The organism is Pontiella desulfatans (genome assembly GCF_900890425.1).
In the GTDB taxonomy this organism is placed as follows: Bacteria; Verrucomicrobiota; Kiritimatiellia; order Kiritimatiellales; family Pontiellaceae; genus Pontiella; species Pontiella desulfatans.
The window spans coordinates 1038090-1153432 of sequence record NZ_CAAHFG010000002.1 but is presented as its reverse complement, the minus strand read 5'-3'; the positions used below and the strand labels follow the sequence as shown (position 1 = coordinate 1153432).

90 protein-coding genes and 2 tRNA genes (2 of these 92 cut by a window edge) are annotated in these 115343 nt (G+C 58.1%); 31 read left to right on the top strand and 61 right to left on the bottom strand.

The features are described 5' to 3' along the window. A protein-coding gene (locus E9954_RS20285; RefSeq protein ID WP_168442445.1) for an alpha-amylase family glycosyl hydrolase crosses the window boundary here: on the top strand, positions 1-2572 show its end. 5804 nt of this gene lie to the left of the window's left edge; only the last 2572 of its 8376 coding nucleotides appear in the window; the start codon falls outside the window, past its left edge; the stop codon is at positions 2570-2572. Between the two features lie 162 nt (positions 2573-2734). Then, positions 2735-3331 carry a PEP-CTERM sorting domain-containing protein gene (locus E9954_RS20280; RefSeq protein WP_136081094.1) on the top strand — a complete coding sequence of 199 codons (597 nt, stop codon included), beginning with the start codon at positions 2735-2737 and terminating at the stop codon, positions 3329-3331. Between the two features lie 142 nt (positions 3332-3473). Here the strand turns inward: E9954_RS20280 and E9954_RS20275 are convergent, their stop codons facing one another. Next, positions 3474-4868 (bottom strand): sulfatase family protein, encoded by a 1395-nt coding sequence (locus E9954_RS20275; RefSeq protein ID WP_136081093.1) that lies wholly within the window; start codon positions 4866-4868, stop codon positions 3474-3476. A gap of 238 nt (positions 4869-5106) precedes the next feature. Between E9954_RS20275 and E9954_RS20270 the strand changes: the two genes are divergently transcribed. The 4 genes from E9954_RS20270 (at position 5107) to E9954_RS20255 (ending at position 7806) form a co-directional block, all read left to right on the top strand. Further along, positions 5107-5964: a helix-turn-helix transcriptional regulator gene (locus tag E9954_RS20270; protein WP_168442444.1), complete on the top strand. Its 858-nt coding sequence runs from the start codon at positions 5107-5109 to the stop codon at positions 5962-5964. Between the two features lie 269 nt (positions 5965-6233). Beyond that, positions 6234-7061 (top strand): purine-nucleoside phosphorylase, encoded by an 828-nt coding sequence (locus E9954_RS20265; RefSeq protein WP_168442443.1) that lies wholly within the window; start codon positions 6234-6236, stop codon positions 7059-7061. After that, positions 7048-7434 carry a cytidine deaminase gene (locus tag E9954_RS20260; RefSeq protein WP_136081090.1) on the top strand — a complete coding sequence of 129 codons (387 nt, stop codon included), beginning with the start codon at positions 7048-7050 and terminating at the stop codon, positions 7432-7434. The genes E9954_RS20265 and E9954_RS20260 overlap by 14 nt, the downstream gene beginning before the upstream one ends. A 96-nt stretch (positions 7435-7530) precedes the next feature. Beyond that, complete coding sequence (locus E9954_RS20255; protein WP_136081089.1) at positions 7531-7806, top strand: hypothetical protein; 276 nt, start codon at positions 7531-7533, stop codon at positions 7804-7806. Between the two features lie 256 nt (positions 7807-8062). Here the strand turns inward: E9954_RS20255 and E9954_RS20250 are convergent. Further along, positions 8063-8154, bottom strand: a tRNA-Ser gene (locus E9954_RS20250). A 129-nt stretch (positions 8155-8283) separates the two neighbouring features. On the opposite strand from E9954_RS20250, the gene E9954_RS33105 reads away from it, so the two are divergent. Continuing rightward, complete coding sequence (locus E9954_RS33105; RefSeq protein WP_222847016.1) at positions 8284-8673, top strand: IS630 transposase-related protein; 390 nt, start codon at positions 8284-8286, stop codon at positions 8671-8673. Next, positions 8654-9220, top strand: a complete 567-nt coding sequence (locus E9954_RS33100; RefSeq protein WP_222847015.1) for an IS630 family transposase — start codon at positions 8654-8656, stop codon at positions 9218-9220. The genes E9954_RS33105 and E9954_RS33100 overlap by 20 nt, the downstream gene beginning before the upstream one ends. Positions 9221-9330: 110 nt before the next feature. Here E9954_RS33100 and E9954_RS20240 read toward each other — a convergent pair whose 3' ends face one another. From E9954_RS20240 to aroC, 7 genes are all read right to left on the bottom strand, one after another. Next, a complete protein-coding gene (locus E9954_RS20240) occupies positions 9331-10125 on the bottom strand; it encodes a CAAX prenyl protease-related protein (protein ID WP_136081088.1) in 795 nt (264 codons plus the stop codon). 75 nt (positions 10126-10200) lie between these two features. After that, positions 10201-10416 carry a twin-arginine translocase TatA/TatE family subunit gene (gene tatA, locus E9954_RS20235; RefSeq protein WP_136081087.1) on the bottom strand — a complete coding sequence of 72 codons (216 nt, stop codon included), beginning with the start codon at positions 10414-10416 and terminating at the stop codon, positions 10201-10203. After that, complete coding sequence (gene tatC / locus E9954_RS20230) at positions 10413-11462, bottom strand: twin-arginine translocase subunit TatC (RefSeq protein WP_168442442.1); 1050 nt, start codon at positions 11460-11462, stop codon at positions 10413-10415. The genes tatA and tatC overlap by 4 nt, the downstream gene beginning before the upstream one ends. Next, on the bottom strand, positions 11440-11910 hold the full coding sequence (locus E9954_RS20225; protein ID WP_136081085.1) for a hypothetical protein: 471 nt from the start codon (positions 11908-11910) through the stop codon (positions 11440-11442). Before E9954_RS20225 ends, tatC begins: the two co-directional genes overlap by 23 nt. Positions 11911-12011: 101 nt before the next feature. Further along, positions 12012-12929 (bottom strand): peptidylprolyl isomerase, encoded by a 918-nt coding sequence (locus E9954_RS20220; protein WP_136081084.1) that lies wholly within the window; start codon positions 12927-12929, stop codon positions 12012-12014. Between the two features lie 4 nt (positions 12930-12933). Next, positions 12934-14280: an anaerobic sulfatase maturase gene (locus E9954_RS20215; RefSeq protein WP_136081083.1), complete on the bottom strand. Its 1347-nt coding sequence runs from the start codon at positions 14278-14280 to the stop codon at positions 12934-12936. A 53-nt stretch (positions 14281-14333) separates the two neighbouring features. Continuing rightward, positions 14334-15419 (bottom strand): chorismate synthase, encoded by a 1086-nt coding sequence (gene aroC / locus E9954_RS20210; protein WP_136081082.1) that lies wholly within the window; start codon positions 15417-15419, stop codon positions 14334-14336. 171 nt (positions 15420-15590) lie between these two features. Between aroC and E9954_RS20205 the strand changes: the two genes are divergently transcribed. Further along, positions 15591-16724, top strand: a complete 1134-nt coding sequence (locus E9954_RS20205; RefSeq protein WP_136081081.1) for a tetratricopeptide repeat protein — start codon at positions 15591-15593, stop codon at positions 16722-16724. Here the strand turns inward: E9954_RS20205 and E9954_RS20200 are convergent. The 3 genes from E9954_RS20200 to E9954_RS20190 all read right to left on the bottom strand — a co-directional run bounded on the left by E9954_RS20200 (position 16714) and on the right by E9954_RS20190 (position 18545). Next, on the bottom strand, positions 16714-17166 hold the full coding sequence (locus E9954_RS20200) for a phosphatidylglycerophosphatase A family protein (RefSeq protein ID WP_136081080.1): 453 nt from the start codon (positions 17164-17166) through the stop codon (positions 16714-16716). The two genes, E9954_RS20205 and E9954_RS20200, sit on opposite strands and share 11 nt — an antisense overlap. A gap of 33 nt (positions 17167-17199) precedes the next feature. Further along, positions 17200-17730 carry a helix-turn-helix domain-containing protein gene (locus tag E9954_RS20195; protein WP_136081079.1) on the bottom strand — a complete coding sequence of 177 codons (531 nt, stop codon included), beginning with the start codon at positions 17728-17730 and terminating at the stop codon, positions 17200-17202. Between the two features lie 83 nt (positions 17731-17813). Continuing rightward, positions 17814-18545 (bottom strand): 16S rRNA (uracil(1498)-N(3))-methyltransferase, encoded by a 732-nt coding sequence (locus E9954_RS20190; RefSeq protein WP_136081078.1) that lies wholly within the window; start codon positions 18543-18545, stop codon positions 17814-17816. Positions 18546-18641: 96 nt separating this feature from the next. Here E9954_RS20190 and surE point away from each other — a divergent pair, with 96 nt between their 5' ends. Then, positions 18642-19403, top strand: a complete 762-nt coding sequence (gene surE / locus E9954_RS20185; protein WP_136081077.1) for a 5'/3'-nucleotidase SurE — start codon at positions 18642-18644, stop codon at positions 19401-19403. Positions 19404-19411: 8 nt separating this feature from the next. Here surE and E9954_RS20180 read toward each other — a convergent pair. Further along, positions 19412-19488, bottom strand: a tRNA-Arg gene (locus E9954_RS20180). A gap of 70 nt (positions 19489-19558) precedes the next feature. Then, entirely contained in the window at positions 19559-20170 is a 612-nt protein-coding gene (locus E9954_RS20175; RefSeq protein ID WP_136081076.1) for a hypothetical protein, read from the bottom strand. A 238-nt stretch (positions 20171-20408) separates the two neighbouring features. Here E9954_RS20175 and thrS point away from each other — a divergent pair, with 238 nt between their 5' ends. Genes thrS through E9954_RS20160 form a run of 3 tightly spaced genes read left to right on the top strand, consistent with a single transcriptional unit; the run spans position 20409 to position 25541 of the window. Further along, positions 20409-22160, top strand: coding sequence for a threonine--tRNA ligase (gene thrS / locus E9954_RS20170; RefSeq protein ID WP_136081075.1), 1752 nt, complete (start codon positions 20409-20411; stop codon positions 22158-22160). Continuing rightward, a complete protein-coding gene (infC, locus tag E9954_RS20165; RefSeq protein ID WP_136081074.1) occupies positions 22156-22707 on the top strand; it encodes a translation initiation factor IF-3 in 552 nt (183 codons plus the stop codon). The genes thrS and infC overlap by 5 nt, the downstream gene beginning before the upstream one ends. A gap of 35 nt (positions 22708-22742) precedes the next feature. Beyond that, entirely contained in the window at positions 22743-25541 is a 2799-nt protein-coding gene (locus E9954_RS20160) for an autotransporter outer membrane beta-barrel domain-containing protein (RefSeq protein ID WP_136081073.1), read from the top strand. 281 nt (positions 25542-25822) lie between these two features. On the opposite strand, the gene E9954_RS20155 is transcribed toward E9954_RS20160, so the two are convergent. Then, positions 25823-27433 carry a CTP synthase gene (locus E9954_RS20155; RefSeq protein WP_136081072.1) on the bottom strand — a complete coding sequence of 537 codons (1611 nt, stop codon included), beginning with the start codon at positions 27431-27433 and terminating at the stop codon, positions 25823-25825. A gap of 238 nt (positions 27434-27671) precedes the next feature. Here E9954_RS20155 and E9954_RS20150 point away from each other — a divergent pair, with 238 nt between their 5' ends. Beyond that, on the top strand, positions 27672-31673 hold the full coding sequence (locus E9954_RS20150) for an autotransporter outer membrane beta-barrel domain-containing protein (protein ID WP_136081071.1): 4002 nt from the start codon (positions 27672-27674) through the stop codon (positions 31671-31673). 84 nt (positions 31674-31757) lie between these two features. Here E9954_RS20150 and E9954_RS20145 read toward each other — a convergent pair whose 3' ends face one another. Then, positions 31758-32606, bottom strand: coding sequence for a fumarylacetoacetate hydrolase family protein (locus tag E9954_RS20145; RefSeq protein ID WP_136081070.1), 849 nt, complete (start codon positions 32604-32606; stop codon positions 31758-31760). Positions 32607-32683: 77 nt separating this feature from the next. On the opposite strand from E9954_RS20145, the gene E9954_RS20140 reads away from it, so the two are divergent. From E9954_RS20140 to aroQ, 5 genes are all read left to right on the top strand, one after another. After that, entirely contained in the window at positions 32684-33310 is a 627-nt protein-coding gene (locus E9954_RS20140; RefSeq protein WP_136081069.1) for an SOS response-associated peptidase, read from the top strand. A 61-nt stretch (positions 33311-33371) separates the two neighbouring features. After that, positions 33372-33701 carry an IS66 family insertion sequence element accessory protein TnpA gene (gene tnpA, locus E9954_RS20135; protein WP_136077477.1) on the top strand — a complete coding sequence of 110 codons (330 nt, stop codon included), beginning with the start codon at positions 33372-33374 and terminating at the stop codon, positions 33699-33701. Beyond that, complete coding sequence (gene tnpB, locus E9954_RS20130; RefSeq protein WP_136081068.1) at positions 33689-34036, top strand: IS66 family insertion sequence element accessory protein TnpB; 348 nt, start codon at positions 33689-33691, stop codon at positions 34034-34036. The genes tnpA and tnpB overlap by 13 nt, the downstream gene beginning before the upstream one ends. 66 nt (positions 34037-34102) lie before the next feature. After that, on the top strand, positions 34103-35608 hold the full coding sequence (gene tnpC / locus E9954_RS20125; protein WP_136081067.1) for an IS66 family transposase: 1506 nt from the start codon (positions 34103-34105) through the stop codon (positions 35606-35608). Positions 35609-35967: 359 nt separating this feature from the next. Further along, positions 35968-36402 (top strand): type II 3-dehydroquinate dehydratase, encoded by a 435-nt coding sequence (gene aroQ, locus E9954_RS20120; protein ID WP_136081066.1) that lies wholly within the window; start codon positions 35968-35970, stop codon positions 36400-36402. Here the strand turns inward: aroQ and E9954_RS20115 are convergent. From E9954_RS20115 to E9954_RS20065, 11 genes are all read right to left on the bottom strand, one after another. Next, a complete protein-coding gene (locus E9954_RS20115) occupies positions 36399-37385 on the bottom strand; it encodes a DNA polymerase III subunit (protein ID WP_136081065.1) in 987 nt (328 codons plus the stop codon). The two genes, aroQ and E9954_RS20115, sit on opposite strands and share 4 nt — an antisense overlap. After that, positions 37385-38023, bottom strand: a complete 639-nt coding sequence (gene tmk / locus E9954_RS20110; RefSeq protein WP_136081064.1) for a dTMP kinase — start codon at positions 38021-38023, stop codon at positions 37385-37387. Before tmk ends, E9954_RS20115 begins: the two co-directional genes overlap by 1 nt. 2 nt (positions 38024-38025) lie before the next feature. Then, complete coding sequence (gene cysS, locus E9954_RS20105) at positions 38026-39426, bottom strand: cysteine--tRNA ligase (protein ID WP_136081063.1); 1401 nt, start codon at positions 39424-39426, stop codon at positions 38026-38028. Then, a complete protein-coding gene (gene rsfS, locus E9954_RS20100; RefSeq protein ID WP_136081062.1) occupies positions 39426-39779 on the bottom strand; it encodes a ribosome silencing factor in 354 nt (117 codons plus the stop codon). The genes cysS and rsfS overlap by 1 nt, the downstream gene beginning before the upstream one ends. A gap of 8 nt (positions 39780-39787) precedes the next feature. After that, on the bottom strand, positions 39788-40417 hold the full coding sequence (gene nadD, locus E9954_RS20095; RefSeq protein WP_168442439.1) for a nicotinate-nucleotide adenylyltransferase: 630 nt from the start codon (positions 40415-40417) through the stop codon (positions 39788-39790). Between the two features lie 37 nt (positions 40418-40454). After that, positions 40455-41081 (bottom strand): polysaccharide biosynthesis/export family protein, encoded by a 627-nt coding sequence (locus tag E9954_RS20090; RefSeq protein WP_168442438.1) that lies wholly within the window; start codon positions 41079-41081, stop codon positions 40455-40457. A gap of 26 nt (positions 41082-41107) precedes the next feature. Continuing rightward, on the bottom strand, positions 41108-43204 hold the full coding sequence (locus tag E9954_RS20085; protein ID WP_136081059.1) for a GumC family protein: 2097 nt from the start codon (positions 43202-43204) through the stop codon (positions 41108-41110). A 91-nt stretch (positions 43205-43295) separates the two neighbouring features. Further along, positions 43296-44483 carry an outer membrane beta-barrel protein gene (locus E9954_RS20080; protein WP_136081058.1) on the bottom strand — a complete coding sequence of 396 codons (1188 nt, stop codon included), beginning with the start codon at positions 44481-44483 and terminating at the stop codon, positions 43296-43298. A gap of 56 nt (positions 44484-44539) precedes the next feature. Beyond that, the gene (locus E9954_RS20075; protein ID WP_136081057.1) at positions 44540-45097 is read right to left on the bottom strand and encodes a hypothetical protein; all 558 of its coding nucleotides are present in this window, start codon (positions 45095-45097) and stop codon (positions 44540-44542) included. Positions 45098-45108: 11 nt separating this feature from the next. Next, positions 45109-45660 (bottom strand): hypothetical protein, encoded by a 552-nt coding sequence (locus tag E9954_RS20070; protein ID WP_136081056.1) that lies wholly within the window; start codon positions 45658-45660, stop codon positions 45109-45111. Between the two features lie 73 nt (positions 45661-45733). Further along, a complete protein-coding gene (locus E9954_RS20065) occupies positions 45734-46180 on the bottom strand; it encodes a hypothetical protein (RefSeq protein WP_136081055.1) in 447 nt (148 codons plus the stop codon). 98 nt (positions 46181-46278) lie between these two features. Here E9954_RS20065 and rnhC point away from each other — a divergent pair, with 98 nt between their 5' ends. Next, positions 46279-47226 (top strand): ribonuclease HIII, encoded by a 948-nt coding sequence (gene rnhC / locus E9954_RS20060; protein ID WP_136081054.1) that lies wholly within the window; start codon positions 46279-46281, stop codon positions 47224-47226. Positions 47227-47230: 4 nt separating this feature from the next. On the opposite strand, the gene E9954_RS20055 is transcribed toward rnhC, so the two are convergent. Genes E9954_RS20055 through E9954_RS20035 form a run of 5 tightly spaced genes read right to left on the bottom strand, consistent with a single transcriptional unit; the run spans position 47231 to position 52502 of the window. Continuing rightward, positions 47231-47671: an ExbD/TolR family protein gene (locus E9954_RS20055; RefSeq protein ID WP_136081053.1), complete on the bottom strand. Its 441-nt coding sequence runs from the start codon at positions 47669-47671 to the stop codon at positions 47231-47233. Positions 47672-47673: 2 nt separating this feature from the next. Further along, the gene (locus E9954_RS20050; protein ID WP_136081052.1) at positions 47674-48105 is read right to left on the bottom strand and encodes an ExbD/TolR family protein; all 432 of its coding nucleotides are present in this window, start codon (positions 48103-48105) and stop codon (positions 47674-47676) included. A 17-nt stretch (positions 48106-48122) separates the two neighbouring features. After that, positions 48123-48887, bottom strand: coding sequence for a MotA/TolQ/ExbB proton channel family protein (locus E9954_RS20045; protein ID WP_136081051.1), 765 nt, complete (start codon positions 48885-48887; stop codon positions 48123-48125). A gap of 4 nt (positions 48888-48891) precedes the next feature. Beyond that, positions 48892-49707 carry a tetratricopeptide repeat protein gene (locus E9954_RS20040; RefSeq protein ID WP_136081050.1) on the bottom strand — a complete coding sequence of 272 codons (816 nt, stop codon included), beginning with the start codon at positions 49705-49707 and terminating at the stop codon, positions 48892-48894. Then, positions 49704-52502 carry a tetratricopeptide repeat protein gene (locus tag E9954_RS20035; RefSeq protein WP_168442437.1) on the bottom strand — a complete coding sequence of 933 codons (2799 nt, stop codon included), beginning with the start codon at positions 52500-52502 and terminating at the stop codon, positions 49704-49706. The genes E9954_RS20040 and E9954_RS20035 overlap by 4 nt, the downstream gene beginning before the upstream one ends. A 184-nt stretch (positions 52503-52686) precedes the next feature. Here E9954_RS20035 and rpmE point away from each other — a divergent pair, with 184 nt between their 5' ends. The 3 genes from rpmE (at position 52687) to E9954_RS20020 (ending at position 55756) form a co-directional block, all read left to right on the top strand. Beyond that, on the top strand, positions 52687-52893 hold the full coding sequence (gene rpmE / locus E9954_RS20030) for a 50S ribosomal protein L31 (protein ID WP_136081048.1): 207 nt from the start codon (positions 52687-52689) through the stop codon (positions 52891-52893). Positions 52894-53070: 177 nt separating this feature from the next. Further along, positions 53071-54153 (top strand): peptide chain release factor 1, encoded by a 1083-nt coding sequence (prfA, locus tag E9954_RS20025; RefSeq protein ID WP_136081047.1) that lies wholly within the window; start codon positions 53071-53073, stop codon positions 54151-54153. Positions 54154-54382: 229 nt separating this feature from the next. Continuing rightward, complete coding sequence (locus E9954_RS20020) at positions 54383-55756, top strand: Gfo/Idh/MocA family protein (RefSeq protein ID WP_222847254.1); 1374 nt, start codon at positions 54383-54385, stop codon at positions 55754-55756. A gap of 85 nt (positions 55757-55841) precedes the next feature. Here E9954_RS20020 and E9954_RS20015 read toward each other — a convergent pair whose 3' ends face one another. From E9954_RS20015 to E9954_RS19995, 5 genes are all read right to left on the bottom strand, one after another. Further along, positions 55842-59366 carry a PEP/pyruvate-binding domain-containing protein gene (locus E9954_RS20015; protein WP_168442436.1) on the bottom strand — a complete coding sequence of 1175 codons (3525 nt, stop codon included), beginning with the start codon at positions 59364-59366 and terminating at the stop codon, positions 55842-55844. Further along, positions 59353-60948: an outer membrane protein assembly factor BamB family protein gene (locus tag E9954_RS20010; RefSeq protein ID WP_136081045.1), complete on the bottom strand. Its 1596-nt coding sequence runs from the start codon at positions 60946-60948 to the stop codon at positions 59353-59355. Before E9954_RS20010 ends, E9954_RS20015 begins: the two co-directional genes overlap by 14 nt. Further along, on the bottom strand, positions 60935-62905 hold the full coding sequence (locus E9954_RS20005; protein ID WP_136081044.1) for an FG-GAP repeat domain-containing protein: 1971 nt from the start codon (positions 62903-62905) through the stop codon (positions 60935-60937). The genes E9954_RS20010 and E9954_RS20005 overlap by 14 nt, the downstream gene beginning before the upstream one ends. A 61-nt stretch (positions 62906-62966) precedes the next feature. Further along, entirely contained in the window at positions 62967-64541 is a 1575-nt protein-coding gene (locus E9954_RS20000) for a chitobiase/beta-hexosaminidase C-terminal domain-containing protein (protein ID WP_168442435.1), read from the bottom strand. Positions 64542-64646: 105 nt separating this feature from the next. Next, positions 64647-65249, bottom strand: a complete 603-nt coding sequence (locus tag E9954_RS19995; RefSeq protein ID WP_168442434.1) for a DNA-3-methyladenine glycosylase family protein — start codon at positions 65247-65249, stop codon at positions 64647-64649. Between the two features lie 465 nt (positions 65250-65714). On the opposite strand from E9954_RS19995, the gene E9954_RS19990 reads away from it, so the two are divergent. From E9954_RS19990 to E9954_RS19970, 5 genes are all read left to right on the top strand, one after another. Further along, complete coding sequence (locus E9954_RS19990) at positions 65715-66074, top strand: winged helix-turn-helix domain-containing protein (protein ID WP_168442433.1); 360 nt, start codon at positions 65715-65717, stop codon at positions 66072-66074. A gap of 21 nt (positions 66075-66095) precedes the next feature. Continuing rightward, a complete protein-coding gene (locus E9954_RS19985; protein WP_136081041.1) occupies positions 66096-67271 on the top strand; it encodes a molybdopterin molybdotransferase MoeA in 1176 nt (391 codons plus the stop codon). Next, positions 67255-68055, top strand: a complete 801-nt coding sequence (locus tag E9954_RS19980) for a GTP 3',8-cyclase MoaA (protein WP_136081040.1) — start codon at positions 67255-67257, stop codon at positions 68053-68055. The genes E9954_RS19985 and E9954_RS19980 overlap by 17 nt, the downstream gene beginning before the upstream one ends. A 216-nt stretch (positions 68056-68271) precedes the next feature. After that, complete coding sequence (gene moaC, locus E9954_RS19975; protein ID WP_136081039.1) at positions 68272-68730, top strand: cyclic pyranopterin monophosphate synthase MoaC; 459 nt, start codon at positions 68272-68274, stop codon at positions 68728-68730. Between the two features lie 106 nt (positions 68731-68836). After that, a complete protein-coding gene (locus E9954_RS19970; RefSeq protein WP_136081038.1) occupies positions 68837-69769 on the top strand; it encodes an MOSC domain-containing protein in 933 nt (310 codons plus the stop codon). 29 nt (positions 69770-69798) lie between these two features. On the opposite strand, the gene E9954_RS19965 is transcribed toward E9954_RS19970, so the two are convergent. From E9954_RS19965 to aldA, 5 genes are all read right to left on the bottom strand, one after another. Further along, the gene (locus E9954_RS19965) at positions 69799-70932 is read right to left on the bottom strand and encodes an AraC family transcriptional regulator (protein ID WP_136081037.1); all 1134 of its coding nucleotides are present in this window, start codon (positions 70930-70932) and stop codon (positions 69799-69801) included. Positions 70933-70981: 49 nt separating this feature from the next. After that, positions 70982-71782 (bottom strand): gluconate 5-dehydrogenase, encoded by an 801-nt coding sequence (locus E9954_RS19960; protein ID WP_136081036.1) that lies wholly within the window; start codon positions 71780-71782, stop codon positions 70982-70984. A 121-nt stretch (positions 71783-71903) separates the two neighbouring features. Then, positions 71904-72923 (bottom strand): zinc-dependent alcohol dehydrogenase, encoded by a 1020-nt coding sequence (locus tag E9954_RS19955; RefSeq protein WP_136081035.1) that lies wholly within the window; start codon positions 72921-72923, stop codon positions 71904-71906. 87 nt (positions 72924-73010) lie between these two features. Next, positions 73011-74099, bottom strand: a complete 1089-nt coding sequence (locus E9954_RS19950; protein WP_136081034.1) for a mandelate racemase/muconate lactonizing enzyme family protein — start codon at positions 74097-74099, stop codon at positions 73011-73013. A gap of 89 nt (positions 74100-74188) precedes the next feature. Then, complete coding sequence (aldA, locus tag E9954_RS19945) at positions 74189-75631, bottom strand: aldehyde dehydrogenase (RefSeq protein WP_136081033.1); 1443 nt, start codon at positions 75629-75631, stop codon at positions 74189-74191. A gap of 259 nt (positions 75632-75890) precedes the next feature. Here aldA and E9954_RS19940 point away from each other — a divergent pair, with 259 nt between their 5' ends. Next, positions 75891-77933 carry an alpha-amylase family protein gene (locus tag E9954_RS19940; RefSeq protein ID WP_136081032.1) on the top strand — a complete coding sequence of 681 codons (2043 nt, stop codon included), beginning with the start codon at positions 75891-75893 and terminating at the stop codon, positions 77931-77933. A 101-nt stretch (positions 77934-78034) separates the two neighbouring features. Here E9954_RS19940 and gnpA read toward each other — a convergent pair whose 3' ends face one another. From gnpA to E9954_RS19870, 14 genes are all read right to left on the bottom strand, one after another. Beyond that, positions 78035-80218, bottom strand: a complete 2184-nt coding sequence (gene gnpA / locus E9954_RS19935; protein WP_168442432.1) for a 1,3-beta-galactosyl-N-acetylhexosamine phosphorylase — start codon at positions 80216-80218, stop codon at positions 78035-78037. 10 nt (positions 80219-80228) lie between these two features. Beyond that, positions 80229-81323 (bottom strand): glycoside hydrolase family 43 protein, encoded by a 1095-nt coding sequence (locus tag E9954_RS19930; RefSeq protein ID WP_136081030.1) that lies wholly within the window; start codon positions 81321-81323, stop codon positions 80229-80231. Positions 81324-81340: 17 nt separating this feature from the next. Further along, complete coding sequence (locus E9954_RS19925; protein ID WP_168442431.1) at positions 81341-83521, bottom strand: MFS transporter; 2181 nt, start codon at positions 83519-83521, stop codon at positions 81341-81343. A gap of 120 nt (positions 83522-83641) precedes the next feature. Continuing rightward, a complete protein-coding gene (locus E9954_RS19920) occupies positions 83642-85660 on the bottom strand; it encodes a beta-galactosidase (RefSeq protein WP_136081028.1) in 2019 nt (672 codons plus the stop codon). A gap of 39 nt (positions 85661-85699) precedes the next feature. After that, entirely contained in the window at positions 85700-87361 is a 1662-nt protein-coding gene (locus tag E9954_RS19915) for a sulfatase family protein (protein ID WP_168442430.1), read from the bottom strand. 126 nt (positions 87362-87487) lie between these two features. Then, complete coding sequence (locus E9954_RS19910) at positions 87488-90916, bottom strand: glycosyl hydrolase (RefSeq protein WP_168442429.1); 3429 nt, start codon at positions 90914-90916, stop codon at positions 87488-87490. Positions 90917-90938: 22 nt separating this feature from the next. Beyond that, positions 90939-93803: a sulfatase-like hydrolase/transferase gene (locus E9954_RS19905; RefSeq protein ID WP_136081025.1), complete on the bottom strand. Its 2865-nt coding sequence runs from the start codon at positions 93801-93803 to the stop codon at positions 90939-90941. A 54-nt stretch (positions 93804-93857) separates the two neighbouring features. Next, positions 93858-94649 (bottom strand): PEP-CTERM sorting domain-containing protein, encoded by a 792-nt coding sequence (locus E9954_RS19900; RefSeq protein ID WP_136081024.1) that lies wholly within the window; start codon positions 94647-94649, stop codon positions 93858-93860. Between the two features lie 66 nt (positions 94650-94715). After that, a complete protein-coding gene (locus E9954_RS19895) occupies positions 94716-96557 on the bottom strand; it encodes an Ig-like domain-containing protein (RefSeq protein ID WP_136081023.1) in 1842 nt (613 codons plus the stop codon). A gap of 46 nt (positions 96558-96603) precedes the next feature. Further along, positions 96604-98310, bottom strand: a complete 1707-nt coding sequence (locus E9954_RS19890) for a LamG domain-containing protein (protein ID WP_136081022.1) — start codon at positions 98308-98310, stop codon at positions 96604-96606. After that, a complete protein-coding gene (locus E9954_RS19885; protein ID WP_136081021.1) occupies positions 98311-98820 on the bottom strand; it encodes a sigma-70 family RNA polymerase sigma factor in 510 nt (169 codons plus the stop codon). It abuts the gene before it with no gap. A 118-nt stretch (positions 98821-98938) separates the two neighbouring features. Beyond that, on the bottom strand, positions 98939-99754 hold the full coding sequence (locus E9954_RS19880) for a glycoside hydrolase family protein (protein ID WP_136081020.1): 816 nt from the start codon (positions 99752-99754) through the stop codon (positions 98939-98941). Positions 99755-99879: 125 nt separating this feature from the next. Continuing rightward, positions 99880-101268 carry a sulfatase gene (locus E9954_RS19875; protein WP_136081019.1) on the bottom strand — a complete coding sequence of 463 codons (1389 nt, stop codon included), beginning with the start codon at positions 101266-101268 and terminating at the stop codon, positions 99880-99882. 19 nt (positions 101269-101287) lie between these two features. After that, positions 101288-104482, bottom strand: coding sequence for a glycoside hydrolase family 2 TIM barrel-domain containing protein (locus E9954_RS19870; RefSeq protein ID WP_168442428.1), 3195 nt, complete (start codon positions 104480-104482; stop codon positions 101288-101290). Between the two features lie 519 nt (positions 104483-105001). On the opposite strand from E9954_RS19870, the gene E9954_RS19865 reads away from it, so the two are divergent. Both E9954_RS19865 and E9954_RS19860 read left to right on the top strand, forming a co-directional pair. Next, positions 105002-105853, top strand: coding sequence for a glycoside hydrolase family 16 protein (locus tag E9954_RS19865; protein ID WP_136081271.1), 852 nt, complete (start codon positions 105002-105004; stop codon positions 105851-105853). 326 nt (positions 105854-106179) lie between these two features. After that, entirely contained in the window at positions 106180-107541 is a 1362-nt protein-coding gene (locus E9954_RS19860) for a sulfatase (RefSeq protein ID WP_136081017.1), read from the top strand. Positions 107542-107913: 372 nt separating this feature from the next. Here the strand turns inward: E9954_RS19860 and E9954_RS19855 are convergent, their stop codons facing one another. The 5 genes from E9954_RS19855 to E9954_RS19835 all read right to left on the bottom strand — a co-directional run. Continuing rightward, positions 107914-110064: a right-handed parallel beta-helix repeat-containing protein gene (locus E9954_RS19855; RefSeq protein ID WP_136081270.1), complete on the bottom strand. Its 2151-nt coding sequence runs from the start codon at positions 110062-110064 to the stop codon at positions 107914-107916. Between the two features lie 42 nt (positions 110065-110106). Continuing rightward, positions 110107-111015, bottom strand: coding sequence for a hypothetical protein (locus E9954_RS19850; protein WP_136081016.1), 909 nt, complete (start codon positions 111013-111015; stop codon positions 110107-110109). Positions 111016-111095: 80 nt separating this feature from the next. Beyond that, a complete protein-coding gene (locus tag E9954_RS19845) occupies positions 111096-112022 on the bottom strand; it encodes an alpha/beta hydrolase (protein ID WP_136081015.1) in 927 nt (308 codons plus the stop codon). An 11-nt stretch (positions 112023-112033) separates the two neighbouring features. Further along, a complete protein-coding gene (locus E9954_RS19840) occupies positions 112034-113536 on the bottom strand; it encodes a sulfatase family protein (protein ID WP_136081014.1) in 1503 nt (500 codons plus the stop codon). A gap of 87 nt (positions 113537-113623) precedes the next feature. Next, positions 113624-115343, bottom strand: partial view of an arylsulfatase gene (locus E9954_RS19835; RefSeq protein WP_222847252.1) — the 3' portion only. Its footprint extends 125 nt past the window's final position; the window shows 1720 of its 1845 coding nt (coding positions 126-1845); its start codon lies off the right edge, out of view; its stop codon occupies positions 113624-113626.

Genomic DNA, 115343 nt, shown 5'->3' with positions numbered 1-115343 from the left:
CAACGCGCGGGTCGCGCTCGAATCGCTCACGGAATGGGTTGGCATCAATGCCGACAACAACCGCGGCCAGCAGATCAAGGTGATCCCGCTGATCCACGGCAACCGGCATATCCAGCCAGGCAGCGTGATCCAGGAGATGATCAACGATGGCGAAGGCGGGGGGTTCTACCGCCCGCTCGACACGCACGAGGCGTTCGCCGCGCCGCTCTCGCTGCATGTCACCCCGACGCTGGCCTCGGCCATCGAATGGGCGCGGGCCGGCGACACCGCGCCGCCGTGGCGCGACGGCCCGGCGCTGAACGCCCGGATCAAGGAGTTGGTTGCCGCCGACGTGGTCGATCTCATGGCGAGCACCTTCTCCGACCACCTGCTGCCCTATTTCACGCCGGACTTCAATGCCGACAACGTCGATCTGGCCACGGAGTTCCTCGAAACCCTCTATGGAACCGTCTCCGAACGCGTCTTCTGGACGCCGGAGCGCGTGCTCGACGACGACGTCCTCGCGAAGATCCAGGCGCTGGGCTTCGACCACACCTTCATCGACCAATCGCAGCACCTCTACCGCTGGTTCGGCATCGATGAAGTCACCGGCGACCATGCGCACCGGATCAACATGGTGAATGGCATCCACTGCATCCCCATCTCGAACCGGCAACACGACTTCCGCTTCCAAACGCACGACAGCGGCCCCGCGCTGGAACTGCGCGAAGTGCTCAACCGCCGCGCCCGCTCCGGCACCTGGAACGGCCAGCACCCCCAGGTGATGACGCTCCAAATGGACTGGAGCGAGTTCGGCGATGCCTCCAAGGCGGACGGCTACGACACCGTCATGGCCTGGATGGCCAACAAGGGCTGGATCAACATCGTCAGCGCCGACCAGATTGCCTCGGGCGAGATCGATGTTTCCACGCCGCCGGACGGCACCGGCGATGTGTGGAACACGGTTGATCGCGGCACGGGACTGCCACTCGAAAAGACCGGCCACGACTGGATCCAGCATGCGGCGCAGGGCAACTATGACAACTGGTATGTCGGCTCCGCCTTCAACCAGGGCCTGGAGCACCACCTGTTCGAAACCCTGCCGGGCGTCCCGGTGCCCGATGAGTACGGCATGCTGTACTCCGGCGGCATCGTCAGCAGCAGCTGGGCGCAGGTTTCCGCGCTCGCCACCCCGGACGGCGCGCTCGGCCAGCTCGCCCGGGCCACGCTGCACGCCTCGGTGTTCGAAACGGCGTTCCACGCGCAAACCCACGCCCCGGTCGACCTGACCAAGTTTTCCACCGGCGAATTTGTCTATCCCGACACGACCTACGACGAAATGGAAGGCTTTGCCCGCTTCGCCCAATCGCAAACCCGGATGGCCGCCATCTATGGCCGCGTCGCGCAGTGGGCGGCCGCGCCGCCCCCGAACGCGGTGGCTGCGGCCGAGGATATCGACCTCGACGGCCTTGCCGAATACCTGCTCTACAACGCCGGCGTGTTCGCCGTGCTCGAAAGCACGGGCGGCCGAATGACGGCGGCGTGGGCGCGCAACCCGGACAGCGGCGATATTTTCCAGATGGTCGGCAACCTGGCCAGCTATTCCGGTTCGGAGACGGAGCACGAGGGCAACGTCAACCTGGATGGCGCCGGCGGAATTGTTGCCTACCGCACCTCCTGCCTCAAGGATTGGTTTGCCGACGACGGGGCGGGCGGCACCAGCGGGTATGTCAACGAAACCTACGGCGCCACCAACGCGCCCTCGGGCACCGGCTGGCGGTTCGCCACCGCGGACGGGAAGATCGTCAAGACCATCACGCTCGGTGGCTCCGACGTGGCGTTCGACGTCGCCTATGCCATCGGCGGCGGCTTGAACACGCTGTATGTGCGCAACGGACTCTCCCCCAACCTGCTCGACCTGCTCAAACGAGGGCAGCGCAACCTGGGCGGCCTGCAGGTCAACGGCGACGCGCTCAGCCTCGCCAACGCGGGCTCAGGCCATCCGGTCGCCGCCGCGCTGACGCTGGGAGCGAATGCCGCCTACAATCCGGGCGCGACCGACGACGGAAACGGCAACTTCCACACCGTGAACATGCGCAACCAGGCGCAGACGCACCAGGTCGAGCTCTATGGCTCCGGCAACTTTGCCTTCTCGCTCGGCCTCGGCCTCGGCGGCGTCGATTCCGACGGCGACGGGGTGCCGGACGACTTTGAGCTGCAATACGGCTTCCTCGATCCCGACAGCGGTTCCGACGCGGCCAACGACGAAGACCACGACGGCATCGACAACGGCGGCGAATACATTGCCGGAACGGCTCCCGACAACGGTGCGGAATTCCCCGCCATCGGATCAATCCAGCCCGATCCATCCGGCCTGGAACTCCAATTCCCGACCAAGCCCGGGCGCAAATACACCGTGTGGTACAAGAACAACGCGCTGGCCACCGCACCGTGGAACGTTGCCACACCCACCCCGCTGGACGGCGACGGAGACGTCCGGACCTGGATCGACGACGGCTCCCAGACGGCTCCGCCGCCCGGCGATCCCTCCCTGTCGAACCGCTTCTACCAAATCAAAATTGAATACCCGTAAAAAACGCAACCATGAGGCATCCACATCCACAACAGACCGGTCGATCCGCTCAAAAAACGGGGAATGTTGGCATATACATAATTGACTTTCCCCCAACGGATATGGATACTTTCCGAGTTCTCGTTTTCAATGGGGCGCGTGCAAGTAATAAGGAGATGAAACATGAATAAAAAACTGATATTCGCAGCCAGCTTAAGCATTCTATTCGCCGTGTCGGCATCCGCCAGTACGATTTTCAACGGATACGCCTATCTCTCCGACACATCGCCTAATGTTGACGCAACATGGTACAACTTGAACGGCACCGCACAGTCGCAAAGCTTGAACGGGGCTGACCTCGGCGAGTTCGAGTCGAACCTATGGCTGGGAGGACAGACCGGATTCTGGGCAGAAGGCACTGGCGTGGATTATATTAAAATGTTTTACAGCATTACCGGTGCTGATACCGCCTCCGGCGAAATTTCATATGCGTTTCAGTCCTATTCCGCACCCAACGATCAGCAGGGAACAGACGTTAATGGCGCAAACGTAACCGACCTTTCGGTTGACTTGATCACCGCCCACAGCCTTGGAGTAGGCAGTTACAACCTTGCCGTTTGGGTGGAAGGAAAAGCGAATAATGGAAATTCTGCGTGGGATAGCAATGGTGGCTCCAATTACAACGCCACCTTCGAAGTCATCCCGGAGCCGGCAACGATCGGACTCACCGTGCTGGTGGGCGCGGGCGCCCTGTTCATCCGCCGCGTCTTCATGGTCTAAGCAACCGCACAGAACAGCTTCACGAAGGCCACGACGAGCCGATGGAGGAAACCTCCATCGGCTCTTTCTTTTTTGCAGAACGTTTAATACACGATACGCCGTGCGCCCCTCCGGCCAAGTGGCTACGATGTTTTCACCATGCCTAGCCACCAGGTCGAGCGAAGCGGTCGCCGTGCCGGGCGGCCCAATCCCTTAGATAGTCGCGGTGCTGGCGGAGGATGGATTTGAATTCGGGATTGGCGGCCTGGTTGATGGTTTCGCCGGGGTCCTTTTCCATGTCGTAGAGCTCTTCGCGCTGTTCGCCCAGGTTGAAGGCGCAATATTTATAGCGCGCGCTGCGAACCATGCGGCCTTCGGGTTCGGGTTTTTGACCGTTGAGCTCCTCGCCCTGCACCATGTGGTTTTGCACGACGACAACTTCACGGGAACCGGTTTCCGTTCTGAGGCTTTCCCCCGGCAGGTTTGCCGGGGGTTGGATTCCGGCGAAGTCGCATAGGGTTGGCATGAGATCCACCCCCATGTTCACCAGCCGCCTGGATACCCCGGGCTTGATCTGGCCGGGGAGGGCCAGGAAAAACGGAATGCGGGAAGCTTCATCGAAAAAGACGGTTTTCTGGTTCCAGCGGTGCGCCCCCATCATGTCGCCATGGTCGCTGGTGAAAACGACCAGCGTATCCTTCCATTGGCCGGAATCCTCCAAGGCCCGGAGCACCTGGCCAACCTGGCTATCCACCTTTTCGATCATGCGGTAGTAGGCCCAGCGGTATTCGCGCCACTCCTTTTCGCCGAAGCTCCCGACGGGGGTGCACATGCGGGTGGCGTGATAGGAATCGCGCATCTGCGCCATGATGTCGCTCTCGTTTTGGGGCGGCGCATGGTTGGCGGCGAGCGGCGGGCACTCGTTGGGTGGAGGGGGCTTCCCGATTTCGCCATCGGGCAAGGCATGCCCCCTGGCCCACTCGCAAATGTTGTGCGGATTATTGAAGGAGACCACCAGCAGCCAGGGTTTGCCGTGGCTCCGGCGGATGAACCCGGCGGCAGCGGCCGGCGTGGCGGGATCGAGCCCATTGCCGTTGTCCGCCATGTTTTCCGACCACTGGAAGCCATGGTGCCCGGCATCCTTCACCGGGTAGGCTGCATGCCATTTCCCGACATATGCGGTCTGGTAGCCCGCGCGGCCGAACACGGTTCCCAGCGTTGGAAATTCCGATGGATCGATGGTGGCCTTTTGGTTCGTGAGAATGCCCGTCTCATGCGGATAGCGCCCCGACCACATGGAGGTGCGCGCAGGCATGCAGATGGGATTGGGCGAATAAGCGCGTTCGTAGATCCGGCTGCGGTTCGCCAGCGCATCCATGGCCGGGGTATCCAGATATCGACCGCCCAGCTTGGAACTATACCCATCCGCGATCTGCTGGTCGGTCATGATCAGCAAAATGTTGGGGCGCTCCCCGTTTTCCCGGTTCCCGGCCCAAAGCCTTGTGGATAGTGCCAACGACGAAAGCGCCGCTCCCTTTAAAAATGTCCGGTGCCTCATGCCCACTCCTTCCAATCAATCGCTCAAACCACACCATGGCAAACCCTGCAACCTAGAGGCAATCATGCATATGCGCATACCATAAAGATTAATATTTTAGCAATACGCACTATTATTTAACCATATTGACTTTCGAGCCGTTGCATGCATCATGCCCCCATGGGAAAAGCGCCCCTCGCTTGCACCCGTGTGCCCGTGGGGGACAAAGGCAATACCACAAACGAAAGCCAGGGACAGCATGAAGGAAAACACGCGATTGCAACTTGAAGAGCCGCAGGATTATTTTTCCGGCCTCGGCGCCACAACGCTTCCAACCCCGCGAAACGTGCTTATGTTCGTGCGCAGAACCAAGAATACGCTACAGCAGGAGGCGTTGCAGAACCGGTCGCATCACCGTTTTGTGCTGGCCTACAACCTCGGCACCGCCGGCCACATCCATGTCGACAACCTCGCCTTGCCCTTCGATCCCGGCCAGGCACTGCTCATCCTCCCCTACCAGTTCCACCACTTCAGCCTGCTGGCCGCCACCCAACTCGAATGGGTTTTCTGCACCTTCGAGCTGGAGCCGCGTACATTTCTCGAACCGCTGCGCAACCGCGTGATCACTATTGGGGAAGCAACCCAACGGGCCTACGAAGCCCTGCTGCAAAAGTGGCACCAATCGCATGCCGAAACCGTGCAGGCGGCCCTTCTCCAGTTGCTGCTCGAACTCAAGCTGGACCGCCTGCAGACCGGTAACGACCTGCCGCCGGAACCGGAGGACAACCTGCTACGCTCCATCAACGGGCTGATGGCCGAATGGCGCGGCCGGACCGTGGTCGTGGCCGATCTCGCCCAAGCCATGGAGTTTTCGGAATCGCGGTTGCGGGTGCTGTTCAAGGAAGCGGCCGGCATTCCGCTGGGCAGCTATATCCAGAACTACCGGATCAACCGCGCCATGGCCCTGTTGCGCACCTCCGCCCTTTCCATCGCCGACGTCGCCGAAGAAGCCGGCTTCGGCTCGCCCCAGGCGTTCAGCCGCATCTTCAAGAAAGAAACCGGCCATACCCCCCGGGCATACAGAAGCCTGCCCAACCTCTCCGGGCAACGCAACTGAGTTACCCCAAAGACCCGCAACCGGAGCTATTTTCAGCTCCACAAAAGAGAAATTATCGTGGGAACACGGCTTGTCAAACCCCAGACAGGGATCTACATTACAAGCACGGCAAGCGGCTTCCCCTAAATAGGCAACAGCCTATTCCACCCCACGGCTGCCTGCCCAGAACCCCGGGCGAACCCCCTTTCGTCCGGGGTTTGCATGTCCGGGCCCAACCCATGGCCAGTTTATACCTGCAATCGGGATAATTAGTTCCTATTATGAACAACATGAATACACAAATAGACCAATCCACCCTCGATGCCGCCGCAGAAGCCCTCAAAGCCAAATGGCCGGATGCCAAGCCGAAGTGCGGCCTGATCCTCGGCTCCGGATGGGGCAAGGCGGTTGAGGATTATTCCGGGCAGGAAATCCCCTACCAAACGCTTCCCGGATTCGGGGAGACCGGCGTGATGGGCCATGCCGGGAAACTACGCACCACCACCATTGGCAACATGGAGGTATTCATTTTCCAGGGCCGGCGGCATTGGTACGAGGGCGAAGGCTGGACTCCGGTCATCCTCCCGGTCTACCTGCTGCATGCCATGGGGGCCGACACGGTGCTGCTCACCAACGCCTCCGGAGGCATCCGCCCCGACCTGCCACCGGGATCGCTGATGGTGATCGAAGACCACATCAACATGCTCGGCTCCAACCCCCTCATTGGCCCGCATAATCCCAAGCTCGGCACCCGCTTCCCCGACCAGACCGAAGTCTACGACAAACCACTCAGGAGCAAACTGATCCAAGCGGGGGCCGACTCGTGCGGCACCTACATCGCCACCATGGGCCCCACCTTCGAAACCCCGGCCGAAATCAAGCAATACAAGGCCATGGGCGCCGATGCGGTCGGAATGTCGACCGTCCCCGAAGCCATGGTTGCCAATGCGCTTGGCATGCAGGTGGCGGGCCTCTTGTGCGTCTGCAACTGGGCGGCGGGCATCAGCCCAACCAAACTGACGCACGAAGACGTCAACCAAACCGCGGCCGAGGCCATGCCCCGCATGAAAAAAACCATCGCCAATTTCCTGGAGTTCCTTGCCCATGAAACCGAATGAGCTGATCGAGGCCGCCATACAGGCCGCTGGTAATGCACATGCCCCCTACTCCGGTTACCACGTCGGCGCGGCGTTGCTTTGCGTCGATGGCACCGTGTTCACCGGATGCAATGTGGAAAACGCATCCTACGGCCTGACCAACTGCGCCGAACGAACCGCCATTTTTTCCGCCGTTGCGGCGGGGCACAAGGAGTTCAAGGCCATGGCCATTGCGGCCACCAAGGAACCAACCCCGTTCCCTTGCGGTGCCTGCCGACAGGTGATGGCCGAATTCTGCGGGCCCGACCTCCCCGTCTACGTTGCCCAGGCCGAAGGCTTCGAGGCCACTACGCTTGGGGAGCTTCTTCCCAAATGCTTCGACCTGAAGGCATGAAAAACTGAAGTGATTCGTGACGACAGAAACGTGACGTTACAAGAAGCGGGTTCGCACTCGCGCCAAGTTCTGCTCCGCCGGTTTTTTCGGCAACGAATGAAGAAAACAACGGATCCATGCATCGAAATATTCGTTGCAAATGCCTATAACCGGCAACCGATTCCGGCCACACTATTACTCAGCATCGCCAGCTTCCGTTCCCTCAACGATTCCGCCCTTGGCAGGGCAATCGGGCCACTTTTTCCGAATGCCTTTGCGCAAGGCCTTGGAACCGTCCGTAACGGAACGAATCAAGGCGTTGATCAAAACCCCGCGCTACATACAGGCGCTGACGGAGTTCGAATGGATTCATTTAGCCCAAAACGCGACTAGTTAAGTTAATTTCGTATTATGACCACAACGAGGTTTTGACCGCCCGTCACCGCCAAGAGCAGTCTCGATAGAGCAGAGTAACACCAACTTTAAAACAGGCAAAATTCACCCCAGAAAATTTGTACGCCGTTTGTATGCCTTTCTCCCTCGGATTGGGGAGTAGAAAGTTGTGGAAAGAAGAGAGGAAGGACGACAGGAACTGAAGATGTCCAGACACAACAAAGGCCCCGTAAAAACGGGGCCTTTATTGTAAAACTGGCGGAAAGAGAGGGATTCGAACCCTCGGTACCCCGTAAGGAGTACACCGGATTAGCAGTCCAGCACCTTCAGCCACTCAGTCATCTTTCCGCGCTGAAAACGAGGGAGGAAGATAGGTGAACCCCCTACCCTTTGCAAGCGGTTTTTGGGCAAAAGAACACTAGAGCATTTTAAATAATTCTATAGCCATTAGATGAGTCATTGTGTAGAGTTCTTTGCATGAGCACTCTATCACTGGATCTACGCCAGAGAATTCTGGCCACCTACGATGCCGGAGAAGGAACCCGGCAGGACATTGCTGACCGATACAAGGTATCGCTTGGTATGGTAAAGAAGCTCCTCTCGCAACGGAAGCGAACCGGCGATATCGCCCCGCTTCACAGCCATTCAGGAAGAAAACCCTACTTCACCCAAGAGCACCGGAAGCAGATGAAAACGCTGATTGATCGGCAACCTGATATCACGTTGTGGGAGATCCGAGAGCAACTGGAGCTCGATTGCACGCTGCCTGCCATTCACTATGTACTCAAGGACATGGGGATGAGCTTTAAAAAAAACGCTTCACGCCAGCGAGCAAGGGCGCGAAGACGTGAAACTCGCACGGGCTGAGTGGATGGCCATGCAAGGGCAACTTGACATTGCTCGGTTGGTCTTTATTGATGAGGCTGGAGCCAAGACCAATATGACTCGGCTGTACGGACGCTCGCCGAAAAATGAGCGGGCTTACGATCACGCCCCGCATGGCCATTGGTGTACCACCACCATGATCTCCTCCATTCGTTTCAACGGAGAAACAGCCTGCATGGCGATTGATGCCGCCACAAGCGGCGATGTATTCCGTGCCTATGTCGAACAGGTTCTAGCTCCGACTCTTCGAGTGGGCGATATCGTTGTGCTTGATAACCTCTCGGCTCATAAGGACAAGGCTTCGTTACAGTTGATCGAAGAAGCTGGGGCAGAGGTTTGGTTCCTTCCGCCCTACAGTCCTGATCTCAATCCCATCGAAAAGATGTGGAGCAAAGTAAAGCAATTGCTTCGCGGGGAAAAAGCGCGCTCCCTGGAATCTCTGTTTGATGCGATCGGCGCTGCCTTAGGGTGCGTTAGTGCGGCGGATGCTCAAGGTTGGTTTGCCTCATGCGGCTACAGTTTAAATTAAATTGCTCTAGATACAGAGGAGAGTATTCACAGGACTATTGATAACAGGACTATTGCCAATCAACCTGAAAATCGTCCTGTTATCAATTGTCCTGTAAAAACCCGTGTCGGCTACCAAAACTGGTAGGCGTTGAATTTGACAACGTATAGGCCGAGCAGGAAGTTGGTGGTGCCGTGGGCAATGATGGCGGCCCAGATATCGCGGGTCTTGATGTAGAGCAGGCCGTAGGCAATGCCGCAGATGATGGCGGCGCCGACTTCGAAATGCGATACGCTGAAGAAGAGCGAAATGAGCAGCAGCATGGGCCAGTGCAGGTTGCCGGCATCGATCTTGAAGAAGGGGCTTCCCTGCATCCAGCGGTAGAGGAAGCCGCGGTAGAAAAATTCTTCGATGATGGCGATGAAGACCGAGGTGCCGAACATGTGGATGGCGAAGATGAGCCAGCCGGAGGCCTTGGGGTCGTAGACATGCAGGCCGGCATGCTCCCCCTCCTCGATCACTTCATAGGGTGCCATGACCCCGTTGCCGATATCGAACAGCTCGCGCGTCTGGAAGGGCTTCATGAACGGATCAACCAGCAGCCGGTCGTACCATTCGGTAAGCGCCGGCGCGTTCCCGGCCACCCACGGGGCCTCGAAGCCCACCCAGACGACCAGGATGAAGATCCCCACCCCGATGGCCGGCAGAATGTTTTTCGGATTGAGTTTGGGATACCACCGCCACGGGCGGAAGATGGCCAGCAGGATGAGACCGCCGATGGAGCGCATCATGTAGCTCCAGGTCGGGTCGTCGAACCAGACCATCATGGTGAGCCACATGGCAAAGGGAATTACATGGGCCAGCACCGCCTGGGTGTTGACCTTTTGCTCTTCGGGAGAGAGTTCATCGCGTAGTCGTTCGCTCATGGGAAATCCTTGATCCGTGATTCGTGAACCGTGAAAAATGAATATCGATCACGCCTCACGGCTCACTCGTTACCCTTAGTCTTTCGACTCTTCGATTTCCTTTTTCTCGACGTCGTCTTCCTTGTCGGGCTCGGTGCCCTCGCGCTGGCCCTTCTTGAATTCACCGAGGCTTTTGCCCAGCGAGCGCGACAGTTCCGGCAACTTCTTTGCGCCAAACAGCAGCACAATGATGAAGACGATCAAAATTATTTCGGTATGCCCCGGCATACCCATCAGTCCCAATGTGTTCATTTTTCTTCCTCGGTTGAATCTTTCTCTTCGTGGGTCTCTTCCGCCGATGGCTCCCCGGTCACATCCCCGGAATCTTCGGTCGGTTTATCGTCGGGTTCCGGCTCTTCGTCCTCGGCGGGTGGCGCCTCGCGGTTGCCGCTGAAGTGAAGGAACCATATACAGAACTCGTATAGCAAAATCAAGGGGGCCGCCATGAGCAGCTGGGTCATTACATCGGGCGGGGTGAGCACCATGGCCAAAATGAGCAGGGCCACGATGACATGGCGGCGCTTCTCGCGCAGCTGGGTTGAATTGACCAGCCCCATTTTGCCCATGATCAGGATGACGACCGGCAACTGGAAGGCGATGCCGAAACCCAGGAGCAACTGAAGGGCAAAGCCGATGTATTTGTTGTAGAACCAGATCGATTCGCCGCCCAGCTGGCCGCCGATCTTGAGCATCAGCCCCAGCGCCAGCGGCAGGGTGACCAGATAGCCCATGGCGATCCCCAGCAGGAACAGGCCGCCGGAAAAGAAGGAGATGCGCGTCATGAGCTTGCGCTCGACATCGCGAACCCCCGGCATCACGAACAGGCCAATGAAAAAGACGAGGAACGGCAGGCTCACCAGAATGCCGCCGAAGAACGTGACGGTCAGCCACATCTTGATGGCCGCGGCCGGCTCGGAAAACTGGAGGCGGATGCCGCCCTTCTTGGGCTTGGCGTCCTCCGGCAGCGCAACTTCGGCCTTCACGTCGTAGTAGCGCGTTCCATCGGCGTCCACCACCAGGGAGTTCGTGGAGAGCGAATCGGCCGCGATGCGCAGGTGGAGCGAGGTATCGTTCAGCATCTCGTCGGCGTTCTTGATGATGTAGGGTTCGGCCGGGGCGCGCAGGACGGCAATGATATGGTCGGCGAACGGCAGGCAAATGAGCATGCCCACGCCCAACGCGATGAAACAGCGGATGACGGTCTTGCGGAACTCCTCGAGGTGTTCCAGGAAGGGCATCTCGCTATCGTCGTAGCGGAACTTGCCTTTGAAGGACTTAAGCTTTTCGAGCATCGCCATCCTCTTCCTCGGCATCTTCGGGAGCAGGCTCCGGTTCGGCAACGGGCTTCACTGCGGTGGATTCGGCCACGGGCTCCTCCAAATCCTTTTCCAGGTTCTTGAAGGTTTCGTCGGAATAGTCCACATCGTCGGGGTTGTCGATGCCGTCGTCGGAATAGTCGTCTTCGTAATCGTAGTCGTCCCCATAGTCATAATCGTCGTCATGGTCGTACGACTCTTCATCCATGTTCGCGGGATCGGACGAGGTGTGGTTGCCCATGTCGCTATACATGATCTCCCGCTTGAAGCTATCGGCGGTGTTACGCACCGAATTGATCATTTCATTGATCTTGCGGAAGATGCGGGGGGCATCCTTCGCGCCGAACATCAGCAGCAGCACCAGCATCACCACGAGAAACTCGGGGCCGCCCGGGCCAATAAAGGCAAGTTGGAATAAAGAATCCATCATGTTCTATCCTACAGAAAGATTAGCCACGAAAGAGCGCAGAGAAAGCAAAGACTGCCCGGAGGGATTGCTATTGCGTCCTTTGCGCTCTTTTGTGGCCATCATCACCCTTCAACAATTTCGAGGTTTTCAATCGTGGCGGAAGCGCGAAGCTCGTCGGCCATGGTGCCGATGGCGTCGTTCTTTCGTTCGTCGAAGAGCATGCTTTCGATGTCGTAGCGCACATCAGCAAACTCGCGCACGGCCTCCTCCTTATGGTCGAGCACCGTAAGGATGTGGTAGCCGAATTCGGTCTGGAACACATCGCTGTATTCGCCAACCTTTGTGGCGAAGGCGACCTCCTCGAAAACCGGAACCATCTGGCCGCGGGCGAAATAGCCCAGGTCGTGGCCGCCGTCGGAACAGTGCGAATATTCATCGGCCAAATCATCGAACTTTTCACCGGCCTTCAACCGTTCGCGGACGTTGAGCAATTCGGCATACACCCGTTCCAACGGCATGTCGGGCGACGGATGCTGCACGATGTGCGCGGCGTGCACCAGCTCCGGGGTCTTGAACTCTTCCAGATGTTCGTCGTAGTAGGCGCGGGAATCGGCCTCCGCCGGGCGGGCAACGCTTTCGCAGAGCTGATCGAAATATTTTTCCAAACGAACGCCGTCCTCGATATCGGCCTTGATCTTGGCAACGTCTTCATCGGTGAGTTCAAAGCGCTTGCCGAACTCCTCCTCGCCACCATGCTGCTCCTTGAGCGCCATGAAGCGCGCTTCGACCTCCTCGGGGCGGACACGTTCGATCTCGAGGCGCGCCTGCTGCATCAGCAACACGCGCTCGACCGCGTTTTCGCGGGCGTCGGATTCGATTTTCGCCTGCTTTTCGTCCATTTCCTGATAGGACATTTCCCGGGCATAGCGCTCGCGAAGCATTTGCAGCTCCTGATCGACCAGCCCCTGGGCGACCACCTCGCCATTGACCAGGATTGGAACCGCCTGCTCCTGCACGTTGGTTGTTGCTTCTTCGCTCATAAATCTACTTTCCACAGCATTTCTTGAATTTTTTACCGCTTCCGCACGGGCAGCGGTCGTTGCGCCCAACCTCGGCGGAGGCCTTCGGAGGCACCGCCGGAGCAGCATCCGTCTTCATTATGTCCGCCGCTGGCCGCCCTTTTTGGACAAGTGCCGCCATCTCCCGCAATTTCGGATCGATGTGTTTGAAGAACGTTTTATACCCCGCGCACAGATAGTTCAACCCCGGTTCGCCATCAGGTGTCTTCATAAAACGGTGCTTCGGGCACTCGCCGTTGCAGGCAAACAGGAATTCGCATTCCCGGCAATAGTTCGGAAGCGCATCCCACTTGTCGTTGCCGAACTTGGCCTGCTCCTTGGAATAGACCATCTCCTCCAACGACTGTTCCATGATGTTTCCGAGGTAATAGGACGGGTAGACATAGTGGTCGCAGGAATAGATGCCCCCATCGTGCTCCATCGCGACGGCCTGTCCGCACCGGCGCGAAAACGTGCAGAGATTCGGCTCCATGCCACACCAGGCACTCAGCGCCACATCGAAAAGATTCACGAAAACCCGGCCGACATCGGCCTTGATCCACTCGTCGAAAATTTTGCACAGGAATTGGCCGAAGCCCTCCGGCGACACCGCCCAAGGCATCATCCCATCCGGATTGTCGTCCGCCCGCAGATCCGGCGGCGCGGCCAACTCCAGGCCAACGGCGTGCGCCGCCCGGTCGCCGGCACGCTCGACGATCGGGATAAACTGCATGAACTTCACGCCGTGCTTCTTGAGGAAACCGTAGATTTCCACCGCCTCGTCCGGGCTCTGGCGGGTCACGCAGGTGAGCGTATTGAACTCCACGCGCCACTTCTTCAGCAGCTCCATCGCGGCGAACACGCGCCCGAACGAGCCCGCCCCGCCCTTATCGACGCGGTAGCGGTTGTGGATATGCTCCGGCCCATCGAGGCTCAGGCCAACCAGGAAGTTTTCGCGGGCGAAAAACCGGCACCACTCCTCGTCGAGGTTGGTGCCGTTGGTTTGGAACGAATTGTTCACCGGACGCCCGCCGGCATACTGCCGTTGCAACGCCACCACCTTCCGGAAAAAATCCAGCCCCATCAGGGTTGGCTCTCCGCCCTGCCAGGCAAAGCTGATTTCCGGTGTGTTCTGGCTCTGGATATATCTGCGGACATACGCCTCCAGCACCTCGTCCCGCATCCGGTAGTTCTCGCCCGATGGGAATAGTTTTTCCTTCTCGAGATAGAAGCAATATTTGCAGTCGAGGTTGCACAACGGCCCGATCGGCTTGGTCATGACGTGGAACGTGCGCGGCGCCGAATTCGGTTTATAGCTGGGAGAGTTGCTCATGGGAAGGAGCGTAATCCGTAACGAGTCATACGTAACAAATTACGTTTGACGAATTACGCATTACGATAAGCTTGCCTGAGCACAAAATCCATCAGCGTGAGCGCGGTCATGGCCTCGACGATCGGAATCGCGCGCGGAACCACGCACGGATCGTGGCGGCCCTTGGCCTCGAGCACGGTGGCCTCGCCCTCGAACGTCGAGGTTTCCTGGGCCATCCCGATAGTAGCCGGCGGCTTGAAGGCAATGCGGAACACCAGCGGTTCGCCGTTGGAGATCCCGCCCTGCACGCCGCCGCTAAAGTTGGTCGAGGTGCCGAGACGGCCGTCGGCCTTCATCTCGAACGGATCGTTGTGCTGCGAACCAAACATGCGGGCCCCGGAAAATCCGGAGCCGATCTCGAAGCCCTTGGTGGCCGGAATCGAAAGCATGGCCTGGGCAAGCGAGGCCTCCATGCGCTCGAACACGGGTTCGCCAAGGCCAACGGGAATGTTTTCGGCCACGCAGGTTAGCACCCCGCCCACCGAGTCTTTTCGCGCCGCGGTTTTCTTGACCAACCCAACCATTTTTTCCGCGGCGACTGCGTCCGGGCAGCGGATAATGTTGGCATCAACCTGTTCGCGCGTCAGGCCTTCCATCGTCAGGTCGCGCGCATCGATATCGCCGACCGAGCTCACCCACGATACGATCCGGGTGCCAAACTGCTCGAACAACCATTTTTCGGCGATGGCCCCGGCGGCGACGCGCCCGATGGTTTCGCGGGCGCTGGAGCGGCCGCCCCCGCTGGCGGCTCGGTTGCCGTATTTCATCTGGTAGGTAAAATCGGCATGCGACGGGCGCGGAACATTGCTCATTTCGCCATAGTCGCCGGGGCGCTGGTCTTTGTTTTTGACCATCAGGCCGATCGGCGTGCCGAGGGTCTTGCCGTTTTCGACTCCGGAAAGAATCGTGACCTGGTCGGCCTCGTCGCGCGCCGTGGTCATGGCGCTCTGCCCGGGACGGCGGCGGGTGAGCTGCGGCTGGATATCGGCCTCGCTGAGCAGCAGGTTGGCGGGGCAGCCGTCAACAATCGCGCCCACGGCCTTGCCGTGCGATTCACCGAATGTCGACACTTTAAAGAGGGTTCCTATTGTACTGGACATGGTTGTTCCTTCGTTTCGGCATTCCAACAGGGATTGCCTTTGGGGGTCAAAGCGCGTGTTTATAGCACCTAAACGGGACGGATTGGACTAAAAACCGAAGAAAATCCCACCTCGCAAAGAGCCCATCCGCTCCCACTGAATGTATATTTGAATTGCATTCCCAGGGGCTTTATGGAGAATCCGACCCTCTACGCCAATCTATGGGAACAGGATTTTATGGAAACAGGAAAACGCCAGCACTTGCAGGACATCTACGCAACCGACCGTACCGACCGCGACGATTTCACACCACAGGTCGCCTCGGAAATCATCGAGGAACGCAAGCGCGAGATTCGCCGACACCAGTTCCTGAGCTTCGTGCTTGGCATGGCCGTGCTGCTGCTGGCCGTATCGCTCGTCTACGTTGTTGTGCGCGAATACATCGATATCCTGCAGCAGTCGAGTGCCCCGGAGCCGATCCAGCAGGAATACATCCCGCGCTACTCCCTGCCCACCGAATCGCAGTGGGTGATGGACTTTTCCCGCAGTTATGGCGATCCAAAATGGGAAGGCGAAGGCGAGCGCCCCTTCAACGCCAGCTGGATCAAGAAAGCCACCTTCAACATTATCCTGGCCGAGCAGGCCGCCGAAACCCGGAAATATGCCGAAGCGGCGGAATACTACGAAAACGCACTGGAAATCCTGCCGGAGCTTGAAGGCATAAAAGTGCCGCTGGGCATGGCCTATTTCAAACTCAACAAGAACGAGAAAGCGCTGGAACTGCTCGATGGCGCCCCCGACTCCGACCTGACCCACGACGTGCTCAACAACCTCGGCGCTGCCTGCATCGAGGCCAAAGCCTTCGAAAAAGGTGAAGAATATCTCAAGCGCTCGCTCGGGCTCAAACCTGCCTATGCCGAGGCGCTCAACAACCTGGCTATCCTCTATAAGGAGCAGGGCCGCGAAAAAGAAGCTGCAACCGCCTACGAGCAATATCTCGACCAGCGCCCGAAAGACACCGACACCCGCTATAATTTCGCCCTATACCTGACCAAGATCGGCAACTGGGAACTCGCCGGAGAACAACTCCGTGCGCTCACCCAGGAAGTGACCGACGTGGCCAACCTCTACTTCCTGCTGGCCCGCGTGGAAAACAAGCTGGGCAATTCAGCCGACGCCGTCGATGCCCTGCAACGCGGCGTTCAGCTAACCGATCCCAAGCTGGCCATGGCCTGGATGTCGGAGGAAGAATTCGACCTCCTGCGCAACGAGCAGGAATTCCAGTCGCTCATGAAATATGTCGAGCAGGGCCGCCCTAAGCAATAAAGCGGAACAGCAAGTGGTTCAGGCCGAGGGCAATCAATGCGGCCAGAAAATCGTCGATCGTAATCCCGAATCCGCCATGGATATGCTGCAGTTGCTTGATCGGCGGGGGCTTGGTGATATCGAAAATGCGATGAAGCACAAACCCACTCAGCAACGCCCACGGAGAACCCAACCCAATCACCGTGATCGGCAACGTTAGGTATTCATCCGCCACGATGCACCCCGGGTCTTTCCCGCCAATCATCCTTTCTGCCACCTCGCAGATCGGAATCGACAACAGCGTCAATGCCATGCAGACGCCAATTTGCCACCAAAGAGATGGCAAACGCATCACGCCCCAGGCAATCGGCAATCCCACCAACGTTCCGACCGTCCCCGGCATCACCGGACTCAACCCCGTCCCGAAACCCACCGCAAACCACTTAATTAAATTCTTCATCATTCTCCATCCACGCACACTTGCGCAAGTGTGCTTCTAGTCCAGCACGATCCGCAAGAGGTCTTTTCCCAATCGATCCTTTCGCGCGATCCCATGCCAACAACCATCCCGCCGTTCAACGAACCCCCTGCCCTCCAGTTTCCGCAAATGGCGTTTCATTGCGTCGAGGGATATGCCTGTTGCCCCGCACAGCTCTTCAAAAACCCGAGCCCCCTTGGCGAGCTCCCTCACGATCAAGATCCGTCGTTCATGGGTAAAAGCCGTCAAGGATTTCATGATGGAACCGAGATCCGCGCCATCCCTCAGGCTTTCTTCCAGCACCAGGCAACCCAACCGATCGGATTCCATCCCCGAGTAGAACAGGAACCGCCCCTTCCGTTCCTGAGAGAGAAAGTCACCGTCAGCCAGCAGTTGTAGCTGCTTACTAGCGACATCTTCACTACAGCCCAGCTGTTCCCCGATGGCCTGAACAAACATGGGAGGCCGCCCGTTAAGCAGGGAAAGCATCTCCAAGCGCATCGGGTTGGCCAATATTCGGAATCGTTTCCAGAGAGGCAACCCGTTCATGCCCCTTCTTGTACGCCCCCAAGCACACTTGCGCAAGTGTGCTTGAACACAAAACCCAAGCACACTTGCGCAAGTGTGCTTGACTAGGCCTGCTCCATGGAAAGCATCGCAAGCAATCCGATTGCGGCCGTATCCGTCCGCAGGATCCGGCGTCCCATTCCGAACAGCTCAAACCCGCGCGCACCAAACATATCTAGTTCATAGGGCGTCCAGCCGCCTTCTGGCCCGATTGCCAGCACCACCCGCCCATCGGCCTTTGGCATCAGCAAGGCCGCAAGGCCCTTTTCCCCCGACGGATCGGCTAGCAGCTTTCGATGCGAGGAAAACATCGCTTCCAATTCATCTTCGACAAAAGGTTTGAACAACGGACGAATCATGACCTGAGGCAAATGTGTGCAACGCGCCTGCTGCAACCCTTCGATCAATAGCTTGTTGTAGAAATCCGGATCGAGTACGTGGCTATCAAAATAGTAGCGTTCCACCTTATCCGCACGCAACAGGACAATTCGTCCCACCCCGAGCGCCGCCAACTGGGCCCACAGCCGTTTCAGCACCTTGGGGCGCGGCATCGCCAGAACGAGATCGACCTGTGGCTCCGGAGGAGGCTCCGGCTCCAATTCACACGAAAGCACCACCTTCCCGGCATCAACCGCCTCCACGGTGCCCATGCCGAACGCGCCGTTCAGCAACCCTATGCGCAACCGCTTGCCTGGCTCGGCCTTGAGCACCTTGTGGATGTGTCGCGCCCGTTCGCCGGCCAATACGGTACGCCCTGCGGCATCCAACTCTTCAGCTTTAAGGATGATCAAATTCATGGAAAGCAGAATGAAACAACTCCCTCCATCCAACAACCCTTTAATCCAGCACTCCGGCTCTTGATGTTTCGCAACCACACCGCCATATTTGCCCGCATGAAAATTTTACTTTGCAACGACGACGGCATCCATGCGCGCGGAATCGCGGAACTCCACCAATCCATCGGCCACCTTGGCGACCTACATGTTTGCGCCCCCGACACCGAGCGCAGCGCCGCCGGACACGCGATCACCCTCACAGACCCCATCAAGGCACTTCCCGTCGAAAAGAACGGCCAGCCATTCGGCACCGCCGTGGGCGGCACACCGGCCGACTGCATCAAACTCGCCCTTTGCCTGTTGCACAAGGAAAACCTGCCCGACCTCGTCGTCAGCGGCATCAACCTCGGCTCCAATACCGGCATCAGCGTACTCTACTCCGGCACGGTTTCCGCCGCGTCCGAAGCCGTCATCCTCGGCGTACCGGCCATTGCGCTTTCCCTCTGCACCTACCAGAACCCCCACTGGGAAACCGCCGCCAAGGTGGCCTCGGAAATCGTAGCCAAGGTCGCGAGGAATCCACTGCCCGACGGCACATTGCTCAACGTCAACATCCCGAACATTCCGCTTTCCGAGCTCAAGGGCATGAAGGCATCGCGGATGGGGCGCTCCCGCTTCGTGGAAAAATTTACCACCCATCTCGATCCGCGCGGCAACAAATACTACTGGCTCGACGGCGAGCTCGACCTGCTCGACGACTCCGCCGACACCGATGTCCAGGTCGTGCGCTCCGGCTATGTGGCCCTCACCCCGATCCACATCGACCTCACCGCCCGCCACTGCATGGAGCAAGTCGAAACCTGGAATGTGGAATACTAAGGAAGAAATGGCGCTCTGGACAGGATTCGAACCTGTGACCTACGGATTAGAAGTCCGTTGCTCTATCCAGCTGAGCTACCAGAGCGCATTGATGAAGGGCGGGAATATATTCAGAGGCATGCCCTGAAGCAAGCCGTTTCATGGTGGATCGCACGTCAAAGCGCCTCCAACGATTCAAGGGTCTTGATCGCCTGCTCCCGGTGGTTTTCGCCAGAGGCTTCCGGAACCCCCTCATCAACCACCGGCGGCTCAGCCGACTCCGCAATCGGCTCCAAAAATGAAAAACCACCTTGCTTAACGGGGCGAATGGCAGTGGCGGCGAGTTGGATTACGCCGTTGGCCATGCTGAAGGGTTTTCCGTAGACAATGATCATGTCGCCGGGGGCGGCGAGCAATTTCAGATAGCTGATGCGGGTCGGCTTGCTGGCGTACCAGCCTGCCGTAAAGATCCCTCCGCCTTCCGCCGAAAGCCGGAACGGCTGCCCGCCACCATGGTCAACCCAGTCGAAATCGTGATATTCGATCTCGAAGGCCACCTGGAACGTACGTTCGGTTTCGTTATATTGGACATCCTTGATGATGCCGGCCCAGGCGAGTTCGGTTTCCGCCAGCGCGACATAGTTCGCCCGCACGGCATCGGGCCCGATGGTTCGGTCGACACGTGCGAATGCTTTCTTTTCCGCGCTCTTATGCGGTTGGTAGGCCTGCTCCCGCACCGAGGCGCATCCCGCAAGCAACAGCAAAGCCATGAAACCTGAAACCTTCATCCAATACCTCCAACTAAAGAGCCCCCATCGTAGCCACCGGACCGCCCCTCGGCAATTCCTCGTTTGCAAGGACTGCCCCCCCCGCCGCACGTCCGTGCTCACGATCGTGAGCACGGACGTGCGGCGGGGTTCCGGAGACAAACGGTTCCAGCAGGGTTAATTTGCCCTCGCGCCAATTGACACGGTTGGCGCAACATCCTATATTCCTGCTCTTTTTACGGGAGATTCTTTCGAATAGATGAAAAACGAAACCAACGATCTGGATCGGTTGCGCCACTCCACGGCGCACGTGATGGCGGCAGCGGTTTGCCGCCTGTTTAATGATGTGCAACTCGATATTGGCCCTTCGACGGACGACGGCTTCTACTACGATTTTGATCTCGAGGCCCGTATTACGCCCGACGACTTCGAGCGCATCGAGGCCGAGATGCAGAAGATTGTTGACGAGGACCTGCCCTTCGAGTGCATGACGGTTTCGCGTGACGAGGCGAAGGAACTGCTGAAAGACCAGAAATACAAGCTTGAACGCCTGGCCGATATTCCGGAAGGCGATGCCATCACCTTCTACACCTGCGGCGAGTTCATGGACTTGTGCCGAGGGCCGCATGTGGAGAGCACGGGCAAATTGCGTGCGTTCCAAATCATGAACATTGCGGGCTCGTACTATCGCGGCCACGAAACCAACCCCATGCTGCAGCGCCTTTACGGCACGGCCTTCACCAACCCGAAGCAGCTGCGCCTCTACCTCAAGCAGATCGAGGAGGCCCAGAAGCGCGACCACCGCAAATTGGCCAAGGAGCTTGATCTCTTCTCCATTTCGGAGAACGTCGGCCCGGGGCTGGTGAACTGGCACCCGAAGGGGGGCCGCATCCGCTCCACGATCGAGGATTTCTGGAAGAAGGAACACTTCAAGAATGGGTACGACATCGTCTACACCCCCCACATCGGCAAAGCCAACCTATGGGAAACCTCGGGCCACCTCGATTTCTACCGCGAGGGCATGTTCGCGGCGATGGACGTGGACGGGCAGGAATATTTCACGAAGCCGATGAACTGCCCGTTCCATGTGGAGATCTACAAATCCGGACTGCGCTCCTACCGCGAGCTTCCGTTGCGCTGGGCCGAGCTCGGCACGGTCTACCGCTACGAAAAGGCGGGCACCCTGCACGGTCTGTTCCGCGTCCGCGGCTTCACCCAGGACGACGCGCACATTTTCTGCACCACTGGTCAGATCGAAGATGAGGTGAAGGAAGTGATCCGCTTCTGCAACTTTATCTGGAAAACCTTCGGCTTCACCGAAGTGAAGGCCTACCTCTCCACCCGCCCCGAAAAGGCGGTCGGCGAGCCGGAACGCTGGGACCAGGCGACCAAGTCGCTTGAAGCGGCGATCAAGGCCGAAGGTCTCCCCTACGAAGTGGACGAAGGCGGCGGGGCGTTCTACGGCCCGAAGATCGACCTGAAGGTGAAGGACGCCATCGGCCGCGAGTGGCAGACCAGCACCATCCAGTTCGACTTCAACCTGCCCGAGCGTTTCGATCTTAAATATATCGGCGACGATGGCGAGGCGCACCGCCCCTACATGGTGCACCGCGCGCTGTTCGGCAGCATGGAGCGCTTCTTCGGCATCCTGACCGAGCATTATGCCGGAGGGTTCCCCGTCTGGCTGGCACCGGAACAGGTGCGCGTGCTGCCGCTTTCCGACGACCAGCTCGACTATGCCGACGAGGTGCTCTCCGCGCTGCGCGGAGCGGAAATCCGCGCAACGGTCGATAAAAAGCAGGGCAAACTGAACGGAAAAGTAAAGAACGCCCAGCTGGACAAAGTGCCCTACATGCTTATTATCGGTAAGCAGGAACAGGAAAACGGACAGGTAGCCGTGCGCCACCGCCTTCAGGGCATGAAGGGCGAATGCTCCCTGGAAGAATTTATCGCCCAGCTCAAGCAAGAGGAGCTGGATAAAAAAACAGTAGACATGGAGGTCTCAGATTAGCAAGCCAAACTACAGGGGCAGGCCGCAACGCGAGCCGCAGGTACGAATCAACCATCGGATCCGGGTTCCGGAAATCCGCGTCATCGATCCCAACGGTGACCAGCTCGGCGTCATGAAAACCATCGACGCCCTCAACCGCGCCAAGCAATACGGAATCGACCTGGTGGAAATCTCCCCTGGCGCGAAGCCGCCATTATGCAAAATAATGGATTACGGAAAATACAAGTACGACCAGGAAAAAAAGAAGAAAGAGCAGAAGAAGCACCAGGTGCAGACCAAGCTCAAGGAAGTCAAATTCCGGGTCAACGTGGGCGACCACGACTACGAAACGAAGATGCGCAACCTGCGCAAGTTCATCGAACACGGCGACCGCGTGAAAATCTCGCTCATGTTCCGCGGCCGGGAAAACGCCCACCGCGAACTCGGCTTCGAGGTCATGCAGCGCGTCATCCAGGATACCGTCGACATCACCTCGGTCGATCAGGCGCCACGCCTGCAGGGCCGCTTTGTCAACGCCATCCTCGTGCCGAAGAAGAAGGCGAAATAAATCTGCAAGACCCACCTACCGCCAGGAGTTGTTCCATGATGAATAACCATCCCCGACATCTGGCCTGGTGCATGAAGAAGGTGGCGCCCGTTGCGGCGTCCGCCTTTTTTTTGTGCCTGGCACCACATTCCGCCAACGCCTCGACCAACTGGTGGGAGGGCACCGTCTTTGGAACCAATATTTCCGAGGCCACCTCGATCTCCTCGCTTGAGCACGGAGACGGATCGTTGATCATCGGGTTTGGCGGAACAACCAACCTGGCTCTGGGCCACCGGATTGAAGGCACGATATCCATCACCAACGGATTCGACCGCTTTTCACTGCAAGGCACGGGCTCGGTAGTGAGCAACACGGCGGATACGGTGCTCCGCATTACGGGTGGAAAAAACCTTTTCATCAATGGCGGAGAATTCCGGGGGTTGGGCAGCAGCACCGATGGCGGAGGAAGCATCCCCCCCATCGGTTCCGCCACGGCGGCCGTGGGAGCCATCTTCTCCGGCACCAGCAACATTGTGGTCTCAAAAGCCCTTATTACGGGCGGAACCTACCTGCCCAACAATGCCATCACCCTTGGAACAGATGGCATTCAAGCCACCGACACGACATTGGTATTCACCGATGATGGCACAGACTCAAGCACTGTCATTGGCGGAAACGGGGGGGAGTTGAGCTGGGATGGAGCTGGGCCGCATTCCATGGGTGGCCACGGCCTGAACATCGGCAACTCCACACTGATCATCAGCAACGGCACGTTTAAAGGTGGGAATGGCGGGGACGTCTCTACCGATTCGGATTTCATAGGCGCCAGCTGGGGCGGCCACGCCATCGATGCAACCAATTCAACCATCGAGATCCATAGCGGAACCTTCACGGGCGGGGATGCCGGCAGCATTACCGACACCCACAACAATCCCGAAAACCGCAAGGGGGGCTCCGCCCTCTATGTTGAAAACTCCGATGTCACGATCCACGGCGGCACGTTCAAGGCCGGCGCCACCGGGCGTGACGACACCTATGCATTCTACAGCTTGGCGTATGGCGAGGGGAGTGTGAGCAACAAACTACTCGGAGGAACGTTTGACTCGATCGGATTTGGTGGAGGAAGGCAATTCATCACGCTGGGCACCAACCTGGTGGTGAACGGGGTATTCGGCCAGAACGGTGGAATTCTTTACGTGGACAACCAGTCGGACGCCCCGTTGCAGAACACCGAAATCAACTCGGGAACCCTGCTTATTGAAAATGACTTTACCCTCGGTTCGGGCGGAAGCATTACGCTCAACTCGGGATACAGCGAAATCTTCTTCGAAAACCTCGCCATCCAATCGGGCGCCATCGTCGATACCGGGACAGGGCGCATCGAAGCACACGGGAACCTGGATGTGCAAAAGGATGGTACGCTGGCCTTCAAGATCGATTCCACATCCATTACCGACCGAGGAATCGCCGTGGGCAGCAACGTGACCTTTCATTCGGGCTCCGCTCTCCAGGCCGACATTGCCTGGATCGATCTAAACACCGAGACCAACGCATTGTGGCTCGTTTCGGCAACGAACCAACTCAATGTGGTTGATTCGGGCGGCGCAACCAACGTGGCCACAACGGCAACCTTCACCAACAACGTCGACATCCAGGTCACCACCGCTGCGCTCATGGAACTTGAAGGGATTTCGGTGGAGGACGGGAAACTGCTGGTTCTCCTTCTTTCCAGGCAGCCCCTCAACGAATACTGGAACGCGAGCGGCGATATGGCCCGGCTGGCCGACGAGCTGGACGCCATCAACGATCCGGACATGATGGCCACCATCGTCGAGATGGACGACCCGGAAGCTTCCGCCTACGCCGTGGAGCAAACCTACTTCACCAAGCTCAACACCTTCCAGGTGGCGATGAACGGGCTGAAGGCCGCCGTCGGCCAATCGGTCTCGCGCGGCACCGAGTTCCGCGAAAAGCTTCTGCTTCCGACAGGAAGCAATGGACCGGAGGGAGTTGAAAACGACTGGCGCTTTTGGATGAAATACCACGGGCAATTCCTCAACCACGACGGCGACGACCAAAATAGCGCCTACGAAGCCACCACGCACGGCGGGGTGTTTGGCGCGGATAAAAGCTTCGGCCGCCTGCTTGTGGGCATTAGCGGCGGGGCAGGCCGCAACAGCATCGATGCCGACAACGGCGCCGAGGAAGACATGAACGCCGCGCATGCAGCAATCTATTCCACCATCGGGAAAAACCATTCCTATCTCGATGCCGGCCTTGCCTACGGCTACAACGGTGTGGAATCCCACACCCCAGAGCCGTTCCGGCTCGATGGCGAATACGATTCCCATCTGGTCGGCGGATATGTTGGCGGCGGCATTGGTTTCGATATCCCGAAAATCTCGACCGTCATCACCCCGGAAGCCTCGGCTCAATACACGCTTTATCAGCAAGAGGCCTACACCGAGACCGGCACCGCCGCCGTTCCGCGCTCGTTCGATGAATTCGATGCCGATTCGCTGCGCACCAGCCTCGGCCTGAACGTGGCCATGCACAACACCAAGGCCACCCAATATTTCGGCTTCAAGATCGAGGGGCGCGCCCACTGGCTGCACGAGTTCAATCCCGACCCCGGCCATATATCCTTCCAGCTCGAAGGCGGAACCGGCAACACCTACGCCCTCGCCTACCCCATGCTCGACGAAGATGCCGTACGATTGGGCATTGGCGTCTCGTTTTTCAACACCGCGAAACGCAAACCCAAGAACATTCTCCTCCGGCTCGATTTCGACGAATTGATTGGCGAAAACTTCAACTCGCACAACCTCTCCGCCAAAGCCATCTACGCCTTCTAAGCGAACTTAACCTGGCTGGACTTGATTGCTACAAAGAGGCTCAAAACACACGAAGCACCAGCGCGAGGCCTTTGTGCTTCCTGCACATCCATGGAGCACAGGGAAGGAAATCAACTCCAGTAAATCCTGCATTGGATTTGCCCGCGCAACGCGCTTTCATTTTGTCGCGACAACGGGGCTTCCAGGCTGGCGGCGAGATGCTGCCGTGGAGCAAGGGCGGGTTCCCTTTCGCCAGCGCAGAGTCGGGCGGGCGGCGAGTCCGCCGACCCTCCCGTTGCGCCCTACCCTTCGAGCCTCTTGACGGCGGCGGCGACGAAATCCTTGAACAGCGGATGCGGATTGACCGGCTGGGATTTCAGCTCCGGGTGCGCCTGGGTGGCGACAAACCACGGATGGTCGGGAAGCTCAACCATTTCAACCACCCCGATGTCGGGATTGATGCCGGAGAGCACCAAACCGTTTTCTTCGAGCTTTGCACGGTAGTGGTTATTCACCTCGTAACGATGGCGGTGGCGCTCGGAAACATTCTTCGAACCGTAGGCTTCGAAGGCCTTGGTTCCTTCCTTCACCCCGCACGGGCAGGCACCGAGGCGCATGGTTCCCCCCTTTTCAACCACATCGGTCTGCTCCTCCATGAGGCAAACGACCGGATGTTCGGTCTTCACGCCGCGCTCTTCGTCGAACTCGGTGGTATGGGCGCCGGCCAGGCCGCAGACATTGCGGGCAAACTCGATGACCGCACACTGGAGGCCGAGGCAGATGCCGAGGAACGGGATGTTGTTTTCGCGGGCATATTGCGCCGCGCGGATCTTGCCTTCCATGCCGCGCGAACCGAAGCCGCCGGGAATCAGCACCCCGTCGACCGAGTCCAGAATGGAGGGATCGTCCTCGATATCCTCGGCGGCCATCTTGACGGCATCCACCTTGTAGCCTGCGGCGTAGCCCCCGTGGTAGAGCGCCTCGTAAATGGATTTATAGGCATCTTGGAGTTCCGAATATTTGCCCACCACGCCAATGCGCACTTTGCCTTTCGGGTGCTTGATCGTATCGATCAGCTTTTCCCAGTCGGTGAGCGGCTTGGAGGGTTTGACGATGCGGAAACGGTTGAGGATGATCTCGTCGAGACCGGCGCGGGAAAGCACCAGCGGGATTTCGTAGATGGAGGTTTCGACGTCTTTTTCGACGATGACGCAATCTTTCGGCACATTGCAGAACAGCGACAGCTTGTCGAGGTGCTCACGTTCGAGGTCAACCTCGGTACGGCAGACGAGCACATCGGGCATGATGCCGATTTCGCGCAGCTTGGCCACACTCTGCTGGGTGGGCTTGGTCTTGACTTCCTTGGCGGCGGCAATGAACGGAACATAGGTGAGGTGGATGAACATGGAATTGTCGCGCCCGACCTCCAGCGCCAGTTGGCGGATGGCTTCCAGGAAAATAAGGCCTTCGATATCGCCGACGGTGCCCCCGAGCTCAACCACGATCACGTCCGGCTTCTCGGCTTCGAGCGCCTTGATTCGATCCTTGATTTCGTTGGAGACATGGGGGATCAGCTGGATCGTGCCACCCAGATAGTCGCCACGGCGTTCCTTGTGCAGGACATCCCAATAGACGCTGCCGGCCGTGATGTTGCTTTTTTGGGAAGTCGGTGCGCCGGTGTAGCGCTCGTAGTGGCCGAGGTCGAGGTCGGTTTCGGCACCGTCGTCGGTCACATAGACCTCGCCGTGCTGGTAGGGGCTCATGGTGCCCGGATCCACATTGAGATAAGGGTCCATCTTGAGCATGCGGATGTTGAGCCCGCGGTTGATCAGCAACCGGCCGACCGATGCCGCCGTGATGCCCTTGCCCAACGATGAAACCACACCGCCCGTGATAAAGAGATATTTCGCCATTAAATTCGCCCCATATTTAGCGTGTTGGATAGTTCAAAAAATACGGGAAAGGAATCTATCCGCAATCGGAGACCCGCCCCAAGCCTAAAATCGAACTATCGGGGAAAAAAGTGGCAGCACCCCCGCCCGCCCCTTTAAAAACCGGCAAACTTGGTTGTTTTTCCCCGCCTCCGTGTGTAACGTGTGCGGATATTTTTTGGACACTCTGCCTCCACAGGCTAAACCGGAGCGAAATATCATGAACTGTACCTTTAAACACGGTCGAACAGCACTCCTGCTGATGGCCGTTTCCCTGTGCGCAACATACGCCGTTGCCATCCCGAACCCAATCGACGGAGGAACCAGCTACACCAACTCAACAGACGACGCCTCCACCGGGCCTCTTTATGTTGGCTACTTCGATCCGGACAACACGCTGACCGTCAACAACGACTCCACCCTGGCTATCGAAAAGCTGATCATCGGCAAAGGCAAGGATTCCTCGAACAACGTGGTTTCCGTTGTCGGCGACGCGCGGTTGGTGGCAGGCAACGCCGATACCAACGGTCTGTCAACGGGAGGCATCATCGTTGGCGACGCCGATGGCGACGCGGCCATCAGCATCAATTATGCTTCAAAACTCGATGGCGAATACCTCTATGTCGGCCTGGGCACCAACGACAGCGGCAAAATTGAACTGGCCGGGGAAGGCTCCGCGTTGAGCATTGCGTCAAATGCCTTTGTCGGGGTTGCCGGATCAACCAACACAGTCAATATCGGCTCCGGCGCAACCCTGGAGGTCGGCGGCATGCTGACGGTGGGGCAAAGCGGTTCGAACAACTATGTCAATGTCTCCGGCACCCTTTCGGTGAATTCCACCAACGACATCAATGTAGTGGATACCGAAAAGGATAACGGCGTTGCGGTCAAGAATGGCGGCACGCTCCAAGTTGACGGCGCGGTGGACACCGGCACGCTAGAAGACCTCGGCATCGACATGCAGAGCAGATCCACCCTTGAACTGGGCGGCGAACTGACCCTCGGTGGCAACAAAATCGACGACAGCTACGGCATTGTCCTCGATGGCGACACCGCAACCTGGCAGTCCGATGCGCTCACCCTTATCGGCGAAAGCAGCTCGTACAACATCCTGACCTTCACCAACGGCGCAACCGGCACCGCCAGTAACTACGTGGTGCTGGGTCAGAATTATGACGCCGAAAATGACGAAAAAAAGGCCAACTACAACGAACTGAACGTAGGCGGCACCGGCTCCACCTTCACTGCCCAAACCCGCCTGACGGTTGGCGACGAAGGGAAATACAACGAACTGAACATTGCCGACGGCGGCATGGTTGATGCCCAGAGCGATCTTTATGTCGGCGCCAACGAAACGGCGACCGGCAACTCGGTCAATGTTGGAAGCAACGGCACGCTCAACGCCACGGGCAACGTAATCGTCGGCGCCAACGGCGGAAGCAACCAGTTCAACATCGACCACGGCACCGTCGTGGCAGAAAGCGACTTCATCCTCGGCCGCGACTCCTCTAAAAACACCTACAACCAAACCGGCGGCACCAACACCGTCGCCGGCGAGTTCATCATCGGCAAAAACGCAGGAGCAACAGGCGCCTCGAACAACGGAGGCAACACCGCCACGGTCGGCGAAGCCGCAACCCTCAACCTCCAGAGCGACCTGGTAGTTGGCCTTGAAGGAGGCGGGAGCATCCTGAACATCAGCGACGGCGGACTGGTGAACCTGGACGGCAATGCAATCATTGGCGAGGCGGTCGGCGACAACTATATCTTCCTGACCCCGGACAATGCCGATTCCCGCTTCAATGTTGCAAGCAACCTGGTGGTCGGCAAGAGCGACGACGGCAACAACCGCTTTTCCATCTACGGCGGCACCACCGAGGTGGCCGGAAACCTCTATGTGGGCGCCACCACCAACCAGCATACAGAGAAGAACTACATTCACCTTGAAACCACCAATGCGGTGCTCAACGTGGCCAACGCCATCCACATCGGCGCTGAGAACTCGATCAACACCTTCGATATCGTGATGGGCGCGGAAGCCAACACGAAGGATCTTTTAGTCGGAGCCTACGAAGGAACCTCGAACAACATGGTTACTATCAGGGGCGAAAACAACTACAACGACTATGTCGATGGTTCCCTCCTGACCGTATCCAACAGCTTGGTCATCGGCTCCGACACCGGCTCGGGCAATGCCGTCAATATTGAAGAAGGCGGCACGCTCTATGTCTCCGCGCAGGACAACATTGAAATCAAGGGCACCAACAATACGCTGACGGTCAGCGAGGGCGGCACCCTCAAGTCGACTGACTGGAACCTCTCCGCCACGGCCAACGGGCTCACCAACATCTTCATCGAGAGCGGTGCAACCCTCCACCTTCTTGGAACCCTGAGCGGAACCAACACGTTGGACGGCGGCTACGCCGTGCTGCTCGACGGGGCGGGTGCCTCGTGGGAAGGAACCGATCTATTCATCGACAACCAGAGCACCCTGTCGATCACCAACGAAGCCGTGGCCACCGCAACGCAAAACCTCTACATCGGCCTGGATACGGACAACAACGCCGTCACCGTTGGCGGAGCCGGCTCCCTGCTGGACATCGGCATGGACTTGTTCATCGGCACGGAATCGAACAATTCCTACCAAAACACGCTGACCATCCTGGACGGCGCCAGCGTCATGGTGGGCAAGGATGCCTATGTTTACCACAACTCGACCTTGAAGATCGACGGCACCTCCACGGCGAAGGTTGAAGGCGACTACAACCAAGACGAATACTCGACGCTTGAAGTCGGCATCAGCACCAACAACACCGAAGCCAACCTGCAGGTTGCCGGCAAGGCCAACCTCGAAAGCGGCAGCACGATCCGGGTGGTCAACAACGGCGTCGGCAAGAACGACACCAACCTGGTGCAGAACGTGGTCGTTGCCGGGGAATTGACGATCAACGACGAAGCGGCCTCCACGGGCAGCCTGCTGGACAACATTAACATCGACAGCAGCCTGCTGTTCGACTTCAACACCGTCGTCTCCAACGGCAACACCATCGTGCTCGACAACTTCATCGTCCGCACCATCGGCGAAGTTGGAGGCCTTGAGGGGCAGCTAAAGGATGTGGCCACCGAAATCAACGAGATGTTCATTGCCGGCAACTCCAATGCCACGGCCATGGTGGAGATCATCGCGAACATGTCCTCGAGCGCGGAGATCAACGCGGCCATGGATGCCTACTATGGGGAAAAGAAAAGCTCAACGCCCGCCCACAACGTCGTCAACATGGGCCTGCAGTCCGTTGCCGAACAGGTGACCAAGCGCGCGGACAACACCCGCGCCCGCATGGGCGAGGCCTCGGCCCGTATTTCCTGGGACAAACCGAAAGGCGTGGCCGGCCCGCACATGCAGGGGCAGCAACTCCAGGGCTGGATCTCCGGATACGGCAACTGGGGCGACAAGGATGCCGCCGATGGCTTCGATGGCTATTCCGCCGACATTTCCGGCTTCCTGATCGGCGCCGACCTCTCCGTGGGGGAAAATGTCCTCTTTGGCCTCGCCGGTGGCGCAGGAAACGGAACGGCCGACAGGGGCGCCGGGGCAACCACCGACACCAAGAGCATGTATGCCGCGTTCTACACATCGATCGGAACGAAGGACTGGTTCGGCGACGCAGGCATTATCTACGGCACCTCCGACATTGATTCCACCTACGGAACCACCTTCGACACGAAGGCCGACTACAGTGCGGACAACGTTGCATTCTTCCTCGGCGGCGGCAAGGAGATGTCCGGCAAATACCTCATCTACACGCCCCAGCTCTCCTTCCTCGGCAACTACTATAGCCAGGAAGGGTATGAGGAACAGTCCTCCGATGCCGTACAGCGCAGTGTCGATAGCTTTGACGCCTTCTACCTTCAAAGTTCGCTGGGTTGCAGCATGGGCATGTATATGGGCATGGGCAGCATCACCATCAAACCCGAAATCCGCGCCTACTGGCAGCATGAGTGGCTGGGCGACGATGAAAACGTAGGCTATACCCTCGTTGACGGATACAACAACAACTACACCATGATCCTTCAGGCACCGGAAAAGGACATCCTAAAAATCGGCATCGGTGCATCGGCCAAGCTCGGCGAATTCCTCGAACTGCGTGCGGATCTCGACAGCCGCCGGGGCAAGGATTATTCCGACTACACCCTGCTCGGTTCCATGCGCTACCAGTTCTAAACCGGAAGCACCGGAAATGAATAAGGGATCGCCATCGGCGATCCCTTTTTTATTCTTCCCACGCAGGCAAGAACGCCTGCGCCACTACCGCACCACGCAACGCTGCGCCCCCACCCCGACGACCCCGACCTCAACGATATCCCCGGGATTCATGAGCACCTGGGGATCGCGCGCCGAGCCAATGCCATTCGGCGTACCCGTTGATATGATATCGCCGGGAAGAAGCGTCATGCCGCGAGAGATGTACTCGATCAAGAAAGACACCTTGAACATCATATCGGCCGTGGTTCCGTCCTGAAGCAGGACCCCGTTGTGTTTTTGCCAAACACGTAGGTGGTCGGGATTTGGCACCTCGTCGGGCGTGACAAGGAACGGCCCCAACGGGCAGAAGGTATCGAACCCCTTTCCGCGGAACCATTGGCCATTGGCCTTCTGCACGATCCGCTCGGTGACGTCATTTAGCACCGTGTAGCCGGCCACATGATCCAATGCGTCCTCCGCGGCGACCTTGGTTGCCGTCCTGCCGACCACCACGGCCAGCTCGGCCTCGCTATCGACCACCTGCGCCCCCTCCGGCAATACGATTTCATCGTTGGGTCCACCAAGAGCCGTTGTTGCCTTCGAAAACAAAATGGGTTCCGAAGGAATGGCATGCCCGAACTCCTTGGCATGGTCGGCATAGTTGGCGCCGACGCAAATGATTTTCGATGGCCGAGCAACCGGCGCGCCCAAACGAACCGATCCGGCATCGACATATCCGGCACCGGGATCATCCAGCAAGACCCTGAGTTGCCCCAATCCATTGTTCGCAAAAAAGTGCTCGTTAAAATCCTCGATATGGAACGCCAGCGCCCGCACATCAAGAATCCGTCCGTCATCCATCCAAACCCCAGGGCGCTCCCTGCCCTTTTCGCCAAACCGACACAGCTTCATGTAATCCTCCAAACGTGATATCCAACAGAGTAACGGTGTTGCAAAGTTTCGCAATACGTATTACGAAATACGTTCTTATGTGCGGACGCTTTACACAAACCAAAACACGGGAAGAGGTGCTGAAGCAACTCGGCGAGGTCGAGCTTCCCCCGCTCTTCCATGGACGCTACAACGTGGCCCCCACCCAAAACGTCGCCGTCTTCCGGCAATCAAACCCGACCAAGGCGCAGCAATGCATTTGGGGCTTTCAGAATCCCCATTCCGGCGCGTTGGTGATTAACGCCCGCTCCGAAACCTTGGCGGAACGCCCCATGTTCAAGGATTTGCTCGCAGCCAACCGCTGCCTTATCCCCGCCGACGGATTCTACGAATGGAAAGGCAAGCAACCCTACTATTTCCAAACCCTGAAACAGCAACTCTTCGGCTTTGCCGGCCTATGGCGCGAAGGCCGCTGTGTCATCATCACCCGCGCCGCCGACCAAAACATGCAGGGCATCCACCACCGCATGCCCGTCATCATAGACCAAACCCAATGGAATAACTGGCTCGCCTCCCCCGGCAAGGTCACGTCTGCGCTCACGATCGTGAGCTCAGACGTGACCCCGCAACTCACCTCCCGGCCGGTGTCGCGACGGGTGAACAAGGTGGTCAACGACGATGCGGGGTGCCTCGATCCCGGAGAAATTCAAGGTGATCTTTTTTAGCGTATACGCCTCTTCCTCCTCCCCGTAGTCAGCTCGGGGGAAGCCTGATAATTTGTCGGGCATGGATACGAATGAAAGCAATGGAATGGGGCGAGCCTCTTATACAGAGGAGGAACGCCGGGAGTTGATCGAAGAGTTCAATGGTGCCGGGCTAACTCAGGCGGCATTCTGCCGGGAATGGAATATTAATCCGAAAACGCTGGCTCGTTGGTTGCGCCTTGAACGACAGGAGCAGGAACCTGCTTTTTACGAGGTGGAGTTGCGGCCTGATGCCGCCGAGCCGGATGAGGTGCGGATCTGTCTGCCGAACCGGATTGAGGTGATGGTGCCGGTTGCATCGCCGAAAGAACTCGGTGCTGTTCTGCGGGAGGCGGCCGGATGTTTGGATTAAGCAACTCTATCCGGGTGTACCTGGCGGTGGAGCCGGTGGACCTGCGAAAAAGTTTTAACGGCCTTCATGGCGTTGTGCTGGATCGGTTGAATGAAGATCCGTGTTCAGGGGCGTTGTATGTGTTTACGAATCGTCGTCGGAACCGGATCAAGACGCTGTACTGGGACGGCACCGGTATGTGGGTGGCCATCAAGCGGCTGGATATAGGATGCTTTAGCTGTCCGAAGGGCGTTGCCGCGAACGAGAGGCTTGAACTCGCGCCCGAGGCGCTTGCGCTGCTGCTCGATGGAGTCGATCTGAAACAGGGATCGTTTAAGCCGTGGTATCAGCGCTGATTTTTTTTGCATTTTTCCTGCTCTTGATGCCGCCATTTTCCGGTCGGTTTTGGTATAATATACGGCATGGAATTCAACCGGGAAAATTTTGATAAGCTGCTTGCGCAAAACACCGATCAGCAGGTTGAAATACGCCTTCTGCATGAGAAGGTCCGTTATCTGATGAATAAGATATTCGGGCGCAGCAGTGAAAAACTGACCCCGGACCAGATGGAACTGGCGTTTGAAGAGCTTCGCGAGATGCAGGATGCTCTCGACGAAGCCGAAGAAAAACTCGAAGAGCTCGACGAAAAAAAGGAATCCCGGCGCGGTAAGCGCAAACCGCTTAAAGAGCGTATCCCTGAAGATCTCCCGACCGAGCGCGTCGTTATCGTTCCGGATGAAGTGCAGGCGGATCCGCAGAGCTATAAAAAGATTGGCGAGGAAACCGTTGAGGAACTCGACGTTACGCCGACTCAATACTTCCGCCGCATCATCGTCCGCGAAAAATATATCAAAGTAGATGACCGCAACGTCGCACCGCTCATTGCTCCTGCCCCGAAGCGGCTGATCCCGAACAGCTATGCTTCCGCCGGACTGATCCGGAGCATCATTCTGAACAAATACTGTGACCATCTTCCGCTTTACCGGCAGGAGATGACGCTGAAATACCGCCACGATATTGAAATCAGCCGCAAAACCATGGGCAACTGGATGTATCTGGTCGCCGATTGGCTGACTCTGATTTATGAAGCGCTCCGCAATGAAATCCGGCAAAGCGGATACATGCAGATCGATGAAACATTCATAAAATACCAGGACACGGAAAAGGACCATTGTCCCAATGGATACCTATGGGCCTATCACAGTCCCGGGGCCGGCGTGCTGTTTGAATGGTTCCCGAGCCGGGCCGCCGAATGCCTGGTTCCGATTCTCACCGATTATGAAGGATATATTCAGACCGATGGGTATGCCGCCTATCCGGCGTGGCTGAACCGTCCGGAACATCAAAAAGAAAAAGAGACCATCATTCACGCCGCCTGCTGGGCGCATACCCGTCGGAACTTCGTGGAAGTGCCTGACAACTCGAACGCCCGGAAAGTCGTAAAGCTGATCGCCAAACTCTACCGCACTGAAACAGAACTTCGAAACAATCCTGAACTTGAACGCGCGGCCTACCGCCGGAAACATGCGGCTCCGGTTCTGGATAAAATTAAAACGATCCTCGATAAAGAACAGGCGCGCCAGTTGCCAAAGAGCAACTTTGGAAAAGCCATAACCTATGCGCTTGATCGCTGGGAAGCGCTTAATCTTTACCTCGAACACGGAACATTCGAAATCGACAACAACCTGGTCGAGAACGCCATTCGTCCGACCGCGCTGGGCAAAAAGAACTTCCTGTTCTTCGGCAGCCCGAACTCCGGGCAGACCAGTGCCGTCATCTACAGCCTGGTGGAAACCTGCCGTAAACTCGGCCTTAACCCCGCCGAGTATCTCAAAGACCTACTCGACGCCCTGCCGACCATGCAACAGTCCGAAGCTGCGAACTGGACACCTGCCCGCTGGTCCACCGCTCGCACTCAAACGGCATAGCCGTTGTCAATGAGGTGATCGAAAAGACGCATACTTTTTAGCGGCAGGCGATGGCGTTGCTTCGGGTCATATCTGTTCCTGGATTCATGATTTCAGCGTTGAGCCAGCACAGGGGCTTCTTTCGGATCACCCCGAACCCCTTTCCAGCCCCCTCCGCCCAAACCTCTCGTGGAGAGAGGGAACACGAATCACGAAATGTCCATCCCCGGCCACTCCAATGGACGCAATGATACCGCCCCCGAGAAACACCACCGCCCAGCAACCCATGCCCACGATCCTTGATAGAACATCGAGAAGCCATTAACTGGCTTGTTTCAAGGGGAAGAGTCATCTACCTTTCCCTGTTAACGGAGAAAACCATGAAGATACTCGTTTTGAACGGACCCAACCTGAATTTGCTCGGCACCCGCGAACCGGAAATCTATGGATACGAGACGCTGACCGATATCGAAGCGGAACTGCATACGCTTTTCGAGGATGTGGAAATCGATTTCCGGCAGTCCAACGCCGAAGCTGACCTGGTTGGTTGGATCGGGGAAAGCCGGGGACAGTTCGATGGGATCGTCATCAACCCAGCGGCATTCACCCACACCAGCCTGGCGCTATGCGATGCGCTGAAGGCCGTCGCCGATGTGGTTCCAGCCGTGGAGGTTCATTTGAGCAACACCCACACGCGCGAGGAGATCCGGCACAAGAGCCTAACGGCACCGGCCTGCATTGGGCAGATCATGGGATTCAAGGGATTCGGCTACACCCTCGCGCTGCGTGCGCTGGTGCATAAGTTAAAAGGCTAACGCCGAACGAGCTTGCGGAAAGCTTCGTCGAATATTTGCAGGTCGGGAATGTTCCGATCCAGTCGACGCGCCATGCCCTCGACCACCTGGATGGCCTGCAAGGCCGACCCTTGCGTGTGGCGCCGGGACTGTTCAACCAAGACATCGCGCTCATTGGCAAACACGAGCTCCGCGGCATCGATCCCGGATGCGAGCATCAGCACGTCGCGATGCCAGTCGAGCATGATGCGGAAGACATCGGCCTGCACCTCTTTAAGACGTGCATTGGTTCGCGCTTCGAGAATGCCCTTCAGTTTGGATTCATCCAACGCCTCATCATGTTGGTCGAGGTCTTCGACCACCGCATCGGCGATGCCGTCCTTAACCACATCGAACAAGGCCTTGAGCTGACTGGCCTGGCGCGCAGCGCCTAGCCCGCCCGTTGGAGGAAGGCTGTGCAGGATCTCCAGCAACGGCAACCGCCACACGTCGTCCATCGCCCCGGCCCGCCCTTCGGACAGCACAATCTTCTGGCACCGTGAAATGATGGTGGGAAGCAATCCCTGCGGCGAATCGGTTACAAGAAGCAGAATGGTTTTCGCCGGGGGTTCTTCCAGCGTCTTGAGCAGCTTGTTTTCGGATTCAATGTTCATCCGGTCGGCCTGGAGTATAACCCCGGCCTTCCATCCGCCCTCAAAGGACGTTTGGGAAATGCGGCGTATCAGCCCATCGACATCTTCCACAAGGACCATTCGAGATTTGCTTTGGGGTTCAATCCAAAGGTTATCGACATGCTTGTGCGCCTCCACCTGACGGCAGGCCACGCATTCGTTGCACGGTTTTTCAGCGCGCTCGCAAAACAGTAGCTTCAAGAAGGATTCCGCAAAATGGAGCGCATTCCCCCGGGGGGAGCCGACGATCACGTAGGCGTGGGCCAACCGGTCGGATGTGAATCCATTGAGGATCCCCTGCCACGCCTCGGCATGCATGTCGATGGCTTCCATTAGAGCAACGCCCCCTTGACGGCAGCCCAGATATTGGAAGATACCGTTTCGATATCGTTGTCGGCCTTGATGATGGCAAAGCGTTGCGGCTCGCGTTGCGCAAGCTTGTGATAGCCCGCGCGGACGCGGTGATGAAAGTCGCGGGTCTCGCGCTCAAAGCGGTCGTGCGATTCGCCGCTATCCGAATAGCGTTCCTCCAAGCGCCTGAAGCCTGCTTCGATATCGAGGTCGAGCAGAATGGTGAGATCGGGCTTTCGTGCGTGGATTGCAAAGTCGTTGAGGGCATCCAGCGTGACGATGTCCATGCCCCGGGCAAAGCCCTGGTAGGCCAGGGTGGAATCGATGAAACGATCGCAGAGCACCCATCCGCCCTTTTCAATGGTTGGCAGAATGACCTGGTCCATCAATTGGGCTCGGCTGGCCGTAAACAGCAGCAACTCCGCACGCTCACCCAAAGGCTCACCGGCGGCATCGTGCTGAAGGATGTTGCGAATGGCTTCACCGGTTGCAGTCCCCCCCGGCTCGCGCGTGCACAACACCTCGTTGCCGCGCGCCTGGAGCTTTTCAGCCAGCAGGCGGATCTGCGTTGATTTACCACTGCCTTCGGGCCCTTCGAACGTGATGAACTTTCCCGGCATGCCTACAGTTTCCTGAGCTTGGGGCCTTCGGGCGTATCCTTGACCGTCCATCCGAGTTCCGCGAGGCGGTCGCGGATACGGTCGGATTCGGCCCAGTCCTTTTCGGCACGGGCCACGGTGCGGGCTTCAAGCAGGTCGTTGACCTCCACCGGAATGGCTTCCTCCTGCGGAATAAGCAGGCCAAGAACCGTATCGAGCTGCTTCCAGAGCTGGCTTACCGCCAGCGCCTGGGCCGCAGCAAGCGGCGTTTCGGCCATCGCCTTGTTGCCGGCATGAACGGTATCGAAGATGGCGGCCATGGCGCCGGAAATATTCATGTCGTCGTCCATGGCCTCCGCGAATTTCGAGCGGGTTTGCGCCGCCCAAGCCGGGAGCTCGCCCGGCGCGGTTCCAGCGGCGGCGGCCTCCATCACGGTCGTGTAGAACTCATCAAGGCGCTTGAGCGCGGCGCGGTTGCCGTCGAGCGACTTGAAGGCAAAGTTGAGCGACTGGCGGTAGTGCGAAGAGAGCAGCTCGTAGCGCACCTCTCGACCGGTGTAGCCCATATCGAGGATTTCGCGCAGCGTGTAGAAGTTGCCGAGCGACTTGCTCATTTTCTTGCCATCCACGACCAGGTAGCCGCAGTGCATCCAGTATTTGGAATAGGGCTGCCCGCTGGCGGCCTCGGACTGGGCAATTTCGTCTTCGTGGTGCGGGAAGATATTATCGACCCCGCCGGTGTGGATGTCGAAGCTGTCCCCAAGCAGCTTCATGCTCATGGCGGAACATTCGATATGCCAACCTGGGCGCCCGCGGCCCCAGGGCGAATCCCAGACCACATCGCCGTCTTCGGGCACATAGGCCTTCCAGAGCGCGAAGTCGGCGGCATTGTCCTTGTCGTATTCGTCCTGGTCGACGCGCGCACCGGCTTGCATGCCCTCGCGATCGAGGTGCGCCAGCTTACCGTATTCAGCGAACTTGTCGATGCTGTAGTAGACGGAGCCGTCGTCGGACTGGTAGGCGTAGCCCTTCTCGAAGAGGGTTTCGATGAGGGCAATCATTTCGGGAATATAGTCTGTCGCGGCGGGGTAGTGTTCGGCCGGCTCAATACCGAGCTTCGCAAGGTCCGCAAAAAACGCGTCGATGTAGGTCTTGGTGTATTCCTTGAGGGGCAGCCCCTGCTCGATGGAGGCACGGATGGTCTTGTCGTCGACATCCGTGAGGTTTTGCACCTGCGTGACCTCGAACCCGCAAAACTTGATATAGCGGCGGAGCAGATCCTCGAACATGTAGGCACGGAAGTTGCCGATATGGGCATAGTTGTAGACGGTCGGTCCGCAGGTGTACATGCGCACATGCCTGCCGTCGAGGGGCACGAGCTCCTCCTTGGTGCGACTCATCGTGTTGAAGATCCTGAATGCCATTATTCCCGCCCCTCCAATTCGACAACCGGAGCATCCTTCCAAAGCTTTTCGAGATCGTAGAACTCCCGAAGCTCGCGCTCGAAGATATGCACCATGACCCCGTGGTAGTCCATGATCATCCAACCGCTGTCGGGCACACCCTGCTTGTGGTAGCCTTTGAAGCCGGCATCCTTGAAAAGGCGTTGCAGACCGTCGTGGAGCGCCTTGAGGTGCGGCTTGTTTGCCCCGGTTGCGATAATGAAGTAGTCGGCAATGTTGGCATGCTGGCGCAAGTCCAGCGCCACGATGTCTTCCGCCTTGCGGTCGTCCAAGAAGCCGACGATTTGCTTAATGATTTCTAAATCGTTGTCCATAATGTTCCTCAGCCTTGGTATAGGCCATGTTCGTAAATATACCTTTCAACTTCGGGCGGCACCAAGTAGCGGATGCCCAACCCTTCGGCAATGCGCATTCGGATTTCGGTCGATGACACTTCGACCTGGTGCGCGTCAAACACATTGCCAAGAAGCCGCGCCCGTTGTTCATCCGGCAGCCTTATCTTTTCGGCAATCCCATCCAGGCCATTTTCTCCGGGCCGCAGGAAGGTTGCAACCTCGCATAGGTCGAGCAGTTCGTCAACCTTGTACCAATTGTGCAAGTCCACCAACGTATCGCCGCCAACCACCAGTACGAATTGAAGCCCGGGATGTTGCCGACGAAAGAATTCAACCGTGTCGATGGTATATGAGACGCCGCCGCGTTGCAACTCGACATCGGAAACCGAAAACCTGACATCCGACTCCACCGCCATGCGAACCATGTTGAGACGGTGACCGGCATCGACCCGTTGCAAGTGCTGCTTGTGCGGAGGAATTGCGGCGGGGACAAAAACGACCTCGGAAAGCTCCAAGCGCTCGGCGGCATCCTGGGCGACAACCAGGTGCCCCATGTGCACCGGATCGAACGAACCTCCCATAAGACCGACTCGCTTAGCGGATGAAAGAGATTCCATTGCCATCCCTGCCTGCCGTCTTACGGCCTCGCACCGACTACCACGGCTTTTGGGGAACCTTGATGACATCCCCCGCTTCGATTTTCACATCCTGGGAGGGATCCTTCTCAAGTTCCTTCATGTTGAAGCGATAGATCTTGCCGTGGCGGGACACGGTGACCTTGGTCGTCCAAGCAAAAGGCGTATATCCGCGGGCTCCGGCAATGGCCTGCAGCAATGTTGTTCCGCTGGATAGCGGGAACTGGCCCGGCTGGTTGACTTCACCCTGCACATAGAACACCTTGGCGGTCATCGTTACGTTGATGGAAACGTTCTTGTAGATGCCGCCATCGACATAAAGCTTTTCAATCTTATGCTCAAGCTCCGATGTGGTGAGGCCAGCCGCCTGGATCGGCGCAAGGTGCAACAGGCTGATTTCCCCGTTTTCATCGATGACCAATTCCAGTTGCTGCTGCTCCATGATCCCACTAAAGCGAATATAGATGGGATCGAGAGGCTTCAGGGTGTACACCTCGAACTCCTGGCCATCGGCCACGGACAACGTATTTGTGGAAATGGCGGAATCGCTTTTCGGCATATTCGACGAATCAACGGGTTGAACCACACACCCAACCATAACAAAACAAACCAGCAAACCAGCCAAAACGGCGAACTTACGCATCATTTTCATACCTCGTGTAAATCAGTTTCCTAAACATTGTCATCGGACATCACATCGCTCTGGGAGCTGTGGTAGTAGTCCGAGTAGTAGGAGTGGTAGTAGTAATAGTAGTCATCGCGCATTACGTTGATGTTGTTCAAGACGGCTCCCACAACACTTACGCCCAATGCCTCAATCATATGCTTGGCCTTCATGAGCATCTCGCGCGGATATTTACGATATTGAACAACAATGATCGCACCGTCGGTCTCCTTGGCGATGATCGACGAATCGCTGATGCCCACCAGCGGCGGAGTATCGATCAGCACAACATCATACTTTGTCTTCAGACTTGCGATCAATTCCCCAATACGCTTCGGATCCAAAACCCCCAGCGAGGTTCGCGGGAGACGACCGGAAGGAAGGAAGTGGAGATTGGGAACACTGGTGGCCTTGATGGCTTCCTCAACGGGAACGTCGCGCAACAGCACATTGGTCAAACCAAAGCGGTTGGAGACCCCCAGAATCGTATGCTGCACGGGACGACGCAAGTCGGCGTCAACGAGCAGGACTTTTTCACCCTGCTGGGCACAAACGAATGCAAGGTTGAATACCGTGGTTGATTTACCTTCGCCGGCACCACCGGAAAGCACACTGAACGCCCCATGGGTTGCGCCGCCCTCGGTAAAGGCCAGGTTCGTGCGAAGAACACGATAGGCTTCCGCATGCTCGCTGTCCGGCCCTTCTTCGATCAACGGGCGCACCTTCTGCGGAATCAGGCCAAGCACCGGAAGCCCCAAAATTCGCTCCACATCATCGGCGGTCTTGATCGAGGTATCCAGATATTCGATAAAGTAGGCCAAGCCAACACCGGCCCCCAATCCAACGAATATACTCAGCAGGACATTCATGAAGAGGTTTGGGCTGACCGGACGACGGTTCGGCTCGGCCACATCGATAATTTCCACAGGATTGCCTGGCACTTCCAATGTGATGATTTCCTGGCGGTGCTTGGACATGAGCTGATTGTAGATGAAACGCTCGGTTTCAAGCTCAGCCAGCGCGATCCTGAACGGGCGATATTTTTCACCCTGCGACTCAATGCTGGTCGAACGGACCCCAGCCAATGCCTTGTCCAGGCTCTCAAACCGACTCTTCGCCAGAATGTAGTCGGTCTGCAGACCATTACGCAGTGCACGCAAGCGTTGTTTGAGCGTCTCTTCGAGCTTGCTCTTCTGCAATGCGTAGCGCTTGACCTCTGGATGATTGACACCAAAGTCCGCATCGAGCGAGCTCAACTGAACATCGATATCCTGAATCTGCTGAACCGTGCTGACAACGATTTGGTCGAACGTAATATACGAGGCCTGCTCAATCAAATCTTCGTCTTTCAGACTCTCCAAGGTTTTGATCAAGCTTTCCTTATCCAACATTTCCGACTGCGCGGCCAGACGATCGCCCTCCATTTGCTGGAGCCGGATTTCATCCACATCGATGCTTCCTTCACCGCCCATAACGGCAATATCGAGAGTGGTACGAAGGTTCTGAACCTTGTCCTCGGCATCTTCGACCCTCAGGAGTTGGTCTTTTACCGCTTGCTCGATCTTATCGATTGCTCCCTTCGCATCCCGGAGGGCCACATCCAGGCGGGAATCCCGATAAACCTCAGCCAACTCGTTGGCAATATCAGCGGCTTCGTCCGGGTTATCGCGATTGACGCTAATCACAATGAGGGTCGTGTCGCGTTGCTGGATAACGTTGACGCTGTTGGCGAGAATCTTGTAGGCCACTTCCCTGGGAAGTTTTTCGCCCTCCTTGCCCCACTCCTGCTGAAGATTCAACCGCGTCACAACCTCGTACAAGATCGGCTTCGATTGGATGATCTCAAACTGGGTTCGCAAAAAATAGGGATTGTACGATGTTCCGTATATTTGCTGCCCTGCAAATGGATTGATTTCCGGACTGTCTTCATAAACAGAAATACGAACCTGGGAGCGGTAGATGTTGGGAAGCATAAGCGTGTACACCGTTCCCGTCAAAACCACCAAAATAGCAACAGCCAATACAATTTCCTTACGTGAACGGATAACCCGCCAATAGTCGAGGAAGTGAAGGGTGCTCGACTGTTGCGCTGTCTCAGTACTCATCTACAAATCTCCATGTCAAAAAATCAAGACGGTGAAGGTAAACCTTCACCGTCTTGTCATCAAATCAAAACTACAAGAAACGACCTAATGCCTAGAGTCTTAGGCGCCATCCCAAATCGACCCGATTCCGATCCCAATCGGTAAAATCGGAAAAGCGGTTCGCATAGAGATAGCCGGCTTCCAGGAAGTTGTTGCGATTGACCTGGTAGGAACACCGCAACGCCAACGTGAGATAGTTGTCGTCGACATCACCAGCAGGAACATCAACAGTACCATCAACATCAGCAGCATAATCGCTCTTGTACAAACTATAGCTATACGTGAAGGAACCCACCAAGCTGATCTTGGCCGTGATATCATGCTTGGCACCCAACCCAACATTGAAACGGTTCTGGGCATTGTATACCGAGTTTTCCGACCGGTACATGGAATAGCCCATCGAACCATTAAAACTGGTTCTCGCGGTGGGATTAACCTCCATCCCGGCCTGAAGATAGGGTGATGAAGTATCGTAACTTTCCTTTCCATCAACAGTATTGAAAGACCATCCCAACCGTCCATATCCAGTGACATTCTTGTTGAAGTTCTGGTCTACGCCACCGAGCACTGTCACCGAATCATATCCCCCACGGTCCCCGGCAAACTCATTGTTCACATAGTTGATTCCTGCCATGCCCTGGGTCTTGTTCGGCTTGAACTGGCGAATAAACGAACCATCAGCCGTAAGCTGGTTATAATCGTTATTCTTCGTGCCTTTACCATACTCGCTATCATCCCACACGCGGACTTCATAGCCCCCCCCAACCTTGAGATAGTTCTTCGAACTCAGCGTGTAGTCAATCGCCCCCTGCAAATCGTTCTCGATATAGTTTTGGTTAAAGTCCTGGACTCCACCGCCAACTAACCCCGTCTGACCTTCCTTTTGTTGATAACGGAACCGATCCGACAGCGTCAGGAACGCCCGTTGGGACATGGCATGATTCAAACGGCCATACAGATCCTGATAGGTAATAAACTTCGGATCAGCATCAAAGCGATATTGAAATTCAGGTTGCCAGTAGACCAAGGCATCCGTGCGACTTGAAAAGTTCATCTTTCCTGAAAGGTTGACAATATCGGTCAAGAAGGCCGACCCTTCAGCATCTGCAGTACCATAAATATTGCTATCATATCCCAACCGAACATGGTTTTGGAACCGGATAACCCGCTCCTTGGCCGCAAATGCCGACGCTCCAACCAGTGACATGGCAATGAGTACGTGAATCGTTCCTTTATTCATATCCTAAACTCCCTTCAACAACCTGTGTAAACCCAAACGTTTTTAATAAAGAACGACTATTCCGGCGTTGCATCCCTGTCGCCAATTCCTCTACCAGAAGCAAAAATCGTGTCCCACTGGCTTTCCATAATGTCCTGGCTAAGCGTTGTTCCCCAAAGGATTCGACGAGGATTGGGGACATAGGGATTTCCCGGACCACCACCCGTATTGGTCTTCGATTCCTTCCACGCCGCAACTTCTTTTGCCGTATCCTCCGGAATAACGCCATTCAACGCATCTTGGGCCTTCTGCGCCGCCTTGTTCATATCATCTTCGGCAGCAGCGGCGGCATCTTCGTCTCCGGCATTCTTTGCTTGCTCGAGCACAGAATAAGCTTCCCGTGCTTCGGAAGCAGCGGCATCCACGGCATCGGCCCGTTTTTGGGCCTCTTCGATTGCCGCAATGTCGCCACTGCCGGCCGCATCGACAAGGTTGGCCTTCGCCTGAACGGCAACAACGGAGATTTGGGCAAGGGTACCTGCGGCGGCGGCCTGATCAACCGCACTGGCCTGAGAGGCAAGTACAAGTGCAGTCAGTCCGACAACACCAATTTTAAATGTAAGGATTTTCTTCATGATCGGCTCCTTTACTTGGAATATTTTTCGGTAATGAGGTTCTTAACGCGGTCGTAGTTAAACTGCACCTGTGAAGATGCCGCCATGGCATCTTGCAACGCAGGGCGAATAATATCCAGTGACTCTGTTTTATTCGTGGCAATGGCCTCGATATAGGACAAGGCAATCTGAACAACCTTCGCACCGGAAAGCGCAACCCCCGCATTGACCTTGGAGAGCAATGCGAAGTCCTTAGAGATTTCTTCACTACTGGCGTTCGCAATCTTCGCGGCGCTTTCCTTGGAGCCCTTCAACGAATCGACCGCAACCGCCCAATTCTCTGACGCGGCCTGAACCACCTCCGCGACATCTTCCATAAGGGGAGAATCTTCAGGGATCTGCGCGATCAACTCCTTGCCCTTTTCGATGGCAACACGGGCCTGGTTAACGGCCTCCTCCGCCGCTTGTATGGCTATCTCGGCATCGCTGGTGGCCGAAGCCTCCTGGGCTTGCGCAACACTGAAAAAAACGTTGGAAGCCAAAACCGCAACAACCAACCCGGCGATAAAACTCTGTCTATTCATAACCCCTAATCCTTAAGTTAAGTTCCGTATAAATATAAAAATACTCTTTCAGACGCAAGGAAAACTAACTCGCTTACTGACGCGTCGATGCAACTGACTGAGTAATGGCCTTATACGCTTCAACATATTGCACGTGATTCATAATACAGAACTCTTCCCATGAATCAATGTCTTTAGGCAACTTTACTTTGCCTAAATCATACTGGGCCTCTGCCGCAAAAACGAGCTCGGCCTGGCCCAGAACACGGGCACAATCATGAACTGTAAACTCTTTACCACTAACAACTTCCAGCAAACCAAAATATACCCCTTTCTTATTAAGAAACGATACGCACTCGCTCAGCGAGGCGTTACTGGAGACGTAGCGATCGAACAAACCCGAGAATTTTGCGATAACAATTGCGGCATCCGCATGGGTTGGGATGGGACTCTGATCCACCTGTTTTTCCGCGCAGAACACGTGCGGTGCCACACCGAAAAAAAACAGGATAACAAACAATCTACGGTACGTCTTTTTCACCTTTTGATCCTTTGTCTCACGATTCCATCGAAATGCGCCTTTGTGATGCCAACCCTATTTGGTATTTAATACGGCCTTTATTTACCATGGACTGTTTTATGAAAACCAACTCTTTCAGCTACAAACTCGATGAACAACAGCAAAAAGAACTAAAGCGCGTGCTAGCGGGCTCCAAATATCTACCGGAAAAGGTTCCGCACACCCAGATTGCCGTTTCCATCGCCGACTGCAGGATCAACCTATACAACTCGGGGAAACTGCTCGTGCAAGGCAAGGCCGCCCAGGAATGGGTCACATTCACCCTCGAAACCGAAATCCTCAAGGAAGCCATCGTTGGCTACGAGGACTTGCATGACCCTGAGGCCTTCAAACCCCATATGGGTATCGATGAAAGCGGAAAGGGCGATTTTTTCGGACCCTTGGTAATCGCATCCGCCTATGTTGACGAAGGGCTCGTTGAAAAGCTTCGGGAAATGGGTGTACGCGACTCGAAAAAGATTTCGTCCGACAACGTGGCACTCAACATGGCACGCGACATCCGCAAACTATTGGGCGACCGTTGCGCCATGGTAACCATTGGCCCCCGCTCCTACAACCGCATGTATTCCAAGATCCGCAACGTCAACAAAATACTGGCCTGGGGACACGCCCGCGCCATTGAGGACCTGCTCGAAAAAGTACCGGACTGCCCGCGCGCGCTGTCCGACAAGTTTGGCTCGGCACACCTGATCGAACGGGCACTGATGGACAAAGGCAAGAAAATCAAGCTAGACCAGCGCACCAAGGCCGAGTCCGACCCCGCCGTGGCGGCCGCCTCGATCCTGGCCCGTGCGGGATTTGTCTATGCCCTCATGCAGATGGGCAAGAAGCATGGGTTCGAGGTTCCAAAAGGCGCCTCTGAAAAGGTTAGGCGCGAGGCCGAGAAACTGGTGGCCTACAAGGGCCCAGGAATCCTGCTCGACACCGCCAAATGCCATTTCCAAACCACGGACAAAGTCCTGGCGGAAGTCGGCTATTCGCGAAAAGACCTGCCGTCGCCCAGCTAACCTTTTAATTCACCGAACCAAACGTCACATTCTTGATTTGTGCACCGGCACAGGCATTGAGCACATCCACCACCCGCTCATGGACGGCGTCGTCTTCGGCGGCAATCGTAATCATCGCCTTGGTCTTGGAGAGCTTGGCCGCCTGGCTATAACGAAGGAGCGTATACTCCAACCCTGCCAGATCGGATTTATCCTGCGAGGCATAGACCTTGTTGTTGAGAATAATCTTCCCATCGGCCGTCACCTCGATGATCTGCTCATCGGGCATTTCAAGCTGGGTCGAAACCGAAACCGCCCCCGGCAGCGCCAAGGTGAGGTCGGCCTCCGGCCGCTTTAGGCGAGCGCTAACCATGAAATAGATCAGCAACAGGAAAACCACGTCGATGAGCGGGGCAATCTGCAACTCCGCCTTTTCGTTGATGAGTTCGTCCATCCAGGCTTTCATGCTTATTTCCCCGACTCAAACGTTGCGAAAATCACACTGGCCACCCCACCCTCGGCGCAGGCCGCCATGACTTCCTTGACGTGCTTGTGCCTGGCGTAGCGATCGGCGCGCAGATACACCTCTGCATTTTCGTTTTCAGACAGAAGCTTCTGCACCGCAGGCGTAATGGCCTCCACCTCGATCAACTTGAGATTCATGAGAATATCAACCTCCTCGCCGGTCGCATCCCGCGAACGAATGGTGATCAACTGCCGATCGCGCGCGTTTTCGGGCACGATCGACTTATTGGCCACCGGCAGCTCAACGGGGGTGCGGTCCATCTTGGCCATATGCGAAGCCACCATGAAGAAGATCAACAGCAGAAAGACCATATCAATCATGGGAGCCATGTTGATGTCGTCGTCGCCGCCTTCGATTGGAATCCTGAATTTCACGGATTGCCCCCGGTGGTTTAGTCAACCTTGGCGTAGCGATAAATGTTCAGGTAGTGGCCGACCATGCGCCCCATGGTCGACATGCTCTTGATGAAGTTGTTTTTGAAAAGGAAGTAGGCGAACATTGCCGGAATCGCAATCACCAGGCCCGTCGCCGTCGTGATCAAGGCCTCGCCAATACTGCCGGCCAGCTTGCCGGGGTCGCCCATGCCGCCCTGCGCGATGATCGAGAACGCCTTGATCATACCGGAGACCGTACCGAGCAATCCCAGCATCGGAGCCGTCCCGCCAATGATCGAGAGAAAATTGATCGGCTTCATGAAGGTAACCATCTGCTCGTTGCCGGCTTCTTCGATGGCGTCCATCACGTGCTGCGCATCGTATGCGTGCTCTTCGGAAATCCGCTCCATGCCAGCGTCCAGAACGGCGGTCAGCAAACTATCGTTCGCGGCGCACAGCTCGCGCACCCCGGCCACATCCCGCTTGGCCATCAGCGCCTCAATCTCTCCCTTGAGATCGGCACGAAGCATATTTTTTTCACGTAGCAGGAGCGAATTCCTGATGATGAAATAGAACATCGCAACCGAGAAAAGACCCAGGGGATACATGGCCCAGCCGCCTTGCTTGATGAGCGCACCGAAGGTGACCGTGTCCGCAACCTCAACCTCTTGCTCCACCGCAGGGGCAGCACCGGCTTCCTGCGCCAGCGTACTTGCGATTGGAACGAGCATCCCCACCAGCAACACCAACATTGCCACGACTCCAAGATATCCTTTTTTCATTGCACTAGCCTCCTGCGTTTCCCATTGATTCTTTTTTGATTTGTGCACCCAGCTTGCTCCATTGCGTACCAGGATATGCGATCATAAGTTCGTTGGCCACCGCGTCGGCCTTCTCCGGCTGGCCGAGTTGCTGGTAGATTCGCGCTTCGAGCACCGTGGCCGGCGCCATCCATTCCGGATCGCGGCTATGGAATGCCAGGATGCGGGCAACATGCTGCATGGCCTGGCGGGGATCCCCTTTTTCAAGGGCGATCTTGCCCCGGATATATTCAGCCATCGGCACCGAAACATCCTCCGGCGCGGCGACGCTTTCAAAAACCCTTTTCGCGTCGGGGATCTTCCCCTGGTCGATGAGCATCATCGCAAAATAGAGGCTGGCGACATCGATGTCGGCCTGGTTTTTCGCGGCTCGGATCTGGCCTATGGTCTTGCCCGCACCGGCCGTGTTTTTATTCCAATACTGCGCCTTCAGCATCCAAAGCAGATACTCCCCCAGATTGGTCGGCAGATAACTGTATTCCGCCACCGGCCCGATGGACTGCTCAAGCAATCCTTCCAGCGACTTTCGATCGCCCGTATTGAACATCTTCTCGCACAGCGACAAACTGATGCCCGAAAAACGAAACTCGATTGCGCTGACCATGGAGAGCGACGAAGAGGAATTCCCGGTTTCCTGGAAGAGCCGATCGCCCTTGATAATCAGCTTTTTAACAACGAACGAATTGCCGCTGTTCACCGTGACCTTCGCCGCATACTGCGATTGAGCCAGGGCCGCCGATGCCAAGCCAAAAACAAGAAGAATGGAAGCCGTCAATTTCATAGCACTTCCTCCGCAGGGGCAAGCTCCGCAAATTTCCGGGCGGCCTCGATGCCCTCGGGCGTGGCCGCAACCGCCTCGTTCGCGAGCATTTCCCTGTAGGTATTAAGGATATCCTGCTCGTGGCCACCCAGCATTTCCAGACACAGGATGCTCTTGGCATAGGCCGGCGCAACCCACTCAACATAGTCCCCATACAAAACGTAGATTCGCTGGAAATAGGCAAACGCCTCCGCCGTCTCTCCCAATTCCATTTTGCAGACCCCCGAGCAATAGAGCGCTTCGGGTGTCAGCTCGCCGCGCCATTCGCGGATCCCCAAGACCTCTTTATAGGCTTCCAGCGCACGGTCATAGTTGCCCTGAAGACGGTAGACATCGCCGCGGCGCTTACGCGCCCAGCCCACCGACTTGCTGTAGCCGAACTTCATCAAAATCTCTTCGGAAAGGTCGAGCGCGTCGTCATAGCTGCCTTCCTTGATTAGCGCATCCAGGTTGGCCAGCATGATGTAGAGCATGTTGTTCGAAACCTGGAAGTTCGATATGAACCGGGCGCTCGCCTCGTGCACAGTCTCCCAATCCTCGCGTTTCACGCCTTCCCGCGCAATCAGCACCAGCGTGTTCGCGCCGGATGCAGGCACATTCTTTGCCTGGACGACCGAGTCAACAAACGGCTCGCGCTCGGGCCCGGAAAGAATGGTGGCGAACACCGTCTGATACTGCAGCTCCAGCGTCCGCTGGTTGCTGTCGGAGGCCGCCTTCAGATGCACATCGAGCCGATCCTTGATGATTTCCCGGTAGGACGACCACTCTTCGCTCTTATAGTCGGAAATCACCTCATTCAAAATCAGGTCGACACCGCCGAGGTTGGCATTGTTGCCAAAGCGGTTCACGAGCTCAAAATAGCTGTTCAGCGCACGCGGATATTCATCCTTTGCCTTATACGCCTTGCCCTGCCAGTTCGCCGCGTTCGCGAAATCGCCCTGTTCGCCCCACTCACCGATATAGCCGGCCATCAACGCAACCACCTCGTCGTAGCGCCTCAGGCGGGTGAGCACATCGGCGGACTGGAACACCGGATAGTTCACCTGCGACATATTCAGCGCCTTTTCGCGCGCCATGGCGTAGAAATCGAGGGCGACATCCATGTCGCCCTCGGCACCGCGCAGGTCGCCGAGCATGGCAAAGGCCTCCGACAGCAGGTGGCTTTCGGGATACTTGTCCACAAACGCCCGGAGGGTTCCCTCCGACGCCTCATACTGCTCCGCGCCGTATTGGGCAATGCCCAGGCGATAGGAGGAGTCCTCCTCGTAGATGCGCGGGCTATACTTCGGGTTGGTCAGATAGGCCTCGAACGCCGTCGCCGCCTCCGCAAAGCTGCCCAGGAACAGGAGCGACATCGACTGCCAGTATTCCGCCGACTCGTAGTAGCGGCTGTCTGGCCAGCGCTTGAGGATTTCGCGGAAGTTTTCCAGTGCCACGGCATAGTCGAATTGCATGAAGCGGATGTAGCCCATCAAATACTTCACCTGGTCGATATGCTTGTGGTCGGGGGAAAGCTCCAGTCCTTTTTTGCCGATGTCGTAGGCGAGGTCGAACTGCTCCTGCTGCATATGCACTTGCATCAGGTTCAGCGTCACATCATCGACGAACTCGCCATCGGGGCTTGTTTTCACATAATCATAGCCCTCGGCGGTGGCCAGCGCCCATTCGCGTTCGTCGAGCATCACGGCAAACGCCGAGAAACGCGCCTGGTCGGCCAGGGAGTTGGTGGGGTTTTCGTCGTAGATGCGCAGATAGATCGCATGCGCAGGCCAGTTGCGCTCCAGGTCGTTGTAGCACTGCGCCGTCCGCAGCATCACGTCCATGTCGTAGTCCTGGAAATTGGTAATGACCTGGTAATGTTTCTTGAGCCGATCGAAGAGCTGCTGCTGCTTGCGCTGCATTTCCTTGAAATCGGAAAGGGTTTGCGAGCCCCCGGCCACGAACGGCTTCATCTGGCCCTTCACGGTGCGCAGGCGGTTTTCATAGTGCTGCACCAGCTCCTTCTTGGTGAGCACCAGGCGATAGAGCAGGAGCGCCTTTTGGTACTCCCCCTTATTATAGTGCGAATCACCCGCCTCCAGCAGGGCCACGTTCAGGCCCACATCGTGGCGCGCCGCCTCGTCGCAATGCGGCAAAAACGTGAACAGGTTGCTGAAATCGTCGAGGCGCACATAGCAGGTCACCAGCATCACCGCCGCCCCCGCACGAACCGTTTCCTCCTTGGATATCCGGAAAAGGGAAATCAACGGACGCGTTGCGTCGGCCCATTTTTCCTGCTGGTAGCGCGCTTCCGCCAATAGCTGGGTCGCCGGAATCTTCAGGTCTTCGGCAAGCCGCGCATTCTGCAAAACAATCGCCGACTGCTCCTCCACCGTCGGCCACTGCTGGACCATGGTCAAGCACTGCGCCGCCATCACCCGGGCCGACTCCTGCTGCGGATCTTCGGGGAATTCATCGGAAAAGCGGACAAAGTTGCGTGCGCCGGAAACATATTCACCCAGCTTCATCTGGCAGTAGGCCAGCTGGTAGAGGGTGAAGGCCAGCGTCTGGCGCGCCTTCTTCTCCTCGTCGCCTTCCAGCCGAACCAGGACTTCCTCGAGAAACGGCAACGCATCCTCAAGCTGGTCGTTCTTCAGCAGTTCCTTCGAGGTTTCCAGCAAAACACTGGTCGATTCCGTACTCGGATCGAGTCTGGAAAGCTGGCTCTGGGTTACGCCCTTTCCACGGCTTTGCGCCGCCAAAAGCACCATTGCCATCAGCACAAGACCCCGAACTACCCCAACATGGCTTCTACACGCGTCCCACATAGGCTGGAAACATTACTTCAAGCGGACTCGATGCGGGAAGTTAAATCTGCTCAAAAAAACCAAAACAAGCCTTGCGTCACCGGGGCGCTTTGTATAAAAACCACGCTCCCAATTGAACACGAGGATTTTAGACATGAAAGCAAATATACATCCGAACTACGAAGAAGCAACCGTCCACTGCGCCTGCGGCAACGAGGTGAAAACCCGTTCCACCGTTAAACAGATGCATGTGAACACCTGCTCGAGCTGCCACCCGTTCTTCACGGGAAGCGCAAAACTGATCGACACGGAAGGCCGCGTAGACCGCTTCAAGAAGCGTTTCGCAGAAGGCACCTACTAGCTTTTTGCCTTTTGGAAAGCCGGACCCGCGCAAGCAGGTTCGGCCTTTTTGTGCCCGGATAAAATGGACGATTGGAATGCTGGATTACAGGAAAACTGAGCGATTGCCCACGGCCCTTCCCCAGCCCCCCATCCCACGAGCCACGCATTCAACCATTCAACACCCCAGGATCTTACCATGATCGACCACGCATACCTCGAACAGCTCCAATCCAAGCTCGGCGAACTCGAAACACGCATGTCTCGGCCCGAGGTTTCATCCGACCCCAAGAAGATGCAGGAGTGCATGCGCGACTACTCGCACCAAAAAATGCTGGCCGAATGCGCAAAAAACGTCCTGTCCCTTGTCGATGCCAAAGCCGAAGCCGAAGCCATCCTGACCGATGCCGACTCCGATGCCGAGTTGAAGGAAATGGCCGAAATGGAACTGGCCGAGATCGAGGAGACCCTCCCCAAGGCCGAGCGCGAGATGATGGTGTCGCTCATTCCGGCCGACCCCACCGACTCCCGCAACGTCATCATGGAAATCCGCGCCGGCACCGGCGGCGACGAAGCCGGCATCTTCTGCGGCGACCTCTACCGCATGTACACCCGCTATTTCGACCTGAAGGGATGGAGGCACAAGGTCCTCGACGTCTCCCCGTCGGAATCCGGCGGCTACAAGGAAGTCTCCTTCTCCGTTGAAGGCGAAGAGGTCTACAAAACCCTCAAGCACGAAGGCGGAACCCACCGCGTACAGCGCGTCCCCCAGACCGAAACCCAGGGCCGCGTCCACACCTCCGCCGCCACCGTCGCCGTGCTGGCCGAAGTGGAAGAGGTCGACATCGAAATCAAGAGCGAAGACCTGCGCATCGACACCTACCGCTCCTCCGGCGCCGGCGGCCAGCACGTCAACACCACCGACTCCGCCATCCGCATCACCCATATCCCGACCGGCACCGTCGTCCAATGCCAAGACGAACGCTCCCAGCACAAGAACAAGGCCGCCGCCATGAAAATGCTCCGTGCGCGCATCTACGACACCCAGCAGCGCGAAAACGCCGAAGCGCAGGCCTCCGAGCGAAAATCCATGGTCGGCTCCGGCGACCGCTCCGAAAAAATCCGCACCTATAACTATCCGCAGAACCGCCTCACCGACCACCGCATCAACCTCACGCTCTACAAGCTCGACCGCGTCATGGAAGGCGCCCTCGACGAAATCCTCACCGCCCTCTACGAGCACGACGTCGAAATACGCATCAAGCAGCAGATGGCCGGCTGACGCGACCCGCATCGGTAACCAGGTAGCAGGAGTCAGGTGCCACCCTCTGCGGAGGCCTCTCCGCTGTCCATTTCGGATGGGTGCGGGCGTTTCTTTCCCGTACACCCTGGGCGAGCACGGGACTATAGTGCTAATTCTTGGGATCATATTGATGGCGGTTCCGCCAGATCATGGAATGATGGAACCCCGAAAATTACTGGGATTGTTATTTATCAACCAAGGGAACGACATGAAGAAGATGAACCGTAGATCTTTCCAAATGACCGCAGCCGCGGCTTCAACAGCCATTCCGATGTTCAGCATCGGCAAGCCCGGCCAATCGGCCAATAGCAAAGTCAACGTCGCCATGATCGGCGCCGGAAACATTGCGAAAATGGCCTACGGCGGTGTCCAGGGCGAAAACATTGTCGCCCTGTGCGATGTCGATTCCTCCATGATCGACAAAAACCTCGACAAGCATCCGGGCAATCCGACCGCCAAACGCTTTTCCGATTTCCGCGTCATGCTCGATAAAATGGGCAAGGAAATCGACATGGTTTGCATCAACACGCCCGACCACACCCACTTCGCCGCCACCATGGCCGCCATGGAGCGCGGCATCAACGTCTTCACCCAGAAGCCGCTGGCCCACAACATCTGGCAGGCCCGCACGCTGAAAAAAGCCAAGGACAAATACAAGGTGCTCACCAACATGGGTAACCAGGGCCATACCTACAACGGCATCCGCCAACTCAAGGAGTGGTACGACCACGGCATTTTCGGCCAGATCACCGAAGCCCACAGCTACATCGGCGGCCCCAACTGGACGGGGCCCTATTTCCAGCGCCCGGAAAGCCTTCCGCCCGCCGCAGATCCGGTGCCGGCCTCCCTGGACTGGGATCTTTGGCAGGGACCGACCGGTCCGACGACCTTCCACAACCTCTACCATCCGAAAAAGTGGAGGGGATTCAACCGCTATGGCACCGGCACCTTCGGCGACTGGTTCTGCCATGTGGCCGACGCCCCCATCTGGCTGCTCGATCTCTACGAGCCGGTGGCCGTGGAAGCCGAAAAGGTGGCCGGCGGCGACGAATGGATGGTGGCCGACGGCTGCCGCGTCCGCTTCGACTTCAAAAAGCGCGGTTCCATGGCTCCCTGCACCTTCTATTGGTACAACGGCGATCCCAGCTTGTTCCGCCCCTCCGCCCCCGCCGACTGGACATGGCCGGGCAACCCGCCCAATGCCGGAACCTTCTACCACGGAACCAAAAACAGCGGCTTCACCGACAACCGTTCCAACAACCCGCGCCTGGGCAACAAGGAAGCACAGGTCGAGTTCAAGGCCGCCGGCTATCCGGACGAGAAATACCCGCGCATCAAGGGCGGTCCGATCCTCGAACTGGTCAACGCCATCAAAGGCGGTCCGGAATGCGGCGCCAACTTCGACTATGCCGCGCCCTTCACCGAAATCATGCTGCTCGGCATCATCGCCGTCAACCATGGCGGCAAGATCGAATGGGATTCCAAAAAGGCGAAAATCACCAACCGCCCCGAATTGAACCAACACCTCAAGGAACCGGTTCGCAAAGGCTGGGAATACGGCGAAGACCTCTGGAAGCGCTAAACGCCGGAGAATGGAAGGTCGAGTTCCACCTTGCCCACACCGTTCGTGCGGCGGACGGGGTGGAACCCGTCCCTCCACCAATGGCCTACGGCACGCGCAGCGCGAACTTGGCGACGAACATGGTCGGCAGGTAGGCGAGCAGGTAGATGCCGAGCCAACCGAGATCCTTCTTGGTGCCAGGTAGCTTGAAAAAGCTCGCCTGCTGCAGCGCGCGCGGATAGTTGATCGTGATCGACACCACCTGCTCCGATACCTCGGCGAACGCCGCCGGAGCGGGCGGAACGTTCCGGCCAAACACCAAATCAAACGAGGATACGGTTTCGTCCCCCACCTTCAGCTTGACCGGATGTTTGCCTTCGGCGCTTTCGGGCACGCTGATGAGCCACGTCATCTTTTGCGGAGGAACGCCCTCTCTCAAGAATGCGTTGAGGCTGGCGAGCATCGTCATGCGCGTATGGTCGGCGGCCGACTGCACTTCCCACGGAAGGTCGGACATGTCGCTCGCATCCTTCCACTCGGCGCGCAGTTCTTCGAGCTCGGTGCGGATCGGCGGCAGCGTTTGCGCCGCGTCCGAATCCAGTTCCAACGGCGAAGGCACGGCCAGCGAGACGGGTGCCAGGCATTCCCCATCGATCTCGGCCACAATGCTGACCATGCGTCCCGGCTCGGCGTTCCACGATGCCGGATCAACCCGCATCGGGAACCACATGAAGACCATGATCATCGGCCCAAGAATCAACGCCAGCGGAACCATCGATGCTTTCAAAATGCGCGTCGTTACGGGCGCGGCCAGTTGTTCCATGGTTTTTCGGCGGGCGCTTTCGGCGGGCAGTTTGTTCGCCGCCTTGCGCAGCAGGCCCGAACGGCGCTTGGCTTCGAACAACCGACCGTTGTCGGTCAAATAGCGCTGGCCGAGAATCGGAATCAGACCGAAAAACCCGGCCACAATAGCCACGGCGCCAATCATGCCGAAGCCGCGCACCAGTGGCCACAGCAGCGTATCGAGCAGGCCCATGAACGGATCGTGCAGCAGGTTCGGCGGCAGCAGAAACACCAGCCCCAACAGCACCCCCCAAACAATCGCCATCGTCAAACCGAGTCGGTTGGCGCTGGCTTCCTTGGCACTCGCGGGCGGCGGAATTTCGCTGCGCGGAATGCGCGCATCCTCCACCTCGGCGTCCGCCCCTTCGCGATAGACCATTCCTGCGTTGGCATCGACCGTAATCGTCTCGCCCTGCGCCAACAGTTCGGTGGCGCCGTCGAGCACGACAGCGGGCAAGCCCATCTCGCGAGCAACCACCGCGCCGTGCGACAGCGAACCGCCGCGCTCCAGCACAAGCCCACCCGCCTTGGCGAACAGCGGCGTCCACGATGGATCGGTGGAGGGGCAAACCAGGATCGAGCCCTTTTCAAAGCCATCGCATTGATCGGGACTAAGCACAATCGAGGCCGGGCCGACCGCCGAACCGCACGAAACGCCGTGCGCCGCCAGCGCCGGGCCATCGGCACGCACCACGGCGTTGCCCAACGATGCAACATCGCCCGCCTCGATCACATGCGGCGTCTGCAAGCGCGGCTCAATCGCGTATGCCAACTTGCGGTCGGCAATCCGATCCACCGGAACAAAGCCGCTTTCGAGCGCCGCGAAGATTTCCTCCGGCTCCATGAAAAAGATGTCGTCGTCCACCGTCAGGCGGCGGCCGAATTCGAGCGCGGTGGTGCGCAGCACCGAGTAGGCGCGCATCAGATAAAACTTGCCGTCTTCGCGGAAGCGGATATAGCGGCGCACCCGATTCGACGCCGCCTCCACCTTTTCCATCGTATCCGCATCGAGTTCGGCATACAGCTTGGTCAGGCATTTATCGGCCGCTTCCAATCGTTCGTGATGCAACGTATCGAGATCGGTTCCGGCCACCTGCTCCGCCATCTTGCGGACGCCGTCCGGGCGCTCGTTCCAGCGCGGCGACGCGAGGTCGAACTCCGCCGGGGCGCGGTGGCCGTATTGTGCAAGCCACTCGTCCAGATCCAAATCGGCCAGCGCCATGTTGGCGGCCATGGTGCAGTCGGGGCGAACGCCGACCGAAAGCATCGAAACCAGTTCGTCGGGATCCTCGTCCCACACATGTTCGTTCAGTAGCTGCCGCAGTTCTTCGACCGCCACCGCTTCAACCATGCTCGGAAGGAATGCCATTCCGCCAAAATCGTCGAGCACCTTGGCCGACTGCTCCTTCCAAAGCTCAATCAACTCCGCATCGCCGAGGCTTTGCAGTTCAACCGATTCCTGCGCCAGGCTCCAGCCCATCAGCTCCGGCACATATTCCTCGTCGAAACGTTGGTCGAGGTTCAACGAAAGCGCATCGATCTTTGCGGCGGCTGATTTGGCCAGCTTGGCGGCATCACCGATTTTTTTCAGCCCGCCGTTCGGCACGGTCGGTGGATTTTGCGCGGCGTCCGGATCGGAGCGCAGCAGCTCCGGATCGAAGGCAAAGGGATAGTTGGCCGAAAACATTTCGGTCATCAGCGAGCAGTCCATGTAGACCTCGCCGCCGATACGGTCAAGGAAGCTACGCGCCTTCACCTTCTCGCCCGGCGCAAAGCCGAGCTCCTCGTGCATTTTGCCGAAGCCGCCACTGCCGGACATAAAGTGCGAAACCAGCGACCACGTCAACGGCGTCGGATGCGGCAGGGTTTCGCCGAGGTTATGGCGCACCCACGGGCCGCCGCCGTCTTCGACGCGCTGGCTCAAGTAGGTCTTCGTTTCGGAAAGCAGTTTGTTGTAGGCATCGGTCTCGGCCAGTGTGGTGATCGGCCGCGCCTGCAGCATCAGCACCTCGCCCTTTTCGATGGCCCACTCGACATCCTGCGGCCCGCCAAAATGCGCGGCGGCCTTTGCGCCGAGATCGGTCAGGCGCATGATTAGACCATAGTCGAGGCAGGCGCGCTTGCGCTGCTCTTCCGGCACGTCTTCGATGCCGTCGCCGCCGGGATAGATCGCGTGTTTCTTGTCGGCAACGTCGTAGGAAAGCACCTTGTCGCCATCCACGCGGATAACGTCGGGCTGCACGTCGCCGGAGACGAGTGCCTCGCCCAATCCCCACGTTGCTTCGATCAACACATTATCGCGCGTTCCCGTGCGCGGGTCGGCTGTGAACAGCACGCCCGCAACGTCGGCCGTAACCTGCTGCTGCACCACAACGGCCATGGCCACGTCGTCGAGCGCGATGCCGTGTTCCGCAAGATAGGCCTCGGTGCGGCTCGACCGAATGCTTTGCCAGCACTTTTCGACGGCTTCGATAATCTGCTCTTCGGTTTCGAGATTCAGGAAGGTGTCGTACTGCCCGGCCATCGAAGCCCCCGCCATGTCTTCGGCGGTCGCCGACGACCGCGCCGCAACGCGCTTGCCCTTGAGCGGCGTCAGCGCCTCGCGGATTTCATCGGCCAGCTCCTTGCCCACCTTTCCATCGGATGCGCGGAAGGTGGTGGTGGTCACCACAAACCCGCCGGGCACCGGAAGCCCGGCCTGCATCAGCTTGGCCAAGTTGATCGCCTTGCCACCAACGAGTGAAACGTCGAGCGCCTCCGCGAGCGGCAGGATATTACGATCCTTCATAGCAGCGCAGCCCTCCGGTTTCACTGCCGACATAGATGCGGCCGCCGCCGATCATCGGCGAGCTGATGGAAAGCCCCTGCTCGCCGGGACGCGTCTTTTCGTTGATGTAGGTTTTTTCCAGAATGGAACCATCGTCGATGGAAAGCTTGGCCATGTAGCCATCGTGGCTGACGGCGTAGACGAATTGGTCGGTCACGGCGGCGCCCGCCAACACGGGGGCCTGCCCGCTGATGGCGGTCGACCAAACCTGCTCGCCGGATGCGGGATCGAGCGCAACGACCTTGCCCGCCGCAACGGGCGCGACGAAATATTTTCCAGCGGCGACTGCGCCGAGCACGGCATCGGGCATGTCGGCCGTCCACTTGACGTCGCCCGTCTTGGCGTCGAGCGCCATAACAACGCCTGCCGGATTCGGATCGCGGAAAACAAAGTCGCCGTTGCCGCCACCGACAATGACGGTGCCGTTGATCAGCGTGACCGCACCCGTGATGGGATACGGCGTTTCGGTTTTCCACAGCTCTTCACCGTTCTCGGCATTTAGCGCAACGACGGCCTTGCCGTTAAAGCCGCTGCCGATGTAGACGACGCCGTCCTTGACGATGGGCGAGCTTTCGGGGTCGACCACGTCGCGCCGCCAAAGTTCCTTGCCGTCGGCAATGCGCACGGCGATCACGTAACCCGTGTGGCTGGTCGGCTTGTGCGTGGCGGGATCTTCGATCGCGCCGCAGCCGACATAGGCCACGCCGTTTTCAATGGCGGGCGAGCTTTCGATATGCAGGTCGCTCTCGACCGTCCAATGCACCTTGCCGCTTTCGGTGTCGATGCAGATAAGCTGGCATTCGCTGTCCGGGTGCAGCCCCTGCCCGATCAAAACATATTTGCCGTCGGCGGTGACGGCGGGCGAGCTGAAGAAGCCCTTGATCTCTTCGCCGTCGATCTGGTCGATCGACCAGATGGTTTCGCCCGTGTTGGCATCGACGCAGAAGACGATGCCGTAGGAGTCGGGCGGATCGAGTTCGCAGGAGGCGGCATAGACGCGGTCGCCGTGCACGGCCGGGCTCGAAAGGATCATGGCGGAGTCGACCGTTTCGACCGTGCCGTCGTCATCGACCCAACTCGGGAAATAGTCCCAGGCCAGCGACAACTCGCCGGAGGGAGCCGGGCCGACGGCGCCGAGGCGATGGTTGCCGCCCCGGAAGATTACGGGGGCATCGACCGCTTCCACGGCAACCTTGGGCTGCTCAACTTTTTTGACTTCACCGCGTTGCTTGGCCTTGATGCGCGCCAGGGCGATCTCCGTCCAGTCGATGTAGACCGTGCCCGATCCGGCGCTGGCGGTGCGCTTCGGTTCTTCGTGCGTTTCGCCGCCGTGGGCGGGCCAGAAACGAACCGCCGCCCAGATGCCGACGCCGATCAAAACGACCGATACCGGAACCAACGGCTTTTCCTTGCAGGCCTTCAGTAGCGCCTTAGGTTTGAAGAGCAGCGCGAAAAAGGTCGCGATTCCGGCGGCGAGCGCCGGGAGGATCGCCGCCCCCGCATTAACAAAAATCGGTACAACCGCTAAATCACCAACCAGCATCTTCGGAATCCCCGCGTTCGGCTACGATGGAAACACGTTTTTCGGTCGTCAGATCGACGTCGAGCTCGCGCTTGTGCCCATCGGCATATTCTACGTTCAGTTTATAGTTCCCCGGCGTGCGCACCGCGAAGCAGACCGTGTCGGGACTGCTGCATCCGGTGGCGACGTTGCCGCCCAAATCCTTGCGCGCAACGACGGCGCCGTTGGCATCGAGCAGGCGCACCTTGGCACCGACGACGCCCTTCGGCCCGAGCACGCGCACCGAACAGAGGCGCACGTTGAGCAGGCGCTTTTCGTCCTTCGTCAACAGCTCGCCCGGCTGGCGCATGGAGAGCGTGTCGTTGACGATCAGGAAGAGCTGGCCCTTTTCGTTGCCGATCAAAATGTCGGGTGCGCCGTCGTCGTTAATGTCGCCAACCGCCAGCGAGCGGCCGCCGGAGCCGTGCGCCGGGCCTTTGAAGAGCGGCTTTTCATCGACGTGCACCTTGGCGTGCATGTAGGAGCCGTAGCCGCGGTTGATAATATATCGGTTTTCCTTCTGCTGGTCGCAGACAGTGTAGATGTCCATGTAGCCATCGACGTTGAGGTCGGCGGCGACGGTGGCGAGGTGGTAGTCGGAACCCTCGCTGATCTCGTTGCCCCAAACGGTGATATCGGTGAGCACACCTTCTTCGTTGGAGATGATCAGCCAATCCTTTTCGATCGGCACCACCAGATCCATGCTGTTCGGCAGGTAGGTCGGCATAAAGACGCCCGCGCCCGTCTGGCCATATTCATCGACGCCCGTGCGGAACGAAAACTCGATGTTGTGCGCGGCAGGCTTGAACGTCCCGTCCGTGCCCTGCTCCATCAGGAAACCATTGGCATGCGAATAGAAAAGGTCGGTGCGGCTGTCGCCGTTCCAGTCGCCGGGAACAAAGTAGCCGTTGCCTTCTGATGGCAACGCCAGTTCGGCCGATGCAAATGATCCTTTGCCGGAATTAAGGAAGGCGCGCAGTCCCGTTCCAGCGAAGCTGGCAACCACGTCCGGAAGCCCGTCGCCGTTAAGCTCAACGAACGACGCGCTCTTGAAACCGTCGCCTTCGGCCTTGAGCCAATCGGTCTTTTCGAGCGTGTAGGTTTTGTCGAACTTGCCTTTATAGATCGTTGTGCCGAGCATCAGGTCGGCGAGCCCGTCGCAATCGACATCCGCCACGGAGCAGCTAACGCTGGCCGACGTGATGCCGAGCTTTTCGGTGACGTTGGAAAACTTCATCGGCTCGACCTGGAAATAGATGCGGTCGCCCGCCGGGGAGCAGGCCACGAGATCCTCCATGCCGTCGCCGTTGAGGTCATACATCGCTACGCCCTCGACCGACTTGGGCAGCTCGTCGACCAGCAGGTCGGGCAGGAATTTGACGTAGGCCTTTCGCGGATAGTAGTCGCGGTCGGCGGCCATGTCTTCGAGCATCTTGATCAGCTCCGAGGTCATGCCGCAAAAGATGCCGGCGAGCGTGTTGACCTTGTTCCCCTCGGAATCGGTTTCGACCTCTTCGCTGATGCCGATCTGGAACAGGTTTTCCGTCTGCACTTCGCCAACGAGGAATTCGTCGGCATACATGCGGATCTGGCGGTTGGACTTGCGGCGGCTCGGCTTACCCGCAAAAACGGGGAAGCGGTCGCCCTTCGCCAGCGAGCCGTCGTTGGCGCGCTCGGCCACCTGCCCGGCGAGTGCGCCCGCAAAGACGATATCGATGGTGGTGCCGGACTGGTAGTCGCCCTTGATCGCCTTGACGACGGAGCAGCTGAGCTTGGCGGCGGCGGGATCGATCGCGCCGATTTCCAGCACGACGATGTTGTCATACTTCTGGAAATAGACGTCCGGTTGCAACGCCGGGTTAATGACGGCCTGCGCCGCGCCTGCCAAAACAAGTGTGGCCACGCCGCACAGGAGGTTTCTCGGTTTGGAAAGAATCATGAAACTCGCTCTCTGGGTTGAATGGACAGAATAATTCTGCCATCTCTCCGTCGCATCCGCATTATTGGATGACGTAGGTGGTGGTGTAGGTGGGGCTGAAGCCGACGCCGTTCTTGTAGGCCTTGACCGTCAGCCTGGTGGTCTTGGTGAGCTTGATCGCGCCGGAGTAGGCGGGTGAACTTCCGGTGGGTTCGGAGCCATCGGTCGTGTAGCGGATCTTGGCGCCGGGCACCTTGGTCTTGATCTCGACCTTCACGGGCTCGTTGAAAATGACGGCGACGGGCGTTTCGATCTGGTTTCCGCCGGAGCCGACCTTGCGCAGCTTGGTGTTTTCCGGCAGCGTCTGAAGCTGGAAGGGCTCGTATTCCCCGAGGTGCTTGCTCATGGAGGTCATCGCCTTGAGCGTCAGGCCGTATTCCGACTTCTGGTCGCCGCGCCCGTGGTAGTAGGAGTTGGGATCGGCGTCCATTTTGGTGATCAGGTTCTTGGCGTTCGACGAGGCGCAGTGCTTGCCGAAGGTGATGTTTTTCCAGTCGTTGGCCATATCCTTGTCGAACAGGCCGATGCCGTCCGACATGATGTAGTCGAAGTGCGCGCCGTCGAGCTGCACATCGCCCGCAAGCTGCATGGCGACGCCCTTGTTGCCCTTCGCGTCTTCGTTCGGGTCGCCGACCTTGCGGCCCTGGCCATCGACAAAGCCGTCGATCGAGGTGATGGAGGTGAACACCAGGCGCGCCTGCTTCGGGTTGGCGGAATAGACGCGGATCATGGAACCGAGCGCGGAATAGAGTCCCGAGCGGCCCGGCTTGTCGTTTTCGGCAAAACCAAGGCAGACATACGCATCCTCGGTCAGCGGGCGTTCGGGCGATCCCGCCTGGAGCACGCCGTTGCGGTAGATGTTGATGTTGTAGACCCCTTTGGCATTGGTGTTGATGAACGGGGCGATGCGTCCGCCGGACTGGATCTCGAGGATGCCGCCGTCGTAGACCTCGAACGCGCCCTTGTTGGTGGCGCCGCTGAAGCGGAAGTCGCCGCTGATGATGCACTTGCCGTGCTGGAGCATCACCTCGTCGCTCACGCCGACGTTTCCGACAAACTCGACCGACTTGGTGCCGATCTTCGCGATCTGGAACTTGTGCGAAATCTGGCTATTGCAGGCCTTTTCCTTCGGCAGGCGTTTGGAGGTGTGGCGGTAGGTGCGGCCCTTGCCGGGAAAGACCGCGTCTTCGATGTTGAAGTAGGTGTCGCGGTCGCCGCGGATGGAAATCCAGTGAATGTCGCCGCCGGGTTTGACATCGACGTTGCCCCAGATTTCGAGTTCGTTGCGGTGCTTGCCCTGGAGCTCACCGTTCTCTTCGATGACCACATGGCGCACCTGGTCAACGCGCCCGCCCTTGACGATGTAGGGTTTCGACGCTTTCGGCAGCAGGATATCGGTTTCGCGATCCGGCGCCGTCTTTGCGCCCTTGCCGTTTTCCTTCCAGTTTTCGGCCACGCCGAACTCGCCGCCCTCGCCCGGATTCGCCCAGACCAACGTGCGGCCCTCCGGCCACTTTTCCAGCTTCCACGCCGGCTCCACCGCCCAAGACGAGATCGAGGTAATGGCCAGCACCAATAAAACATTAAAACACTTCATGGACTTCCCTTTCTTCCAACCGGACATCCGCCGGCGTCTATTTGAAAAGGAATACGCCATTCGTCACTGGATTAGGCGCGAAAAAAGGAAAAAGTTGTTTCGGCCTCAGTCCAGCGACTGCCAGAGGTACCAGCAGGCGATGGAGCGGTAGGGTTTCCAGTTTTCGCTTACCCGGGCGAGCAGGCCAGGCTCGGCCTCCCCCCCGTTGTACAGCATCCGGGCGGCTCGCTGCAACCCGGCATCGCCCAGCGACACAACATCCAACCGCCGGAGCCCGAACATCAGGTACATCTCCGCCGTCCATTGCCCGATGCCCTTGACCGCCGTCAGGGCCGACATCGCCTCATCGTCGGACATCCGTTGCAACCTGCCCTTCGACAACCCCTGCTCCATGGCTTCCGCTAGGTTGCGGATGTAGGAAACCTTTTGCTTCGACAATCCGGCCGCCCGCAGCCCGTCGACTTCGACCAAAAGGAATTTTGCCGGCGACATCGGTTTGGCCGTCAGCTTCATGACCCGTTCCTGGATCGTGGCGGCCGCCTTGACCGACAGCTGCTGCGCAATAATCGCGCTGGCCAAATGGTGGAACATGGTGCCCGAGGTGTCGTGGATCGGGCACGGACCGTGCCGCTTGATCAAGCGCCCCATCACCGGATCCGCCTTGGCCAGCGCCCGTTCCCCGCTCCTGCACACCTGCTCAATATCCATTCGATCCACCTTTCGCAAAGGGTGTAAAAACAGCCCCGCCGGGCATCCTGTTTCAAAAACCATTCCTACCTCACACCCTACACCGCGTACGTTTTTTTGCAAAAGCTAACTCGTCGGCATGGATGCTTTGTGGCGCGTGCATCCATGGCGTTCCGCACCGTTTTCCCCGCTAAAACTTTCCGGCGGGAAAGACGTGCATGTTGCGCGGCCCTTTCGATATGTTTTTCTGTGCATATCGGGAGTGCCGGCGCATTGGAAAAGGCAATCGACTAAAAGGCAATTAACTTGAAGAGTCTCACCACAGAGCGCACGGAGGCACAGAGCAACCAATATATCCGCCACCCTCTGCGTCTCTGTGAACTCTGTGGTAAAAAATTAAAATCAGTTTAATCTGGTATAAAACCCTTTCGAGAAGTTGGTGTATTTCGTGGTGGAATCAAAAAGCAAGGACGGGATGGGGATCGGATGGAACTAGTACCGAACATGAAGCTATGGCTCTCGACGGAGGATGGGGAGAATGTGATTGGCGGGGGGCGCTGCCGGTTGCTGGAGGCCATCGACGAGCTCGGCTCCCTTTCGGCGGCGGCGGAGCAGCTGGGCATGAGCTACCGCAAGGCGTGGGGCGATCTGAAAAAAGCCGAAAGCAACCTGGGCCACACCCTCATCGTCAAAAGCCGGGGCGGTTCCCGCGGCGGAAAAACCGTGCTGACGCCCGAAGGCGCGCGCCTGCTCAAGCTCTTCAACCGCTTCAAGGCGGACGTGAAGCTTTATGCCGAGGCCTCGTTCGAACGACTCGTCAACGAGGCCGCAAACCCAACCGCCTAACCGAACCACAAGGATGGAACCATGATTACCTTCGACGAAGCCTATGCCATTGTGATGGATAACTGCCTGGCCCTCGGCAGCGAAACCGTGCCGCTCGAACAAAGCCTGGGCCGGGTGCTGGCCGAGCCTGTTTTGTCGGACATCGACATGCCGCCGTTCAACAAGTCGGCGATGGATGGCTATGCCTGCCGCCGCGCGGATATCCGGAACGAACTGACGGTGGTCGAGGAGCTCCCCGCGGGCGTCGCCCCCACCAAAACCATCGGCGCAAACGAATGCGCCAAGATCATGACCGGCTCAATGGTGCCGCAGGGTGCCGACTGCGTGATCATGGTGGAGGATACGGTGGAGGTTTCCGCCACAACGATCCGCTACACGGAAGAGGAAACCAAAACCAACATTTGCACCCGGGGCGAAGACATCCGGGCCGGCGACGAGGTGCTCGCCAAGGGCGCCGTTATCCAGCCGCAGCACATCGCCGTGCTCGCCACGGTGGGTTGCACGCAACCGCGCGTCGCGAAGCAACCGCGCGTCGGCATCATCTCGACCGGCAGCGAGCTGGTCGAACCGTCCGAAAAAGCCACCGGCGCCAAGATCCGCAACAGCAACGGCTGGCAGCTGGCCGCCCAGGTGGAGCAGATGGGTTGCTTGGCCACCAACATGGGCATCGCCGTTGACGACGAGGAGGCGCTCGCTGCCGCCATTGGGAAAGCCATGGCGGAAAACGATGTCGTCATGCTTTCGGGCGGCGTTTCGATGGGCGACTACGACCTCGTCCCCGGCATCCTGAAGAACAACGGAATCGAACTGCTCTTCACCAGCGTGGCGATCAAGCCGGGACGCCCTTCGACGTTTGGCGTTGGCGAACAGGTGCGCGTCTTTGCGCTGCCCGGCAACCCGGTTGCGACCTACATGCAGTTCGAGGCGCTCGTGAAACCCTTCCTGTTCAACATGATGGGGCATGCCTTCAGGCCGCGGCACGTGTGCGCCAAGCTCAACCGCGACCTGCGGCTCAAACCGGCCAAGCGCAGCGCCATCATCCCCATCCGCTTCACCGCGCCCGACCGGGTTGAGCCGATCGAATACCACGGCTCCGCCCACATCAACGCCCTGTGCAGTGCGGATGGATTCCTGCTCTGCCCCTCCGAGGGTTCGAGCTTCAAGCAAGACGAGGAAGTCGATGTTCGATTGTTTTAACAGGCGCATCAACTACCTGCGGATTTCCGTGACCGACCTCTGCAACCTGCGTTGCAGGTATTGCATGCCGGAAGAAGGCATCGAGCAAATCCCCCACCCGGAAATCCTTTCGTTCGAGGAGATCCGCGACATTGCGGCGGTGGCCGTTGGGCTGGGTGTGGACAAGGTGCGCCTGACCGGCGGCGAGCCGCTGGTGCGCCGCAACATGGTCCATCTGGTGGAAATGCTTTCCAGCATCGAAGGCATCAACGACCTGGCCATGACGACCAACGGCATCCTGCTCGAATCCTTCGCGCAGCCGCTGAAGGACGCCGGGTTGCACCGCCTCAACGTCAGCCTCGACACCCTCGACCCCGACCGTTACCGGCAGACCACGCGAGGCGGCGACCTTCGCGACGTGTTGCGCGGGCTTGAAGCCGCCAAGGCCGCCGGGTTCAAAACCATCAAACTCAACTGCGTGATTACCCAAAGCGCCGATGAACCGGATGCGCAGGCCGTTGCAACCTACGGCAGGGAGCAGGGATGCGAGGTACGCTACATCCGTTGCATGGACATCCGCAACGGATCGTTCTGGACGGTGGAAGGCGGCGACGGAGGCCACTGCTCAACCTGCAACCGCCTGCGCCTCACCAGCAAGGGCGACCTCTTTCCCTGCCTCTTCAGCGACCTTCACTATTCCGTCAAGGAACTCGGCATCGAACCGGCCCTGCGCGCCGCCGTCGGCAACAAACCCGCATCCGGCCATAAAAGCGAAACCAACCAATTCTACAGCATTGGAGGTTAATCCAGCAGGAATAGAGAAGAGGATAGGATCATTCAGCCCATGCAACCAGCAGCATTATTGCGACATCACTATCGGCCTTGCAGCAGAGGAGTTAAGCAAAATCATTAAATGCAAAATGAGAAACATGCACGGCGCCATATCGTAGCCAACATTTTGCATTTAATGATTTTGCCAAACACAACAGGATAAAAAGCAAAACACGAGGAATAACCACCCATGAACGAACTCACCCACATTGGAAACGACAACCGCCCGGCCATGGTCGATGTTGGCGACAAGGCGATCTCGCACCGCATGGCGAAGGCCAAGGGCTTCATTAAACTCGAGCCGGCCACCCTCGAACTGATCGGCAATAACGCCCTGAAAAAAGGCAACGTCCTGATCACCGCCGAGTTGGCCGGCACGCAGGCCGCCAAGAAAACCTTCGACCTGATTCCACTCTGCCACACCCTGCTCCTCTCCAAGGTGCAAGTGAAGGCCGAGCTGAAGGAAGACGGCGCGGAGGTCGTCAGCGAAGTCAAGTGCACCGGACAGACCGGCGTCGAGATGGAAGCCCTGACGGCGGTCAGCGTCGCCCTGCTCACCATCTACGACATGTGCAAGGCCGTCGACAAAAACATGGAGCTCGGCCGCATCACCCTGATCGAAAAAAAGAAAGAGACGGTAACGGAATAATGGCCACGAAGAGGCACAAAAAACACAAAGACCAGATCCTTCGGAGTCCTCGTGCTTCTTGTGCCTCTTTGTGGCTACCCCCTCACGAAAGAGAAGGAGTGCGCTAATGGGCATCGAAATCGTATCGGTTAATGTTTCCAAGGAAAAAGGGACGGTGAAGAGGCCGGTTCCCTCGATCACGTTCAATGAACACGGCATTGCCGGGGATGCGCATGCCGGGAGCTGGCACCGGCAGGTCAGCCTGCTGGCGAAGGAAAGCATCGACCAGTTTGCGGCGGCCGAAACCGACCGCACCTTTTCCCCGGGCGAGTTCGCGGAAAACATTACCACGCGCGGCATCGACCTGACCCACGTCAACCTGCTCGACCGGTTCAAGATTGGCGCGGCGGAACTGGAAGTCACGCAGATCGGCAAGAAGTGCCATGGCGATGGCTGCGCCATTTTTATGGAAGTCGGCAAATGCGTCATGCCCAAGGAAGGCCTCTTTTGCCGCGTCGTCAACGGCGGCTCGGCCAAGGCCGGCGACGCGATGGAGCACATCCCACACACCCTCGACGTCCGCATCATCACGCTGAGCGACCGCGCCTACAACGGGGAATACGAAGACCTGAGCGGGCCGCAGATCAAGACCGATCTCGAAGCGCACTTTGACGGCAAGCCCTGGAACCTCGAATGCTCGGTCTCGCTCATTCCGGACGATGCCGATGCGCTGAAGGCAATCCTCGGCGAAGCCGTCGCGGGGGGAGCCGATATCATCTTCACGACCGGCGGCACCGGCCTTGGTCCGCGCGACATCACCCCCGACGTGGTTGCCCCCCTGCTGGAAAAAGAGCTGCCGGGCGTGATGGAATTCATCCGGGTGAAATATGGCGACAGGATTCCGTCGGCCCTGCTCAGCCGCTCGGTGGCCGGCACCATTGGCCAAACCCAGGTCTACACCCTGCCCGGCAGCGTCAAGGCCGTGAAGGAATATGTTTTTGAAATCCTCCGCACACTCGAACACGCCGTCTTCATGATCCACGGCATCAACGCCCATTAGGAACCGTTCACGCCGGCCGGCGCCTGCGTCTAGTTGTTTGCGAAGCGGTATTCCTTGCGGTAGGCGGAAGGGGTCTTGCCGGTTTCGCGGCGGAAGGCGGCGTTGAAGCGCTCGCGGCTACTGTAGCCGCACGCCTCGGCCAGCACCTCGACGAGCATGTCGGACTCGCGCAGCAGCTTGCAGGCGCGCTCGATCCGCGAGCGGCGGATCTCCTCGTGCAGCGTGCGCCCCACCTCGGTCTTGAACCGTTTCTCCAGCACGCGCCGGTTGCAGAACAGCGCGTCGGTCACCTCGCCCACCGTGATCGGCCTTGAGGCGTTGGCGCGAATGAAGCGGAGCGATTTGGCCACGAGTTCATCGCCAATTTCCAGGATGTCGGTCGATTGCCGTTCAACGATCCGCTCCGGCGCCACCATGATGGGCTCGGAGGGGATTTCGCCATGCTGGATCAGGCTATCGAGCAGCGACGCGGCCTGGTAGCCGACGCGTTCGGCCCCCAGCTCGACACTGGTCATGGTTGGCTTCACCATTTCGCAGATGAACGGGCTGTTGTCGCAGCCCATAACGGCAACATCTTCCGGCACGCGCAGGCCGTGGTCCTCGCAGGCCTCGATCACCATGCGGCCCAGAAAATCCTCGGCGGCGAACACGCCCACCGTTTCGCCCTTCTCGACCTGGAGAATCTGATCCAGCTTCTGGATCTCCTTGTACGACTCAAGCACCGTGGCCCGGAACCCCCGCGCCTCCAGGCCCTCGATGAAGCCCTGGACCTTGAGGTTGCCGCTGGCCCCCTTGATCGACCAGGCCGTCGCCGCAAACCGGCGGACGCCTTTCTCGATCAAATATTCGGCGGCCAGTTTCCCGGTGGCCATGTTGTCCATCAGCACCGAGGCCACCGGCAGGTTGAGGTAGTCCGACTTAATGTTCACCGCCGGGATGCCCCTGCGCTGCAGGTCGGCAATGAGCTCGGGAGAAAGCCGGCCAATCACACCGGTGCCCTCCCAGCTCTTTAGATCGTGCAGCGAGATTTGCGGAATTCCGCGGCTCGTGAAAAAGCGCCACCCCTTCATGCCGCTATAGCGCGCCACCCCGCCGACAATACTGCGGTAGTAGTTGCTGTTATAGTCGATGCACAGGGCAATCTCTTTGGCGCGCTCTTTCATCCGAATAAAGAGTAGAGGGGCGCTCGGCGAGCGCCCCTCCAGGAGTAGATTACACTACGTTTTCGCCCTTCACGTAGCCAAAGTTGGCCGTGATGCCGCCATCCACGTAGAGCACGTGGCCGTTGACGAACTGGCTGGCCTTGGAGGCCAGGAAGAGCGCGGCGTTGCCGACATCTTCCGGCTCGCCCCAGCGGTCGGCCGGCGTGCGGGTCATGACGAGGTCGTTGAACGGATGGCCGCCTTCGCGGATCGGCGCGGTTTGCGCGGTGGCGATGTAGCCCGGGCCGATGCCGTTGACCTGCACGTTGTACTTCGCCCACTCGCAGCACATGTTGGCCGTCAGCATTTTCAGGCCACCCTTGGCGGAGGCATAGGCGGAAACCGAGTTGCGGCCATAGCGGCTCATCATCGAACACATGTTGATGATCTTGCCTTCGCGCTTCTTGATCATGTTCGGCGCGCAGCGCTTGCCCACGATGAAGGGAGCGATCAGGTCGACATCGATCACCTGCTCGAAATCCGAAACCGGCATGTCGAGGATCGGCACGCGCTTGATGATGCCCGCGTTGTTCACGAGGATGTCGATCTCGCCGACGTCCGCCTCGATCTTGGAAATGCCGGCATCCACGTCCGCTTCATCGGTCACATTGAAAACCAGCGTATACACATCGAGCCCCGCCGCAGCATATTCCTTCTTGGCGGATTCAAGCTTGGCTTCGTCGATGTCGTTCACGCACACCTTCGCGCCCGCCTGGCCGAGTACCATGCCGACCGCCATGCCGATGCCATGAGTTCCGCCGGTAACCAGCGCCACTTTTCCTTCTAGGTTGAACAGATCCATTACACCCATTTTATTTCTCCTGTTAGTTATTTAACGAGTAATTCGCAATGCGTAATTGCACCGACGAACCATTCTTTCAAAATTTACGCATTACGCATTACGCATTACGCATTACGCATTACGCATTACGCTAGCTACACTTAATCAAGCTTTTCATCGCCGTGGCGTTGCCATCCAATGCCTGGAACGCCTTGGTGATGTCTTCAAGTTCCTGAATGTCGGTGATGAGCGTTTCGCAGTCGATCGCGCCGGAAACAATCAGTTCGATCGCCTTTTCATAGTCGGCCGCTTCGTAGACCCGCGCGCCGAGCAACTGCAGCTCGCGCCAGAAAAACTTGAACAGGTCAACCTCCGGCTTGCGGCCCCCGATGATGCCCACCATCACAATACGCCCGCGCACGGCGGCGGCTTCGGTCATCGTGTCGACGCCCGGCTGCGTGGCCGAAACCTCGAATACCACTTCCGCGCCCTTGTCGCCGGTCATTTTCCAGACCTCCTCCGCCACGTTGACCTTCATGGCGTTGAGCGTCTTGAAGCCCAGCTTTTCGGCGATGCCCAAGCGGTATTCGCTCACTTCGGAGACGACGACATTGCCGCCCGCCTGCTTGGCCACCATGGCCACGAGCAACCCGATGGGGCCGCCGCCAATCACCAGCACGTCTTCGCCCGGCTGGATGTTGGCGCGCGCCACGTCGTGGCACGCCACGGCGGTCGGTTCGATCAGCGCGGCAAAGTCGAGCCGCATGTCGGCCGGCACCTTGTGCAGGGTATTGGCCGGCAGCGTCCAGGCCTGCTGGAACGCGCCTTCGGTATCGAGACCGAGGAACTTTAGTTTTTGGCAAACGTGTGTGTAGCCCTTTTTACAGGCCGGGCATTCGCCGCAGCTGGCCAACGGGCGGATCACCACCTGGTCGCCGACTTCGAAGCCCTCCACCCCCTCGCCGAGGGCATCGACGATGCCCGAACATTCGTGGCCCACCACGCGGTTGGTTGTCACGCGCGCATCCATGGCGCCGTGGTAGACATGCAGGTCGGTGCCGCAGATGCCGCAATAGGCAATCTTGACCCGGGCTTCGCCCGCTTGCGGTTCCTTCGGTTGATCCTCGCGGATCGTGAAACTCTGATCTCCGGTATAGTATGCTGCTTTCATGATTTTCCCTGTTATTGGTTATCCGTTATTCGTTATTAGGCCGTTTGCAGTTCCCGACAACCCATAACCGGGAACTGACAACCGCCTTCAAACCTCATAGGGTTTGAGGGCATTCCAGTCGAACTCGACGCCGGTGCCCGGCGTGTCCGGCGCGATGGCGCGATGGTTTTCGACCACCAGCGGACGCTTGGTGTATTCATCGATCGGGAAGCTGTGCACCTCGATCCACCCCGCGTTCGGCCGCGCCGAAACCAGGCTGACGTGCAGCTCCTGCATACCGTGCGAACAGACCGGAATGTTATGTTTTTCCGAAAGTTCCGCCGCCGCCAGCCAGCCGCTCACGCCGCCGCAGTTGGAGGCATCGGGCTGGATGAACGAAAGCTTGGCCTGGTCGAACGCATAGCCAAACTCGTGGATGGTGTGCAGGTTTTCGCCCATCGCCAGCGGCATGCCGGTGGCGTCGGCAATCCTGGCATACCCGGCATAGTCGTCCGGGATGGTCGGCTCCTCGAACCAGGTGATGTCGTATGGCGCGAACCGCTTCGCCGCTTCGATCGCCTTCTCGACGCTCATCGAATAGTTGGCATCGACCATGAAGGTGATGTCGGGGCCGATCAGCTCGCGGACGGCGGCAATGCGTTCGATATCCTCGTCGAGGTTTTCGCGGCCGATCTTAATCTTCACGCCATCAAACCCGGCGGCTAGATAGCCGCGGATGTTGTTGAGCAGTTTTTCGAGCGGGAACATGAGGTCGATGCCGCCGCAATAGGCGCGGCAGCTGCTGTCCGCGCCGCCCGCCATTTTCCAGAGCGGCTCGCCGGACTGCTTGCCCTTGATGTCCCACAGCGCTATGTCGATGGCGGAAATGGCGAACGAGGCAATGCCGCCGCGACCGACATAGTGGATGTGCCATTCCATGAAATCGTAGATTTCGGCAATGGCCGTTCCGTCCTTGCCCACGAGTACCGGCGCGAGGTCGTGCTCGATCATGGCCTTGATGGCATGGCCGCCCTTGCCGCCGGTATAGGTGTAGCCGGTGCCCTGGCTACCGTCTTCGAGCGTGACGGTTGCCGTGACCAGCTCGAAATAGTGGTGGTCGCCATGCTTGGCGTCCGACAGCACCTCGGCCAGCGGAACCTCGAACAGCCGGGTGGCGATGGTTTTGATTTTGCTCATGACTCTTTTGAACCACGAAAAACACGAAATACACTAAATCTCCCTTCATCCGGATTTTCGTGTATTTCGTGTATTTCGTGGTGCCTTTCTTAGTTGTAGTTCACGTAGAACGTTTTCTTTTCCAGGTATTGGCTGAGGCCGTGGCGGCCATCCTCCCCGCCGGTTCCGCTCATTTTGAATCCGTTGTGGAAGCCCTGGTGCTGCTCGCCATGGCCGCGGTTGATGTATATTTCGCCGCAATCGAGTTCATCGGTCAGGCGCATCACGGTCTTCATGTCTTCGGTGAAGACCATCGCCGCCAACCCATATTCGCAGTCGTTGGCGAATTCGATCGCCTGCTCGGTGGAGCTGAACTTGATCACCGGCAGAATGGGGCCGAATATTTCCTTGTGCACAAGGGTCATCCCCTGCGTCACGTCGGTAAAGATGGTCGGCTCGAACCAGAACCCCTTCTGGAACAGTTCGCCTTCCGGCACCTTGCCGCCGCAGAGCAGCGTGGCGCCTTCTTCGAGGGTGGTCTGCACCAGGTCCTTCATGTTTTGCAGCTCGCGCGCATTCATCTTCGGCCCCAGGTCGGATGCGGGATCCATCGGGTCGCCCACCTTCAGCGCCTTCACCATCGGCATGAAGATGGCCATGAATTCGTCGTAGACCTTTTCGTGGACATACAGACGCTCGTTGCAGGTGCAAACCTGCCCGCAGTTATCGAACCGCGAATGCAGCGCCGCCTTGGCGGCGGCTTCCAGGTTGGCGTCTTCCAGCACCAGGAACGGCGCCTTGCCGCCGAGCTCCAACTGGACGTGCGCCAGGTTCTTGGCACTGTTTTCCACGATGGCCTGCCCAACCGGCGTGCTGCCGGTCATGGTGACCATCTTCGTGATGGGGTTTGCAACCAACGCACCGCCGACTTCCTTGCCCGGACCGGTGATAATGTTCAAGACGCCCTTCGGAATGCCGGCCTTGTTGGCCAGATCGCCGAGCTCCAGCGTGGCCAGCGGCGTGTCCGGCGGCGGCTTGACCACCATGGCGTTGCCGGCCACCAGCGCCGGGCCAATCTTACGCCCCGCCAGCGCCAGCGGAAAATTCCAGGCCGTGATGCCAACCACCACACCGCGTGGAATGGAGTGTATCCAAATATGTTCCTTTTCATTGTCCGATGGAACAATCGACCCCTCCAGCTGGCGCGCCCAGTCGCAGGCATAATCGATGAAGGATGCCGTAACATCCACCTCCATGCCCGCCACCCCGATCAGCTTGCCCTGCTCCCGCACCAGCAGCTCGGCCAGCCGTTCGCGATTCGCCCGAATCTCATTGGCAAATGCGCGCATGATCTCGGCCCGCTGGCGCGGCGGCTTGCGGCCCCACGCCTTCTGCGCCCGCTCGGCGGCTTCCAGCGCCAGCTGAACATCCACCTCGTCGCCATCCTGCACGGTGCCGATCTGCTCCTCTGTCGCGGGATTGATCACCGTATCGGTCTTGCCGGAATGCGAAACCATCCACTGGCCATCGATAAACTGCCTATACTCCTTCATCACAAATCCTCCGTCATTGATATCGCAACAAGCTACCGGCCTACCGACCGGTTGTATATGCGTATTATGCGCGCAATGTGAGATGTTTTGCGAATCAAAAACCCCAGCTATCGAGTGAGCCTTTAAGCCTGTTCGCAACCGCTCAAGGCTTTCCCCTGTTTTAGTGCGTCAGGAATCTCCAAGGTTCCACCATAGTTTATGTAGACTACCAGGCGGAAGACCTGACGATAGGGCGACCTCTTAATGGGCATATAAATTCATGTACTTCAAAACAGCACAACGACTCTCCTGGGTAGCCTTCATTGGTTTTTCCGGATTTTCACCCGCAGCTAAATCCATTACGACGGAGACCCTTCTGAAGCCGGTCGAAACCCTTTCCTTGGTAACCTGCTCCCCGCCGAGGGGAATCGAGTTCTCAAAAGAAGAAAACTCGACCTTCCGGATTTCGGGGAATCTACCGCAAAAAAGCGGCACGGTTGTGCTCCGGCCCGGAAACGGCACCTGGAATGCATCCGGGTTCAGCTACTTCCGGGTCGATATCGAGAACAGCGGTTCCGGCCTGGTTTGGATCAAGGGCCGCCTGGACAATAAAGGCGCACAGGACTGGCACAACAGCACACCGAGCGAGGCATTCATTATGCCCGGCGAGCGCGCCACCCTCGGCTTTCCCTTCCCCCGGGCGGCCGACGTAGACGACGCTCCTGAAATTTTCGATGGAATGTATGGGAAACCCAACGGCTACCGCTCCCACTGGAAACCGTTCGATCCGGCGAAAATCAGCGCCTGCCGTTTACAGATCCACTCCTCCACGCAAACCCTTTCACTGGACAACATCACCGTCAGCCTGGCGCAGCCCTATGGGGCCAAAGCCAACGCCGCCCTGATGGAACTCCCCTACCTCGATGCCTTCGGCCAGGTACGCCAGCTGGACTGGCCCGGAAAACTCCACCGTCTGGAAGACCTCGCAAAACGCAACGAAGTCGAACGCCAACGGCTGGAACTCGATTCGGGCCCGGCGGCATTCAACCCCTATGGCGGGTGGATCAACGGCCCCCAACGCAAAGCCACCGGGTTCTTCCGCACCGAAAAGGTCGATGGGAAATGGTGGCTGGTTGATCCGGACGGCAAGCTCTTCTTTTCCCACGGCGTCAACAGTGTCGGATTCGGGCAGTCCACCCCGGCGAGCGACCGGAAGGCGATGTTCGAGTCCATCCCGGCCATCGATGGCAAAGGCAGGATCCGGTTCATCGAGGCCAATCTCGAGCGCACCTTCGGCTCCGACTGGACTCGCCCGGCCGCCGACCGCCTGCATAAACGGATGCGCTCCTGGGGCCTGAATACGCTGGGCGCATGGGCCGATGCCGATCTCTCCCGCAGCAAACGAACCCCCTACACCGCGATGCTGCATTATGGCGGAACATGGAACCCGCTCGGCGAGGGCATTTCGGATCCCTATGCACCGGGCTTCCAGCACAAGCTAGAAAAAAAGCTCCGCTCTTTGGTCGATCCGGACGACTCCTTCTGCATCGGCGTCTTTATCGACAACGAAATCGCCTGGACCCATAAATTCGTGCGCGAAGCGTTCAAGATCGACTGGCTTCCCGCCCGCACGGCCTGCATTGAACGACTGCAAACAAACTATTCAACCATCGGAAAACTCAACGCGGCCTGGGGCACGGACTACACCGACTGGAACAACATCAAGGAAGTTCCCGCCCCGGGACAATCGGAACCGGCGGAGGCCGACATCCTCAACCTGCGCGGCATGATTGCCGAAGCCTACTACAAGACCTGCCGATCCGCCATGCGAGCGGCCTTGCCGAACCATCTCTACCTCGGTTCCCGCATGCACAACGTCCCCGCCGAAATCGTTGCCCAAGCCATCAAGCAGGTGGATGTGCTCAGCCTCAATAGTTATGAACCGCTCTCCGGCGCCAAGGTTCCCCAAGGCATCGACAAACCCTGCATCGATTCCGAATTCCACTTCGGCGCGCCCGACCGCGGCGTTCCCGGCGTTGGACTTTGGCCGGTTGCCGACCAGCTCCAGCGCAGCCGCGCCTATGCCGCCTATGTGGTCGCCGGCGTCCTCCATCCCAACGTGGTGGGCACGCACTGGTTTGCCTATTCCGACCAATCCGCCGCCGGGCGTCCCGGCGAAAACTTCCAGATCGGGTTCGTGGATGTCACCGACACCCCCTACCCCGAAATCACCGCTGCCAGCCGCATCCTCGCCGAGCACCTGTATACCTTCGGCACCGAAGACCACGACGTGCTGACCGTGCTCGAAAAGCTCTGGCGCTAATCCAAAACCTTCGTGGTAGCCGTGTAATCGTTTTTCCTCAAACCGAAAAAGGATCCACCGAAGTGGAACCCTTTTTCCTGTTTTCCAATGATTGGAAACGGTTAGATTTCGTTGCCTTCAAAGTCGAACCACGCGGATGCATTGGCATCGAGTTCGACCGTTTTTGCGCGACCTTCCCCATCCACAACCGTGGTGGTTTGCGGATCGTTGGAGTTGTTGATGACGATGTATTTCCCGGTTTCGGGATAGGCGGCGATCTCGGTTTCGATGTTCGAGGCGAACCAGCGTTTTTCCATTTCGCCTTCGCGGCCGGCGGCAAACCAGATGGCGCGTTGCAGCAGGCGGTTCTGCTCGGCGCCCAGTTCAAAGCCGGCGAGGTAGACGCCGCGGCCTTTACCGAAATCGTTGGCGGCGATGGTTACGCTACCCTCATCGTCCTTGGCGATGATCTGCGTCGATTCGATGCACGGATAGATGGTCTGCACATGTTTGCCGAGTGCCGGCTTCGTGGATGCGAGGTCGGCGGCGATGAAGTGCCCTTGCGCGATGTCGGTCGGGATGACCTTCTTGCAGTCGCCGGAGAGGCCATATTCCTTCTGCACGCCGAGAATGTCCCACAGCTGGTAGAAGGTGCCGCCGTTTTCGTGCGAGGTTGGGTCGAACACGCCAACCAAACCGCCGCCGCTGTCGACAAACTCGCGGATGGCGAAGACGACACGCGGATCCGTCCAGTTTTCGCCACCGCTCCAGGAGGTGCCCGCATAGCCATAGTTAATAATGACGTCGAACCGTTCCGGCACACCGCCGCGGATATCATCGAAGCAGATCCACTCCACATCGAACGGCTGGCCGGAGAGCGATTCGGTAATGCTGCCGAGCGGCCAGGTGACGTCGTAGCCCCAGGAGCGGTGAGCTCCCCAGGCGTTGAGAATCCCCACTTTGAGCGGCGCTTCAGCCGGCGTAAACTGCGAGTTTTCGCAGAGCGCGTAGTATTCCTTCGTCTGGTATTCGAGGTAATCGACAAAGTCGGGAAACTTGATCGCGAGGTCAAGATAGCCGCCATAGCCAATGCGGTGCACCAGCTTGCGGAGCATCGCACGGCGGATCCACATCCAGTATTTTTTGCAGTCGCGCACCGGGTCGCCGCCCTCCTTGAAGGTGGGCTCGCCCATGAGATCGACTTCAAAGAAGTAGGGATAGAGGCGCAGCTCTTTGAGCATCCCGCCCGGTACGTCGGCGACACGGCGCACTTCGCGGCCGTTGATGCAGGGGCCGATGATTCCGTCCATGCCGATTTCCTGGAATGCCGGTTTGTAGGGTTCCGTGCCAATCCAATGGTCGCAATAGAACATGACGGCCTTCTTGCCGGCGTCGTGCACCTGCTTCACACACTGCTTGGTGAATTCGACCATGAACTCGTGCACGAATTCGATCCAATCGAGATAGGCTTTCGTGGGTACGCGGTCGGTGGAGTTAAAGTAGCCGTTGTCAACAATGTCGTTCGGGCGCAGGCGGTAGCCCTTCTTTTCTTCGAACTCGTCCAGCGCCTGGGCCGACATGCAGTCGAGATAGCCATACCAGTCCTGATAGAGGGTTTCCGATTTCGGGTTGGTGATGATCGGGAACTGGTAGGCCATGGAAGTGAAGCGAACCCAGTCCGTGTTGGGATGGGTTTCGAGCCACTTAACGAGAAACTGATAAATATGTTCGCGCGTTTCCTTTTTCCGCGGGTCGATGCCGGACTGGTGCGGTTTGTCGCCCCAGTTGTTGGTGATGTGGTTGTACATCGAGGTGGTTTCCCATATCTGGTAGACGAGGAAGTTGACGCTGTAGACATTCCACTTGGCGCAGTTGCGCACGGTCACGACACCTTCGGCATAGTCCCAATCGGAAACGGGAACCACTTCTCCCGTGGTGCGGTTGACCACTTCCCAATATTTCTTGCAGTCGTTGATCTCATCGATGCGATACTGCTCTTTCGAGTAGCGCGCCATGATCTCGATCTCCATCGTATCGGCGCGTGCGGTCTGCGGCGTGGAGTAGAGAAACTTTTGCTGGTGGTCTTCCGGATGGGCGTTGTTCCACTCCTGGTCGGCGCGAATCAGGCAGAGGGTCGAATAGATGTCGTAGCCCAGTTCCGTAATGGACTCGGAAAGCTCCGTTCCATCGGAATCGCGGAAGGCATCCGCACCCCAGCGCTGGGCCAGATCCAATACCACATCATCCATCCCGGCCTGGGCCGGCAGGGTGAACCCCCCTTTTCCTGCATGAATTTTTTCTGACATATTTTTGCTCCTAAGCTTGTTTAAAAATGGATAGATCCCAGGCATCGTTCCAGTGGATGTTAAAACTGCGGTCTGCGTTAAATTCAATCGGTAGCCAGATATAACGTCCGTCAATGGCATTCTCCGGCCGCCAGATATCGAACAGGGCAATGAAGGCATCATCCATTCCCTGTACAGGAAGGACAAAGGTGCTCTGCCCCCCGAAGGTTTTATCCGGACCGAAGCCATTTTGCGGATTCACACCCCGGCAGGGATTTTCCCACTCATGCCACGGCCCCATGATGTTGTCTGCAATAGCGCAGCGCGCCGCGTTCGGGTCCCAGCTGGTGCAGCCGCTGGCAATGAGATAGTAGTAGCCGTCGCGCTTAAAAATGGCGGGCGCTTCCATATAGCGGTTTTCAAAAACACGGATAAAATTTCCTGCCGAGTGAAGGTAGTCATCGCTCAACTGCGAGATGTGCAGCGTGCTGTTTTCTTCCGATGAATAAATCTGATAAGCGGTTCCGTCGTCATCGACAAACAGGGTCATATCGCGTGCCATCTGGCCGCCTTCCAGATCGCGTGCAAAAACATTGCTCTTCGCCACATTGATGCGGGGCTGCGGCGTATCGCCGGTAAAGCCGCCGTCCACCAGGCCGGGCCGGTGCAGTTTTTCGCAATCGTTCCGGGGGTAGGCCCCGGCATTGGGACGGAATGAATGGCGATATTCAAATGGACCGGTCGGGCAATCCGCGACAGCAACGCCGCTGCCGGCATGGTCGTAACTACAGCCCTTTTTCTCCAGATGGAACCACATCACAAACTTTCCGGTCGACGTATTAAAAACCACCTTCGGCCGCTCGAGAATGCAGTCTTTTTCTATGTCATGCCCCGGCTCGTCGGAAACCGCGAGGGCGATCCCCTCATCTCTCCAGTTATACAGATCGGTCGAAGCATAGCAGTGGACGCCGACGTGTGCGCGGTTGCCGGCTTCCCCCTCAATCTTATGCTCCCCGTACCAGTAATAGGTTCCTTCGTGCAACAGAATGCCGCCGCCGTGGGCGTTGATTGCCATTCCATTGTTGTCGGGCCATTCCTTGCCCGGTTCAAATGTGTTTAGGTTCATTCCAAAAATCCCGATTCTTAATGATGACTACGCAGCTCTTCGAGCTTACGCCGGTTTTCCTCCGCCGTTTTCTTGTTGAGCGGATAGAAGCCCAGCAGGACAAAACAAAGCAGCGCCGGGCCGGCCGCGCCGATGCACATGGCCAGGCGCATGCGGAAAAAGGTCTGTTCGCTCTGCTGTCCGTCCGCGCGGTCGTTGTCCACCGCGGCAATCTTGAACGCGACACGCTCTTCGCCCGCCGGAATGGTTACTGTTTCCGGAATGGTCACCGTGGCGGCCATATCCTTTTTCTTCACCGAGCTGCAGAAGCCTTCCAGTGCCACCGTTGCAGCGCCTTCGGTCGTGCCGTAGCGCGTGAGCGTCGCGGACAGCTCGCCGCCGTTTTCGCTGATTTCATATCCATCCAATGTAATCGCCAGTGCCGGCCCGTCATCGTCGATCACCGAAACAGAGGAGCGCACCGGAACGCCCCCCTTGACCCAGGCCGTGATGGTTGTCGTCTGGACACCGCGCGCCTTGCCGTCGTTGATCGCTTCAACCGAAAATTCCACGCTGTTTTCACCGTCGGGAATGACAACCGACTGCGGCACTTCCGCAATCGCCTTCGGGCTGCTCTTCACCAAAACTTCCATCTCGCCGGAGGTTCCGGCGCGGGTGAGCACCGCTTTGCTTATTCCGTCGGTCTCGCTGATCTGCGCCTGCTTCAGTTCCAGGCTGAGCGTATTCTCAGCAACCACAGGCTCTTTTTCTTCAGCAGGCGCTTCTTCGACGGCAACAAAATCATCATCCGCAATGGCAAAATCGGCTTTGCACGCCGCATAGTTTTCCGCCTTGGCATTCACGCTCATCCAGCGGGTGGAGCCCCACTGCGGATCGAAACCGATGCCTTCCAGGAAAAGCCCGATCAAAACAAAGCTGAGGGCAAACGAGGCTTTCATGGCCCAACCATAGATCGCGCCGAACATGCCCTCGCGGCGGTGGCCGTTCTTCAGCTCATCGTCGTCGCAGACGTCCGCAATCAGCGACTGCCCCAGCACGCCGACCCCGATCCAGAACATGCCGCCGGTCAGTGGATCGAGCCAGATGAGGGATTTGCCGACCAGTGCCAGGGAGGCTCCTGCCTCGGGAAGGGTTTTCCACACCAGTTCGCCTTCGAAGCGACCGGGACGATAGACGAACCAGCGCATGACCGCATTCAGCACCATCATGCCGTAGATGAACATGAACCCATGGATCTTTGTCATTTTTCCGGTGAGCCAGACGATGATGGGAATACCGACAATGCCCACAACGGCATAGCCAACCGTCACGATCAGTTTCCACTGCGTACCGAGCGCCACGTCGCCGTCGGACAGATAGAAAATCAACAGATACCAATCCATGTTGGCGGCGAACACACCGGCAATAATGGTGAAAACGGCCAGCGAACACAAAATGGCAAAGGCCTTGTTCTGAAGCGTTGTCTTCGCCGACTGCCAGAAGGGATCCTTTTTCCCCTTGTGCTCCTTCACGTTCACGTCGTAGAGCCGTTCCCTGGCGAAGAAGGCCGGCAGCATGCCGAGCAGGATCATGCCGATTCCACCGTAGATGGCGGCGGAAATGCGGATGCCCTCCATCTTTTCCGGGTTGATCAGATCGCCGGTATCGGAATAGCCGTATTTCCAGGCAATGAAGGTGAGCGAAAGCGGGATCAACCCCATGTAGGTCATTTCCGACAGGCGGTTCCAGAAGGTGACGAATCCCTGCACGGCGGTGCGCTCGTCATAGTCCGGGGTCATTTCGTAGGTCAGCGCGATGAACGGCACCGAGAAGATGGTGTATGAGGTATAGAAGAGCAAACTGGTGGTGAGGAACCAGGCCAGCTTGCCGGCATCGCTCCACCCCATCGGAATCAGCCAGATGCTTGCAAAGCTCAGGCCCATCAGGATCGCGCCGAGGAAGATGAATGGGCGGCGGCGGCCATACTTTGATTTAAAATTGTCGGAAATGTTCCCCATGATCGGATCGGTAAGCGCATCCCATAGCAGCGGAATGGCCAGCACCACCCCGACCCAAAAAGCATTGATCCCAAGAATCATGTTCAGCACAGCCTGCCCGGTGGTGCGGACACTCTGATTACCGAGCCCCACGGTAAAGCCGCCGGTACCGACCGAAAACTTTTCCTTAAAGCTCAGCTTGCCTTCTTTTTTTTCACTCATGCTATTTGCCTTCATCATGTTTATTCACCACGAAAGAACGCAGGGAACTCAAAGAAAACCACCGAGCCATCCCTGCAATAGTTTTTGCGTTCTCTGCGATCCTTTGCGGTTAAAATACATTCATTCGTTCAGGTTATCGTAAAGGTTCCTGCCTGCGTCCGCTGCCGCGCGGATCAGGTCTTCGTTCGGTAGATCCGCAATATCGAAGAAACCGACATCATAGTTTTCTCCGTCGTAGCGGCCGGCCGCATTCTGGTCGCGCCACTGGAACCAGTGCGCGCCGATGATCTGCGGATGGTTGACCGCCTCGGCCACGAACGCCCTGTAGAGCCGCCCCTGCTGCACGGCATCCTGCGCGCTGCGTAGTCCGCAACCGAGATTATTGCCAGAAACGTTGGCATAGTGGAATTCGGAAATCAGCACCGGCTTGCCCGCACCGCCGAAGTGCCCGGCGTTCGGTTTGTAGGAATAAATATTGGCGCTGAGGACGTCCACATGCTTCGCCGCCGCGCGAATGACCGGCTGACTGCCGGAATTCATGCGGCTTCCCAGATAGAGAATGTTCGGCGAGTGCCGCTGAAGCTCGTCCTTCACCATCCCGAAAAAGGCATCGGCCATCAGGAACGCGAGCTCGTCGCAATCCTTGGGGTTCGCGTTGTTGAATGCGGCCTTGTTGTTCACGCCCAGCAAATCCTCCAGCGATTGGAAGCTGGTTTTCCAGGCGGCATTGAACGCAGCGACCGTCCCATATTTTTCTTCCAGCCATTGGGCAAAGACCTTCTTCACTTCCGTGCCCTCCTCATTGTGGCTGAAGATGCCGGCCACCATGTGCCTCGCATTATTGTTCCAGTGCAGCTCGTTGTTCACGAATGCGCCCAGGCACCACGGATCGTTTTTGAAATCGACCGGGTATTCCTTGATCGCCTTGCGCAGCCCGTCGCGCGTTTCGGGGTTGAATGGATCGGGAAGTTTTTCGGCGGCGAAGGCATATTCATAGTGGAGCATCACGGTGTAGGGAACCTGCTTCTTCCGGGCAAGGGCGTTGTCCGACCACGCGCCGATCGTGTTGATGCCGCAATATTTCATCCGCGCAAGGTCTTGACTGATCTGCCGATCCTCCCAGCCTGCGCCGTATTTACGAAACAGGTTTGCACGGGTGAAGTCGTAGTGCGGAACCTTTTCGCGCAGCTGATAGTTGTCCTCCACATCGATGAGCGTGTGGAATTTTCCATAAACGGGATCATCTTTCGCGGGGAGTTGGCCAAAGACCGCCAGATTGCGTTCCGTGGGCGTCTGGCCGGAATACTCGACCCCCATGCAGTTGGCGCCGGCCGACCAGAACAGATACCCTTCGGGATCGACGAACCACCAGCGGCCCCCATGCTGTTGCGTGCGGAAAAACCCCGTTGCCTCAAACCGCTCTCCGCCTTTCCAGCCCCCGTATTTCGAAAATCCTGCTGGAACCCCCAGCGCCGCCATCAGTTTTTCTTCCACTTCGATCCCGGCCTTGAGTTGCTCTTCGGAGGCAACCTTGTCCGGCCACTCCTTCAACGCATATTGCCCGAACCCGTCGAGGATCGGGAAAACCCCCAACTTCGATTCGTCCATGCTTTGCAGAGCAAACATGGTACCGAGTTCGAAGGCGTGTTCACCCATCGATGCACAGGTGATCTTCAGGCTCTTCACGTTTTTCGGATCAATCGTATGCCAATGGCGGAAGTTGCCGTTCGGCTTCCCCGACATCCGCAGATAGGCAGGATCCGTGCCGGCATAGTCCGCGTCGCGGCGCAGCGCGATGCCCAGCGGAATGGATTCGCCCGGTTTGATGATCGTGCGCCCCTGCGACGAGTTCGACCAATCGGTCGCCCCGTCGTTGCAAAGCATCGTATCGAGCACCAGCTCGGTGGAGCCGGTATTCTTCAGCTCCACCCCCAGCACGCTGATGCGCGCCATGTCCCACTCGCTTCCAACCTTTGGAACGAGCGTCATTGCAAACCCATCCTTTGCCGTCACGGCATAGCCGGGTTCCAGCGACTGGAACACCGCGCCTTTGTGCCAGCCGATTTTGTATGGAATCGATGCGTGCACGATCGTCGCGCTGAACAGCAAACAGATTGAAAGTGAAATTTTTACAAGCATTCCAAATAACTCCAAAAAAAGACGGCGTAGAGCATCGTACTACGGGTTCATGATGGCTTTCCATTTAGCGGTTTCCCAACGTACGGGCTTGGGATAGGCGGCGGATTCGCGCTTCCAGATGGATTTTAGTTGCCCGGCCTTTTCGGGCATGGCATCGATCAGGTTGTTCCGTTCGCCGGGATCGGCGCGATAGTCGTAAAGCTCATAGTGCGCCGGGATTCCGTCCACCGCATCCTTGTAAAGGTTGGAAACGGTCTCCGACACAAAGCGGAGCACATAGCGATCGTCGGCCACGATGTAGCCCGACGGTGCCTTTTCGCGCGATTCGTTGTGTTCGAAAAACGAGGTGGCGCCGTTGAACGCCCAGACCCGCGCATGGATGCCGCCGATCGCCAGATGGTCGCGCACCCGCGCTTCGCTGTTTTCGAGAATCTGCGGCAGCAGCGACTTTCCGTCGATTTCCGGAGGCACCATTCCTCCAGCGGCATCGATGATCGTCGGCAGGATGTCGAGCGTGGAAACCAGTTGTTCCTTTCCAAGCGGCTGGTTGATTTTGACCGGCCAGTGGAAGAAGAGCGGTACGCGGAATCCGCCGAGATGCATCATGCCCTTGTGCCCAACATACGGCGCGTTGCCCGGCAGGCAGGATTTTCCGCCCACTGCCCCGCCGTTGTCGGAGGTGAAAACCAGCAGGGTGTTTTCGGCGACACCCTTTTCTTCCAACCATTGGAAAATCCGCCGGACGTTTTCATCCACACCGAAAACATGAGCATAAAAATTATTGAGCGTTTTGGAACCGGAATCAAAGCGGTCGTAGTATTTAGCGGGAGCTTTCGGATCGAGCGGGCTGTGGACGGCGTGGTAGTGCAGTTGGACATAGAACGGTTTCTTTTCGCCCAGACTCTTTTCCATGAACGCCAGTGCCTTGTCGGTGAAGACATCGGTGTTGTAGTCCTGGATGACGCCCGCATGCCGGAACCCTTCCCATACATTGTTGGCCTTGTAGAACGGGCACTCCCACTGGTTGTAGCCAAAATAATAATCGAAGCCGTTGTTCAACGCGTGGTCCTTAGGCGCGGTGGAACCCTCGTAGCCGTCGCGCTTCAACTCCTGATGAATGCTCCAGTATTTCCCCATTGTCCAGTAGGTATACTGCTCAGGGTTTGGAACCTTGTGCTTTTCAAGGTAGCGATGCACCATGGCCTTGTCGTGCGAGCCGACATGCCACTTGCCGATGTGCGCGGTGGCGTAGCCCAGCTCCTGCAGTTTTTCCGCGAGGTGCGAGTTTGGTTTCAGGCCGTGCGCCTCGGTGTCGATATTGCGATAGATGCCCCAACGGTTCTGCAGCACCCCCGTGGACACGCCGATGCGCGACGGCGCGCAAAGATTACTGCAGGCAAAGGCGTTGTTGAACCTCACGCCTCCGTCGGCCATGCGGCTGAGGGTCGGCGTCGCCTTTTTCATGAGGCGCATCGCCTCGTCCAGCGAATAATCGGCCTGCTCCTCCACATGCGCCAGCAGCTTCGGATCGCAATCCTCCGCTGAAAGCCCGCGCCCAAACGCCTCGACCTGGGCATAGCCCAAATCGTCCAACATCACAAAAACCACGTTGGGCCTGGCCGCACCGACCGCGGCCGCCCCAACCAGGAAGGCCCAAATACCGACCGCCGAATTCCAATACAATTTTTTATTTATCACCATGGCAATGTACCGGATGCACGGTCTCCCGGGCAAAACCGTCCTCATATGAATAACTGGGTGCCACACCCCTGTTTCTGACAATCAAAGTCTGTTTTTTTGAACAACAACCGCCACTGGAACCGGGAATTATTGTTCAATGCGCACCCGGTAGAAGCGTGCCTGCCCGGGTAGCGCATCGGGCGCCAGCACATATTCAACCCGACCGGCGGACTCGGTCTCCGACTGGATGGAAAAGCCACCGTCTGCCCATCCGGATGAATCCGTCAGATTGGAGTTGGTCTCGATCGACCACGCCACATCGGAGGCATGGCGGTTTGCGCCAAAGGCCAGCGCCACGCCGTTCGTTGCCGAAACCGAAACCGGGGAGGCATCCGGATTCAGCGGGTCGAGCAGGAAAAAATATTCCGCAAGGTTGGAAAGCGAATCGCCATCCGGGTCGCTTGTCTCGAAGGCCTCGGTTCCAGCGAACACATTCGTGAATGCCTGATCCACCCAGTTTCCGTAGGTGTCGGCATAGGGATAGGCCGGACTCATGGGCGGCACGAAAAACCAGTGGTAGTATTCCCCCGAGGCCGTACCCAAGTGAACGCCGTCCGCATCGGTATAACGCAGGTTTTTGCCGGAGCCGCGGTTGGTGATCAGCTGCCAGCCGTCGCCGACGCTCGACCACGACCATTGGGCGGAGGTGGATGCGGTGTCGGCGGTTGCCCATTCCACCGCCGTGGAACCGACCTGACTGAGCCGACGGCGATCGACCGGCGAAACCAAATAGAAATATCCATCGCCGGTCGGCTCGAGATAGACCTGAACGGTTTCGTCGCCGGTGCGGATGTTCGCCGCACCCACTGTGCTCGAACCGTCATTCAGCGGCCGCATGTGGAACGCATAGTTGTGCAGGATGTACGACTGCCGTTCGCGCGGCTGCAGCTCGCCGTTCCAGCCCATCCACAGTTCACCGATGGCGGTAAGCGTGCCGTTTGTATCCGCGATATTGGTTCGGCGAAGACGCCCGGTCGGGTCGGTCGGCTGCGGATAGGTATCGCTGTCCTCGTTGAATCCGAACAGGGCATAGCGTCCACATTCGGGGGTGCCCTCCAACAGCCAGAGCAACTGGAGCAATTCGTGGTAGAGCTGGTTTTCCGACCAGTTCTGATTGTCGCTCCAGTCGACGAATCCGAATTCGGTCAGGAACACGGTGCGGTCGTCATATGCGGCCGAAAAGTTTTTGAGATTATTGATTACGTTTTCGGCGTTCGGCCCCGGATAGGTGTGCATCGCAAGATATTCCATCCGATAGCCGAGATCTTCGGCCTCCACCATGAAATCATCCATCCATTCGTCCGTCCAACCCGTCGTAGCCGGGCTGGCCAGCGGCAGTCTCCCAACCTCCAACTGCGGCCACAGGCGGATCGCCTTCTCCACGGTCATGTTGGCTTGGTTCGATGAATCCGGCTCGTTGTATCCCAACAGCATCATGGGATAGGCAAACGAACTCCACTCCGCAATGTGCATCGTGAGCGGCAGCTTGCCCTTTTCCGGACGATACGCGTCGGCCTGCATATCCACCGTGCTCCACTGCATGGCAATGAAATCGGACTGCGTGGCGTTCCAGCTGGAAGCGGGAATCTTACCCCAGTTGTAGATCCAGGCAGGCTGGCCGTATTCCAGATATTGAAAGCCGCCGCCAAACCCTTTTTTCGGATTGGCGCGCATGAAATCGATGTTCCACTTCTGCCCGCCGGAGTCGCTGCGCACCATCTGGCGCAACCGCCCGTCGGTGCCCAGCTCGATCCGCATGCCCGACCAGACGTTCTCAAGATAAACCAATCCGTCTCCGGCATTCGAAATGCGCCACTGCTGGCTGGGAAATGCGGAATATTCCTCCGCGACAACCCCGGCGCCCTCGACCAGCGATGCTTCGGCCGCAGCGATACATGTGTGAGTTCCGCGATTGAAAATGCGATAGGTATCGGAACCGACGTTCAGCAGCAATTGCCAGGACTGCCGCGTATCCGTCGTCGAAGCCGATTTCAATTCGATGGCTGACGGCCCCACGTGAAGCACGTTTACTTCGCCAAATGGACGGAGATGATGGAACGAATCGCCATACAGCAGATAGTCGTTGGCCGGCGGCCCTCCTACACGCGCGCCGGTTCCGAGCGGATAGTTCCCCTGCCGGTTTTCGGGAAAAACCAAAAACTCGCGGATCTCGATCGGTGCCACGTCCGGACAGACCAGGCGGATGCGGTCGGCAAAAACGTCGGATGAAAAATCGACAACAAGTGCATCGTTCGTGTTTCCCGTCACCGTTCCGCCGGGCACGGCATACCAGTTGGCTCCGGAGTCGCTGGAATATTCGAGCGCAAAGTTGGTGACCACTCCGCTGCCCGCGCCGTCGCCCGAATAGAGGTGCACGCTGCCGATGCGGATTTCGTCGCGCAGGTGGTAATCATTGGTGTGCGGCCCGACGGCGGCCGACTTCCATGACGTCCCGATATAGCCGTCGTTGGAGAGGCGCGGATAGGCACCCGCCTCTTGCGAGCTCGCTTCGAGATATGCCCCTTTCGCCATGCTCAGCTCAACGCCCGTTCCCAGGGGATAGCCGGCACCATCGTTCGGAGGAAAGACCGCCCACTCGCGAATACGCGGAATTCCGTCGCCCCCGACCGCCGTGATTTCGAGGCGCAGCTTTTCAACGAACAGCGAAGGAAAGATGACGGAACGATCCACCAAGGTGTTGCCCGAGACCGCCGCTCCGGGAACCTCGATCCAGGCGCTTCCATTCGTTTGATAATAGAGTTTGAAGGCAGAACAATAATTGAAGCCGTTCGCGCCGCTGAACAGATGATAGCTGCCGATTTCGACCGGCCCGGGAAACGCAACATCCAGCGTATGCGGCAACGCCGAATCGCCGATCCACGCATAGTCGAAACCGACCACGCCATCGGTCGCATAGCGCCCAAACCCGGTATCGGCTTCGTAGCTCGCGGCGACATCGGCGTAGCGCACGAGGTTATGCGTTTCGTGTCCGGCCGAATAGCCCGCCACGCTAATCTTCACGTCCCCGGTGGTATTGTCTTTCTTATAGCGAATGTTCCCCGTTCCTCCGGTGTTGACGTTAATGCGGAAGACGGAGTTCGAGCCGTCGATGGTAGCCGTAAGCGGCTCATCGAAACGCCACGCATATTCCCCCGCCCCGGAAAAAACCAGTTGATCCGTAACGGAACCGATCAACACATCATCGGCATTTCCAAAGACGCCGTCTGCACCGAGATAGGTGACCGTTGCGGTGGCCTGGGTTGCGGTCGTCCCGCTTGAACTGGAGGCCCAGCCAATGCCGGAAACCGTGATTTCGGCTCCATCCGTTCCGGCCTGGACACCTGCCCAAGTACGGTTGAAATTAATATTTCCGCCGGTCTGGTCGCCGCCGCCGGTCGCGGCCTCGTCGAGAAAAAAGTCGGGGCCGAGCGCGGTGGTTACGTCGCCCTGCACGATCGGTTCGGCCCAGGCACACGATGCAAGGGCAACCGCTGAAAACAAAATGATCCTCTTCATAACCAAACCCTTCAACGCGTTTTTATTCATAGACATCGAGACGGATGAATTGGTTCGAAACCACGCCCGGATCGATGTCCAGGGTCTGCAGCACCACTTCGAACCCATTGCCACGGTCAACGGTTTCCGTGGCCCAGAGCGGCGCGGGTTGCCACGTCGAAAAAAGATCGTCGGCAACCTTTACGTCATACGTCAAGGACTGCCCCTTGCGGCGGAGGTGCGCATAGGTCAGTGCGCCTTCGTTCACCGCAAGCGACGGCATCTCGATCTCGCCGCGATGAGCGGGATCGCCACCTAGGGCATACTCGACGATATCGGGCACACCATCCCCATCCATGTCCGTTGAATCCCCGGGGATACCGTGGACGGCTTTCCAATCTTCGAATCCGATGTTGTTGCTGCCGGATATGCGCAAGGGGACGTTGTAGGTTGACGTGTTGGCGCCATCGTCGATCTGCAACTGGATTGGGTTGTAGTAGGCGTTGGTGGCGGAGGGGGTTCCGCTGAGCTCGCCGGTGACCGGATCGATTTCGAGCCAATCGGGCTTCCCGGAAAGAATGCTCCACGTACATGCAGGGCCGGGGGTGCTGTATTCCAATGGCATGGAATACGGGGTGTTGGTTTGCGCCGCTTCCAGGTCGTAGGTTCGAATGGCCAGCAGCGGGCCGCCTGCATTGAAGTGCGGATCTGTCAGGGTTGATTCATAGGCCGCCCACGTGGCCTGAAGCTCGGCCAGCCGGTCGGGTTCGCCGGTGGCCTTGTTGCTGTATTCCCCGCTGCCGCTTGCGTGGTTGAAGAGATATTCATCGCCGGTGGTGCGGTTGAAATAATATTTATAGTCGCCGGAACGCACCGCGATTTTCGTGGTGTCCCCGCGGCGCCAATAGAGCTTGCGCGGCGAGGTGGTTGCCACGGCATTGGTCAGGAAAGGCATCAGGTTGATGCCGTCCGTCCTGATTTCCTGCAGTTGGTCTGCGCCGGAGATCGCGGCAAAGGTGGGCATCAGGTCGAGGCTGCTGACCGGCGAATCATGCTCGGCGATCTGCCCGGCGGGTATGGTGCCCGGCCAGCTGATGGCAAAGGGCACGCGTATGCCGCCTTCCCACAGTTCCCCCTTTTTGCCGCGCAGCGGATTGTTCCTTGACCAGTTTTGATCCGGCGGCCCGCCGTTGTCGGAATGGAACACCACCACGGTGTTTTCGGCAATTCCGAGCAGGTCGAGCTGATCCAGCAGGCGACCGATGTTGTCGTCCATGCTGACGACCATGGCGCCATAAATCCGTCGGTTTTCATTGTCGGACTCGGTGGAAAAATGGCTGACGACCGGCACGCGTGCGAGATCTTCCGCCTTGGCATGCATCGGGGCATGAGGTGCGTTGTAGGACATATACATGAACCAGGGCTGTGCCGGATGGTTGGTGGTCTGGTTGGAAATGTAGTCCAGAGCCTGGTCGGTCAGGAAGTCGGTGACATAGATGTCGGCCGGTTCCTGCACCCACACGCCGTTGTGCTCGATGGAATCATCCTTGTTATATTCCGTCACCTGCCAATAGGAACGCGAACCGCCGAGGAAGCCATACCATTCGTCGAAGCCGCGCAGATTGGGATGGAACAGGTTGGTGTTTCCTCCGATATGCCATTTGCCCAATCCATGGGTCTTGTAGCCCGCTGTTTGCAGGACATCCGGGATGGTCTTCTGCCCCGGATCGAGGCCGATGACCGATCCTTCGTCCCACTGGGCGGCCGGCAGGTTGGATTCGAAACCGAACCGGCTCCCCGAGCGGCCGGTCATCAGTCCGGCGCGCGAAGGCGCACACACCGAGTTGCTCACGAAGCCCGCCTTGGCGCGAACACCGCCGTTGAAAATACGGTCGATCTGCGGGGTTTCGAACTCCAGGTTCGCCCACCCATTGGCACTGATGTCGGCATAGCCAAGGTCGTCGGCCAGAATATAAAGAATGTTCGGCTTAACGCTGGGCGGCTCCGCATTCACCTGAATATGCAGCGTCGCCTGGTTGGTTCCGCCGTTGCCATCGGTCGCCTGCACCGTCCAGGTGTTCTTTCCGACCTCATTCGTGCCAGGCAGACCGGATAGAGCACCATTGGTTGAAATGGTCAACCAATCCGAACCGGGGCCGGAAAAGCCGGAAGGAACCTTGGAAAAGATCAGCTCATCGCCATCGGCATCCGAGGCCACACCGGCCAGCGTGCCGGAGTAAGGTACGTCCTTAACGGCGGCCGTTCTGCCGAACGGATTGGTCTTGAATTCGGGAACGCTGTTGATGGGATTGAGGGGGAACACCTTACCGGCCACCGAGATGTTCATCGCCTGGTTCGCATTGCCGGTGGTTTTGTTGTAGCGGGTGACGGGGAAGGTCGCGTTGTATTTAAGTTTCAGCGCACCCGTGTTCGAAATATGGATGCCGATTTTTGTGCTGTTGGCGTCCGCAACAAAGCTGACCGGTATATCGAAATTCACATAGACGGTCTCGGTGGAACCGCTGTAGCCATAGGATGCCGTCGCCGTGCCGAGCGATGCCAGGCCGCCCGCCCCCGTATCGCCAATCCCGCCCGCACCTTGCAGCACATCGAACGTGAATGTGCCGTTTGCGGAAGCATTGTGCACCGTCAGCGCAAAGCCGGTGATCTCCACCGTGTCGCCCACGACCCAATATCCTGCGCCGTCAATCAACACCGTGAAGTTGTCGCTGTAGCCATCGTTGTCGGTGGCATCGCTGCCTCCGGCCGCCGCGGCATCGACAAACAGCGTTTCACCGTTCGGGTTCAGCAGGCCGGAACCAACCGTGTAGCCGCTCGTCATCACCGCGGCGCTAACCGCTGCCGTAACGAACACCATGGCCGTTAGAATGGTTGTTGTTAAACGCATATCAAAAAAGAGGGGCGCGGACGCCCCTTCTTGCCCCCGGCTAAAAACCCAGAATCACATCTGAAGCCTGCGACGGATGAACAGGATGGTTCCGCCCATCCCCAGAACAAGGCCGATCGAGGCCGGTTCAGGGACGGCCACAACTTCAATGCCGCCAATACGAATTGAATCGTATAGGTTATAAACACCACCGCCGGCGCCCTCGGTATCACCCATCTGGTAAGCGAACATGACATCCTGTCCGTCCGCTAAAACACCCAGATTTCCCCGATCCATGAAACCCGTGTTAAACGATCCATAATGCGTGGTATCCTGAAGAACTGTTGTTCCATCTTGCAGAGTGAGATCGTTGTTTGCAGCGGTGCCCGGATTGATTTGGAAATTATTATCGCTTGTGGCGTTGTTCCAAAGGTTCGTCCATGTGCCCCCCCCATCGAGGCTGGCAAAGATGCCATACGTGGAACGCTCATTCGCGCCGGTTTTGCTGATATTTTCCAAATCGAGCCTCCAGTTCATCGAACTGGTATCCAGCTGATAACCACTATTCACGGAAATCGTGAAGGCGAAGTAGGCCGAGGTGAACGGGTTGTCATCCGCATTCCCACGTACACCCGTATCCCCACCTTCAACCGCAAATCCATTGTTCGTGGTGCCCGTGTTCGTAATGAATTGAGCCAACTGCGAGTTGCCTCCACCGGTTCCGGTAAACGTGATGTCACTTACTGATGCATTCCAAATCGAATCCACCTGTGGACTCATATCGCCCTCGAAGCGAAAATCCACGAAACCGGCATGGGCATTCCAGGCAACCGACAAAGCCACAAAAAAAACACTTATACTTTTCATTATTTACTCCTGATGTATGCACTGCCCCTGCCCGTCGGCAGGGGCTTTTGAAAATTAATCTATTCCTTACGGCGCCTGCTCGATCTTCAGCTGGATGAACTTGGCGTTGTCCACGGTTTCGACCAGGTTGGTGACATAGTCGAAGGTTCCCATGGTTACGTTGGTGCCGGACACCGTATAGCCCTCGTTCATCCAGGACGCGGGAACCAGGCTCGCGGTCAGATCCAAATAATAGACCAGGTTGGTGTCGTCGTTGCGCTGGGCGTGGATATATTCGAGGCCGGCGGCACCCGGCCCGAAGGTCGGCAGCTTTGCCGGCTCGATAACGCCGTTGGTCGGGTTTCCGTCCAGTCCATATTCATAGAGGTTGCTCAGGCCATCGTTGTCGTGGTCTTCGGTGGGGCCGTTGGTTACGCCAAAGTCGGAAACCCACTGGTCGTAGGGCCCAAGCTCCGGCTCGCGGTTCACAACCCCGGCCACCGATACCTGCATAGCTGAATTCAAGTTGCCGTTTACATGGTTGTAGCGCGCGACGGGGAATGAACCATCGGCCTTCAAACGCAACTGACCGGAATTCGAAATATTGATACCGATGTTGGTCGAATTGGCATCGGCCAGGAAGCTGACCGGGGTTTCGAAATTGACATACATGACATCGGTTGCACCATTGTTGTTATAGGTTGCGGTTGCCGTACCGAGCGAGGCTAGCCCTCCTGCGCCGGACGCCCCGATTCCGCCTGCGCCCTGGCGGACATCGAAGGTCATGGTTCCGTTGGCGGTTATGGCATGGACTGTTACAGCAAATCCGCTGACTTCGACTGTGTCGCCGATTTCCCATAAGCCTGCCCCCGGAATCAATACGGTGAATACATCCGCGTACCCATCGGTATCCGTTTGGTCGGAACCGCCTGTTGCTGCAGTGTCTACAAACAGGATTTCATCGTTCTGCGTCAGCAGGCCGGAGCCCACAGTATAACCCGGTATCATGGCACCCGTTTGGGACAAGACTTCGATGGCCATCGTGGCCGTATTGGTTCCCCCCTGTCCATCCGTCACCTGAACGAGCCATTCGTTGGTTCCGATGTTGGCCGCAAGAGGAGTACCCGTTACCGATGTGCCATCCATGCCGAGCCAATCCGAACCGGGGCCCGAGAATGATAGGAGTTCGAAGGTCAAGGGATCGTTGTTGGGATCGGTTGCCGTGTCAAGCAGGCTTTCGTTGTAGGGCGAATCTTCAACAGCCACCGGACGGGAGAACGGATCTTCAACGAATTCCGGCGGCTCATTGGGTGAAGTTCCAGGAGTCACATTCCCGGCCACCGAAAACTTCATCAATTTAGTTCCAAGATTCCCATTGCTGTAGTTGTACATGGTTACGGGAAAGGTGCTTTGGTTTTTCACTCGCAGACGGGCCGAATTTGAAATATTGATACCGATTTTGAACGTGTTTTCGTCAACGACGAAGCTGACCGGCGTATCGAAATTAACGTACATGGTAGCATTGTTGGTCTTGGTATATGAAGCGGTAGCCGAACCAATGGAAGCCAATCCCCCAGCGCCGGATGCACCCGTTCCTCCGGATCCTTGGCGAATATCAAAGGTCATTGTACCCGTATCGGTGTATCCTTGGATCTGGAGGGCAACACCTGTAATATCGACCGTGTCGCCAAGTTGCCAATTCCCTGCCCCATCGATCAAGACGGAGAGCCATGCCGCAGAACCGCTATCTGCGGTAACATCATCTCCACCAGTACCGGCAGAGTCCTCGAAAAGCACGGATCCCGCCCCGCCATTATCGACATGCAGCTGGCTTCCGGTTCCAATCGTATAGTCCGGGTTCATGGTCGCGGCCGAGGCCACTCCCGCACAGAACCCCAGAACAACCGCCATTATGACTTTCATTTTCATCTCTACCTCCGTTTTGGTTATGATTACTGGATTCGTAAACAGATCGTTATTCGTCCACCGGCACGGGCAACGTGGCCAAGGTCGGCAGCGACCAAGGCACGAACGAAACCGCCGTTTTTTGGTTCGGGGAATTTTCCATGAACAGGCGCGAAGCGTGCGAGGGCAGCACCGCCTGGTTGAAGACATACACCTCGTCCACCAGACCGCGCAGGCCGACGGAATCGGTCTGGGAAAGCATGCCGGGGCGGCGGTCCCAATAGACGCGGCCGATGGATATGGAGCCGCCGCCGATTTCGGGATATCGATCCTGCGGCAGCCAGGTTTCGCCGCGGGCACTCGAGCGCGCCAGCTGGCCGTCGATATAGTGCCGCACCATCTTGCCTTGGTAGCCCCGAAGGAATACTGCCGTGACATGGTGCCAACGCCCATCGCGCAGATCCTTCGATCCACAGATCCACCGGTTGCGGAAAGCAATCCACAGCGCACCGACCACCCCTTTATCCGGATTGTCGTTGATGTGGATGCTGCAGGCCAGCTCCACCTCGTCGTCGGCGTGCCACGACTTTTCGGGATCGCTATACATGCGCCAGGTGAAAATGGTCTCGTACATGGAAGGGGTGGTTTCGGGATCGATCTTGATCCAGAAGGCGACACTGCCGGGTTCGTCGGTCCCGAACTCCTTCAGGTCGGCCCGCGCGCCTTCGCCATGCCCCGTAAACTGAAGGGCGCGGCCAAAGCGGCCGGGCACCCGTTTCGGCATGGGATATTCCGGATATTCCGCAATGCCGTCGAGCCAGCCGTCGCCATTGGGAATATTGCCCAGGTTCCGAACGGTGGCGCCGCGCGGTTCGTCGAAATTATAGTGGACATACTTCAAATCCTTGAGCTCCGGCGGCTGCGACAAATCGACCCGCGGCTCGATGATTTGCTTGGTTAGCATCACGGGATCGGCCGTTCCGCGGGCAATCTCGACCGATTCCTTTCCCACGAGACTCTTGCGCACCTCGCGGCCGGTTTCATCTTCGGTGAAAAGATCAACCGCGCCACGCTCCACCTTGACCATGGTATCGGTGCGCTCCCCGCCGCTTCGGATCAGGGTGAGAGCGGTATTGGCCGTCAGTACGGCATCCGGCGTGGTGACCGTGAGGCCCTCGGAGAGGCCGGGGACATCCAGCACCAATTCGCCGGACAGCAAGGCCAGGCGACGTAGCGAGGATAAGTCCATTCGGACCGGCGCCACGAAACCGAGGCGGGTTCCGTTGTCGAGGACAACATCGAGTGTTCCGCGTTCCAGGTCGAGCAGGCCCGGCTTCAACTCGCCGTTGGCGATTTCCACGGAATTTTCCGCCCCCCATCCCAGATCCTGCGAGCCAACCACCCGCGCAACGATCTGGTCGTCGCGGGTCAAAATGGTCGCGTCCGTTTTCACCAGGAGGGTATCGCGTCCGGTTCCCGGGCGCGGAACCAGCAGCAAGGCCGCAACCAACGAAGCGGCGATGGCGGTCGACCATCCCACCAGGGGAAGGATTTTGCCGGGGTTCTTCGGAAATTCCCGGATGACGGTTTCGGCGCAGTTGCCCATGAATTGGCACTCCAGATCATGGAACAGGCGTTCCATCCGGAAATAGTCGAACTGGGCGGCTTCGTCGCCGTCCAGCAAGGCTTCCAGCGTGGCCAATTCATCGTCGGTCAACGTTCTGCCGTCGTGGCGCGCGCTTAACAGGCGGTAAAGTGTTTTGTGTTTCCTGTCCATCTAGGCTCTCTTCATTTCCAACTGGATGATTCGCAACAGTTTTTCGCGGGTGCGCTGGAGTTGCTTATATAGGGCGTCCGGCTTTTCGCCGAGTTTCTCGGCCAGCGTCTGGATGGTTCCGCCGCTGCTGTAGCGGTGTTCGATCAGCAGGCGCTCGCGCTCGCTCAGGCTCCGGATCGCGGATTGGAGGATCTTGCTCTGGGCCGCCAGCTCATCGTGGCGTTTTTCCTCCACCACAGCCATGGATTCCAACAGTTCGTTGCTGAAATATTTTTGCCGGGTCTTGAGCTTTTGCCGATAATTCCGGACGGCGTTGAAGGCAAACGTCAGCGCCCAGGGTAAAAACGGCTTTTCCGGGTCGCGAAGCTCATATTTTTTCCAGATCGCAGTGGCTGTTTCCTGCAGGATATCGTCCACATCGCTTTTATTATTGATCAGGCTCGCGATGTAGAACCGCAAGTCCTGCTCACAGGCGCTGTATTCCCGAATATATTTTTCCGTAATATCCATTTGCCGAACCTTCTATCTATAAAGGTTGCCGCACGCCGGTATCTGACCGGTTTTTCGAAAAAAAAATCCCCTACCCCAATTTATGCCCCGGCGCCGGGAAAACCAGGGATCCACCGGATTAAATCGATGCGTATAGATCGCCGAGCTTGTTGGCGGTTCCGTCGGCATTGAACAGGACGGAGGTGTTGAGCGGGTGGTAGTAGTAAGGTGAGGAATACCAGGCGTAGCGCTCGACATAGTCCCGCTTTTCGAGCTGTGGAAGCACGGTTTCCATAAACTTGAGCACCTTGTCCTGCGAATACAGGTTGGGGCGGTCGGCGCAGGCCTCCCAGTCGGCCACGCAAAATTCCGTAATCCATATGGGCTTTTTATAGTACCGGTGGATCTGTTCGACCCGATCGAGAAAAAAGTCGACGTTATCGCCCATGTAGGAATGCATGGCGATGAAGTCGACGCGGTATCCCTTTTTTTTCACGCCCTTCATGAAGGCGTCCATCCATTCGCCGTCGGCGTGGACACAGGCCGGGCTGCCCAGCCGGATGCCAGATTCCATGAGGATCGGCCAAAGGCGGAGCGCGTCTTCGACGGATAGTTTGGCCTGGTTGTATTGGTCGGGTTCGTTGAATCCGAGCACGGTATCGAATCCCTTTTCGCCAAGCACCTTGAGAATTTCAGGGTTGCAGCTCCACTGCCCCCAGATCATCGGGACAAACTCAACAGAAGAAACCACGGGTTCGGGCGGGGTGGCACCCCAGGTGTAGAACCAGTCGGCCTTCGCCCCAAGCAGCTTTTTCCTCCAGTCCGGGTTCGACTTCAGTTCGAGGCCGATCCCCTTCTTGCCCGGCTTTTCCTCCGCGCCCCTCACCGCCGCCGACGATGCCACAACGCATGCCGCCGCCTGAAGCATGGCGCGTCTATTGGATTCCAGTCTCATGGCGGAACCCTAGTACGATATACTAGAAATATCGATCCTCGATCCGGGAAAAAATTCCCCTATTCCGACTCCATGTAGACGCGGACCCGTCCGAACAACGCATCGTTGCAACCTCAAGGGAACACCTACTTCCTCTTTTGGGATTTTTTTCCTTCGTCCGGAGCCGGCGCACCGATGCCGACGCCGAGCGGCGGCAGGGTGGTTTCCCACTTTTCATACTGGGCGCGCATCCTGGAGGCCAGCTCGGGATGCTCCTTGACGAGGTTGTTCTTTTCGCCGATGTCGTCCTCGATGTTCCAGAGGAACTCTTCGCCCTTGCGGCGGTTCTGGTGATACTTGAACTTGCCCTCCCGGATCGCGACCTGGGTTTTCTCACCGCGCCGCCAGTAGAAGGTCCGTCCGGGAAGCGAGCCAGTCCGTTGCATCAGCAACGGCATCAGGTTCAGGCCGTCGGTTTCGATGGTGGTCTTCTTGTCCGCGCCGGAGATCGCGGCGAAGGTCGGAAGCAGGTCGAGGCTGATGACCGGCTCGTTGTTCACCTGCCCCGGCGGAATGGTTCCCTTCCAGCACACGCCGAACGGAACGCGCACGCCCCCTTCGAACAGCTGCCCTTTCATGCCCCGCAACGGCCAGTTCGACGAACTGTTCTTGTCCGTGGGCCCGCCATTGTCGCTCAGGAAAACAATCAGGGTGTTTTCGGAAATACCCAGGTCATCCAGGCAGTTCAGCACGCGCCCGACATTGTCGTCCATGTTGACAACCATCCCGGCGTAGATTTTCCGTTTTGGATTCTTGAAATCATAATCGAGCCTCTCCAGCACATCGTCCTTCGCCTCCAGGGGCCCGTGGGGCGCGGTGTAGGAAAGGTACATGAAAAACGGTTGGTCCTTTTGCCGGGTTTCCAAATAGTGGATGGCCTTATCGGTCAGCACGTCGGTCACGTAGAAATCCTCAACCTGGCCTTCGTCCATGTAGCCGTAGTCGACCATCAGCGTCTTGATCGGATCGTGCTTTTCCAGCGCCCAGTAGGAGCGCGAGCCGGAGATCAGCCCGCAGAACGCATCGAACCCGCGTTTGAGGGGATGGAACAGCTTCTGGTTGTCGCCGAGGTGCCACTTGCCGATGCAGTAGTTTTCATAGCCAACCGCCTTCAGCACATCGGCAATGGTCTTTTGGTCGAGCGGAAGACCGACGGTGGAACCGGGTTTACTGGACAGGTCGTGGTTCAGGTTCGATTCAAAGCCGAAGCTGCTGCCCATGCGCCCCGTCAGCAGCCCGGCGCGCGACGGTGCGCAAACCGAGTTGGCCACGTAGCCCTGCGTGAAGCGGACGCCTTCGTTGAAGATGCGGTCGATGTTCGGCGTCTTGAACTGCTTGCAGCCCTGCACGCTCAAATCGGCATAGCCCAGGTCGTCGGCCAGGATAATCAGGACGTTGGGCTTTTTTGGAGCCGCCTGCGCCGCAGCGGCAAACCCTCCAGCCAACAAAGCAATCCACGCAACAGATCGAAACATATCTCTTCTCCTTGTTTTCTCAGTTCGCCGCGAAGGGCATGATCATAAACCGATATTCGACCGGGGCGGAGAGCACCTGGTATTTCTCCATGGTCGGCGGGCCGCACGATCCGTTGCCGACGCCGGAGACGCCGGCAGCAATGCGCAGCTCGGTCGCGGTCGGCTCATTCGGCAGCTTGACCGTGTGGCGCGCCTTGGCCAGCTCGGCCTGCGTGTAGGGCAGCACACTCATCGCCAACGGCTCCGGGGCGATCACCCGCAACCCGCGTCCATCGGCATCGGAGAGTTGCATCCAACGCACCTGTTCGCGGTTGCCGTGATCCTGCGGTTTGGCATAAGGCACATAGTGCCCCATCACCGTGTTTTCATGAATGCCTGTCCAAGCACTGGTTGAGCGATCCACATAGTTCCCATGCGGCCCAAGCCCATAATAGGAGACGCGATCGAGGGTCGGAGCCAGTTGGAACCGCACGCCCATCCGGGGAATCCAGACCTCGGAACCAAGTGCCCCGGCGGGCGACACCTTTTCAACCAGCGCGGCCTGCCCCGCGCCGTCGATCGTCCACGTCTGCTCCTCGTCGAAGCCCGCGCCTTCCGAACTGCGGAAACCGGACCGGATTTGCACCACCACCGGCTTGCCGGACTGCGCCGCCGACACCTTCGAGGGTTCCACCTTTGCCAGCTCCCGCAACTTAAGCCGGTCGTATTCCTTGAGGTGCAGCTTCCAGTGGCGGACATAGTTATCGATCATCGCCAGATCATGATCAAAGTGGCGGTCCTCCGAATCCGGCGCCATCAGTTCGGTTCCGCCGACCTTCAGCGAGACCAGCGTTCCCTTCGCCTTGCTGAAGGTGTAGACCGCATCACCGCCGCGAACAACAATCGCCTGGTCGTCTTCCGTATAGGTAGCGCTTGCCCTGGCGGCCTTTTGATTCGGTCGCCATTCGCCTCCGAGCTTGAATTCGGCAAAGGTGACCTCATGCCCCGCCGGCACCAACGGCTGCGCTTCGCGAGTCTGGTACGACATACGAAGAATGCGCTCGCCACCGGAAGGGTTGCGGGTGATCGGGATTTGAACGATCTGTTTTTCACCGGGCTTCGCGGTTAAGTTTTCCACCCGTCCGTTTTCGGCGACGCGACCGTTTTCACGCACGTCCCATTCCAGGGTGAAAGCCGAGAGATCGGTTGAGATGTGGCGGTTGAAGATTTCGAACCGCCCGTCTTCGAGCGAGAGGGCTTTGGTGAAGACCGGTTCATAGCATTTCTTCACTTCGGCCAGCTTCGGCGTTTCGGTGCGGTTCGGCAGCACGAGGCCATTCAGGCAAAAGTTGCCCGTGTTCCGCGCCCAGTCGTTCCAGTCGCCGCCATATTGATAATAGACCGTTCCATCATCACCGACGGCCTCGACGCCCTGGTCGACCCAGTCCCAGATGCAACCGCCATTGAGCCCGCGCTCTTCGTGCTCGTAGATATAGTCCCAGACCTCCTTGAGCGCGCCGACCGCGTTGCCCATGGCGTGGCGGTATTCGCAAAGAAAGAAGGGGCGCTTTTCATTTTTCTTTTGCACGTGCCGTTCCATCTGCGACAAGGCGCCATACATGGGCGTGATGGCATCCGGTTTGTCGGAACGGCGGCGATCCGGGCGCTTGCCCTCGTTGTCGTTCCCCCGATCGCACATCACCAGGCGCGTGGGGTCGATGGCCTTCGCGGCGTCGTACTGCGCGTCGAAGGTGTTGTCCCACCCCTGCCCCTGCTCGTTGCCGAGCGACCAGATGAAAACCGCAGGATGGTTCTTGTCGCGCTCGACCAGGTTGACCATGCGGTCGACCGACTGCGGGATCCACTGCGGATGGTTGCCCGGAATCTCCTGGCTGATGGCGTGCGACTCCAGGTTGGCCTCATCGATCAGCGCCATGCCGTAACGGTTGCAGAGATAATACCAGCGCTCGTCGTTCGGATAGTGCGAGGTACGGACGGTGTTGATGTTGCTGCGCTTCATCAGCTCAAGGTCGCGGATCATCGACTCCACCGTCACCTGCCGCCCCAGCTTTGGATGGTGGTCGTGCCGGTTGACGCCCCGGATGAAAAAGCGCTGGCCGTTGAGATGGAGATTCCCCTCGCGATCTTCGAACCGGCGGAAGCCGGCATCGATGCGCACCGTCTGCAACGCTGTGCCGGAAGCCTCCTTCAGCGTTGCAACCAGCGTGTAGAGATTCGGCTGTTCCGGGCTCCATGGTTTCAGCCCGTTGAAGGAACGGGAGCCGGAAACCTTTGCGTGGAGCAGGCGGGACGCCTGCGGTACGGCTGCCGACCAGCGGTCAACGGTTTTAAAACCGTCCATCAGCTCAAATTCGACCGAAGCACCAATCGGCGCCTGTTCAACATCCACCTCATAAACCGCGTCCACCGTTTTCAGATCGGCGGAGGGCGTGCCGACAAAATAAAGATCCTCAATCCGCTGTTCCGGTTCAAAGCGCAGGAAGACATCGCGGTGGATGCCGGCAAAGCGCACCATGTCCTGGATTTCCAGGTAGCTGCCGTCCGTCCAGCGGTAGACCATCATCCCGATCAGGTTTTTGCCCGGCTTCAGGTATGGCGCCAGGTTGAATTCAGCGGGCGTCATGCTGTCCTGGCTGTAGCCGACTTCCTTGCCATTCACATAAATGCCGATGCCCGCCTCGACACCGCCGATGCGCAGTACCACGCGGCCGTCCAGCCGTTCGGCGGGAACGTCCACCCATTTGCGGTAGCAGCCGGCCGAGACATCCTTTGTGTTCAGAAAACCCTTCCGGGCGGAGGCCATCAGCTCCTCCCGGCCACTGAAATTTTCCTGCCACTTGCCGCCGGGATTGTTGTAGTTGAACCAGAACGGCTGTTCGGTGTTCGTGTAGTAGAGGCGGTCATGGCCATAGGTTTGCCAGCACCCCGGAACGGGTATCGTTCCCCACTCGGCGGCATTGCTCCAGTCGGCAGGTACCTTATCGACCGAGGAATACCAATTGAATTCCCACTCCCCGTTCAGACTTTGGTATGCCGAGCGGTTCCAGGGATTGGAGATGTCCAACGGCAGGATGGCATCCGCGCGACCGTCGCAGACAATAAACTCCGCATGCGCCGGCTCCTTGTTCACCCGGAAGATTTCGGGGTTGCGCCAATGCTCTTGCGCATCAACGCCTGCCGCGATCAAACCAAGTAAAACTAATTCCCGAGCCATCCTCGCCATGCCCATCCCCCCGCTCTCTGCTTTTCAATCCTTACCCGGATTAACGCTTGTTGTTCCATCCATGCAACCCCGTTGATCACAAAGTCGAAGGCGTCAACGATGCTGTATTCGGCGAAGTTGTTCAACCTATCGCTATCATCTACGCTCGTATTCGCCACCAGGCTCGCGATGGTATAGCGGATCTACCGCTCGTTGAGCGTAAACTGGCGAATGAATTCCTAGGTTCCCGGCATCGTGTCGTTCTCTCCTTATCCATATATAGTGCCCAACCGGCGTGATCTGACTGCATTTTTTCAAAAAGTTACTGCACCATCCTGAAGCAACGATTCTTTTCCGGCTTGGATATATGCAAAGGCAGTTCGTTCGAAAAACCCAAGTACGCACAAAAAACGGGTTGCAGATTTCTTTGCGTCTTTTTCGCTTCGCCCCATATATTAATCATCCAACGGATCGATGAAAATATCTTCAGGTGTCAGAAAGGGCGTTTTGAACGCATATCTTATTATGGGAATGAAAATCACGACTTTCATGTGCTTGGCGAGCACGTTGCTGGCCCCGGTCTCCCAGGGGGCGCCGGGCGGCTATGCGCTGGTGTGGGCGGACGAGTTCAATGTGGACGGTCGGCCGGACCCGGCCAACTGGACCTATGAGCACGGGCACTCGCGGAATCATGAGGCGCAGTGGTACCAGCCGGAAAACGCCTGGTGCACCAACGGCTTTTTGGTGATCGAGGCGCGCCGCGAGCGCGTTCCCAACCCCGGGCACAAGCCGGGCTCCAAGGATTGGAGGAAACAGTGGGACCACGCCAACTACACCTCGGCCTGCCTCATCACCAGGGGACTCCATAGCTGGCAATACGGGCGCTTTGAAATGCGCGCGAAAATCGATACGCGCGCCGGGCTTTGGCCGGCGTTCTGGACGCTGGGCAACGAGGGCGACTGGCCGACCAACGGCGAGGTCGACATCATGGAATATTACCAGGACAAGCTGTTGGCGAACGTGATCTGGGGGGCGGTTCCCTATAGCCCGCCAAAGCATAAAAGCGTCAAGACCCCGCTTGCCAAACTGGGCGAGGGCTGGGCCGACGATTTCCATCTCTGGCGCATGGACTGGGACGAGGAGCATATCCGGCTCTATGTCGACGACCGGCTGCTGAACGAAACCAAAACCGACGCCACCCGGAACCCGGGGAAGGGGCGGATCGAACACCCCTTCGGCCAGCCGCACTATATCCTGCTCAACCTCGCCATCCACGGCACCTGCGGCGGCGATCCCGCGGCAACGGAGTTCCCTGCCCGCTTCGAGGTCGACTACGTCCGCGTCTACCAAAAACAAAATAAAGACCACCCCGAAACACACTGAATACCTAGCGCGGCATAGCCGCAACCCAATGTTTTAACACCGCAGATAAACACCGATGATACCAAATTAAACTGATTTGAATTTTTTTACCACAGAGTTCACTGAGACGCAGAGGGTGGCAGATATATTGGTTGCTCTGTGCCTCCGTGCGCTCTGTGGTGAGACTCTTCAGGTTAATTGCCTATGACACGGTTAATTTTTACCACAGAGAACTCCGAGACACAGAGCCTCCCAACCCTCTGAGCCTCGGAGCCCTCTAGCGCAGCGGGTGGTGGTAAATTGCCAGTAAAACAGAAATTGAAAGATAGTAGCACAAAGGAAAAACCATGATTCGAACCTTGTTTGCAACGCTCCTCCTTGCGGGCACGGCCCTCGCCGGAACGCCCAATATTCTGCTGATTCTCGCGGACGACCTGGGCTATGCCGACCTCGGCGTGCAGGGCTGCACCCAGTTCAAGACGCCGAACATCGACTCCATCGCGAAGGGCGGCGTCCGCTTCAAGCAGGGCTATGTCAGCAACTCGGTCTGCGCACCGTCGCGCGCCGGGTTGCTCAGCGGCCGCATCGGCATCGGCTTCGAGGCCAACCTGCCCGAAGGCGAAGACGGGCTCGACCCCTCGCTCGAAACCATGGCCGGCATGCTCAAGCGCGCGGGCTACGCCACCTCCTGCATCGGCAAGTGGCATCTCGGCAAACTGGACAAGCACTACCCCACCAACCGGGGCTTCGATGGGTTCTGCGGGCTGCGCGGAGGCTCCCGCTCCTATTTCTGGGATCCGAAAAACAACGACAAGCCCAACAGCGTCAACCGCATCGAGCTCAACGGCCAGCAGGTTGAATTCGAAGGCTACCTCACCGACTTCTTCACCGATAAGGCCATCGCAATCCTCGAAGCGAATCCGCCGGGGCAGCCGTTCTTCATGTACCTCTCCTACACCGCGCCGCACGCCCCCATGCACGCCAAGCCGGAGCACATCGAACGCTACAAGGACATCAAGAACCCCAAGCGGCAGATCTATGCCGCCATGATGCACTCGCTCGACGAAAACGTGGGGCGCGTCCTCCAATGCCTCGACGAGCGCGGCCTGCGCAACAACACCCTCGTCGTCTTTCTCAGCGACAACGGCGGCCCCACCTACAAGAACGGGTCCGACAACGGCCCGCTGCGCGACAAGAAAGGCTCCGTCTGGGAAGGCGGTGTGCGCGTGCCCTTCTTCATCCAATGGCCGGGCACCATCCCCGCCGGGCAGGTGCGCGACGACATCGTTAGCAGCCTCGACCTCGTGCCGACCTTCGCCGCCGCCGCCGGAACCGAGCCGGTCAAGGAGGCCGACGGCATCGACCTGCTTCCCTATCTGACCACTGCAGATAAAACCGTCGATGCACAGCGCATGCTGCTTTGGCGGCGCGACCACATGACCGACCTCGCGCTGCGTCACGGAACGTACAAATGGATCGAAAACCGCAACCGCAAGGAGACCACCCTCTACGACCTGGAACAGGACATCGGCGAAAAGAACAACCTTGCCGAACAGTATCCCGAGATCGTCGAACGCCTGCGCAACCAATACATCAAGTGGGAGGCATCGGTTCCGGAACCCGCCTTCAAATCCGGCTGGACGCCGGCCGACGAAGCCGCCAGCCGCCGTGAGCAGGAAGCCTACGAAAAGAAACAGAAAACACCATAGTACTCTGAGCCTCTTGCAAACCCCTTCGAGTTTGCGAGGCGGTTTTTTGTTAAAAGTTATTGGTTATTGGTTATTGGGCGAAACCGCTGGTTGCGCATGACTTGTCCTGATAACCAATACCCAGTACCTGATAACTGGAACGGCAAAACCAGAGGTTTTGCAAGTTCCTCCTCTGTATTACCCAACCGTTCGCATTGCCCTGCCAAATTTTCTTTCACCACAGAGAGCTCATACCAAATTAAACTGATTCGTTTATTTACCACAGAGGGCACTGAGGCACAGAGGAGCGGGATTGCACTATTTCTCTGAGCCTCCGTGTCCTCTGTGGTGAGAAACCATTCAAGTTAAGTTCCTATGATTCGTGCAACGCGATTAGTCGGGCGGATTCCGCAGGCCGATCTTTGAAAGGTCGATCGGGACGATGCCCATTTCCAGCGCGGGCGAGTTGGGCTTGAACCTGAAGTCGCCGTTTGCCGGATCGACGAAGAGCGGGTCGATGGCTTTGCTGTTTGCATCCACGCCGTCGCCTTGCTGTTTTTCCAGCATGTCTTTTCCGAGGGAGGGATCCGCCGCGCAAAAGTATAGGTTGTAGTCGGTATCGGCTTCACTTGAACGCGCAACCTGGCGGCCCCGGCTATCCTCCGTTGCCCCGGCCTTGGACTGCAGCTCATGGATGAAGGTGCAATCCGGTCCGGAAGCATAGAAGATATTCCGCTTGATGGAGGCGCCGGTCATGGGGCCTTCGCGCACGGAAAGATAGTAGGACCGTTCCATGTCGCCAAGGCTCGCCACGAGCACATCGGCCACAATGTTGTTCTCCACGCGCGTATTCAACTTGGCCATGATCCCTTGCGAGGAACATTTGTAGATCAGGTTTTCGGCGAAGAGGGTATCGCGTTGCCCGCCGTCCGTGCGGATGCCGCACTGCATGATCATGGGGGCAACCAGGTGGTGCACATAGTTTCGGCGGAAAACATTGCCGGCCCCGGCCCCGCGGATGTAGAAGGCATTGCCATCGCCGAGCATTTCCATGGCGTGGTGGATCTCGTTATATTCGATGAGGTTGTCGTGGGAATGAAGGAAGGGGCGCACGTCCTCGATATCCAGTTTTTTGGGCAAGTCGCCGATTTCATTCAGCCGGAGGGTTCTACCGAGCTCCCGCCCCCTTTTATTGAAAAAGTCCGTCATGCACCCCGAGAGAATGATCCCGGTATAGGGCGTGTGATGAACCAGGTTGTTCGCCACGCGGTTTCCGCCGCTCTGCCAAACGAGGATGCCGGCCGAGTGCGAATAGATCCGGCCCGTATGGTGGACCTGGTTGTTGTAGACGAGATTGTTGCCGTTCACGTCCTTTGTTCCCGGGCCATATCCCGCGAGCACGATGCCGGCGGCCCCCATATGTTCGATATGGTTGCCGGAGATCGTGGTATTGCGGCCGTGCAGGTCCACCCGGATGGCGCTGCTGCCGCTTTGGGTGAAATGGCAACGCTCAACGGCACAATGCTCGGTGCCGCGCAGGCGCAGCAAGGCATTGGCCTTATCCAGGAAATCCCAATCGTGTTGGATGCCCGCATCGTCCTCCGCCACCGTATAGCGATCGCCGTGCGTAAAGGTCAGCCCCCGGAAGCGGAGGTTTTGCACCGGCACATCCTTTGGGCCGGCGACATCCACCTGTCCCTCGACCCGGATATACTCGATCAAGCGGGGCGCCAGCACCGGGGTCTTGCCGCGGGGCCAAAGATAGACGACGCCCTCCTTCGTGTTCAGCACCCATTCGCCCGGTTCGTCGAGTTCCTCCAGCACATTTTCCACCCAGCAGTTTTCCGTTTTCTTCAGGAAATGGAGCGGGTTCATGGCATAGGTTGCATCAATGGCCGTATGCGCCATTTGTTCCTTTTCATCAACCGAGACCAACGGAAGAACATTCACAATCCAGGCATGGTGCGGACGGATAATGATTTCCACATCCTCCACATTCGTCCAGTCCTTCAATTTGCCCTCGGGAAAATGCAGCGTGTTGCGGCTTCCGCCCTTCAGCGAAATGAATCCGGCCGACTTTGCACGGGGCAGCATGCCTTCCGAATCGTAGAGCGTGAAGAACCGGCCCGCAACCTTCGCCGCCCAAACCTGGCCCTGTGCCGCCTTCGGCAGACCGGGCAGCCGGCCGGACACTTTTTTCCATCCCTTGATTTCCCGCCCCGAGCTGAAAACCGGCGTTTCACCGGGATAGGCCGCGTAGGTAATCGACCGCGTGTCGTCCCCGGAATCCTCCAGCCCGAACACCACCGTTTTTTCCAGGAGGTAGGTGCCCTCGCGAACCAACACCTCGATATCCGCCGACGTGCTTTTCTTCAATGTCCGAACCGCATCGCGCGCCCGCTCCAACGTGGCGAACGGGCCATCGGTTCCCTGCGCATTGGGTTCGGCCAGCGTGCCGGACCACGCATCGGATCCGTTTGGCGACAGATAGAAATCAGCCGGTGGTGGTGCGGCAAAACCGCCGACCGAAACCAACAACAGCATACCCAATAAAATCAAATGCAACGATTTCAACTTCACGATCCCCTACTTGAAATAGAGCTTCTTCAAATAACCGTATACCGTCCGCATCTCCTGTTGGTCCAATGCGGTCTCAAACATCAACAGGCGGGCCAGCTCTCCATCGAACGACTCTTTTCCCATGTGGTTGATCGCATTGCGTTCGGTACCGATGGCCATCCGGCTGGGTTCAACATTTCCGACGGGATAATCATGGGAATTAACCGCCTCGGAGGGGTTGTTGACAAAGAGCTCCAATTGAACAACGCCCTGCCCGGAACCCTGCCGGCCCATGATGATGTGCCACTCGTCTACCGCCGGAGGGGGTGCGGCGACTTCAGGCGTATTCACCCCATCGCGCACCCTCTCGCCCAATCCATTGCGCGAGCCCATATAAACGCGGCCGTCGGGATAGAACGAGCCCCAGAAGCCGGCGTATTGCCCCGGTTCCAACTGCGGCTTCCCGGTATTTCGAAGACAGCCAAAAAAGGCGTTCGGATAGCCGGAGTTGATCTTTCCGGGGCCGCCTTGTTTATAGGGTTTGATGACCGCGAACCACGTATATCCGCCACCGGTTATCATACCGTGAAACGCCTCGTCATTGTCGTTGATCAATTCATCCTCCCTAAACACGAGGCTGCTATGACCGTTGACTTGAGTTGCATTCTTTTTGAGGGTCGGGCGACCGGTGCCCGTCTCCTTCTGTGAAACAATGGTCTGGGTGCGCCCCTCTTCGGTACACGCAAAAGCGAGCGCCTTCGGGTTGGGTGCCTGATTCGTCCAGCTGGTCACCATCACCTCATCCTCAAGGGCCAGGCCGACATCGGCATTCAGATCCAGTACCAATCCCTTTGCCACCGGAACCGTGAAATCCGCATAGCCCGCCACGCTTAGCAAAAGCGACATGACCGTCAAATTCAACATAAACCTATTCATCCGTACTCCCGTTAATAACCCATTCCATTCGATCGTTAGCCGCCGCCCCGTTCTTTGATTGCTTAACCCTCTGTTGCCCGTCATTCAAGGGCCTGCCTAGCGGCATAGTCTGCGGTGATGCGCTGGATTTCCTCCAGGCCGGGTTCCGGATCCCCGCCGGCCTTGCGCCAGTTGTGCCCGGCCTTTTCGACCACCACCACTTCAACCTCCGCGCCGATTTGATCGGCCTTCTTCTTCAGGTGCGGGGCATGCGCGTAGGGAATCGTTGCATCCGCATCGCCCTGCATCAACAGCAACGGCGGGCTATCCTTCTTGATCCAGTAATACGGGCTCATCTCCTTGTACGCCTCGGGAAATTCCGCGAACCCGCCTTCCTTTCCCGTAATCCTGAAACCAAAGCGGTCCGGATCCTTATCCGAAAGATCGGTCTTGAAGAGCTCGACGTCGGTGAAGTCCGTCGGGCCATACCAGGAAATCCCCGCAAGGGGTTTCGCATCATAACCCACCAGGGCTTCATCCCCGGCAAAGGTTTTCGGATCGGCCAGGGCCAGCATCTGCGCAAGCTGGCCTCCGGCCGAATCGCCCCAAACCACGATGCGCCCTGGATCGAGCCCATACGCAACCGCGTTCTTTTTCAGGAACCGCAGACCGTCCATCGCATCCGTCACGCAGTCGCGCATCAACACGCCATTGGTTTTCTTATAGAGCCGGTAATTGATGGAGACGCAAACAAACCCTTTTTCGGCGACCTGCAGGAACACCGGCCGCATCAGCGGAAGGCCGCCCTTGTCCTTGCTGCCGGCCGCCCAACCGCCGCCGTGCACATAATACAGCACCGGCGCCTTTGCGGATGGCTGTCCGGGCGGCATATAGATATCCAGCGTAAGCTTTCGCCCATCGACCTGCTTATAGATCACATCGCGAAAGCATTGGGCGTCCCAGAGCACTTCCGCGAAGCACCCGGTTGCCGCAGAGAGAACCAATATGGTAACCATCAACCGTTTCATGACACCCCCGGTTATTTGTTTTTCAGCTTGGGTAGCAGCGGTGCTTTATCGTCCCATCCGACATTGCGGTCGAAGAGGGTTCCGTAGGGCTGGTAGTTGTTGTATGGCACCGCCTCGGCCTTCCAATGGCCGAGATGCTTATCGTAGGTCTGGCGCATCTGCTGCAGGGCGGCGCTGTATTCGGGGTTGCCGGCCTGGTTGACCAGCTCGTGCGGGTCCTTGCCGAGATGGTAGAGCTCCTCGGCCACCTCGAATCCCTCGGCCGCATAGCCCCAATAGATATATTTCATCTCCCGGGTCACCACCGCCATGGCGTGCGTGACGGGCGGGCCGGATTGGTTATAGACATTGATCAGCGCGAGCGATTCATGGATCGACGCCTTTGGATTCCCGTAGAGCTTCATCAGGTCGGCGCCATCCATGGTTGCAGGAACAGGAAGTCCGGCCAGCTTGAGCAGGGTCGGCGCAAAATCGATGTTGCCGGTCAGTGCATCGGAGCGCAGCTTCTTTCCGGAGTTCGGGTGGCGCGGATCATGGATGATCATCGGGACGCGCGAGGCCTCCTCGTAGGGCAGCACCTTCGAACCCAGGCCGTGGGAGCCGCAGAAAAAGCCGTTGTCGGAGGTGTAGATGATCACGGTATTATCCGCAACCCCCTGCTCCTTCAACGCATCCACAATCATCCCGACGGCGACATCGATTCCATAGACCTGCTGATGGTAGGTGGCCATGACGCCGTCATAATCCTTGTCGTAGTCCCACTCCTCGAAACGGACATACTGGCGCCCCTGCTTGCTCTGCTTCGAAAAATGCGCGCCGTTTCCACGCCCATAGTTTTCCGGTTTCCTGAAGGTCTTGCCGGCATACACCGCATCGAACTTCGGATCGGGCGTCGTGGGCCGGTGCGCGGCCTTGAAACTGATCGACAGGCAGAACGGCTTTCCGGCCTTGGCGGCATCGCGGATGAAGTCGCGCCCGAACGCGCCGTAGGAGAGCGTGGAGTGCGGATAGGCCTCCGCATAGGCGGCCATCGATTTGTTTTTCGCCGTTTCATAAAACGTCTGCCCCGGGCCTCCGCCCCACCGGTCGAAATCGGCGGCGGGCAGTTCCCGCTTTTTCCCCTCCGGCGTATCCCTGAGCTCGAATCCGAACTTGCCGGCGAAGGCGGTCATGTAGCCCGCCTCGCGCAGTAGCATGGGATAGGTTTTTTTCCAGGTGGCGGTCAACATCTCGCCATGCTTGAAGTTGCAGCCGGTCTTGTATTCATACATGCCGGCCATGACGGTGGCGCGCGAGGCCATGCAGATGGCGGTCGTGTCGTAATGGTTGTCGAAGACCATGCCGTCGGCCGCGAGCCGGTCGAGGTTGGGCGTCTGCACGTCCGCGTTGCCGTAGCACCCCATGGTATAGGAACTTTGGTCGTCGGACATCAGATAGACGATGTTCGGTCTCTTTTCCGCATTAACTACAGCGGCAGACAGTAAAGCTGCGGCAAGCAAGGTGGTTCGTTTCATTCTCAACTCATTTCTTTGGCAGGAGCAACGTAGCGCGGATATCCGATCCGCGTACCCTGCACACGGAACTCGCATCGGATATGCGAGCTACTCAATCGCCTTAACCCGTTTTTTGTTAAGCTGCGGCGGGACGCGTCCATAGGCCGGATCGTAGACGGGAACACCCATGCCCTGCGGCGTCTGCCAACCGGGTTTCGGCTTGTGCGTCACATAGGCGTAGTACGGCGTGGCCGTCAGTTCGGGCCCGATGAAGACCGGGGCGAGCTGGGTGATGCCCTTCTTCAAGGAAACCTTGAACGTGACCTCCTTGGCCCCGGCGGGGATGGCCTGGGTCTCGTCAACCTCGCCGATGCGCATCCGCGCCTGCTGGTAGTTGAACGCCTTGCCATAGGTTCCATCGTTGATGCCCTTGTCGGCCTCGACCGGCCAGCGGCGCAGCGAGATCTCGTAGTCGCCATCGCGTTCGACTTCGATGGCCCAGTGGGACACCTCGGCAACATCGCCGTTCTTGATGTGGTCCTGGTTCCACGGCGGGAGTTTGTCGATCAGCCAGTCGTGCGAACTCAGTTTCACAACCGGGGACTTGTCGGAGCCGATGACCATGTAGCTGGTCAAATCATGTTCCTGCGAGACATCGCTCCAAAAGGCATCGTATGCGCCGCGCAGGCGCTCCACCACTTCAGGGTGTTCCGCGGAAACATCGGTCGCCTGCCGGGGATCGGCCTTGAGATCGAAAAGCCCCTGGCCGTTGTCGTCGTTCACCAGGCGCCACCGGTCGGTCATCACGGCGCACCGGCGCCATTTGATGGGATCGACCACGCGTTGGGTCTCAACCACGAGCGCCCGATCCGGCCAGGTTGCTCCATCGGCATAGAGCAGCTCGCGCAGGCTGCTGCCGTCGTATGCGGTCTTCGGCGCGGTCAGGCCGCACAGGTCGATGAAGGTGGGGAGAATGTCGATGTGCGCGGTTAGGCGCTCGATGGATTTTCCGGCTTCAATCTTTCCGTCGGGCCAGCGAATGATGAAGGGGACGCGATGGCCGCCATCGTATTCCGAGTTTTTCTGGCCGCGCATGCCGCCGTCGAAGCCGCGGCCCTCCGCCAGCCCGGCCGCCGTGCCGTTGTCGGTCATGAAAACAAGGATGGTGTTTTCCGCCAAGCCTTCGGCATCGAGCATGGCCATCAGCTTGGCGAGGTTGTCATCGATGTTGGCAATCATGCCATAGAACTCGGGATAGGAAACCTTCGGGTTGTTTTCGTAGGGGTTGCTGTATTCCAGCGGGCAGTAGAGCGGCTTATGCGGGGCGTTGAGCGCAATGTAGGCAAAGAACGGCTTTTCCTTGTTCGCCTGGATAAACTTCATGCCCTCGTCGAACCAGACATCGGTGCAGAAGCCTTCGAAGCGGCGCAGCTCGCCGTTGACGACATAGGTGTCGTCGAAATAGTCGTTGCCCCAATAGTCGGGCGCCTGGCCAACGCCGCCTGCCTGGTGGTAGATGCTGTGCTGGAAGCCGCGGTCTTCGGGACGATAGGGATAGCAGTCGCCCAGGTGCCATTTGCCGAACATGCCCGTGGCATAGCCGTTCTGCCCGAAAATATCGGCCATGGTCGTTTCGCGGCGACGCAGCATGCTGCGCCCCTGAACCGTGTGCCAGACACCGACGCGGTCGGAATAGCGGCCGGTCATCAGCGCGGAGCGGGTCGGCGCGCAGGTGGGATCCACATGGAAGTTGTTGAGCAGGGTCCCCTGTTCGCGCAACCGGTCGATCGTCGGGGTTTTGATGGCGGGGTTTCCGGTGAAGGCCAGA

What these genes read in the sequence shown, in the direction of transcription:
- E9954_RS19905 (WP_136081025.1), bottom strand. Translation starts at nt 93,803, where the DNA reads ATGCGTTTAACAACAACCATTCTAACGGCCATGGTGTTCGTTACGGCA.
- tatC (WP_168442442.1), bottom strand. Translation starts at nt 11,462, where the DNA reads ATGGCGATGCTCGAAAAGCTTAAGTCCTTCAAAGGCAAGTTCCGCTAC.
- E9954_RS20215 (WP_136081083.1), bottom strand. Translation starts at nt 14,280, where the DNA reads ATGAGCAACTCTCCCAGCTATAAACCGAATTCGGCGCCGCGCACGTTC.
- surE (WP_136081077.1), top strand. Translation starts at nt 18,642, where the DNA reads ATGAAAATTTTACTTTGCAACGACGACGGCATCCATGCGCGCGGAATC.
- E9954_RS20190 (WP_136081078.1), bottom strand. Translation starts at nt 18,545, where the DNA reads ATGAATTTGATCATCCTTAAAGCTGAAGAGTTGGATGCCGCAGGGCGT.
- aroQ (WP_136081066.1), top strand. Translation starts at nt 35,968, where the DNA reads ATGAAGATACTCGTTTTGAACGGACCCAACCTGAATTTGCTCGGCACC.
- E9954_RS20195 (WP_136081079.1), bottom strand. Translation starts at nt 17,730, where the DNA reads ATGAACGGGTTGCCTCTCTGGAAACGATTCCGAATATTGGCCAACCCG.
- E9954_RS20160 (WP_136081073.1), top strand. Translation starts at nt 22,743, where the DNA reads ATGATGAATAACCATCCCCGACATCTGGCCTGGTGCATGAAGAAGGTG.
- E9954_RS19910 (WP_168442429.1), bottom strand. Translation starts at nt 90,916, where the DNA reads ATGAAGAGGATCATTTTGTTTTCAGCGGTTGCCCTTGCATCGTGTGCC.
- moaC (WP_136081039.1), top strand. Translation starts at nt 68,272, where the DNA reads ATGAACGAACTCACCCACATTGGAAACGACAACCGCCCGGCCATGGTC.
- E9954_RS19920 (WP_136081028.1), bottom strand. Translation starts at nt 85,660, where the DNA reads ATGCTTGTAAAAATTTCACTTTCAATCTGTTTGCTGTTCAGCGCGACG.
- E9954_RS20260 (WP_136081090.1), top strand. Translation starts at nt 7,048, where the DNA reads ATGAAACCGAATGAGCTGATCGAGGCCGCCATACAGGCCGCTGGTAAT.
- tatA (WP_136081087.1), bottom strand. Translation starts at nt 10,416, where the DNA reads ATGAACACATTGGGACTGATGGGTATGCCGGGGCATACCGAAATAATT.
- E9954_RS20075 (WP_136081057.1), bottom strand. Translation starts at nt 45,097, where the DNA reads ATGAAGAAAATCCTTACATTTAAAATTGGTGTTGTCGGACTGACTGCA.
- E9954_RS20205 (WP_136081081.1), top strand. Translation starts at nt 15,591, where the DNA reads ATGGAGAATCCGACCCTCTACGCCAATCTATGGGAACAGGATTTTATG.
- E9954_RS20155 (WP_136081072.1), bottom strand. Translation starts at nt 27,433, where the DNA reads ATGGCGAAATATCTCTTTATCACGGGCGGTGTGGTTTCATCGTTGGGC.
- nadD (WP_168442439.1), bottom strand. Translation starts at nt 40,417, where the DNA reads ATGGAATCTCTTTCATCCGCTAAGCGAGTCGGTCTTATGGGAGGTTCG.
- E9954_RS20010 (WP_136081045.1), bottom strand. Translation starts at nt 60,948, where the DNA reads ATGCTGGTTGGTGATTTAGCGGTTGTACCGATTTTTGTTAATGCGGGG.
- E9954_RS20265 (WP_168442443.1), top strand. Translation starts at nt 6,234, where the DNA reads ATGAATACACAAATAGACCAATCCACCCTCGATGCCGCCGCAGAAGCC.
- E9954_RS20145 (WP_136081070.1), bottom strand. Translation starts at nt 32,606, where the DNA reads ATGAAGCTGTGTCGGTTTGGCGAAAAGGGCAGGGAGCGCCCTGGGGTT.
- tmk (WP_136081064.1), bottom strand. Translation starts at nt 38,023, where the DNA reads ATGCCGGGAAAGTTCATCACGTTCGAAGGGCCCGAAGGCAGTGGTAAA.
- E9954_RS20090 (WP_168442438.1), bottom strand. Translation starts at nt 41,081, where the DNA reads ATGATGCGTAAGTTCGCCGTTTTGGCTGGTTTGCTGGTTTGTTTTGTT.
- E9954_RS19965 (WP_136081037.1), bottom strand. Translation starts at nt 70,932, where the DNA reads ATGAAAGAGCGCGCCAAAGAGATTGCCCTGTGCATCGACTATAACAGC.
- E9954_RS20150 (WP_136081071.1), top strand. Translation starts at nt 27,672, where the DNA reads ATGAACTGTACCTTTAAACACGGTCGAACAGCACTCCTGCTGATGGCC.
- E9954_RS19855 (WP_136081270.1), bottom strand. Translation starts at nt 110,064, where the DNA reads ATGCTGTTGTTGGTTTCGGTCGGCGGTTTTGCCGCACCACCACCGGCT.
- E9954_RS19875 (WP_136081019.1), bottom strand. Translation starts at nt 101,268, where the DNA reads ATGTTTCGATCTGTTGCGTGGATTGCTTTGTTGGCTGGAGGGTTTGCC.
- gnpA (WP_168442432.1), bottom strand. Translation starts at nt 80,218, where the DNA reads ATGTCAGAAAAAATTCATGCAGGAAAAGGGGGGTTCACCCTGCCGGCC.
- E9954_RS19865 (WP_136081271.1), top strand. Translation starts at nt 105,002, where the DNA reads ATGAAAATCACGACTTTCATGTGCTTGGCGAGCACGTTGCTGGCCCCG.
- E9954_RS20220 (WP_136081084.1), bottom strand. Translation starts at nt 12,929, where the DNA reads ATGAGCGAAGAAGCAACAACCAACGTGCAGGAGCAGGCGGTTCCAATC.
- E9954_RS20055 (WP_136081053.1), bottom strand. Translation starts at nt 47,671, where the DNA reads ATGAAAGCCTGGATGGACGAACTCATCAACGAAAAGGCGGAGTTGCAG.
- E9954_RS20115 (WP_136081065.1), bottom strand. Translation starts at nt 37,385, where the DNA reads ATGGAAGCCATCGACATGCATGCCGAGGCGTGGCAGGGGATCCTCAAT.
- E9954_RS20000 (WP_168442435.1), bottom strand. Translation starts at nt 64,541, where the DNA reads ATGAAGTGTTTTAATGTTTTATTGGTGCTGGCCATTACCTCGATCTCG.
- E9954_RS19895 (WP_136081023.1), bottom strand. Translation starts at nt 96,557, where the DNA reads ATGAAAATGAAAGTCATAATGGCGGTTGTTCTGGGGTTCTGTGCGGGA.
- E9954_RS20040 (WP_136081050.1), bottom strand. Translation starts at nt 49,707, where the DNA reads ATGAAATTGACGGCTTCCATTCTTCTTGTTTTTGGCTTGGCATCGGCG.
- E9954_RS19890 (WP_136081022.1), bottom strand. Translation starts at nt 98,310, where the DNA reads ATGGACAGGAAACACAAAACACTTTACCGCCTGTTAAGCGCGCGCCAC.
- rsfS (WP_136081062.1), bottom strand. Translation starts at nt 39,779, where the DNA reads ATGGACAACGATTTAGAAATCATTAAGCAAATCGTCGGCTTCTTGGAC.
- E9954_RS20255 (WP_136081089.1), top strand. Translation starts at nt 7,531, where the DNA reads ATGAAGAAAACAACGGATCCATGCATCGAAATATTCGTTGCAAATGCC.
- E9954_RS20280 (WP_136081094.1), top strand. Translation starts at nt 2,735, where the DNA reads ATGAATAAAAAACTGATATTCGCAGCCAGCTTAAGCATTCTATTCGCC.
- E9954_RS19950 (WP_136081034.1), bottom strand. Translation starts at nt 74,099, where the DNA reads ATGAGCAAAATCAAAACCATCGCCACCCGGCTGTTCGAGGTTCCGCTG.
- E9954_RS20275 (WP_136081093.1), bottom strand. Translation starts at nt 4,868, where the DNA reads ATGAGGCACCGGACATTTTTAAAGGGAGCGGCGCTTTCGTCGTTGGCA.
- E9954_RS33105 (WP_222847016.1), top strand. Translation starts at nt 8,284, where the DNA reads ATGAGCACTCTATCACTGGATCTACGCCAGAGAATTCTGGCCACCTAC.
- E9954_RS19885 (WP_136081021.1), bottom strand. Translation starts at nt 98,820, where the DNA reads ATGGATATTACGGAAAAATATATTCGGGAATACAGCGCCTGTGAGCAG.
- E9954_RS19980 (WP_136081040.1), top strand. Translation starts at nt 67,255, where the DNA reads ATGTTCGATTGTTTTAACAGGCGCATCAACTACCTGCGGATTTCCGTG.
- E9954_RS20070 (WP_136081056.1), bottom strand. Translation starts at nt 45,660, where the DNA reads ATGAATAGACAGAGTTTTATCGCCGGGTTGGTTGTTGCGGTTTTGGCT.
- E9954_RS19880 (WP_136081020.1), bottom strand. Translation starts at nt 99,754, where the DNA reads ATGAGACTGGAATCCAATAGACGCGCCATGCTTCAGGCGGCGGCATGC.
- E9954_RS19955 (WP_136081035.1), bottom strand. Translation starts at nt 72,923, where the DNA reads ATGAAAGCAGCATACTATACCGGAGATCAGAGTTTCACGATCCGCGAG.
- E9954_RS20045 (WP_136081051.1), bottom strand. Translation starts at nt 48,887, where the DNA reads ATGAAAAAAGGATATCTTGGAGTCGTGGCAATGTTGGTGTTGCTGGTG.
- E9954_RS19860 (WP_136081017.1), top strand. Translation starts at nt 106,180, where the DNA reads ATGATTCGAACCTTGTTTGCAACGCTCCTCCTTGCGGGCACGGCCCTC.
- E9954_RS20035 (WP_168442437.1), bottom strand. Translation starts at nt 52,502, where the DNA reads ATGGCAATGGTGCTTTTGGCGGCGCAAAGCCGTGGAAAGGGCGTAACC.
- E9954_RS20015 (WP_168442436.1), bottom strand. Translation starts at nt 59,366, where the DNA reads ATGAAGGATCGTAATATCCTGCCGCTCGCGGAGGCGCTCGACGTTTCA.
- rpmE (WP_136081048.1), top strand. Translation starts at nt 52,687, where the DNA reads ATGAAAGCAAATATACATCCGAACTACGAAGAAGCAACCGTCCACTGC.
- E9954_RS19850 (WP_136081016.1), bottom strand. Translation starts at nt 111,015, where the DNA reads ATGAATAGGTTTATGTTGAATTTGACGGTCATGTCGCTTTTGCTAAGC.
- E9954_RS19990 (WP_168442433.1), top strand. Translation starts at nt 65,715, where the DNA reads ATGGAACTAGTACCGAACATGAAGCTATGGCTCTCGACGGAGGATGGG.
- E9954_RS19985 (WP_136081041.1), top strand. Translation starts at nt 66,096, where the DNA reads ATGATTACCTTCGACGAAGCCTATGCCATTGTGATGGATAACTGCCTG.
- E9954_RS19870 (WP_168442428.1), bottom strand. Translation starts at nt 104,482, where the DNA reads ATGGCTCGGGAATTAGTTTTACTTGGTTTGATCGCGGCAGGCGTTGAT.
- E9954_RS19925 (WP_168442431.1), bottom strand. Translation starts at nt 83,521, where the DNA reads ATGAGTGAAAAAAAAGAAGGCAAGCTGAGCTTTAAGGAAAAGTTTTCG.
- E9954_RS20200 (WP_136081080.1), bottom strand. Translation starts at nt 17,166, where the DNA reads ATGATGAAGAATTTAATTAAGTGGTTTGCGGTGGGTTTCGGGACGGGG.
- E9954_RS19970 (WP_136081038.1), top strand. Translation starts at nt 68,837, where the DNA reads ATGGGCATCGAAATCGTATCGGTTAATGTTTCCAAGGAAAAAGGGACG.
- E9954_RS19915 (WP_168442430.1), bottom strand. Translation starts at nt 87,361, where the DNA reads ATGGTGATAAATAAAAAATTGTATTGGAATTCGGCGGTCGGTATTTGG.
- E9954_RS19940 (WP_136081032.1), top strand. Translation starts at nt 75,891, where the DNA reads ATGTACTTCAAAACAGCACAACGACTCTCCTGGGTAGCCTTCATTGGT.
- E9954_RS20225 (WP_136081085.1), bottom strand. Translation starts at nt 11,910, where the DNA reads ATGATGGATTCTTTATTCCAACTTGCCTTTATTGGCCCGGGCGGCCCC.
- thrS (WP_136081075.1), top strand. Translation starts at nt 20,409, where the DNA reads ATGAAAAACGAAACCAACGATCTGGATCGGTTGCGCCACTCCACGGCG.
- E9954_RS20020 (WP_222847254.1), top strand. Translation starts at nt 54,383, where the DNA reads ATGAAGAAGATGAACCGTAGATCTTTCCAAATGACCGCAGCCGCGGCT.
- aroC (WP_136081082.1), bottom strand. Translation starts at nt 15,419, where the DNA reads ATGTCCAGTACAATAGGAACCCTCTTTAAAGTGTCGACATTCGGTGAA.
- E9954_RS20085 (WP_136081059.1), bottom strand. Translation starts at nt 43,204, where the DNA reads ATGAGTACTGAGACAGCGCAACAGTCGAGCACCCTTCACTTCCTCGAC.
- aldA (WP_136081033.1), bottom strand. Translation starts at nt 75,631, where the DNA reads ATGAAGGAGTATAGGCAGTTTATCGATGGCCAGTGGATGGTTTCGCAT.
- rnhC (WP_136081054.1), top strand. Translation starts at nt 46,279, where the DNA reads ATGAAAACCAACTCTTTCAGCTACAAACTCGATGAACAACAGCAAAAA.
- E9954_RS20175 (WP_136081076.1), bottom strand. Translation starts at nt 20,170, where the DNA reads ATGAAGGTTTCAGGTTTCATGGCTTTGCTGTTGCTTGCGGGATGCGCC.
- E9954_RS19840 (WP_136081014.1), bottom strand. Translation starts at nt 113,536, where the DNA reads ATGAAACGAACCACCTTGCTTGCCGCAGCTTTACTGTCTGCCGCTGTA.
- E9954_RS19930 (WP_136081030.1), bottom strand. Translation starts at nt 81,323, where the DNA reads ATGAACCTAAACACATTTGAACCGGGCAAGGAATGGCCCGACAACAAT.
- tnpA (WP_136077477.1), top strand. Translation starts at nt 33,372, where the DNA reads ATGGATACGAATGAAAGCAATGGAATGGGGCGAGCCTCTTATACAGAG.
- E9954_RS20005 (WP_136081044.1), bottom strand. Translation starts at nt 62,905, where the DNA reads ATGATTCTTTCCAAACCGAGAAACCTCCTGTGCGGCGTGGCCACACTT.
- E9954_RS19845 (WP_136081015.1), bottom strand. Translation starts at nt 112,022, where the DNA reads ATGAAACGGTTGATGGTTACCATATTGGTTCTCTCTGCGGCAACCGGG.
- tnpC (WP_136081067.1), top strand. Translation starts at nt 34,103, where the DNA reads ATGGAATTCAACCGGGAAAATTTTGATAAGCTGCTTGCGCAAAACACC.
- E9954_RS19960 (WP_136081036.1), bottom strand. Translation starts at nt 71,782, where the DNA reads ATGGGTGTAATGGATCTGTTCAACCTAGAAGGAAAAGTGGCGCTGGTT.
- E9954_RS19900 (WP_136081024.1), bottom strand. Translation starts at nt 94,649, where the DNA reads ATGAAAAGTATAAGTGTTTTTTTTGTGGCTTTGTCGGTTGCCTGGAAT.
- E9954_RS19995 (WP_168442434.1), bottom strand. Translation starts at nt 65,249, where the DNA reads ATGGATATTGAGCAGGTGTGCAGGAGCGGGGAACGGGCGCTGGCCAAG.
- cysS (WP_136081063.1), bottom strand. Translation starts at nt 39,426, where the DNA reads ATGGCATTCAGGATCTTCAACACGATGAGTCGCACCAAGGAGGAGCTC.
- tnpB (WP_136081068.1), top strand. Translation starts at nt 33,689, where the DNA reads ATGTTTGGATTAAGCAACTCTATCCGGGTGTACCTGGCGGTGGAGCCG.
- E9954_RS20140 (WP_136081069.1), top strand. Translation starts at nt 32,684, where the DNA reads ATGTGCGGACGCTTTACACAAACCAAAACACGGGAAGAGGTGCTGAAG.
- E9954_RS20270 (WP_168442444.1), top strand. Translation starts at nt 5,107, where the DNA reads ATGAAGGAAAACACGCGATTGCAACTTGAAGAGCCGCAGGATTATTTT.
- E9954_RS20080 (WP_136081058.1), bottom strand. Translation starts at nt 44,483, where the DNA reads ATGAATAAAGGAACGATTCACGTACTCATTGCCATGTCACTGGTTGGA.
- prfA (WP_136081047.1), top strand. Translation starts at nt 53,071, where the DNA reads ATGATCGACCACGCATACCTCGAACAGCTCCAATCCAAGCTCGGCGAA.
- E9954_RS20240 (WP_136081088.1), bottom strand. Translation starts at nt 10,125, where the DNA reads ATGAGCGAACGACTACGCGATGAACTCTCTCCCGAAGAGCAAAAGGTC.